This window comes from Rossellomorea sp. DUT-2 (genome assembly GCF_052665285.1).
Window position 1 is genome coordinate 803,593 of record NZ_JBQPEO010000002.1, and the last position, 115,343, is coordinate 918,935.

Annotated in this window: 105 protein-coding genes, 1 tRNA gene, 1 riboswitch and 4 other annotated features (2 of these 111 only partly in view); of the genes, 11 read left to right on the top strand and 95 right to left on the bottom strand. The window is 42.1% G+C overall.

The features are described from left to right. Positions 1–199: the 5' portion of a valine--tRNA ligase gene (locus ACOSV2_RS09865; protein ID WP_428974927.1), read on the bottom strand. It extends 2,453 nt beyond the left edge of the window; only the first 199 of its 2,652 coding nucleotides appear in the window; it begins with the start codon at positions 197–199; its stop codon lies beyond the left edge, outside the window. A gap of 71 nt (positions 200–270) precedes the next feature. Next, positions 271–498 (bottom strand) — a binding site (T-box leader). 164 nt (positions 499–662) lie between these two features. Here ACOSV2_RS09865 and ACOSV2_RS09870 point away from each other — a divergent pair. Continuing rightward, positions 663–851 (top strand): hypothetical protein, encoded by a 189-nt coding sequence (locus ACOSV2_RS09870; RefSeq protein ID WP_044339496.1) that lies wholly within the window; start codon positions 663–665, stop codon positions 849–851. 36 nt (positions 852–887) lie between these two features. Here ACOSV2_RS09870 and ysxE read toward each other — a convergent pair whose 3' ends face one another. From ysxE to hemA, 8 genes are all read right to left on the bottom strand, one after another. Next, positions 888–1,916, bottom strand: a complete 1,029-nt coding sequence (gene ysxE / locus ACOSV2_RS09875) for a spore coat protein YsxE (protein ID WP_397552050.1) — start codon at positions 1,914–1,916, stop codon at positions 888–890. A gap of 130 nt (positions 1,917–2,046) precedes the next feature. Further along, entirely contained in the window at positions 2,047–3,252 is a 1,206-nt protein-coding gene (spoVID, locus tag ACOSV2_RS09880; protein ID WP_428974928.1) for a stage VI sporulation protein D, read from the bottom strand. A 137-nt stretch (positions 3,253–3,389) separates the two neighbouring features. Next, positions 3,390–4,682, bottom strand: coding sequence for a glutamate-1-semialdehyde 2,1-aminomutase (gene hemL, locus ACOSV2_RS09885; RefSeq protein ID WP_428974929.1), 1,293 nt, complete (start codon positions 4,680–4,682; stop codon positions 3,390–3,392). A gap of 55 nt (positions 4,683–4,737) precedes the next feature. Then, positions 4,738–5,712, bottom strand: a complete 975-nt coding sequence (gene hemB / locus ACOSV2_RS09890) for a porphobilinogen synthase (RefSeq protein ID WP_428974930.1) — start codon at positions 5,710–5,712, stop codon at positions 4,738–4,740. Between the two features lie 27 nt (positions 5,713–5,739). Further along, on the bottom strand, positions 5,740–6,531 hold the full coding sequence (locus ACOSV2_RS09895) for a uroporphyrinogen-III synthase (protein WP_428974931.1): 792 nt from the start codon (positions 6,529–6,531) through the stop codon (positions 5,740–5,742). Continuing rightward, positions 6,531–7,463 carry a hydroxymethylbilane synthase gene (gene hemC / locus ACOSV2_RS09900; protein ID WP_113969520.1) on the bottom strand — a complete coding sequence of 311 codons (933 nt, stop codon included), beginning with the start codon at positions 7,461–7,463 and terminating at the stop codon, positions 6,531–6,533. The genes ACOSV2_RS09895 and hemC overlap by 1 nt, the downstream gene beginning before the upstream one ends. Positions 7,464–7,480: 17 nt before the next feature. Then, complete coding sequence (ccsA, locus tag ACOSV2_RS09905; protein WP_113969521.1) at positions 7,481–8,314, bottom strand: cytochrome c biogenesis protein; 834 nt, start codon at positions 8,312–8,314, stop codon at positions 7,481–7,483. Positions 8,315–8,329: 15 nt separating this feature from the next. Next, the gene (gene hemA / locus ACOSV2_RS09910) at positions 8,330–9,682 is read right to left on the bottom strand and encodes a glutamyl-tRNA reductase (protein WP_428974932.1); all 1,353 of its coding nucleotides are present in this window, start codon (positions 9,680–9,682) and stop codon (positions 8,330–8,332) included. A 390-nt stretch (positions 9,683–10,072) separates the two neighbouring features. On the opposite strand from hemA, the gene ACOSV2_RS09915 reads away from it, so the two are divergent. Next, the gene (locus tag ACOSV2_RS09915) at positions 10,073–10,561 is read left to right on the top strand and encodes a LiaI-LiaF-like domain-containing protein (protein ID WP_113969524.1); all 489 of its coding nucleotides are present in this window, start codon (positions 10,073–10,075) and stop codon (positions 10,559–10,561) included. Positions 10,562–10,618: 57 nt separating this feature from the next. Here ACOSV2_RS09915 and ACOSV2_RS09920 read toward each other — a convergent pair whose 3' ends face one another. From ACOSV2_RS09920 to ACOSV2_RS10020, 21 genes are all read right to left on the bottom strand, one after another. Continuing rightward, positions 10,619–11,341, bottom strand: coding sequence for an amino acid ABC transporter ATP-binding protein (locus ACOSV2_RS09920; protein WP_428975099.1), 723 nt, complete (start codon positions 11,339–11,341; stop codon positions 10,619–10,621). Positions 11,342–11,375: 34 nt separating this feature from the next. Beyond that, positions 11,376–12,023 carry an amino acid ABC transporter permease gene (locus tag ACOSV2_RS09925; RefSeq protein WP_113969525.1) on the bottom strand — a complete coding sequence of 216 codons (648 nt, stop codon included), beginning with the start codon at positions 12,021–12,023 and terminating at the stop codon, positions 11,376–11,378. 85 nt (positions 12,024–12,108) lie between these two features. Next, a complete protein-coding gene (locus ACOSV2_RS09930) occupies positions 12,109–12,891 on the bottom strand; it encodes a transporter substrate-binding domain-containing protein (protein ID WP_428974933.1) in 783 nt (260 codons plus the stop codon). Positions 12,892–13,728: 837 nt separating this feature from the next. Then, a complete protein-coding gene (gene yihA, locus ACOSV2_RS09935; RefSeq protein WP_428974934.1) occupies positions 13,729–14,313 on the bottom strand; it encodes a ribosome biogenesis GTP-binding protein YihA/YsxC in 585 nt (194 codons plus the stop codon). Then, positions 14,310–16,634: an endopeptidase La gene (lon, locus tag ACOSV2_RS09940; RefSeq protein WP_113969528.1), complete on the bottom strand. Its 2,325-nt coding sequence runs from the start codon at positions 16,632–16,634 to the stop codon at positions 14,310–14,312. Before lon ends, yihA begins: the two co-directional genes overlap by 4 nt. Positions 16,635–16,804: 170 nt before the next feature. Beyond that, complete coding sequence (lonB, locus tag ACOSV2_RS09945; RefSeq protein WP_428974935.1) at positions 16,805–18,463, bottom strand: ATP-dependent protease LonB; 1,659 nt, start codon at positions 18,461–18,463, stop codon at positions 16,805–16,807. A gap of 508 nt (positions 18,464–18,971) precedes the next feature. Beyond that, positions 18,972–20,243: an ATP-dependent protease ATP-binding subunit ClpX gene (clpX, locus tag ACOSV2_RS09950; protein WP_397552039.1), complete on the bottom strand. Its 1,272-nt coding sequence runs from the start codon at positions 20,241–20,243 to the stop codon at positions 18,972–18,974. A gap of 650 nt (positions 20,244–20,893) precedes the next feature. Then, on the bottom strand, positions 20,894–22,180 hold the full coding sequence (tig, locus tag ACOSV2_RS09955; RefSeq protein WP_428974936.1) for a trigger factor: 1,287 nt from the start codon (positions 22,178–22,180) through the stop codon (positions 20,894–20,896). A 159-nt stretch (positions 22,181–22,339) separates the two neighbouring features. Further along, complete coding sequence (locus ACOSV2_RS09960; protein WP_428974937.1) at positions 22,340–23,338, bottom strand: tetratricopeptide repeat protein; 999 nt, start codon at positions 23,336–23,338, stop codon at positions 22,340–22,342. 108 nt (positions 23,339–23,446) lie between these two features. Beyond that, a tRNA-Arg gene (locus tag ACOSV2_RS09965) sits at positions 23,447–23,523 on the bottom strand. 153 nt (positions 23,524–23,676) lie between these two features. Next, positions 23,677–24,186, bottom strand: a complete 510-nt coding sequence (locus tag ACOSV2_RS09970) for a metallophosphoesterase (protein ID WP_428974938.1) — start codon at positions 24,184–24,186, stop codon at positions 23,677–23,679. A 12-nt stretch (positions 24,187–24,198) separates the two neighbouring features. Beyond that, positions 24,199–24,795, bottom strand: coding sequence for an XTP/dITP diphosphatase (locus tag ACOSV2_RS09975; protein ID WP_428974939.1), 597 nt, complete (start codon positions 24,793–24,795; stop codon positions 24,199–24,201). Between the two features lie 16 nt (positions 24,796–24,811). Further along, entirely contained in the window at positions 24,812–25,549 is a 738-nt protein-coding gene (gene rph / locus ACOSV2_RS09980; RefSeq protein WP_113969535.1) for a ribonuclease PH, read from the bottom strand. Between the two features lie 120 nt (positions 25,550–25,669). Next, a complete protein-coding gene (locus tag ACOSV2_RS09985) occupies positions 25,670–26,746 on the bottom strand; it encodes a GerMN domain-containing protein (protein ID WP_428974940.1) in 1,077 nt (358 codons plus the stop codon). Between the two features lie 389 nt (positions 26,747–27,135). Next, positions 27,136–27,936 (bottom strand): glutamate racemase, encoded by an 801-nt coding sequence (gene racE, locus ACOSV2_RS09990; RefSeq protein ID WP_113969537.1) that lies wholly within the window; start codon positions 27,934–27,936, stop codon positions 27,136–27,138. A gap of 9 nt (positions 27,937–27,945) precedes the next feature. Next, positions 27,946–28,401: a MarR family winged helix-turn-helix transcriptional regulator gene (locus ACOSV2_RS09995; RefSeq protein ID WP_113969538.1), complete on the bottom strand. Its 456-nt coding sequence runs from the start codon at positions 28,399–28,401 to the stop codon at positions 27,946–27,948. A gap of 285 nt (positions 28,402–28,686) precedes the next feature. Continuing rightward, positions 28,687–28,911 (bottom strand): helix-turn-helix domain-containing protein, encoded by a 225-nt coding sequence (locus ACOSV2_RS10000; RefSeq protein WP_032087424.1) that lies wholly within the window; start codon positions 28,909–28,911, stop codon positions 28,687–28,689. Positions 28,912–29,065: 154 nt separating this feature from the next. Beyond that, on the bottom strand, positions 29,066–29,527 hold the full coding sequence (locus ACOSV2_RS10005) for an acyl-CoA thioesterase (protein WP_428974941.1): 462 nt from the start codon (positions 29,525–29,527) through the stop codon (positions 29,066–29,068). Positions 29,528–29,673: 146 nt separating this feature from the next. After that, the gene (gene sdhB / locus ACOSV2_RS10010; RefSeq protein ID WP_149156252.1) at positions 29,674–30,441 is read right to left on the bottom strand and encodes a succinate dehydrogenase iron-sulfur subunit; all 768 of its coding nucleotides are present in this window, start codon (positions 30,439–30,441) and stop codon (positions 29,674–29,676) included. Continuing rightward, a complete protein-coding gene (sdhA, locus tag ACOSV2_RS10015) occupies positions 30,441–32,204 on the bottom strand; it encodes a succinate dehydrogenase flavoprotein subunit (RefSeq protein ID WP_113969540.1) in 1,764 nt (587 codons plus the stop codon). Before sdhA ends, sdhB begins: the two co-directional genes overlap by 1 nt. Before the next feature lie 72 nt (positions 32,205–32,276). Then, entirely contained in the window at positions 32,277–32,885 is a 609-nt protein-coding gene (locus ACOSV2_RS10020) for a succinate dehydrogenase cytochrome b558 subunit (RefSeq protein ID WP_148969863.1), read from the bottom strand. A 350-nt stretch (positions 32,886–33,235) separates the two neighbouring features. Here ACOSV2_RS10020 and ACOSV2_RS10025 point away from each other — a divergent pair, with 350 nt between their 5' ends. Further along, the gene (locus ACOSV2_RS10025) at positions 33,236–33,673 is read left to right on the top strand and encodes a YslB family protein (RefSeq protein ID WP_428974942.1); all 438 of its coding nucleotides are present in this window, start codon (positions 33,236–33,238) and stop codon (positions 33,671–33,673) included. A gap of 95 nt (positions 33,674–33,768) precedes the next feature. Here the strand turns inward: ACOSV2_RS10025 and ACOSV2_RS10030 are convergent, their stop codons facing one another. The 21 genes from ACOSV2_RS10030 to zapA all read right to left on the bottom strand — a co-directional run bounded on the left by ACOSV2_RS10030 (position 33,769) and on the right by zapA (position 58,289). After that, positions 33,769–35,007: an aspartate kinase gene (locus ACOSV2_RS10030; protein ID WP_428974943.1), complete on the bottom strand. Its 1,239-nt coding sequence runs from the start codon at positions 35,005–35,007 to the stop codon at positions 33,769–33,771. 193 nt (positions 35,008–35,200) lie between these two features. Further along, positions 35,201–35,379, bottom strand: a riboswitch (Lysine riboswitch). 349 nt (positions 35,380–35,728) lie between these two features. Continuing rightward, the gene (gene uvrC / locus ACOSV2_RS10035; RefSeq protein ID WP_428974944.1) at positions 35,729–37,498 is read right to left on the bottom strand and encodes an excinuclease ABC subunit UvrC; all 1,770 of its coding nucleotides are present in this window, start codon (positions 37,496–37,498) and stop codon (positions 35,729–35,731) included. Further along, positions 37,495–38,973 carry a hypothetical protein gene (locus ACOSV2_RS10040; protein ID WP_428974945.1) on the bottom strand — a complete coding sequence of 493 codons (1,479 nt, stop codon included), beginning with the start codon at positions 38,971–38,973 and terminating at the stop codon, positions 37,495–37,497. Before ACOSV2_RS10040 ends, uvrC begins: the two co-directional genes overlap by 4 nt. A 112-nt stretch (positions 38,974–39,085) precedes the next feature. Next, positions 39,086–40,069 carry an FTR1 family iron permease gene (locus ACOSV2_RS10045; RefSeq protein ID WP_428974946.1) on the bottom strand — a complete coding sequence of 328 codons (984 nt, stop codon included), beginning with the start codon at positions 40,067–40,069 and terminating at the stop codon, positions 39,086–39,088. 26 nt (positions 40,070–40,095) lie between these two features. Continuing rightward, positions 40,096–40,845, bottom strand: a complete 750-nt coding sequence (locus ACOSV2_RS10050; protein WP_428974947.1) for a hypothetical protein — start codon at positions 40,843–40,845, stop codon at positions 40,096–40,098. Between the two features lie 59 nt (positions 40,846–40,904). Further along, positions 40,905–41,663 (bottom strand): glycosyltransferase family 2 protein, encoded by a 759-nt coding sequence (locus tag ACOSV2_RS10055; protein ID WP_428974948.1) that lies wholly within the window; start codon positions 41,661–41,663, stop codon positions 40,905–40,907. Next, complete coding sequence (locus tag ACOSV2_RS10060; RefSeq protein WP_428974949.1) at positions 41,656–43,119, bottom strand: alkaline phosphatase family protein; 1,464 nt, start codon at positions 43,117–43,119, stop codon at positions 41,656–41,658. The genes ACOSV2_RS10055 and ACOSV2_RS10060 overlap by 8 nt, the downstream gene beginning before the upstream one ends. Position 43,120: 1 nt before the next feature. Then, on the bottom strand, positions 43,121–44,050 hold the full coding sequence (locus ACOSV2_RS10065; protein WP_428974950.1) for a lysylphosphatidylglycerol synthase transmembrane domain-containing protein: 930 nt from the start codon (positions 44,048–44,050) through the stop codon (positions 43,121–43,123). Continuing rightward, positions 44,034–44,981 (bottom strand): NAD-dependent epimerase/dehydratase family protein, encoded by a 948-nt coding sequence (locus ACOSV2_RS10070; protein ID WP_428975100.1) that lies wholly within the window; start codon positions 44,979–44,981, stop codon positions 44,034–44,036. The genes ACOSV2_RS10065 and ACOSV2_RS10070 overlap by 17 nt, the downstream gene beginning before the upstream one ends. Positions 44,982–45,103: 122 nt before the next feature. Beyond that, the gene (locus tag ACOSV2_RS10075) at positions 45,104–46,288 is read right to left on the bottom strand and encodes a hypothetical protein (protein WP_428974951.1); all 1,185 of its coding nucleotides are present in this window, start codon (positions 46,286–46,288) and stop codon (positions 45,104–45,106) included. Positions 46,289–46,698: 410 nt separating this feature from the next. Then, positions 46,699–47,013: a thioredoxin gene (gene trxA / locus ACOSV2_RS10080; protein WP_113969551.1), complete on the bottom strand. Its 315-nt coding sequence runs from the start codon at positions 47,011–47,013 to the stop codon at positions 46,699–46,701. Between the two features lie 208 nt (positions 47,014–47,221). Continuing rightward, a complete protein-coding gene (locus ACOSV2_RS10085) occupies positions 47,222–48,202 on the bottom strand; it encodes an electron transfer flavoprotein subunit alpha/FixB family protein (protein ID WP_397552020.1) in 981 nt (326 codons plus the stop codon). Positions 48,203–48,244: 42 nt separating this feature from the next. After that, positions 48,245–49,018, bottom strand: coding sequence for an electron transfer flavoprotein subunit beta/FixA family protein (locus tag ACOSV2_RS10090; RefSeq protein ID WP_226673301.1), 774 nt, complete (start codon positions 49,016–49,018; stop codon positions 48,245–48,247). Positions 49,019–49,161: 143 nt separating this feature from the next. Then, on the bottom strand, positions 49,162–49,932 hold the full coding sequence (locus ACOSV2_RS10095; RefSeq protein WP_148969869.1) for an enoyl-CoA hydratase: 771 nt from the start codon (positions 49,930–49,932) through the stop codon (positions 49,162–49,164). A gap of 21 nt (positions 49,933–49,953) precedes the next feature. Then, entirely contained in the window at positions 49,954–50,541 is a 588-nt protein-coding gene (locus ACOSV2_RS10100) for a TetR/AcrR family transcriptional regulator (protein WP_113969555.1), read from the bottom strand. A 136-nt stretch (positions 50,542–50,677) separates the two neighbouring features. Next, the gene (locus ACOSV2_RS10105) at positions 50,678–52,372 is read right to left on the bottom strand and encodes a long-chain-fatty-acid--CoA ligase (protein ID WP_428974952.1); all 1,695 of its coding nucleotides are present in this window, start codon (positions 52,370–52,372) and stop codon (positions 50,678–50,680) included. Positions 52,373–52,729: 357 nt separating this feature from the next. Beyond that, on the bottom strand, positions 52,730–53,137 hold the full coding sequence (locus ACOSV2_RS10110) for a DUF350 domain-containing protein (RefSeq protein ID WP_148969871.1): 408 nt from the start codon (positions 53,135–53,137) through the stop codon (positions 52,730–52,732). 62 nt (positions 53,138–53,199) lie between these two features. Beyond that, the gene (locus ACOSV2_RS10115) at positions 53,200–55,557 is read right to left on the bottom strand and encodes an endonuclease MutS2 (protein ID WP_428974953.1); all 2,358 of its coding nucleotides are present in this window, start codon (positions 55,555–55,557) and stop codon (positions 53,200–53,202) included. A 20-nt stretch (positions 55,558–55,577) separates the two neighbouring features. Then, a complete protein-coding gene (gene polX / locus ACOSV2_RS10120; RefSeq protein ID WP_428974954.1) occupies positions 55,578–57,287 on the bottom strand; it encodes a DNA polymerase/3'-5' exonuclease PolX in 1,710 nt (569 codons plus the stop codon). Between the two features lie 194 nt (positions 57,288–57,481). Beyond that, positions 57,482–58,021 carry a CvpA family protein gene (locus ACOSV2_RS10125; RefSeq protein WP_113969560.1) on the bottom strand — a complete coding sequence of 180 codons (540 nt, stop codon included), beginning with the start codon at positions 58,019–58,021 and terminating at the stop codon, positions 57,482–57,484. Positions 58,022–58,028: 7 nt separating this feature from the next. After that, positions 58,029–58,289, bottom strand: coding sequence for a cell division protein ZapA (gene zapA, locus ACOSV2_RS10130; RefSeq protein WP_113969561.1), 261 nt, complete (start codon positions 58,287–58,289; stop codon positions 58,029–58,031). A 132-nt stretch (positions 58,290–58,421) separates the two neighbouring features. On the opposite strand from zapA, the gene rnhC reads away from it, so the two are divergent. Continuing rightward, positions 58,422–59,345, top strand: a complete 924-nt coding sequence (rnhC, locus tag ACOSV2_RS10135) for a ribonuclease HIII (protein ID WP_428974955.1) — start codon at positions 58,422–58,424, stop codon at positions 59,343–59,345. 259 nt (positions 59,346–59,604) lie between these two features. Here the strand turns inward: rnhC and pheT are convergent, their stop codons facing one another. The 3 genes from pheT to ACOSV2_RS10150 all read right to left on the bottom strand — a co-directional run bounded on the left by pheT (position 59,605) and on the right by ACOSV2_RS10150 (position 64,222). Continuing rightward, the gene (gene pheT, locus ACOSV2_RS10140) at positions 59,605–62,019 is read right to left on the bottom strand and encodes a phenylalanine--tRNA ligase subunit beta (RefSeq protein ID WP_428974956.1); all 2,415 of its coding nucleotides are present in this window, start codon (positions 62,017–62,019) and stop codon (positions 59,605–59,607) included. Between the two features lie 27 nt (positions 62,020–62,046). After that, positions 62,047–63,084: a phenylalanine--tRNA ligase subunit alpha gene (gene pheS / locus ACOSV2_RS10145; protein ID WP_428974957.1), complete on the bottom strand. Its 1,038-nt coding sequence runs from the start codon at positions 63,082–63,084 to the stop codon at positions 62,047–62,049. Between the two features lie 80 nt (positions 63,085–63,164). Continuing rightward, positions 63,165–63,402: a binding site (T-box leader), on the bottom strand. Between the two features lie 58 nt (positions 63,403–63,460). Then, positions 63,461–64,222 carry a TrmH family RNA methyltransferase gene (locus tag ACOSV2_RS10150; protein ID WP_428974958.1) on the bottom strand — a complete coding sequence of 254 codons (762 nt, stop codon included), beginning with the start codon at positions 64,220–64,222 and terminating at the stop codon, positions 63,461–63,463. Positions 64,223–64,346: 124 nt separating this feature from the next. Here ACOSV2_RS10150 and sspI point away from each other — a divergent pair, with 124 nt between their 5' ends. Further along, complete coding sequence (gene sspI, locus ACOSV2_RS10155; RefSeq protein ID WP_113969566.1) at positions 64,347–64,568, top strand: small acid-soluble spore protein SspI; 222 nt, start codon at positions 64,347–64,349, stop codon at positions 64,566–64,568. Positions 64,569–64,707: 139 nt separating this feature from the next. Beyond that, the gene (locus ACOSV2_RS10160) at positions 64,708–65,250 is read left to right on the top strand and encodes a cysteine hydrolase family protein (RefSeq protein ID WP_428974959.1); all 543 of its coding nucleotides are present in this window, start codon (positions 64,708–64,710) and stop codon (positions 65,248–65,250) included. Between the two features lie 476 nt (positions 65,251–65,726). Here ACOSV2_RS10160 and ACOSV2_RS10165 read toward each other — a convergent pair whose 3' ends face one another. Together ACOSV2_RS10165 and ACOSV2_RS10170 are read right to left on the bottom strand one after the other, a co-directional pair. After that, positions 65,727–66,812, bottom strand: coding sequence for a M42 family metallopeptidase (locus tag ACOSV2_RS10165; protein ID WP_397552010.1), 1,086 nt, complete (start codon positions 66,810–66,812; stop codon positions 65,727–65,729). Between the two features lie 101 nt (positions 66,813–66,913). Beyond that, entirely contained in the window at positions 66,914–67,402 is a 489-nt protein-coding gene (locus ACOSV2_RS10170) for a dUTP diphosphatase (RefSeq protein WP_428974960.1), read from the bottom strand. A 146-nt stretch (positions 67,403–67,548) separates the two neighbouring features. Between ACOSV2_RS10170 and ACOSV2_RS10175 the strand changes: the two genes are divergently transcribed. Beyond that, positions 67,549–67,935 carry a sigma-w pathway protein ysdB gene (locus ACOSV2_RS10175; protein ID WP_148969883.1) on the top strand — a complete coding sequence of 129 codons (387 nt, stop codon included), beginning with the start codon at positions 67,549–67,551 and terminating at the stop codon, positions 67,933–67,935. Between the two features lie 28 nt (positions 67,936–67,963). Here the strand turns inward: ACOSV2_RS10175 and ACOSV2_RS10180 are convergent, their stop codons facing one another. The 26 genes from ACOSV2_RS10180 to ACOSV2_RS10305 form a co-directional block, all read right to left on the bottom strand. Further along, a complete protein-coding gene (locus ACOSV2_RS10180; RefSeq protein ID WP_324744780.1) occupies positions 67,964–68,533 on the bottom strand; it encodes a TVP38/TMEM64 family protein in 570 nt (189 codons plus the stop codon). Between the two features lie 94 nt (positions 68,534–68,627). Continuing rightward, the gene (locus tag ACOSV2_RS10185; protein ID WP_428974961.1) at positions 68,628–68,906 is read right to left on the bottom strand and encodes a DUF1294 domain-containing protein; all 279 of its coding nucleotides are present in this window, start codon (positions 68,904–68,906) and stop codon (positions 68,628–68,630) included. A gap of 614 nt (positions 68,907–69,520) precedes the next feature. After that, complete coding sequence (rplT, locus tag ACOSV2_RS10190; RefSeq protein ID WP_113969573.1) at positions 69,521–69,880, bottom strand: 50S ribosomal protein L20; 360 nt, start codon at positions 69,878–69,880, stop codon at positions 69,521–69,523. Between the two features lie 28 nt (positions 69,881–69,908). Then, positions 69,909–70,109, bottom strand: coding sequence for a 50S ribosomal protein L35 (gene rpmI, locus ACOSV2_RS10195; protein ID WP_032087387.1), 201 nt, complete (start codon positions 70,107–70,109; stop codon positions 69,909–69,911). A gap of 22 nt (positions 70,110–70,131) precedes the next feature. After that, positions 70,132–70,728 carry a translation initiation factor IF-3 gene (infC, locus tag ACOSV2_RS10200; protein WP_428974962.1) on the bottom strand — a complete coding sequence of 199 codons (597 nt, stop codon included), beginning with the start codon at positions 70,726–70,728 and terminating at the stop codon, positions 70,132–70,134. Then, positions 70,726–70,863 (bottom strand) — a sequence feature (ribosomal protein L20 leader region). (Overlaps the previous gene by 3 nt.) Positions 70,864–71,037: 174 nt before the next feature. Continuing rightward, a complete protein-coding gene (thrS, locus tag ACOSV2_RS10205) occupies positions 71,038–72,969 on the bottom strand; it encodes a threonine--tRNA ligase (RefSeq protein WP_428974963.1) in 1,932 nt (643 codons plus the stop codon). Between the two features lie 58 nt (positions 72,970–73,027). Then, positions 73,028–73,282: a binding site (T-box leader), on the bottom strand. 73 nt (positions 73,283–73,355) lie between these two features. Further along, the gene (locus ACOSV2_RS10210; RefSeq protein WP_428974964.1) at positions 73,356–74,222 is read right to left on the bottom strand and encodes a putative sporulation protein YtxC; all 867 of its coding nucleotides are present in this window, start codon (positions 74,220–74,222) and stop codon (positions 73,356–73,358) included. A gap of 353 nt (positions 74,223–74,575) precedes the next feature. Next, positions 74,576–75,508, bottom strand: a complete 933-nt coding sequence (gene dnaI / locus ACOSV2_RS10215; RefSeq protein WP_428974965.1) for a primosomal protein DnaI — start codon at positions 75,506–75,508, stop codon at positions 74,576–74,578. Between the two features lie 12 nt (positions 75,509–75,520). Beyond that, positions 75,521–76,909: a replication initiation and membrane attachment family protein gene (locus tag ACOSV2_RS10220; protein ID WP_428974966.1), complete on the bottom strand. Its 1,389-nt coding sequence runs from the start codon at positions 76,907–76,909 to the stop codon at positions 75,521–75,523. A 68-nt stretch (positions 76,910–76,977) separates the two neighbouring features. Continuing rightward, positions 76,978–77,433, bottom strand: a complete 456-nt coding sequence (gene nrdR, locus ACOSV2_RS10225; RefSeq protein WP_113969579.1) for a transcriptional regulator NrdR — start codon at positions 77,431–77,433, stop codon at positions 76,978–76,980. 82 nt (positions 77,434–77,515) lie between these two features. Continuing rightward, positions 77,516–77,896, bottom strand: coding sequence for a cytosolic protein (locus ACOSV2_RS10230; RefSeq protein WP_397552003.1), 381 nt, complete (start codon positions 77,894–77,896; stop codon positions 77,516–77,518). A 131-nt stretch (positions 77,897–78,027) separates the two neighbouring features. Then, positions 78,028–78,414 carry an adenosylmethionine decarboxylase gene (gene speD, locus ACOSV2_RS10235; RefSeq protein WP_113969581.1) on the bottom strand — a complete coding sequence of 129 codons (387 nt, stop codon included), beginning with the start codon at positions 78,412–78,414 and terminating at the stop codon, positions 78,028–78,030. 612 nt (positions 78,415–79,026) lie between these two features. After that, positions 79,027–80,055: a glyceraldehyde-3-phosphate dehydrogenase gene (locus ACOSV2_RS10240; RefSeq protein WP_428974967.1), complete on the bottom strand. Its 1,029-nt coding sequence runs from the start codon at positions 80,053–80,055 to the stop codon at positions 79,027–79,029. 453 nt (positions 80,056–80,508) lie between these two features. Then, a complete protein-coding gene (gene coaE / locus ACOSV2_RS10245) occupies positions 80,509–81,114 on the bottom strand; it encodes a dephospho-CoA kinase (RefSeq protein WP_428974968.1) in 606 nt (201 codons plus the stop codon). 25 nt (positions 81,115–81,139) lie between these two features. Next, entirely contained in the window at positions 81,140–81,772 is a 633-nt protein-coding gene (gene ytaF, locus ACOSV2_RS10250; protein WP_428974969.1) for a sporulation membrane protein YtaF, read from the bottom strand. 68 nt (positions 81,773–81,840) lie between these two features. Then, positions 81,841–82,665 (bottom strand): DNA-formamidopyrimidine glycosylase, encoded by an 825-nt coding sequence (mutM, locus tag ACOSV2_RS10255; RefSeq protein ID WP_428974970.1) that lies wholly within the window; start codon positions 82,663–82,665, stop codon positions 81,841–81,843. A 22-nt stretch (positions 82,666–82,687) separates the two neighbouring features. After that, complete coding sequence (gene polA, locus ACOSV2_RS10260) at positions 82,688–85,318, bottom strand: DNA polymerase I (RefSeq protein WP_428974971.1); 2,631 nt, start codon at positions 85,316–85,318, stop codon at positions 82,688–82,690. Between the two features lie 454 nt (positions 85,319–85,772). Continuing rightward, positions 85,773–86,708, bottom strand: coding sequence for a protease modulator HflC (gene hflC, locus ACOSV2_RS10265; protein WP_428974972.1), 936 nt, complete (start codon positions 86,706–86,708; stop codon positions 85,773–85,775). Next, the gene (gene hflK, locus ACOSV2_RS10270) at positions 86,701–87,663 is read right to left on the bottom strand and encodes an FtsH protease activity modulator HflK (protein WP_428974973.1); all 963 of its coding nucleotides are present in this window, start codon (positions 87,661–87,663) and stop codon (positions 86,701–86,703) included. The genes hflC and hflK overlap by 8 nt, the downstream gene beginning before the upstream one ends. A 358-nt stretch (positions 87,664–88,021) precedes the next feature. Beyond that, positions 88,022–89,821 carry a two-component system histidine kinase PnpS gene (pnpS, locus tag ACOSV2_RS10275; protein ID WP_428974974.1) on the bottom strand — a complete coding sequence of 600 codons (1,800 nt, stop codon included), beginning with the start codon at positions 89,819–89,821 and terminating at the stop codon, positions 88,022–88,024. Next, the gene (locus tag ACOSV2_RS10280) at positions 89,818–90,537 is read right to left on the bottom strand and encodes a response regulator transcription factor (protein ID WP_428974975.1); all 720 of its coding nucleotides are present in this window, start codon (positions 90,535–90,537) and stop codon (positions 89,818–89,820) included. The genes pnpS and ACOSV2_RS10280 overlap by 4 nt, the downstream gene beginning before the upstream one ends. 395 nt (positions 90,538–90,932) lie before the next feature. After that, positions 90,933–91,409 (bottom strand): MaoC family dehydratase, encoded by a 477-nt coding sequence (locus tag ACOSV2_RS10285; protein ID WP_428974976.1) that lies wholly within the window; start codon positions 91,407–91,409, stop codon positions 90,933–90,935. 527 nt (positions 91,410–91,936) lie between these two features. Next, positions 91,937–92,875, bottom strand: coding sequence for a malate dehydrogenase (gene mdh, locus ACOSV2_RS10290; RefSeq protein WP_428974977.1), 939 nt, complete (start codon positions 92,873–92,875; stop codon positions 91,937–91,939). Between the two features lie 81 nt (positions 92,876–92,956). Continuing rightward, a complete protein-coding gene (gene icd / locus ACOSV2_RS10295) occupies positions 92,957–94,228 on the bottom strand; it encodes an NADP-dependent isocitrate dehydrogenase (protein ID WP_428974978.1) in 1,272 nt (423 codons plus the stop codon). A gap of 121 nt (positions 94,229–94,349) precedes the next feature. Next, positions 94,350–95,468, bottom strand: a complete 1,119-nt coding sequence (citZ, locus tag ACOSV2_RS10300; protein WP_428974979.1) for a citrate synthase — start codon at positions 95,466–95,468, stop codon at positions 94,350–94,352. Positions 95,469–95,898: 430 nt separating this feature from the next. Further along, entirely contained in the window at positions 95,899–96,357 is a 459-nt protein-coding gene (locus ACOSV2_RS10305) for a DUF441 domain-containing protein (protein ID WP_428974980.1), read from the bottom strand. 147 nt (positions 96,358–96,504) lie between these two features. Between ACOSV2_RS10305 and ytvI the strand changes: the two genes are divergently transcribed. Further along, complete coding sequence (gene ytvI, locus ACOSV2_RS10310; RefSeq protein WP_428974981.1) at positions 96,505–97,611, top strand: sporulation integral membrane protein YtvI; 1,107 nt, start codon at positions 96,505–96,507, stop codon at positions 97,609–97,611. A 37-nt stretch (positions 97,612–97,648) separates the two neighbouring features. On the opposite strand, the gene ACOSV2_RS10315 is transcribed toward ytvI, so the two are convergent. Beyond that, on the bottom strand, positions 97,649–98,035 hold the full coding sequence (locus ACOSV2_RS10315; protein WP_113969597.1) for an FxsA family protein: 387 nt from the start codon (positions 98,033–98,035) through the stop codon (positions 97,649–97,651). A gap of 120 nt (positions 98,036–98,155) precedes the next feature. Here ACOSV2_RS10315 and ACOSV2_RS10320 point away from each other — a divergent pair, with 120 nt between their 5' ends. Continuing rightward, entirely contained in the window at positions 98,156–98,356 is a 201-nt protein-coding gene (locus tag ACOSV2_RS10320) for a hypothetical protein (RefSeq protein WP_428974982.1), read from the top strand. Positions 98,357–98,444: 88 nt separating this feature from the next. On the opposite strand, the gene pyk is transcribed toward ACOSV2_RS10320, so the two are convergent. From pyk to dnaE, 7 genes are all read right to left on the bottom strand, one after another. Continuing rightward, the gene (gene pyk, locus ACOSV2_RS10325; protein ID WP_428974983.1) at positions 98,445–100,205 is read right to left on the bottom strand and encodes a pyruvate kinase; all 1,761 of its coding nucleotides are present in this window, start codon (positions 100,203–100,205) and stop codon (positions 98,445–98,447) included. Between the two features lie 30 nt (positions 100,206–100,235). Next, positions 100,236–101,195: a 6-phosphofructokinase gene (pfkA, locus tag ACOSV2_RS10330; protein WP_113969599.1), complete on the bottom strand. Its 960-nt coding sequence runs from the start codon at positions 101,193–101,195 to the stop codon at positions 100,236–100,238. A gap of 341 nt (positions 101,196–101,536) precedes the next feature. Further along, entirely contained in the window at positions 101,537–102,517 is a 981-nt protein-coding gene (accA, locus tag ACOSV2_RS10335) for an acetyl-CoA carboxylase carboxyl transferase subunit alpha (RefSeq protein WP_428974984.1), read from the bottom strand. Beyond that, entirely contained in the window at positions 102,511–103,380 is an 870-nt protein-coding gene (gene accD, locus ACOSV2_RS10340; protein ID WP_113969601.1) for an acetyl-CoA carboxylase, carboxyltransferase subunit beta, read from the bottom strand. Before accD ends, accA begins: the two co-directional genes overlap by 7 nt. A gap of 163 nt (positions 103,381–103,543) precedes the next feature. After that, complete coding sequence (locus ACOSV2_RS10345; RefSeq protein WP_428975101.1) at positions 103,544–104,131, bottom strand: FadR/GntR family transcriptional regulator; 588 nt, start codon at positions 104,129–104,131, stop codon at positions 103,544–103,546. 68 nt (positions 104,132–104,199) lie between these two features. Then, entirely contained in the window at positions 104,200–105,438 is a 1,239-nt protein-coding gene (locus ACOSV2_RS10350) for an NAD(P)-dependent malic enzyme (protein ID WP_428974985.1), read from the bottom strand. A 163-nt stretch (positions 105,439–105,601) separates the two neighbouring features. Then, positions 105,602–108,958: a DNA polymerase III subunit alpha gene (gene dnaE / locus ACOSV2_RS10355; RefSeq protein ID WP_428974986.1), complete on the bottom strand. Its 3,357-nt coding sequence runs from the start codon at positions 108,956–108,958 to the stop codon at positions 105,602–105,604. Positions 108,959–109,095: 137 nt separating this feature from the next. On the opposite strand from dnaE, the gene ACOSV2_RS10360 reads away from it, so the two are divergent. Beyond that, entirely contained in the window at positions 109,096–109,431 is a 336-nt protein-coding gene (locus tag ACOSV2_RS10360) for a YtrH family sporulation protein (protein WP_113969604.1), read from the top strand. Then, entirely contained in the window at positions 109,428–109,931 is a 504-nt protein-coding gene (gene ytrI, locus ACOSV2_RS10365) for a sporulation membrane protein YtrI (RefSeq protein ID WP_428974987.1), read from the top strand. The genes ACOSV2_RS10360 and ytrI overlap by 4 nt, the downstream gene beginning before the upstream one ends. A gap of 351 nt (positions 109,932–110,282) precedes the next feature. Here ytrI and ACOSV2_RS10370 read toward each other — a convergent pair whose 3' ends face one another. The 5 genes from ACOSV2_RS10370 to ACOSV2_RS10390 form a co-directional block, all read right to left on the bottom strand. After that, the gene (locus ACOSV2_RS10370; protein ID WP_428974988.1) at positions 110,283–111,137 is read right to left on the bottom strand and encodes a phosphotransferase family protein; all 855 of its coding nucleotides are present in this window, start codon (positions 111,135–111,137) and stop codon (positions 110,283–110,285) included. A gap of 17 nt (positions 111,138–111,154) precedes the next feature. Next, positions 111,155–112,024 (bottom strand): alpha/beta fold hydrolase, encoded by an 870-nt coding sequence (locus ACOSV2_RS10375; RefSeq protein WP_428974989.1) that lies wholly within the window; start codon positions 112,022–112,024, stop codon positions 111,155–111,157. Positions 112,025–112,088: 64 nt separating this feature from the next. After that, on the bottom strand, positions 112,089–113,303 hold the full coding sequence (locus tag ACOSV2_RS10380) for an MFS transporter (protein ID WP_428974990.1): 1,215 nt from the start codon (positions 113,301–113,303) through the stop codon (positions 112,089–112,091). A gap of 555 nt (positions 113,304–113,858) precedes the next feature. Further along, positions 113,859–115,145 (bottom strand): MFS transporter, encoded by a 1,287-nt coding sequence (locus ACOSV2_RS10385; RefSeq protein ID WP_428974991.1) that lies wholly within the window; start codon positions 115,143–115,145, stop codon positions 113,859–113,861. Between the two features lie 59 nt (positions 115,146–115,204). Next, on the bottom strand, positions 115,205–115,343 hold the final stretch of the coding sequence (locus tag ACOSV2_RS10390; protein ID WP_428974992.1) for a winged helix-turn-helix domain-containing protein. It continues 1,004 nt past the right edge of the window; 139 of the gene's 1,143 nt are visible here — the last part of the coding sequence; its start codon lies off the right edge, out of view — the gene reads right to left on this strand; its stop codon occupies positions 115,205–115,207.

Sequence of the window (115,343 nt, forward strand, 5' to 3'; positions counted from 1 at the left end):
GCGTCGTGTCCCAAGCATGACCAAGATGAAGTTTTCCTGTTACGTTCGGAGGAGGAATGACAATTGTGTATGGCTCCTTCTCCTTATCGTTTTTGGCTTCGAAATATTTACCTTCCAGCCACCATTTGTATCTGCCCTGCTCAATGGCATTGGGATCATATTTTGTCGGCATGGATAATTGCTGATCTTGAGTTTCCATTTGTTTTCCTCCTATATTAGTGCTGAATTACTACACTTTTCTAAAAAAAATAAAAAAATCCCCCGTCCTATGAAAAGGACGAAGGATTCCATTCGCGGTACCACCTTTTTTCTCAGGAGAAATAAGCCTCCTGAACTCTCGACGATTATAACGGCTTTTAACCGGCTTCTACTACTCTCATTTCATAGAAACAGCTCTTCAGGCGACCTTCCATTGTCTTAACGTAGAAAATCTCTCAGCTAACGATTTTCCTCTCTGAAAGTAAGGATCAATGTACTCTTCCTGTTCATTGCTTTTCAAGATTATTTATTTACTCATTATAGTATAGGAAAAGATAAACTTTCGTCAATCATTATCGGCAATTTCATCGAAAAATATTCATTTCGCCTATACATAGGCACCATTTTATTCTGTATTCATAAGATAAAGTAGTGAATACACCCAGGAAAGTGAGTGGACGAATATGAAAAAAATCAATCAATATACCATGCAGAAATGGATGGGAAACGCCCGGTTAATATGTAAGCAATTCATCATTCCTTTTACGATCTTTCAAGGGGTCCGGACCATTTTGCTTCCAACCACTTTTGACGTCCTTCTTTTAACTCTTTTTATCGGGATAGGCCTTGCCATTTATTTCGATTGGATATAATGGACTGACGAAATGTGGACTTCGCCAGTCCTTTTTTTATTCTGCCTCGGCCGCCTGCTCCTGTTTCTTTTTTTCCATTTCATCTAAACGCATGACCACGTATTCCGTGTTTTTCAGAAGCCAGTAATGCCGTTGCAGCTTCTTAAGGGATTTCCGTTCATTCCGCTTATCCTTCGGTGTATGAAAATATTTTTCCACCACAGCGATGACAGAGCTTGGGTAAGCTAAATAACTCATGAACAGGAGCCGCTCTTCATTACGCACGGTAAAATGCTGAAAATACGTGGTGAGCCACTCGATGCATTCCTCATAATACTTAGGATAGGTTTTCAAAGTTCTGGACAGAAACGGCAGCAGGTCATGGAAGGGTGAGGCCATCTTTGAGTTCTCAAAGTTATGAAAATACCCCAAGCCTCTTTCGTCGAATAAAAAATGCTCCGTCGATACCTTACCATGTGTAATGACGGTTCTGACCTTTTCAAGCTCCTTCGTTTCCTCATACCATTCATCCAGCATTTTCCGTGAAAATTTCAGTGCTTGGGAAGCGTCCTTATAGTACATGCAATAGTGGAATTGAAAAGGAGACATATACGTTGTCCTTTCACATGCTTCCACATACTCATCGAGAAACTGCTGTTCTTTATCCCACCTGGAAGTCAGCTGCTCGTAATGAGATTCTCTCTCTTCTTTATCAATCTTTACTTCCTGAGAGGAGAGAGTATGAAGTCTTGCCAATTCCCGGAACATTTTCTGATGCTTTTCAAATTGATCTTCCCTTTCCAGGTTCAAGAGCCAGGGCATGACATAGTATAATTGCCCATCATTCCACACCGCATAGCGCCCATCCAATGTCGGGTAGATCGGAACAATCCGGTTATAGCCCCTTTGAAACAACATTTGTACATTCCTGACGAAATCCACTCCAGTTTGGGCGGGTAGCTGCTTCACAGCAAGCGTCCCCTTATTGGAGAATACTTTGGAAATCTTCCCGTAATTCTCAACAAAATGGGGTTCGACACCATAAGGTTGTAAGACAGGCTTTAATCCCTCCAGCGTTTGTACCATACCTCTCACCTTCTAAGATTACTTTTCTAAAAAAAACGGACTAACTCCAATAAATTTGGTGTCAGCCCCGTAGTTCCTTCTATATTGCAATTGCGCTCTTTTCAGATGGGAGCGACTTTGCTCTATTCCTTTAACCCTTGAAGACATACTCGCTTTTCGGGATATATAGAACCTGCCCTACATAGACGTCTTGATTGGCTTCAAGTTGATTGACCCTCAATAGCTGAGGAATCGTTAGATCATACTTTTCTGCGATATAATCCAGCGTTTCTCCTTCTTGAACAATACATACCCTTAATGTTGCTCCCTTTTCCTCTTCTTTTCTCGCAAAGAAATCGGTAAGGGAAATGGTCTCATATTTCTTTTTGCCTTTAGTCTTTTTCTTATCATCCTGCTCTTCTCCGCTTTCTTCCATTTCTGCTTCTACTGCGGAGGATGAAGAGGACTCTTCTTCCTCCTCCTGCTGTTTGTATTTAGGAGGCGGCGTGTAGGCAGCCTTCGGTTGAGCCGGCTGTTCTTCTGATGACTCGCTCAGGTCATGCTGTGGCAATTCAAACACGTTTTCTTTTCGGAAATAATTTTCCTCATAGGTATGAGCAGGATGAGCATCGTATTGAATCTGTACGGGGATCTCATCGTCCTCTTCAGCTGGCGGTGTCCGACCTTCCAGATTAAAGGGCTGGTACTCGTCGTCTTCAGAGTCCTCTTCTTCATCCTCCTCATCAACGTTCGCCGTTAATTCTTCGACGTCGTAGTTTTCATACTCGTATACTTCTTCTCTTTCTTCTTGCTCTTCTTCTGTTTCTACTTCTTCCTCCGCTACTTCGGCAACTGCACTCGAACGGTAAAGCGGCTCGTAATCTTCCTCTCTGCTAAATTCAGCTTCAAGGGGAGTATGCGTCTGCTGTTCTCCATAAATCCCTGTAATCGTTAAATCGGCATTCAATTTTAAACAAGCATTCTCGGGAACCATGTAGTCGAATGACTCAACGAACACGTCAATATCGCCCAGATTGGCAATTCTGTTTTTCGGAATCGTTACATCGACCGGGAAACGGTGGACAAATTCATATTCACCCTTTTCCCTTTTTTCAACTATTTGAACAAACTTACCACCCGCTTCAAACTCATCCTCTTCTTCGTCTCTCGGTGAGGTAGGTAAATATTCACCGGAAAGATCAAGGCTACCCCTGATAAGTACGTACTGCTCTTGCTCTTGTATCGTTATATGAGGATCTAAGGAGATAGATAGCAATTCTTCAACTTCCTGTCCTTTTTTAAACCAAATTGATTCTTCCAAAGAAAATCGCAAACACGATTGTTGTTCTTGTGACAATAGAAATTCCTCCTTTCAGGTTCCAAACAAAGAAATAGTAAACAATGCCATTATCACTTTATGAACCGAAAAGGAGGATTATGATAGGAAAACGAATATAAATAGCCGATCCCAATAAAAAGGATCGGCTATCATCATTACTTTTTACTAATCTTTTCAAATGCTTTTTCAGCAGCTTCAAGGGTTTTTTCAATATCTTCATCTGTGTGAGCTGTCGATAGGAATAGTCCTTCGAATTGGGAAGGTGGTAAGAATACACCTTCATGGGCCATTTCACGGTAGTAATCGGCAAACATCTCCAGATCTGATGATTTCGCACCTTCATAGTTGGTTACTTCTTCATTCGTGAAGAAGATCCCGATCATGGAGCCGGCACGATTAATTCTGTGAGGGATGTTGTGCTTTTCTGCTGCTTTCTTTAAGCCTTCTTCCAACAGGTCTGCTTTCCGTGCGAACTCTGTGTATGTTTCTGGAGTCAGCTGGCTCAGGGTTTCATATCCCGCCGTCATGGCCAAAGGATTTCCGGATAGGGTCCCGGCTTGATAAATCGGACCGCTTGGAGCGATTCTTTCCATGATTTCAGCTTTACCGCCGTATGCACCTACCGGCAGGCCTCCACCAATGACTTTTCCTAAACACGTTAAGTCCGGGGTTACATTGTAATAGCCCTGTGCACATCCGTATCCGACACGGAATCCAGTCATCACTTCATCAAATATTAACAGAGAACCATGATTTTCCGTTATTTCACGAAGGCCTTCCAGGAAGCCTGGCTGAGGTGGAACGACACCCATATTGCCGGCAACAGGTTCTACGATAACACCAGCGATGTCGTCGCCAAATTGTTCAAAGGCATAACGGAGGCTTTCCAAGTCATTATAAGGCACCGTAATCGTATTCTTTGCTATGCCTTCAGGAACACCAGGACTGTCGGGCAACCCGAGAGTCGCAACACCGGATCCTGCCTTGATTAATAATGAATCTCCATGACCGTGGTAGCAGCCTTCGAACTTGATGATTTTATTGCGTCCAGTATATCCACGCGCAAGACGCAGGGCACTCATAGTCGCCTCTGTACCAGATGACACCATACGTACCACTTCAATACTTGGAACTCTTTCAATGACTAGTTCGGCAAGTTTGTTTTCAATCTCTGTCGGGGCACCGAAGCTAGTCCCGTTTTCTGCTACCTTTTTAATGGATTCGACCACACGGTCATTGCTGTGACCAAGAATGAGTGGTCCCCAGGAAAGAACATAGTCAATGTATTCATTTCCATCGATATCGTAAATTTTAGCCCCTTTTCCTCTTTCCATGAATAGGGGATCCATCTTTACGGATTTGAATGCCCGTACAGGACTGTTTACTCCGCCAGGCATCAGTTTTACTGCTTCTTTGAACGCTTGCTTCGATTTCTCATATGAACGCATTCCAGGTTCCTCCTTTAGTGATCTCTTCGTTATCCTTACAGGAACTTTCCACCAATTAGGATAACCAATTCGCTACATCTTTTGCAAAATACGTAATGATGAGGTCTGCACCCGCACGTTTCATGCTTGTCAGTTTTTCCATCACGATTTCCTGTTCGTTTACCCAGCCGTTTTGAGCCGCCGCTTTCACCATGCTGTACTCTCCACTAACGTTATAAGCGACAACTGGTGCATTGAAACGGTCTTTCACTTCCCGCATGATATCTAAATAGGAAAGGGCAGGTTTGACAATTAAGAAATCTGCGCCTTCTTCTATATCCGACTGTGCTTCTCTTAACGCCTCGAGACGATTCGCAGGATCCATCTGATACGTTCTGCGATCTCCAAATTGCGGTGTAGAGTGTGCTGCATCACGGAATGGACCATAGAAGCTTGATGAGTACTTAACGGCATATGACATGATCGGCACATCATGATAGCCGGCCGCGTCTAATCCGTGGCGGATCGCTGCAACGAATCCGTCCATCATATTCGAAGGAGCAATGATATCAGCTCCCGCTTCAGCCTGGCTGACCGCTGTTTTGGCTAATAGATCAAGCGTAGGGTCATTTAGTACTTTTCCATCTTTTACGATTCCACAATGTCCGTGGCTCGTATATTGACATAAACAAGTATCGGCAATGACGACAAGCTCAGGATAATGTTCCTTCACAAATCGGGTTGCTCTTTGGACGATTCCGTGGTCATGATACGCTTGTGTCCCTGCCTCATTTTTTTCAGCCGGCACACCGAAAAGAATAATGGATTTGATACCTAAGGAAACCACTTCATCCATTTCTGCTTTTAAGTTATCCAGGGAAATGTGAAAAACCCCTGGCATGGAAGGAACGACATTCTTAATATTTTCCCCTTCCACTACAAACAGTGGATAAATTAAATCCTCTTTTCTTAGATGAGTTTCTCTTACTAACGCACGCATATGATCTGATTGACGCAGGCGGCGATGACGATTAAAATGCAGATCTTTCATGTGAAATCCTCCTAAGTAAATAAAGCTTTATTGTGATGATCTATTCGTGATAAATCTTTTCATTTCGTTTACCATTTCATTTACAGTATAAATGCTGGGACAGATTTTTACATGTAATCCGTACTGTTCAGCCGTACTTTTTGTAATGGGACCAATGCAGGCAATCGGTATGTCCTGGATTTTATCATAAAGGCTGTGCTGATCGACTACCTTCATAAAATGATGAACCGTTGATGAGCTTGTAAACGTGATGATATCAGGTTTCTCTTCTTCAATACTGTCCTTCAACTGACCGATGCACCCTTCTGGAAGGACGGTTTCATAGACGATCCATTCCTGACAGGACACCCCGGCAGAGGCAAGCTCTGAAGCAATGACGTTTCTGGCCAGGTTCCCCTTTGGGATCAGAACGTCCCCTGAAGGCTTCACCTTCGAAATGAATTCGTCTGCAAAGTCATCCCCTGTAAAATGGTCAGGCACGAAGGAAACAGGGATTCCATTCTTCCTGCAATAGTGTTCCGTCTTACTTCCGACCGCAGCAAACTTCCCGGAAAAAGAAGATAAATCGAGCTGCAATCGTTTCAAAGCTTGAAGAAAGAATTTCACTCCATTTTTACTGGTGAAAATAATCCATTCGTACGTATGTATGGTTGTGTGAAGATTCGTTTCCCACACATCTTCATGAGGTTGAAAATGAAGGAGCGGCACCACAATCGGAACCCCTCCCACGTCTTCGATGAGGGAAGCCGTTTCACTGGATCCCTCACTTCCGCGAGTAATCAAAACCTTTATGTTTTCTAAAGGCCCTTTACCCTTCATTATTGATCTAGCTCCTCTTTCACCTGATCGATTAAAGCCTTAGCCCCCAGGTCTGTTAAGCTTTCAGCGACTTTCTCCCCTACTTGCTGAGGGTTTTGTCCCACCATATATTCTTTATAAATCGTCTTCCCATCAGGTGAAGCTACAAGCCCCGTTAATGCTACATCCCCGTTGTCTTTCAGCTCAGCAAATCCTGCAATCGGCACCTGACATCCGCCTTCCATTTTATGAAGGAACGCTCTTTCAGCCGTAACGGTCTCAGTCGTCTCTTCACAAGCAAACTTCTGAAGCAACTCAAGCAACTCAGAATCATCTTTCCTGCATTCAATGGATAATGCACCTTGTCCGACTGCAGGCAGACAAAGGTCTGGATCAAGGAATTCCGTTACAACATCTGATGTCCAGCCCATACGTGATAACCCTGCCGCTGCTAGGATGATCGCGTCGTAATCCTCATTTTTAAGCTTCGTTAAGCGCGTATCGATATTTCCACGGATCCATTTGATTTCAAGATCTGGACGAACGGATAAAATCTGTGCTCCTCTGCGCAGACTGCTCGTTCCTATGATTGCACCACCCGGTAAGTCTTTGAGGGCCACATGATTTTTACTGATGAACGCATCACGGTGATCCTCGCGAATCGGTATACATCCGATGGTCAGTCCTTCAGGTAAAACCGCTGGCATATCTTTCATACTGTGAACGGCCATATCGATTTCTTTATCCAGCATCGCTTGTTCAATTTCTTTAACAAACAAGCCTTTTCCACCGACCTTTGACAGGGTGACATCGAGGATCTGATCCCCTTTTGTAACGATTTCCTTCACTTCGAATTCGTAAGAGGGATCCAGTTCTTTCAACTGATCGATCACCCAATTTGTTTGTGTCAGTGCTAATTTACTTCGTCTCGATCCAACAATGATTTTTCTCATAATGACCTCCTGAAAACTTATGAATACCAGAAATGAAATGAAGACAACCTACTGCCCAAGAAAAAGTTAATTAAAATGATCAAAAAGGCTGCAACATTAAGAAAAGCTAATGACTTACCAAATAGATTTTTTTTAATGCGAAGATATAAATAACTACTATATAAAATTAATAGAATGAATGAACCTACTATTTTCGGATCATACCATAGAAATTCCGGCAGTTTGATGTATGCCCATTGCAGCCCCAATATCAAGCTCAATAGAAGCATGGCTACACCAATGGCGTTCGATATATATGAAATCTTCTCAAGTTTGGACAAATCGCTGATCCGCCATAACCTTTGTCCCCATTTTTTCTCCTTTAACAATTTAAATTGCAGGAGGTAAAGCAGGGAAAACACAAAGGATAGTGAAAAGGCTCCATATGAGAGGATGGCCATCGTAATATGAATCAACAATAATTCAGATACGAGCTGTTCTGCCATCGCCTGTGACTCTACCTGTACCGGCGCAAACGTATGGATCGCCATGATGATGAATCCCAGTACATTTGTGAAGAACACCGTAAAGTCCACTCTTAATAATCGATTGATGACAAGGGACAGGGTGATGAGGACCCAGGCATAAAAATAAAGTCCCTCGAAGATGGTGAGGACCGGAAATCTGCCTGTATTCATCATGTATAGAAATAAAAAGATTGTTTGAAGGATCCAAACAATCGCAAGTAACCAGAAGGCAAACAGATTCGCCTTCCGGTTTTTGTTTAAGAAATCTATAAAGTAAAAGAGAATACTAATAGCATACAGAACAATCATAAGTTCGTGCAGCCTAGTCATCGTTTGTTCAAACATAGACAATAACCTCACTTATGCTTGAAAAGAAGGTTGTGGTACAAGCTTAAGATCGCTCTCAGTCTTTTCATTGGCTGCTTTCACTTGTTTCTGCTCTTGCACTTGTTGTTCAATATTAAAGATATTGATGAATAAATCCAGTTTATCTTCAGCATCAGGAAGTCCGGCGAATTCCTTCGCTTGAAGGATCGGATCCTTCAACAACTGATTGATGATACTCTTCGTATGCTTATTTAACACTTTTCGCTCACGATCCGTTAAGTCAGGCATTTTCCGTTCGATGCTTTCCATTGTTTCAGCTTGGATAGAGAGTGCTTTTTGTCGCAGTGCTGAAATAACCGGAACAACACCAAGCATATTCAACCACTCTTTAAACGCTACAATTTCAGCTTCAATCATGATTTCGATTTCCTCAGCGGCTTTCTTACGCTCAGCCAGGTTCGCCTGAACGATGCCTTCTAAATCGTCGATATCATAAAGGAAAACACTTTCTAATTCTCCGATGGAAGGATCCAGGTCACGAGGTACCGCAATGTCCACCATGAAAAGAGGACGACCCTTTCTCATGCTTTCCACATGTGACATCATCTCTTTAGTGATGACAAAATCCTTTGCACCGGTGGAACTGATCATAATATCAGCCTCTACAAGGGCACATTGAAGCTCCTTCAGAGTTTTCGCATTACCACTGAAACGGTCTGCCAAGGTTTGAGCCTTTTCATACGTACGATTAATGACCGTCACTTTAGTGGCTCCGCTGCCATGAAGGTTTTGGATCGCAAGTTCTCCCATTTTACCGGCACCAAGAATAAGAACATGCTTACCCTCCAGGCTTCCGAATACTTTTTTAGCTAATTCAACGGCTGCATAGCTGACAGACACAGCATTGGAACCGATATCTGTTTCAGAGTGACCCTTTTTGGCTACCGTCACTGCCTGCTTGAACAGATGATTGAATACTGTACCAGTAGCTCCTGACTCTTGTGCATTCAGGAAGCTTGAACGAATTTGTCCGAGGATCTGGGTTTCCCCCAACACCATAGAATTCAATCCGCACGCAACTTTAAAGAGGTGTTCGACTGCTCCTTCTTGTTCATAAATGAAAAGATATGGCGTGAACTCCTCTTTATCTATATCGAACCATTGAGATAAGAAATCTTTAATATAATAACGACCTGTATGAAGCTGATCCACTACTGCATAGACTTCCGTTCTATTACAAGTAGAAACAATCACATTTTCCAGAATGCTCTTCTTTTCCTTTAAAGCCTTCATAGCGAGAGGAAGATCAGTTTCATTGAATGATAAACGCTCACGAATCTCAACAGGGGCCGTTTTGTAATTCAAACCAACGACTATTGTATACATGCTATGCACTACACCCCCAACTAAAATCATTACTCTTATTATAACATGTCCTAAAAAGCTCCTGACCCGTAAATGTGAACAGAAATTGAAACCTAAGTATGATACATTTATTAAGGTAAGAAGGCATGCTTCTTCCGGTACTTGCAAAACATTCATTTCATCATATACATTTAAGATTAATAAAGAATGAACATGAAAGCATTTTCAATTCTAAAAAAATCTTTTATATTTCGACATTCCCTACTAATGTAGGGTACCAAAACAAGCTTAAAGAATCAAGTAATGGAAAGGTTTTTCACCTATTTGGGCTTATCTTTAGTATTATGTATTATTTTCCCTGAAAAAAACAGTATTTAAAACATTTAGTATAAAAGATACGGGAGGAAGAGAATGAGACAACAACAAAGAATTTTCCCAGGAATGATTTTAATCGGCTTCGGAGCATACTTTTACTTACAGCAAGCGAACATTGTCCTGTTCCAGGAGTTTTTTACATGGCCGACATTATTGATGATTGTCGGACTTGCCTTTCTCGGACAGGGATATGGAGGGAGAGATTATGAAGCCATATTACCGGGTACGATCCTCGTTGGATTCGGTCTCCATTTTCACGTAGTCAATAAACTGGAAATCTGGCCGGATCACATGGGTACATTCATTCTGATCATTGCCTTGGGTTTTCTCCTCAGGTATCAGAAAACGAGAGCAGGGCTATTTCAAGGAGTGCTTTTTTTAACCCTGTCTATCATTCTATTATTCTATGATAAAGTGGTGGGATGGTTTGGCTTTATTGGAGGTAATGTGGAGACTGCCTGGGAATTTTGGCCGATTATCGTTATTGGTATCGGCGTCTACTTATTGTTTATAAAGAAAAAATAATTCTATATAATCCATAATAAAAGCCCGGAATTTACTCCGGGCTTTTTGTACGAACGATTATAGAACTGAATCCAGAAATTCTCTTGTCCGCTGCTCTTTTGGAGCGTTGAATAATTCCTGGGGAGGTCCCACTTCCACGATCCTGCCATCGTGCATATACACGACCCAATCGGCTACCTCGCGGGCAAACCCCATTTCATGGGTCACGACGACCATCGTCATCCCCTCTAAAGCAAGCTCCTTCATCGTAGCCAAAACCTCTCCCACCAATTCAGGGTCCAGTGCTGAAGTAGGTTCATCGAAGAGCATGATTTCAGGTTTCATTGCAAGTGCCCTTGCAATGGCCACACGCTGTTTCTGTCCTCCGGATAGCTTGGATGGATAAACATTTTCCTTATCCCCAAGTCCCACCTTCTTTAATAATTCTTTCGCATCCTTTTTTGCTTGGGCCTTCTGCACACCTTTTACGTAAACAGGTGCTTCCATCACATTTTCCAGGACCGTCTTGTGAGGAAATAGGTAGAAATGTTGAAACACCATTCCTACTTTTTGACGGATTTTATTTAAATCATGTGTATCCTGGTTGACTTCATCGCCCTCGATGACAACCCTTCCATTGTCTTTCAGTTCAAGGAAGTTTAAGCAGCGGAGCAATGTACTCTTCCCTGATCCACTGGCTCCAATGAGGCAAACCACATCACTTTCCTTTACGCTGATATCAATGTCCTTCAATACATGTAAATCACCAAAGGATTTATTTAATTTTTCAACTTTAATCATTTCCTGACTCACACTCATCCCTCCCGCATCTTTATTAATCACTAACGGACATCCGTTTTTCTATAATATTGACAATCGTTGAGAATACCAGTACCAGAACCAGATAATAGATCGCTACAACGAGCAGGTAGGTCATGTAATCGAAATTGTTGGAACCAAGCGTCGTTGCCACACTGAACAATTCGAACATCCCTATGAATGATGCAAGAGATGAATCCTTTAATGCAATGATGAACTGATTACCCAGTGGCGGCAGGGCCCGTCTGAATGCCTGGGGTAAAATGATCCTTCTCATGGACAATCCAAGAGACATCCCTAGGGAACGGCCCGCTTCCATTTGTCCTTTATCAATGGATTGAATGGCACCACGGAAAATCTCGGCGATATAAGCCCCATTATGGAAGGCAAGACCCATCACGACAGACCAGAAGCCTGAGATATTCAGTGAAGTCAATCCGAAATAGAAAATGAAGATCTGAACGATTAATGGTGTACCCCTTACAACGAAAATGTATAAATCCGCAATCAGTGACAAAGGCTTGATCCCTGAAATTTTAAGGAAAGCGAAAAACAACCCAATCACAATTGCAATCAGGACAGAAACAAAGGTTAATTGGAATGTTAACAACATCCCTTTAAGAAAAACATCATATGTACCGGCAAAGGTTTCTAAAAAGTGCATGAACTTCCCTCCGTTCAAGTTATATCCCCATTAAGACAAAAAGCGAATGCGCATAGAAGCACATTCGCTCTGTGTCATGCTGCTTTTACTCTTTCTCGGGATCTGATGTGATGTCTGTATTGAAATACTTTTCACTGATTTTCTTCAGCGTTCCGTCTTCTCTTAACGTTTCTAAAGCTTTATTGACTTCATCCAGTAACGCTTCGTTCTCTTTGCTAACAGCGATGGCTTGCTCACTGCGGCCGATCAGCTCACGCGCTTCGATATTCAAATCAGCAGCGATGGCTTCTTTTCCTGTAATGAAGTCGGTGATAACGGCATCATGCTTGCCCTTATTTAATGCTTCTAATGCGACTACGTCACTATCATATTGTTGAACATTGTCCGTTACTCCCTGGGCAGTCTCTGCATAAGTAGATCCCTTGGAAACGGCAATCTCCATTCCTTCCAGGTCATCAAGCGTTTCTACAGTACTGTCCGGACGAACGAAAATCTGCGGACCGGAATAATAATAAGGAGTTGAGAAGTCTACTTCCTTCAAGCGTTCATCCGTGATCGTATGGCTGGCAACTGCCGCATCAAAACGACCGGATTTCACTCCTTCTACAATTCCTGCAAACTTAAATTTCTTCTGTTCTGGTTCAAGACCCATTTCTTTCGCAACGGCTTCTGCCACTTCAATATCGAAACCTGACATGGTTCCATCATTATTAGTTACACTGAATGGCTTAAATTCACCTGAAGCTGCATAAATGAATTTGCCTTCCTCCACTAACTTCGCACCATTTTCCGTTGTGGCTTTGTCGCCGCAAGCTGATAGAAGAAGCACAGAAATGACTAACAAGACTAGGCTTTTCCAATTCTTCACTGGTTAGAGTCCCCCTTATGTAGCTTGTAATATTTTTAATCTTTCATAATTTTATCAACAAAAGAGAAAATTCTCAAAATTCAAATATAGCTTCCACAGCTTATAATTATCCATTTCAGTGGATGAAGAGGATTCAGCTCAGTTACAGGTACATATGCGTCCCTATCCTTTTATTTCCTTTCATATGCTTTAACGTTATAGGCCAATAAACCTTATACGGACTTCAGTAGACCCTCTTTTATACTACTTTTAAGCTATCATGGCGCTGTCATTATTTAGTAATAAAAAATCTGTATCGTAAAGGTTGTTATTTACAACATAAGATCTGCATAAGCTCTGTCAATCAGTGTGTGCTGGATGGTGAGGGGAACCGCTCCGCTTTCCGCGGATGTTCGGCCGAGCCTCCTCAGCTTCGCTTCCGGGGTCTCGGCACGACCATACTTCCGCAGGAGTCTACGCAGTTCCCCTCACCATCTATAAAAGTATTTTTCGTGACAGAGCTCAGTAGTGATAATAGCAATCGGTAAAACAGGATCTCTACAATAGGAGTTAATATCGACCGCTCAGCAATTTGAAAAAATGCATGTGTTGTTAAAACGAGTAGGTATTTATATTTGGCTTTTTCAAGAGACCCATGCATAGAGTTGATTGGAGCGGAAGGTGCTCGACTCCTGCGGGAAAAGCGGGAAAGTTGAGACCCCGCAGGGCAAAGCCCGAGGAGGCTCAACTCACGCCCCGCGGAAAGCCGAGCACCTGGAGCGGAAATCAACCACTACTTCCCCTTTAGAAAGCAAAAAGAACCGAATTCCACATATGCGGAATTCGGTTCTTTTAAGCTTATTTATAATAAGACTTGATGGCGTCCCAGGCTTTGTCTTTTCCAAGGCCTGTTTCGGAAGAGAACATGATGAGATCGTCTTCACTGTCCATGTTCAGGGTTTCTTTTGTAACTTTCAGGTGCTTCTGCCATTTGCCTTTCGGGATCTTATCCGCTTTGGTGGCGATGACGATGCATGGAAGCCCATGATGTTTGAGGAAATCATACATCATGACATCATCATTGGTCGGTGCATGACGCAAGTCCACGATCAGGATAACCGCTCTTAGCTGTTCACGGGAAGTGATGTAGGTTTCAATCATCTTCCCCCATGCTTCCCGTTCTGTTTTGGAAACTTTGGCAAAACCGTAACCAGGTACGTCCACATAATAGAGGGTTTCTTCTATTTTATAGAAGTTCAGCGTCTGGGTTTTACCCGGCTTGGATGAAATCCTTGCCATGCTCTTACGACCGATCATTTTATTGATGAATGAGGATTTCCCTACGTTCGAGCGTCCCGCTAAGGCAAACTCGGGAAGGATATCGCCAGGATATTGTTCAGGCCTGACTGCACTGATGACTAGCTCAACTTGATTTACTTTCACTTCTTTTCACCTACTAATGCTTTCTCTAAGACTTCATCGATATGGGCTACAAGGATGAACGTTAATTCTCCCCTTACACTCTCAGGAATATCGTCAATATCCTTTTCATTATCTTTCGGAAGGATAATCGTTTTAATTCCGGCACGATGCGCGCTTAATGTTTTTTCTTTCACTCCTCCGATTGGAAGTACTCTTCCTCTCAGAGTCATTTCACCTGTCATTCCTACTTCACGATTGACGTATTTACCTGTCAGTGCGGATACGAGTGCCGTCGTAATGGTAATCCCTGCTGAAGGACCGTCTTTCGGGACTGCTCCTTCAGGAACGTGGATGTGAATGTCATGTTTCTCATGGAATGACTCGTCGATCCCAAGGTCTTTCGCTTTCGAACGAACATAACTAAATGCCGTCTGAGCGGATTCCTTCATGACATCTCCCAATTTACCTGTCAGCACAAGCTTTCCTTTACCAGGGGCTAAAGATACCTCGATCTGCAAAGTATCTCCGCCAACGGTCGTGTAAGCAAGACCTGTTGAAACTCCGATTTGGTTTTCTATTTCTGCTTGACCATAACGGAACTTTTTCTTCCCCAGGAACTCCTCAATATTACTGGACGTAATCACGACTCGCTTCTTCTCACCAGAGACAATGATCTTCGCCGTTTTTCTACAAAGGGCTGCAAGGTGGCGTTCTAAACTTCTCACCCCTGCCTCTCTTGTGTAATAGCGAACAATATCGACAATCGCTTCATCCCTCACTTGAAGCTTCGATTTGTTTAAGCCATGATCTTTGATCTGCTTATCTAATAAATGATGCTTCGCGATATTTAATTTTTCAAGCTCTGTATAACCTGCAATCGTAATGATCTCCATTCTGTCTCGGAGTGGTCCTGGAATGGTCGATAAATCATTCGCCGTTGCGATGAACATGACCTTCGATAAATCATACGTTTCTTCAATATAGTGATCACTGAAGTTCGAGTTCTGCTCTGGATCAAGTACTTCAAGCATGGCAGAAGAAGGATCACCTCTGAAGTCACTTGACATCTTGTCAATTTCATCAAGGAGGAAGACTGGGTTGATGGTACCTGCTTTTTTCATGCCACGAATGATTCTTCCAGGCATCGCACCGACATACGTACGTCTGTGACCTCTGATCTCAGATTCATCCCGAACGCCTCCAAGGGAAATCCGGACAAAGTTTCGACCCAGTGATTCAGCCACGGAGCGGGCTAAGCTGGTTTTCCCGACACCGGGAGGTCCGGCAAGACACAGGATAGGTCCTTTAAGGGATCGTGTTAACTGTTGAACAGCCAAGTATTCAAGCACTCTCTCTTTTACCTTTTCAAGGCCATAATGATCCCGGTTTAAAATCTGTTCGGAACGCTTGATATCCAATTGATCTTCTGTTTCAGTCGACCAAGGCAGGGATACAAGCCATTCAATGTAATTGCGGATCACAGAGCTTTCAGCAGAGCTTGATGGCACTTTCTCATAGCGCGCTAACTCTTTCAATACAGTTCTTTCAACGTCCTCCGGCATATCAGCTTGTTCAATCTTAGACGTTAAATCTTCAATTTCACCGGTTTTTCCTTCTTTGTCGCCTAATTCTTTTTGAATGGCTTTCATTTGCTCCCGTAAATAGTACTCTTTTTGGGTTCTTTCCATGGAACGCTTCACACGCTGCCCGATTTTCTTCTCAAGGCTAAGCACTTCTTTTTCATTGTTGATGGTCTCGATCACCATTTGAAGACGTTTCTTAATATCCAGTGTTTCAAGAACGTTTTGCTTTTCTTTCATTTTCAGCGGAAGATGGGAGGCGACGATATCCGCCAGTCTACCCGGCTCTTCAATATCTGAAACAGTTGAATACGTTTCTGCTGAAACTTTTTTGGATAGCTTTATGTATTGTTCGAAATAATTCAATAACGTCCTCATTAAAGCGTCTGTTTCTGATTCTTTCACTTCGGAATCTTTGAATTCCTTGATTTCCACTTCATAAAAGTCTTTTTGCTCAGTAAATGTTTCAATAGACGCCCTGTTTAAACCTTCAACCAGAACTCTGATCGTTCCATTCGGTAATTTAAGCATCTGCTTTACCTTTGTAAGAGTCCCCATCTCGTAAAAATCTTCTTGTGCTGGCTCATCTATATTCATATCTCTTTGAGTGGTTAAGAAAATTAAATGATCATCCATCATTGCTTTTTCTAAAGCTTGTACGGAGCGCTCACGTCCAACATCTAAATGTAAGACCATTGTTGGATACACAAGTAAGCCTCTTAATGGAAGGAGGGGAACCGTTAAATTATTTTGATTTGCCACATATAACACCTCCGAATTTTGCTCTAAGTCTTTGTACAATTCTAACTTATTTACTAGGTAGTGTCTATTAAATAGGTATTTACAACTTTATTCAATCCGTTTACCGCTTATTCCATTTCTCTTCCATTCAAAAACAAACCGATTCGGATAGACCCGAATCGGTCAACAGTCTATACACTTTTCTTATTTTGTTCTGTTATGAGATCCGTTTGCTGTGGCGTTTCCTTCATAAGAGCAAGATCCAATACTTCTTTAAGCTGTTTCACAGGAATCACTTCAATCCCCTCAATTTCACTTAACATGGCTTGATGATTATCATAAGGGATGATCGCTATTGTGGCACCAGCCAATTTCGCGCCCTTCACTTTCGCGGTCACACCTCCGACTGGTTTTACAAGACCGTGGATACTGATCTCACCGGTAACAGCAATGGTATGTTTCACTGGGATACGGTAAATGGCAGAGTAGATGCCAAGTGCCATGGCGATTCCGGCAGAAGGTCCGTCTACAGGGACTCCACCAGGAAAGTTCACATGAATATCATATTGATCAGCAGGTACTCCCATAGAACGAAGCACCGTAATCACATTTTCGATGGAGCCTTTCGCCATGCTTTTTCTTCGGACTGATTTACTACGATCCCCAATGCTTTCTTCTTCCACTATTCCCGTCACATTGATCAGGCCTTTATCCGTTGCCGGGATCACCGTTACTTCAATCTCGAGTAGTGAACCCGTATTAGGGCCTGTGACGGCTAACCCATTTACCAGGCCGATTGTTGCTTGTTCATTGATTTTTTTCTGATAGCGGGGAGAAAGCTGACTGGATTGGATGATCCACTCCAGTTCATGATCAAAGATTTCTTTTCTGTTTTCTGTAATGGCCACTCCAGCTGCAATCTGGACCATATTAACCGCTTCGCGTCCATTACGGGCATAGGAGGCAAGCGTTTCAAGACCCTTGTCACTAATCGCCATCTCCACTTTTCCAACGGCTCTTGCAGCTACTTTTTTCACTTCATCATGTTCAAGCTCTCTAAAGAAAACTTCCATACATCTCGAGCGGATGGCCGGCGGGATTTCACTTGGGGTACGGGTGGTCGCACCGATTAAACGGAAATCTGCCGGAAGGCCATTTTTGAATATATCATGTATGTGGGTGGGGATTTGATGATTTTCTTCATTATAATAGGCACTTTCAAGAAACACTCTGCGATCTTCCAGTACTTTTAATAACTTATTCATTTGGATAGGATGCAATTCTCCTATTTCATCAATGAACAATACTCCTCCATGGGCATTCGTTACAGCCCCTTGCTTCGGCTGGGGAATCCCCGCTTGTCCCATGGCTCCCGCTCCTTGGTATATAGGATCATGAACAGACCCAATCAAAGGATCGGCAATTCCCCGTTCATCGAAACGTGCGGTTGTGGCATCCAGTTCAACAAAGACAGCGGCAGGTTTAAAAGGAGATTTTATATTCTTCTTGGCTTCTTCCAAGACCAGACGGGCAGCTGCGGTTTTCCCGACTCCAGGCGGACCATAGATGATCACATGCTGAGGGTTCGGACTGCATAAGGCTGCTTTCAGGGCTTTTATTCCATCTTCCTGGCCAACAATATCTTCAAAGCTTGATGGTCTTACTTTTTCTGCAAGAGGTTCAGTTAATGAAATGGATCTCATCTTTCGTAACTCTTCCATTTCTTTTTTTGATTCACGATCAATGGAAACTTTTTGCGTTCGCTGATTTTTCAATAGGTTCCAGAAGTACAATCCAATGATGATTCCGAAGAATAATTGGATAAACAAAGCGATGCTAGTAAAGCTCATTCGTCTCCCTCCAAGTAGATACAAGTTGTTATCGGTTAGTATCTCCTTGACCCTGTGGGAATAAACAAAAAAATTCTGGTTCAAAAATGAGTAAAATTAATAAATATGGAACGACTACTGATGGTAAATAAGAGATTGTATTAAAACAAAGTCCGTTCCTTTCCGCTCCAGGCACTTGCTTTCCGCGGGGAGGAAGTCGAGCCTCCTCGTGCTTTGCCCTGCGAGGTCTCGACCTTTCCTCTATTTCCCGCAGGAGTCAAGTGCCTTCCGCTACAATCCACTCTGTGCTTGTATTCCGACTGCCTAATGACAGAGATAAACAAAAAACTCTTATTTGTAGATAGGTTGAGGGGTTATTCCAATACCATCTACAAAGGAGCAGCAAACAATCTCAATATGATAGCTCCTATATTAAATTTCAATGCAATGACAGAGGGTCTCCTGTACATCTGTTCACGAATCAAAAAAGCCAAGAATGATAAATCATTCTTGGCTTTACTTTAAGCTGTTAGGCTGATGTTTTTTCTTCGTTCGGGTCGATCATGGTTCCATCTTCGAGCATTAGGTGTGGCGCCGCATCTTCAAGGATGGTTTCTTTTGTAATGATACATTTTTTAATATCATCACGGGAAGGAAGATCGAACATTACATCCAGCATCATGGTTTCGATGATAGAACGTAGTCCGCGGGCACCCGTTTTACGCTCGATTGCTTTTTTAGAGATTTCAAGCAGGGCATCTTCAGTGAACTCAAGCTCGACATCATCTAGTTCAAGCATTTTTTGATATTGTTTTACTAGCGCATTTTTTGGTTTTGTCAGGATTTCAACTAGTGCTTCTTCATCAAGAGGCTCGAGGCTTGAAATCACAGGTAAACGACCGATGAATTCTGGGATTAATCCAAACTTCAATAGATCTTCAGGTACAACTTTAGAAAGAAGGGATTTATCTTCTTTTACTTCTGCGCTTTTAGGATCAGAACCGAAACCAATCACCTTTTGACCTAGGCGGCGTTTAATGATTTGTTCGATTCCATCAAATGCTCCACCACAAATGAATAGTACATTGGACGTATCGATTTGGATGAATTCCTGATGAGGATGCTTACGACCACCCTGAGGAGGAACGCTTGCTACCGTACCTTCAAGAATTTTCAAAAGTGCCTGCTGAACACCTTCACCTGAAACGTCTCTAGTGATTGATGGATTTTCAGATTTACGTGCTACTTTATCGATTTCATCGATGTAGATGATTCCTTTTTCAGCTTTTTCTACATCGTAATCAGCTGCCTGGATCAATTTCAATAGAATATTCTCTACGTCTTCCCCTACGTAACCAGCTTCAGTCAGTGAAGTGGCGTCAGCAATGGCGAAAGGAACGTTAAGAATACGAGCAAGTGTTTGAGCCAGTAATGTTTTACCACTACCTGTCGGCCCGATCATCGCAATATTACTCTTGGACAGTTCAACGTCATCGACTTTACTGCTTGAGTTGATACGCTTGTAGTGGTTGTATACGGCTACAGCCAGAGATTTCTTTGCCTGGTCCTGACCAATTACGTATTCGTCCAGGATTTCCCGAATTTCACGAGGTTTCGGAACGTCTTTAAATTCTACTTCTTCTTCCGTACCAAGCTCTTCTTCTACGATCTCTGTGCAAAGTTCGATACATTCATCACAGATGTACACACCTGGTCCAGCGACTAGTTTACGAACTTGGTCTTGTGTTTTTCCGCAAAAAGAACATTTTAGTTGTCCTTTTTCATCATTAAATTTAAACAATGATTTTCACCCCTTAGTTAAAACTTCATAAAATCGTGCTCTGTTTTCAATAAACGAACGATTTCTTACATCCCATTACCTAAAGTTATGTACTGCATTTTATCATATTATATGTTCGTAAAGAAATTGATACGATTCTTAAGAATCATCTTATTATGTAACACGCATTTTAGCAAATATTTTACATTGCTAGTTAGTATCTTGTCCAATTGAAGTCAGGTAATGTAAGAAATCTAATTATGTATATTCCTGGTGAAAAATAATGCAACCCCGTTTAATAAGCTTTTTCCAAAAATAGTGGTTCTTATTCTTGTTTGTTGGATAAAGTTTCTTATTAGATAGAGTATAGTATTTTGGCTCATTTTGCCACAGAAACAAAAAACGCCTGGAGCAAACTCGTTTGCTCCTACACATAAGTTCGAAGTGAAGCTTAGTGTAGTGGAGATTTTGGCTCATTTATGCCACCATCCTCAAAAACGATAGAGCAAACCAGTCTGCTCTTTCGCTTTTGAGGATGGTGGCTACTTTTCAGCAAAGCTGAAAAGCGTGTGAAACATTCGTTTCACACGAATGAGTCAAAATCTAGCAGGATCTTCATTTCATTGTACAAAACAAGGCACGAATGATTCGCGCCTTGTTTGCTATTTTTATTATGCTACAGTTTTGCTGTTTTCAACAAGGAATTCTACTGCTTTACGTACTTTAAGGTCAGCTTTAAGTGTGTCAAGGCCGCCTAGTGCTTGTTTGATGTTGTCAGCAGACATGTTGTATTGTTCAGCCATTTTATTTACTTCTTCTTCTGCTTCTTCGTCGGTTACTTCAAGGTTTTCAGCTGCAGCGATTGCTTCCAGTGTAAGGTTTGTGCGAACGCGTTTACCAGCATCTTCTTTCATTTGACCTTTAAGATCTTCTTCTGATTGACCAGAGAATTGGAAGTAAAGGTCAAGGTTCATACCTTGCATTTGTAGACGCTGTTCGAATTCTTGCATCATGCGGTCCACTTCAGCTGTAACCATTACTTCTGGAATTTCAACTTCAGCATTGTCAGAAGCTTTATTTACAAGAGTTTCACGAACGGCTGTTTCAGCTTCGTTCTTTTTAGACTCTTGAAGACGTTTTTCGATTTTTTCTTTTAGTTCAGCAAGCGTTTCAACTTCTTCGTCAGCGTCTTTAGCGAACTCGTCATCTAATGCCGGAAGTTCTTTCGCTTTGATTTCGTGAACTTTCACTTTGAATGTTGCAGGCTTACCAGCAAGTTCAGCAGCATGGTATTCTTCAGGGAAGTTAACCTCTACTTCTTTCTCTTCTCCAGATGCAACCCCGATTAACTGCTCTTCGAAACCTGGGATGAATTGACCTGAACCTAATTCAAGAGAATAGTTCTCAGCTTGGCCGCCTTCGAATGCTTCACCGTCAACGAATCCTTCGAAATCCATTGTTACAGTGTCGCCTTCTTCAGCTTTTCCTTCTTCTTTTACAGCTAGTTCAGCTTGTTTTTCTTGAAGTGAAGTAAGTTCAGCTTCTACATCTTCAGCTGTTACTTCTGTTTCCATTTTTTCTACTTCAAGACCTTTGTATTCACCAAGTTTCACTTCTGGTTTCACTTGTACTTTAGCAGTGAAGATCAGATCTTTGCCTTTTTCCATTTGCTCAACATCGATTTCCGGACGGTCGATTGGATCGATTCCCGTTTCTTCGATTGCTTTCGCATATGCTTCAGGTAAGATGAAATCTAATGCATCTTGGTAAAGTGATTCAACACCAAAACGTTTTTCAAACATTCCGCGAGGCATTTTCCCTTTACGGAATCCTGGTACGTTAACTTGTTTTACAACCTTTTTGAATGCTGCGTCCAAACCTTCGTTTACTTTTGCAGCTTCAACTTCAATTGTAAGTACTCCTTGGTTTCCTTCTTGCTTTTCCCATTTTGCAGACATACTGTTCCCTCCAACAATCTATAATTGATCTTGTATTTTTACGCATAGTAGTAGATAGTCCCGTATGAATCTAGCACTATCATCGTAAATATATGAAAAACTTTTACATTACAACCATTACATTATAACATACAGCCACTGGCTTTCAACAGAGAGCATTTAAATATTAGGAGAGGAAATTTCCTCTAGTTCCGTAATTCTTGTAAGAATCCACTGAGATTGTGTGTTTTCAACCTGGTCTTTTAACTCTTCTTCAAGGATTGCATCGGCAAACATCCCTGCCGTATAGTAAGCATACACCGAAGCGATTGCTTTCGGTTCCTCCTCAAGTGTAAAAGGATAGAGAAGGAAGGTATGCCTTTTCAGTAATTCTTGAGCGTGCTGAAATAGCGTAGGATTCGTTTGGGCCAGAAGATCGTCCAATGAGTCTGTGACCATCTTATAGAAATCAGACTCGAACACATCTTCCAATGCGGCAGGAGACACCCGCTCCTCCAAGCCGAACTTTGCTACATCTACTTCTTTATCCATTCCATGCTCTCTTAAAACATTTAAGATCATCGTTTGCAGAAATGGATGGGCGGACGGGTCCTTTAAAACCGCTTGTAACTCCCCGATGAACGGTTGAATGTTACGATGAACCAGCTGTGCCACGATCAACGTCTGTTCCTCCAGGCTCTTCCCGGATAAGATAGACGATTGATCCTCTTCTGATGCTCCTTCTTCAGGAATTGACGCTTTTCCGTTCACTACTTTTTCACTGAATTGGAGAAGCTTCCTGAAATGTTCTTCCTTTTCAAAGGGCACTTCTTTTTCATCAAACAGGACGTTGATTGTGTCGACCACTTCCCTGTGCTGATGAAGCTGGATGAGAATCATCAAATACATATCAACGACTTCGAAATAGTCCCCGATCCCTTCAAGGAGCATCTCTTTACATATGGACCTGGCTTTGTCGTACTGCTTGCTTTCATAAAGAGATAGCACGAGTGCAGTATTAATATCGGGATTATCAGGTTCTAATTCATAGGCTTGCGTGAGCAACTGAGAGGATTCATGAACCTCTCCTTTCTCAAGTGCCTGCACACCCTTTTCCAGCAAACGATCCTTCAATCCTGGAAAAGGGATGATTTTTCCTTTATGGTTTCCCTTAGTCATAAAACGTACCTGCCTATATTTTTTAGTTGCCTTTAGTTTAGCACGATATCTTTTGGATAACAAAAAAAGCCTACCCTTTATAGGTAAGCTTTGTGTATGTAGGATTTATGGCGTCCCAGGAGAGATTCGAACTCCCGACCGTACGCTTAGAAGGCGTATGCTCTATCCGGCTGAGCTACTGGGACGTGATTTGTTTTTCAAGGACAATATTTATTATATTCACATAGCATCAATAAGTCAACAGATTTTCAAAAAAAGTTTAAATTAATTTTCCGGGACCGCTTCATCTATCTTGAATAATGGAAGAGAACCCGCTGTGGCAGGTTCTCACAATGATTTTACAATTGAAAGGATTGAGTCAATTCGTCCAGAACTACGTGATCATGAGTTAAGAATGTTACCTTTATTTCCTGATCACTTGCTTCAACTAATGCGTAGGTTCGTTCTATCCTGCCTCTTGGCAAAAGGATGCTTCCCGGATTCAAGAACAATGTGCCATTATTCATTTCTGCACCGAGTGTGTGTGAATGACCAAAGAAAACAAATTGCGCTCCAACTTCTTCAGCTTGATAACGCAGCTTCATCAGTGACATTTTAATTCCATACAGATGACCGTGTGTCACCATAATTGAATGGCCCTCTACCTTTTCAACAAGATTGTCGGGTAACCTGGCATCCATATCACAGTTTCCCCTCACCACAAGGTAGGGGGACAATGCCTGGTCATCTGCACTTAATTCAGAATCCCCGCAGTGAATCATGGCATCTACGGTAGACTGATACTTCTCTGATAGCTCGAATAGCTCTTCATTTGAACCGTGACTATCACTTACAACCAATAGTTTCATTCCGCTCACCCTTTAAATAAAGTCTGAGATTATGTTCTTTAGCTTTTTCAAGGCATTTCCACGATGGCTGATCTGACTCTTCTCGTCCTGAGATAGCTCAGCCATGGACTTTTGAAGAGTAGGAACGTAGAAAATCGGATCGTACCCAAACCCATTCGTTCCCCTCTTTTCTTGCAAAATCATGCCTTCGCATGTTCCTGTAACGGTCCTGGTTTCCCCATTGGGCCCGGCAATCGCTAAAACACAGTGAAAACGTGCGGTACGGTCGGATTCTTCAACAGATTCAAGCTCACTTAATACCTTGTCCATGTTCGCCTCGTCACTCTTCTCTTCACCTGCGTAGCGTGCAGAATACACTCCCGGGCGACCTTCCAGGGCATCGATGGCCAAACCTGAATCATCCGCTATCACCAGTACTCCCAATTCCTGCGCAACCGTTTCAGCCTTTAATATGGCATTTTCTTCAAACGTTTCACCAGTTTCTTCAACATCCTCAATGTGAGGAAGGTCTAGTAATGTTTGTACCTCATACCCGTATGGAGCAAACATATGTTGAAACTCTTTTGCTTTTCCCCTGTTTTTCGTGGCTATGATCACTCGTTTTGTCATCTACAGTCTCATCCCTTTATTGAAATCTTTTTACTATATCGCCTAATGATTGCTGCTGAATTTGGAATATCTCGTGGATTCCTTCTTGTCCAAGTTTTAACAGTTGCTTCAATTGATCCATCGTAAAGGTTGCTTCTTCCCCTGTTCCCTGCAGCTCTACAAATTCGCCTTCACCCGTCATGATGATGTTCATATCCACCAATGCGCTGCTATCTTCAATATAATTCAAATCAAGAACCGCCCCGTGCTCTTCAACAATCCCCACACTTGTGGCTGCCAAGAAACTTTTCAGTGGAAAAGAAGATATTTTTTTGCTGTCTTGAAGCTTTGCCACTGCCATTGCCGTAGCAACGAAAGCCCCAGTGATCGAAGCCGTTCTTGTCCCGCCGTCTGCTTGAATGACATCACAATCAATCCAGATTGTACGTTCTCCTAACGCATCCAAATCGACTACAGCTCGGAGCGCCCTTCCAATAAGACGTTGAATTTCCATTGTTCTTCCTGAAACCTTCCCTTTAGAAGATTCGCGAATGTTTCTCGTTTCCGTTGCCCTTGGCAACATGGAATATTCTGCCGTGATCCACCCTTTTCCACTGTTTCTCATAAAAGGAGGCACTCGTTCTTCGATGCTGGCATTACAAATGACCTTTGTTTCTCCAACCGTTATGAGGACGGAGCCTTCCGGATGCTTCACATAATCTGTCTCGATCTCAATATTCCGCAATTGATTCTTTTCTCTACCATCTGTTCTCATATCATTACCTCCTGTATTTTCGTACGTTATGTAAAAACGGTCTAATCAAAAATAGAAGAGGTGGCATTATTCCAACCTCTTTTCAGATGTTTCTATAATAGTATATCAAAAAATCGTTATTTAAAAACTAATTGCATTCACATTTTCTGGTCTTGTCACTGGTTCGGTGATGGTTTCGCCGTCTTTAGACACTACCGTTGCTTCACCATTGACTAAAACAGAGACTCCTTTAATCCCTTTTTGCTCTGTCAAAGAAAGAACGAGAGAATTTAACATATGTTCAGAAACCATTTTTTCTTCAAGGCTTCCATAAACTGCTTCGTTAAAGTTCAATGTAACGGTTCCGTCTTCAAGCTTCGGATCGTCTAATAGTTTGGCCCCTGTAAAATCACTTGCGAGTGCAGAAGAGTATCCTGGTCCATCAATCAACTCTTTCACAACCGCCGTGACTTCATCCACTGAATTTGAGCTTACGCGTTTAGTAACAGGCACGTAATACGTTTTATCATCCGTTTGCGATACATAATACACCGTTAGTGGTTTTGTGCTCGTAGGATCCACCACACCGGAAGTATCCACGTTAATACCGACTTTTCTCGTTAATCCTTTTTCATCAATCGGTGTTCCGTTAACAGGCATTTCAGTCAGTGGATATCCATTCACTCTAAGCTCTACTTTTTCAACTGAATCAAATTGAGTAAGCGTCCACGTGACGGATTGAAGAATTTTCTGCTCATCTTCAGGCTGGTAGTTATTGAATTCCGGAGAGAAATCGGCAATGGCCGTTCCGTCTTTAATATCGACCGTCACTTGCGTATCCGCCGGAAGCACGGCTCTAAAACCATTCGGCAGCACATTTTGAACCGGTCCATTTACGACCAGATACTCAAGAGCTTGTTTTGCCACACTTTCTTCACCTGGGAGCGGAAGCGATTGTGAGACAACATACCCCTTTTTATCGATTAGATAAAGCTCTGTCATGACCGTTTCAGCAGTTGCTTCTTCCTTGCTCACTTCTTTTTCTGCGTCTTCTCCTTTAGCCGTATCCACTTTCTCCCCTTCTTTTAAGTAGGATAGGTCTTGAGGAGGATCGATTTTCTCTTTATCATCACCGAAACTAAGTAATCCACAACCTGAAAGATATACAGAAGAAGCTAAAACCGTTACAGCAATTGACACCTTTGCTTTTTTTGCCATTGGGAAACCTCCTAAAAGACAGTTTGTACTAACATGTATACGAGCCCGCTCTATAAAATAGACCGAAACTTTAATAAAAATAGTACAACCAAATGCGGAGGCGGCTTGGACATGAACTTAAACTGAGGTGTGTCGAATTTTGTAGAACGGTTGATATACTGAAAATAAGGTTGATAAAATGAAAAAACGGTTGATATATTGAAATGACGGTCGATAAATCAGAATTGCGGTTGAAAAATTAAAATAACGGTCGATATCCCTGCCACCGCACTCCCTTCATTCCCCCAAAGCAGTTAAATCCCTCCACCAGAGCAGGATTTTACCAACTTCCCCCCCGTTCATACCCCGATTGCCCATAAAAAATAAAAGAACCACCCGATCACAAGATACTAATCCTGTAATCGAATGGTTTCTGCTTTCACTTCTCCGACTGTCAGCCAATCGGAGGCAATACGTGAAAAGATGGCCGAAGACCCTGTGTTGAAAAAGCGGTGTTCAGGCTTTTGTACTCCCCTGTATAGGAGATTGTAATAATCGAGAATCGTACTTACTTCCCGTGCCGTTTCATCTCCAGAGCTTATCACACTGATCTCCGGACCCATGTAGGCTTTGATCTTAGGCTGTAATAGCGGGTAGTGGGTGCACCCCAGAATCAGCGTATCGATATCCGTATCTTTAATGGGGCGGAGAGTCTCTTCTACTATTTCTTCCGCCATGGAGCTATTGTATTCTCCACTTTCTACTAAAGGGACAAATTTCGGGCAGGCCAGTGACGTGACATCCAAGCTGCCGTGCAGGGAGTGGAGCGCTTCTACATAGGCACCGCTATTAATCGTCCCCACTGTTCCAAGGACACCTATTCTCTTATTATGAGTATGCTTGATTGCCGCTCTGGCCCCAGGGTGAATGACGCCTATAACCGGGATGTCCAAATGGGTCTGAATTTCATCCAGCACAACCGCAGTGGCGGTATTACATGCGATGATCAGCATCTTCATATCATATTGCATGAGATATTGGGTCATTTCCCATGTGAATGTTTTCACTTCTTGAGCTGTTCTGGGTCCGTAGGGACAACGGGCTGTATCACCAAGATAGTAGATGGTCTCTTTCGGTAGCTGACGCATCACTTCTCTGGCAACGGTAAGCCCCCCAACCCCAGAATCAATGATGCCAATTGGTTGAATCACGTTATTCCCTCATTCTGGTTTCATTTCTTGATGAAGCTTTGCTAAATTATCTTTTAATAGTAACACTTCTTGTTCGGAGAAATCCGTCAGGACACTCTGTAAATAATCTTGCCTTTTATTGATGACTTCTTCAATAATTCTTTCGCCCTCTTTTAGCATATGAATCCGGACGACCCTGCGATCATTTTCATCCTTCACGCGTTCCACCAACTGATTTTTCTCCATTCTATCCACGAGATCGGTTGTGGTACTGCAGGCAAGGTACATTCTATTTGAAAGATCACCAATGGTCATATCACCATATTCAAATAACCACTGCAGTGCAATGAACTGCGGCGGGGTGATGGTGTACTGACTCAATATTTCCCTTCCTTTTTGCTTAATGATCGATGATATGTAGCGCAGGTCTTTTTCTATATCTGCAACAACTTGTAATTCTCCAATGATTTCTTTAGAATTCGTCATGATTACTCTCCTTTTAAAATCAGAAACCGGATATGTACTCCTTATTGAAAACGGGAATCGATCGCATAAGACCTTCCTGTTTTAGCTTCTATTATATGATGGGACCTAAGTGACCTTTCTTTCATCCTAGACTTCCCCTACTAGCATTTTCGCTCTTTTTTTGTAAAAATTCAAGACAAGTTCACAAATGGTCCAGAACTAAAAGAGACTGACTCTCATTCAAACATCAATAGGCATCCGCGGAAGACCCGTTAATTGTTTGTCATTAGAATCAGTCCCTTACAATTAAAGCTTGAGTTCCCCCATGCGAAGAAGCTCTACAACAGCTTGAGATCGCCCCTTCACTCCAAGCTTTTGCATGGCGTTGGAAATATGATTCCGAACTGTTTTCTCGCTAATAAATAGATCACTAGCTATTTCTTTAGTTGTTTTGTCTTGAACTAACAGTTCGAATACTTCTTTTTCTCTTTTGGTGAGCAACGGTTTGTGTGTAAAATCATTGTCCTTCAATTATGGTAACCCTCCTTGCCTTCGCCAGCTTTAAACCGCGGGGATGGGTATTGTGGTCGTCAGAATATCATATGTGAAGGGAGGGTTTGGAGTGACATAGAGAAGGAAGTTAAATGAAAAATAGGCAACGGTTTTTACAACACACTACAATGGGCTAAGATACCGCCATTTTGCAGTCAAGCTTCGCCTTCATTTCTTCCGTCCAAGGGACACCTTTTCCGGTCTGTTTTGATATTTGGACCATGGTTCCTCTACCTGTAAAGCAAACCTCTTCTTTTTCATTCAGACCCATATAGTGTAAATCCACTGAAGATTTCCCCACACTATTCGCCTTTACACAAACCTTCAGCTGTTCGTCGAAGAATACTTGTTTGACAAAATCACATTGTAGATCTGCAACGACAGGAATCGTATCGTGTTCAGGTTTTACCCAGTTTTGCATAAATCCTTTGTGTTTAAAAAATTCGATTCTAGCTTCTTCGAAATAAGTGAATGGAATTGTATTGTTCATATGTCCAAACATATCAGTCTCGGAAAACCGAACCTTTATATGGATTGAAAATGAAAATTCTTTTTGCCATGTTGCTATATCATCAATGTATGTAAAATGTTTCAAATTGGCTCCTCCTTTTGGGAAATGAATATAGAATAAGAAAATGAATGATCATTCATTATTTATTATAATCTTTTTCTGATAAATAAGAAACCTATAAAGGACAAAAAAAGCACTCCCCGAAGGAAAGTGCTTTTTGACTGTTACGATTAATCAACCATATGGTCGCTTCCGAAGAAGTTTTTAAACATTTGGAAAGTGGTCTCTCTATTCAGTGCTGCAATCGATGTCGTAAGAGGAATCCCCTTTGGACATGATTGAACACAGTTTTGAGAGTTCCCGCAGTTTGCAAGGCCACCGTCTCCCATGATCGATTCAAGTCTCTCATCCTGGTTCATGGCACCCGTTGGATGGGCATTGAACAGACGGACCTGTGATAATGGAGCAGGACCGATGAAGTCCGATTTGCTGTTTACGTTAGGGCATGCTTCCAAACAAACACCACATGTCATACATTTAGATAATTCATACGCCCATTGACGTTTTTTCTCCGGCATACGCGGTCCGGGACCAAGATCGTATGTTCCATCAATCGGAATCCATGCTTTTACTTTCTTTAAGCTGTCGAACATGCGGCTGCGGTCTACCTGCAGGTCACGAACAACAGGGAAGGTACGCATAGGCTCCAAGCGGATCGGTTGTTCCAATTGATCAACTAAAGCGGTACAAGATTGTCTTGGCTTCCCGTTGATCACCATTGAACAAGCTCCACATACTTCTTCTAAACAGTTCATATCCCAGTTAATCGGAGTAGTTTGTTCCCCTTTTGCATTGACCGGATTACGACGGATTTCCATCAGTGCAGAAATAACGTTCATATTCGGACGGTAATCAAGCTCGAACTCTTCTTGGAAAGGGGCTGTTTCCGGGCCATCTTGACGAGTAATGATAAAACGGACTCTTTTGTTTTCACTCATCATTTATTTCCCCCTTTTTTCTTAGAATAGTCACGCTTCCGTGGTGCAATCAGTGAAGTATCTACTTCCTCGTAATGGAATTCAGGTGAATTCGTTGCAGCATTGTATTTAGCCATCGTTGTCTTCAGGAATTCTTCATCATTACGTTCAGGGAAGTCAGGTTTATAGTGAGCTCCACGGCTCTCGTTACGATTTAAAGCACCGATTGTAATAACACGGGCCAGTTGCAGCATGTTCCACAATTGACGGGTGAATGTTGCCCCTTGGTTGCTCCATTTAGCCGTGTCATTGATATTGATGTTTTGGTAACGCTCCATTAATTCCTGGATCTTTTCATCTGTCTGTTTCAGCTTATCGTTATGACGTACAACGGTTACGTTATCCGTCATCCACTCACCAAGTTCTTTATGAATGACATAAGCATTCTCAGTACCATTCATGGACATGATGTTGTTCCATTTTTCTTCTTCCTGTTTCACATAACGATCGAATAGAGAAGAAGGGACGGATTCAACTGTTTTCTCAAGCCCTGAGATATATTTAATAGCATTAGGACCTGCAACCATACCACCATATATTGCGGATAGTAATGAGTTCGCTCCTAAGCGGTTTCCTCCGTGCTGAGAATAATCACACTCACCAGCAGCGAATAAACCAGGGATATTGGTCATTTGATCATAATCCACCCATAGTCCACCCATTGAATAGTGAACCGCAGGGAAGATTTTCATTGGTACTTTACGCGGGTCATCACCCATGAACTTCTCATAGATTTCGATGATTCCGCCAAGCTTAATATCAAGCTCTTTTGAATCTTTATGAGATAGATCCAGGTAAACCATGTTTTCACCGTTAATACCAAGCTTTTGGTTTACGCACACATCAAAGATTTCACGTGTTGCGATATCACGGGGTACAAGGTTTCCGTATGCAGGATACTTCTCTTCAAGGAAGTACCACGGCTTTCCATCTTTATATGTCCATACTCGTCCGCCTTCACCACGGGCCGATTCACTCATGAGGCGAAGCTTATCGTCTCCTGGAATGGCTGTCGGGTGAATTTGAATGAACTCACCATTTGAATAGTAAGCACCTTGTTGATAGACGATCGATGCGGCTGAACCTGTATTGATAACAGAGTTGGTGGATTTACCGAAGATAATCCCGGGTCCTCCAGTTGCCATGATCACTGCATCAGCTGCGAACGATTTAATTTCCATCGTTTGAAGATTTTGAGCAACGATTCCTCTTGCCACTCCTTCGTCATCGACCACGACGCCAAGGAATTCCCAACCTTCGAACTTATTCACAAGCCCTGCTACTTCATGACGTCGAACCTGCTCGTCCAACGCATACAATAATTGTTGACCAGTCGTAGCACCAGCGAAAGCTGTTCTATGATGCTGCGTTCCACCGAAACGACGGAAATCCAGTAATCCTTCCGGTGTACGATTGAACATGACTCCCATACGATCCAGTAAATGAATAATCCCCGGTGCCGCTTCAGTCATTGCTTTAACGGGTGGTTGGTTCGCTAAGAAATCCCCACCATATACTGTATCATCAAAATGTTCCCAAGGAGAGTCTCCTTCTCCCTTGGTATTAACGGCGCCGTTAATACCACCTTGTGCACATACAGAGTGAGAACGCTTAACGGGTACCAGTGAGAATAAATCTACTTGCGTTCCTTTTTCTGCTGCTTTAATTGTGGCCATCAGGCCGGCTAAACCGCCACCGACAACGATGATTTTGCCTTTACTCATCGTGACTCACTCCTTTTCCTACCATACTTCGAGAGCACTTATTTAATCTATTAGACTCGTATCTATTTCTTCTTATACGAAGGCAAAAATTGCACGCATACCGACAACCGATAACGCTACAAAGATTCCGATCGTAACATATGTAGCAATTAATTGAGAACGAGGTGAAACTGTAATTCCCCAGCTCACGCAGAATGACCATAAACCATTCGCAAAGTGGAAGATTGTTGAAAGAACACCCAGCACATAAAACCCTAGCATAAATGGATTAGATAAGATGTTTTCCATCATTTGAAAGTTCACTTCAGCCCCAAATGCCGCTGCTACTCTTGTTTCCCATACATGCCAAGTAACAAAAATAAATGTGATTACTCCAGACACACGTTGAAGTAAAAACATCCAGTTACGGAAATAGCCAAACTTACTTGCATTGTTCTTAGAAGTGAATGCAATGTAAATTCCGTAGATTGCATGGAAATACAATGGAAGGAAGATGATAAAAATTTCAAGGATATAACGGAAAGGTAAACTTTCCATGAAGTGTGCCGCCTGGTTAAATGATTCTTCCCCGCCAGTGGCAAAATGGTTCACGACTAAATGTTGTGTTAAAAATAATCCAACTGGAATAACACCTAGCAATGAATGAAGCCTGCGATAATTAAATTCTCGATTTCCAGCCATGATTTACCCCCCTTAATGATAAAATATGAATTCGTTTTCTAATGCATTTTTAGAATGACTAGACGACGATACATATTTTATATTGTAACAATAATGTGACATGTTCATTTTACTCCCAAGGAGTGGAAGCGTCAAGAAAACGTATACATAATTTCGACAATACCGCAAAAATATTTTCAATTTATTGATAACAGAAAAGATGAGGTATCGTCCCGTTAAATGTTCGAAAATTCAAATAAATTTTAAATAAAAGTTATATCACCAAAATATCCCAAGGTCATTTTTCAAGGTATGGGATGATAAATCCCCTTTTCATGTATATAATAGTTTTATAGAAAGAGGGGATTTACTTGGAACAGAAAAAAGAAGAAGTACAACAACCGTCCGTTCCAATCTTCGGATATGAAATGTTACGTGACATATTGATTCCAGAAATTTTAGGAAAGCATACTCCCGATATATTATACTGGGGTGGAAAACAGCTCTCTCGGAAATTCCCCCTTCAGTCATCAGAGGAACTGATATCGTTCTTCGCTGAAGCCGGCTGGGGAACTCTTACACTGCTGGAACAAAAAAAGAATGAGATGACCTATGAAATAAGCGGACCGGTGTTAGAACGACGCCTTGCCTTAAAGTCGGATGTAACATTCAAACTGGAAACGGGCTTTCTAGCCGAACAAGTACAGTTACAAAAGAAGTGTGTGGCAGAAGCTGCCGACGAACTACATAAACGAAGTCAGTCAGTGAAAGTGATTGTAAGATGGGACGAGAAAGATAAAGTAGAATAGTCCCTGCACAACCTATAACTAATACTTTAATAAAGGGTTGCCCCAATCGATGGGGCAACCCTTTTTCACTTGTCCCTTTCATTGCTACTTTAGTATTATAACGTGATTTCTTCCATCTTCACCGCGTCCAGGTTAAAGGCAGTATGTAGGACGCCTGCTGCTTTTTGCATATTTTTCTCGTCTACGACTGCCGATACTTTGATTTCAGACGTGCTGACCATTTTCACCACGATGTCGTTTTGAGCCAGCACTTCGAACATTTCCGCCGCCACCCCTGGATTGGAGATCATACCGGAGCCGACGATTGATACTTTTGCAAGCTCACTTTCATGCTCAACATGGGTAAAGCCCAATGGCTCTTTGTTCCGTTCCAGAACAGCAAGGGTTTCCTCCAAGTCTTGTTCTTTAATAGAGAATGATAAATTGGTCGTATTCTGATCGGTCTGGCTTTGAATGATAATATCTACATTCAGGTGATTTTTGGCTAAGGTCGTAAACACTGAAGATAGTCCCGTTAATGCGTTTCCTAGTCCAAATACAGTTACACGGGTGATTTCCCCTTCAAAGGCTACGCCTCTCACGATCAGGTTTTGTTCCATGCTTGCTTCCTCCTCAATATACGTTCCTTCAACTTTTTCAATACTGGATCTGACCTCTAACGGAATTTGATAATTCTTGGCAAATTCCACTGCCCGTGGATGCAGGACTCCGGCCCCTAAATTAGCCAGTTCCAACATTTCATCATAGGAAATGGACGGTAACTTTCGTGCTCCATTAATATAACGCGGGTCCGTTGTGTATACCCCGTCTACATCTGTATAAATATCACAGCGTTCTGCTTTCAAGGCAGCCGCGATCGCAACGGCGGTTGTATCCGATCCGCCACGACCGAGAGTTGTAATTTCCCCCGCTTCAGTCATCCCTTGGAATCCTGCTACGATCACCACTCTTCCCGATTGAAGGTGACTCATCATCTTTTCAGTATGAATATTGGTGATCCTTGCATTACTGTGAACGGATTCCGTCTCGATCCCTGCCTGCCAGCCTGTGAAAGAGATGGCATCATGTCCGGATTGAATCAGGGCCATCGTGAGAAGCGAAATGGTGACCTGCTCTCCTGTAGAAAGAAGCATATCCATTTCTCTCTTACTTGGCTGCGATGTAATTTCCCTTGCCAATCCAACGAGTGTATCCGTCGTTTTCCCCATGGCGGATACGACGACCACAACATCATTTCCTCTTTCTTTTTCTTCTGCGATTCTTGACGCAACATTTTGAATTCTTTCCACAGAACCTACTGAAGTCCCACCGAATTTTTGAACAATAATACTCACAGCTTCTCCCTCTTTCTCAATCGAGTGCTTCGTTAAGACTCATTTTTTGATGGTGAAGAGTACAATCACAATCATCCTAAAACGTTCATGGAACAGGTTCATCACCTGCGCTGGATAATAAAAAAAGCAATGAGAATAATATCTCATTGCTTAATGAACATACAGCAGAACATACTAAATAGGTTCATGGGCATTGTGAGATAGCTCTCCAAGATTGAATCATCTTGACAATCCTACATTTCTTAAACGTAGAACCAGCGGAATCAGCATGAGACCAAAACCACTTCGGCGAATCTCCCCTTTCCAGGCATCTCAACAGAGCTCATACTCCTCTTTACCTGTACTTTTGAAGTTCGCACCTCTATCACCACTTTAAAAAGTGATAATGTTATAAATTTTCGTTAATTATAGCACAGGGGAAATATTGATTCAATGTCTAATTGAAACAATATTTCATTTTATTATTCATTCGTGAGCTGTTTTGAATGAGCATGCGGTGGTTGATTTCCGCTGCAGGTGCTCGCTTTCCGCGTGGCGTGGGTTGAGCCTCCTCGGGCTAAAGCCCTGTGGGGTCTCAACTTCCACGCGTTTCCCGCAGGAGTCGAGCACCTTCCGCTCCAATCAACTCTGCTAATTCAAGGATTACTTCTACACCAAACAATAAACATCACGTACCTAATAATAACTTATTCAATAGCATTCCATTGATTTCTAACATTCCCTATTTTAATTTCTGCACCAATTCCTTTGCAACAGCTTCAGGAATTCCTATTTCGACAAATTCCTCCACACTGGCTTCTTTCATTTTCTTCATGGAGCCAAAGTGTTTAAGAAGCTGTTTCTTTCGTTTTGGTCCGATGCCGTCAATATCGTCAAGGGTGGACTGGAAGGCGCTTTTTCCTCTGAGCTGTCTGTGGAAGGTGATGGCAAATCGGTGGACTTCATCCTGGATCCGCTGCAGCAAGTAGAATTCCTGGCTTCTCTTTCCCAGAGGGATGATTTGCAATGGATTCCCATACAGCAGTTCCGACGTCTGATGCTTATCGTCTTTCGCAAGGCCGCCAAGCGGGATATCCAACCCTAACTCATTCTCAATGACATCCCTCGCCGCTTCAATCTGCCCTTTTCCTCCATCGATAATGATGAGATCCGGTAAAGGAAGACCATCTTTTAGAACTCTCGTATACCGTCTGCGAACGACCTCCCTCATGGATTCATAATCATCAGGGCCTTTCACGGTTTTAATCTTATACTTTCGATACTCATTCTTCGCAGGCTTTCCGTCAAGGAATACGATCATCGCAGACACAGGATCCGAACCTTGGATATTCGAGTTATCAAATGCTTCGATACGGAAGGGAGTATAAATGCCCATATGCTCCCCTAGACGTTCGATCGCCTTAATCGTCCGCTCTTCATCTCTTTCAATCAGGGCGAACTTTTCTTCAAGTGCCTGTTTCGCATTCTTTTCCGCAAGCTTGACCAATTCTTTCTTCTTTCCCCGTCTAGGCTTGGTGATTTTCACCTCTATCAGCTTAGCCGCCAATTCTTCATCAATCTCCTCAGGTAAAAAAAGTTCCTTTGGCTTAAAATGATTGGATTTCGAATAAAACTGACCTAAGAAAGTCAGAAATTCGTCCTCGGGTTCATTGTAGAGTGGGAAGAGTGACACATCCCGTTCAATGAGCTTACCTTGACGTACAAAGAATACCTGTACACACATCCAGCCTTTATCAACGGAATATCCGAACACATCCCGATCAGTGAAATCGGTCATGGTCATCTTTTGCTTTTCCATTGTCGCTTCAATGTGAAGGATTTGATCACGAAATTCCTTCGCTCTCTCAAATTCCAGATTCTCTGCTGCTTCATTCATTTTCACCGTTAATTGATTCTTGATCTCTTTGTATCCGCCATTCAGGAACCTGGAAATTTCGTCAGTCATTTGTCTATATGTATCTTTGCTTACTTCTTTGATACAAGGAGCCAGACATTGACCCATATGGTAGTAAAGACAGGCCCGATCAGGAAGGGTGGTGCATTTTCGTAACGGATACAGTCGATCCAGGAGCTTTTTCGTTTCATTTGCAGCTCCTACGTTAGGATACGGACCAAAGTACCGGCCTTTCCCCCTTTGGACTTTGCGGGTCGTAATAAGCCTCGGGTGTCTCTCGTTCGTTAACTTGATAAACGGATAGCTTTTATCATCCTTTAACATGACATTGTATTTAGGGTCATATTTTTTGATCAGGTTCATTTCAAGGACAAGGGCTTCCAGATCGGATGAGGTCATGATGTATTCGAAGTCCTCAATTTCACCTACCAGCCGTTGAGTCTTGGCATCATGAGAGCCGGTGAAATAAGAGCGTACACGATTCTTCAGAACTTTTGCTTTCCCCACATAAATAATCGTACCCTGTCTGTCTTTCATCAAATAACATCCCGGCTGATCCGGTAATAGAGCTAATTTATTCGTAATGGTAGGGTTCATCGTCTCTCTCCCTTCTTGTCTGCCCATTTATAGACGGTGATGGTTGAATAAACAGGATCGAATAGCTCCTGTGAATGGAATACTTGGACTTTTTCTATTTTTTCATCAAGGTTTTCAATACCCTGTTGTTTGAATCCTTTAACCACTGCTCCGGTCAGGTAGATCTCTTTATTCGTATGCTGAATGTCCTGAAGGAATTGAGAATAGGTTAACACACGCTTATGTGAGTAAGATGCATCCAGATAGGAGTATACTCTAGTTTCTTCCCATGTGTATACCACAATCGGACTTTTCTCATTTTGCTCTGTGAAGTATGACCCTGTTTTGTAGACGGCGGGTGCAGAAGAGTGATAATCGTTCAATACGCCCACACTCGTTCCTATATGCAAAATAAACCAAAGACTCAGAGTGATGATTTTCATTGCATTGAGTTTTTCCATCCATCCTATTAACAAGAAAAATCCTGCTATTATGGCCAGAGGCAGAATATGTCTCGGTTTTTCAATATTTTGTGCAATTAACCCCCAGATAAAATAGGAGCCAAATGCAATCAGGAGCAATATAGTGCCTGTACCAGGTTTAGTCCACTTTCCAGACATTTTTACACTTAATATAAATAGAAGCGCCGTGATGACCATAATAGAAAGTGATTGTGTAAATAATCCGTTCCAGCCTATATTCATAAATATATAATTCCATAACCTTTCAAATAATCCTGTATCGGACTCTACCGTTCCTCCCCATTCCGTAAAGTGTCCGTCGGTAAAACCAAAGGCAATCTGTAGCAGGGTCTGAAGGCTCCCCGCATTGGCAGCCAGTGCCGATAGCCACACCCCTTGTGAAAGTATGAGAAGAGTCAGATGAAAAGCGATGGCTTTCACTTTTTCTGAACCATTGCCACTCTCCTTCCAAAACACAAACCAATAGTAGAGGATCCCCGCACCAAAACCGATATAGGATAATCGTATACCCATCAAGATGGCAAATAGGAGAATGGGAAGGACAGCCGCATCCTTCGTCTTCCGTATGACAGCCCGGTGCAGACTCCATAAGTACCACCATAATACCGGGATGGCAGCACCTTCACTCATAGCTTGAACGGTCATCACACTCGGATAAGAAAGGGAAAAAAGGAAAAGCGTCGCAATGATGGCTTTCTTTCTCTTAAGGTACTGGCCAAATAGCCAATAAACAGGAAGAATCGAGCTAACCAGCAAAATCGTATTGAAAATCTGAAGGGATAGAACCGGGTCATCAATAAAGATGCGAACCATCATTCCCCCGAAAATAAAAAAAGGGTACCCTGGAAAATGAGGCTGCATCTTCAATAAATCAAATTCAATCACGCCCAGAGCATAATCGACTTCGTCCCAGCTTGATGCATAGGGCGGAAGCAATATAAGTCTGTATATAAAGTACAGGCTGAAAACAACCAATATACTTATCATCCATTTGTTTAAATGTTTATCAATCATTGTTTTTCTCCTGTTTCTCTCCAAATAAAAACCAACTCAGTTTGAAAACCTTCTTAGCCTATTGTAAGGCTTTATAAGAAAGGTTTCCAATCATGAGTTGGTTCAGGGGGATTTAAGCATTTATTGATTTTACATCATCCGATTTTTTGATTGTCTTTTTCTGTTGTTCCATCCCCGCAGGCACGGACTTTCGATTAAAAGGGTTAATAAGTTTATCCGTTCGGATTAAGTATATCCATAAGAATACGAATCCGAAGTAGAACCAATAGGCAAGCACCTGTTCAATCGTTGGATTGTGGCTATAGCCGAACATTGCCGCCATGAACAGACCAACTTGACCGCTGATCAGAACCTCATTTCCTGTGTCTCTCTCATAGTGAAGTTCATCTTGAAAGTGCTCAGGCATAATTTCCACAAGATTATATACTTCCGCGGGTTTCCCTTCTGCTGTTGTATATAAAGAGCCCATGATCCCAAGATCCTGAAGAATCCCTACTCCTTGAACAAGTAACCCGGCTGCGATGAACATGATCAGCAAACCTGTCACATTAAAGAACGTTTTCAACTTGAATTTCATGGCACCTGAGAAGAACGCATATCCAAGAACCATGGCAAGTAATAATCCACTGAGGGCTCCGTAGCTTGTGAATACTTTCGTTACGTCTCCTCCACTGATGGCAGCGAAGAAAAATACGGTTTCGACACCTTCACGAAGGACGATCAAGTATGAGTGAATGATCATCGCTGATACGCTGCCTGCCGTTAAGGCCGCATTGATCTTCTTCTCCATTTCCGTATTGATCCCTTTGGACTGTTTTCTCATCCAGCCAACCATATGAGTCAGCAGGAAAACGGATGCAAACATGATGCCCACCTTCAAGTAAACTTCAGCTCCAAAACTCGAGAACCCTGTCAGGACGACTTGGAACAGTAAAGCGACTAAAAAGCTGGATACAAGTGCAAGCAAGACTCCTACATAAACCCATTTCTTATATTTGTCTGCTTTTAATCTTGTAAGATAAGAAAGAATCAACCCAACAATCAGAATGGCTTCTAAAGACTCTCTCAGTGTAATCAAAAATGCTTGGAAATCCACTTTGTTTCCCCCTTTGTTGCCTTGGATTACTGTTTATTTTTACGTTTATTGATCGTAATAAGTACAATAAGAATCAAAATCAGTGCTAGTGAGAAATAGAGCCAGAAGCTTGAGCTTCCCCCTTCTCCCATTCCATCTAAAAACCCAAGATTCTCTTCGTTTAAATGACTTTCATCGGCTTTTTCAGAAGGAATCGGAAATAACGGTCGAAGTTCTTTGATGATCGACTCTACTTCTTTATCGAAAGCATCAGGATCATTATCTTTGCTTCCAATCCCGAACAACCCGGGATTTCCCAAAGAATTTAGGGCAGTATCGAATGAAGCATAAATCTTATCTGCCTCTTCCTGGCTTTTTTCTTCAACAACAAATGGTTCCAATACATTAAAAGTCCCTCTTGCTTTGGCAAGAAGAAGTTTCGCCTGACCATAATCGTCGAATTGATCTTGAGCAAAATGCAGTCTTCTTTCGATATTCAGCATCAATGCGGCTCTCCAGCTTTCTAATAAAAGATCCTTGTCTTTTTCCTCGAAAGCTTTCTTAATGTCGGGCTGCACCTTTGAAAAATATAGTTCAAAATCCTTTTCATACGAATCATATATTTTCTTTGCATTATCCCAGTCATCATTCTCTAAGCTGCTTTCGAGCTCTTTATACGCTTCAGCGATTTTCTCTTCTCCTGGATCCCCATAAGAATAAGCAGACGCCTGTGACGGGATAAATATGTAATTGAGAATAAATATCAATGTTAGACTAAAAAAAAGGCTTTTTTTCATATGGAAATCCTCCTGTATTTTCAATGATAATGATTATCATTATACTTGTCAATACGATTTTAAAGGCTTTCAAACGATGTTTCAGAAATTTTGTGAACATTATATTCTATATCCACTTTTTCAACAGGCCGTTTCATTTCTTTCGCGATCGCCGGAAGTACATTAAACATATAAGCTTTGAACTTGATGAAGGATTGTCCCTTCGTCCGAACTCTATATTCAATCGGAACTTCCGTCATTCTGAAACCTTTACGCATGATATTTAGCGTCACCACTTGAGCATAATTATAGTCATGAATGATTTCGGCATGTTCCATTACTTGTTTAGAGAATGCTCTCATCCCTGATTGACCGTCATAAATCCAGGTTCTCAGCAACACACATTGTAGTAAGGTGAAACAATAATTGCCGAGGCGACGATGGATCCTCATCCCGTCGATGGTACCCTTAAAGCGTGATCCCATTGTATAGTCTGACTGATTTGTGAAGATTGGCTCTAATATCTCTGGAATTTGAGATGCAGGATATTCTCCATCCGCATCAATCATGACACCAATATCCGCCCCTTTTAGCAGCGATTCCTTTAACCCTCTTCTTACTGCCGCCCCTAAGCCTGAATTACGTTCCATATGTACGATATAGTCTGCTCCTGCTTCTTCAGCAACCTTAACGGTGTCATCGGTCGACCCATCATTCACGACCAGTACTTCCACTTGAACATCAGGATGAAACTCTCTGGGAATGTCACGGATGACATCCCCGATGGTTTCTTCTTCATTATAAGCAGGCAAAAAAACAACAACCTTCTGTTTATTCACGGTGTTCTTCCTTTCTTCTAAATGCTTCTTCTAATACAGGTCCACGTGCATGGCTCGGGAATGGTGCTCCCAGAATATGAGCGATGGTGCTGGCCATGGAAACAAGACTATGCTTTGATTCTACTTTGCGTCCCTTTTGGATATTAGGTCCATGCATGATAAATGGCACGAATCGCTCTCCTTCATCAAGATGCCCGTGTCCCCCGATTCCATCAGCCTGTCCATGATCGGCACAGATAAATAATGTTGTGTTTTCCATCTTGCCTTCTTCCGTCATCCATTGGACAAAGTCTTCAATCAATCGGTCTGCTTCTTTTATCTTTTGCAAATACTCGTCATATAAAACCCCGCGACTGTGCCCAGTTTGATCGGTCCCGATCATTTGTACGATGAATAAATCCGGATCTTGTTCTTTCATGATATGCTTCGCTTTTTTCATGATTGTCGGATCCGCTTTATCGTTATGCATGACGGCTGTGAACGTATCCACGTCAGACCCCATGGAATCGACCAGATGGGCAACCCCTAAAAGCCTTCCCTTCTTCCCTACTTTTCGTAAAGAGTCAAAGATGCTTTCGACTTTAATCCCCAGCTTCCAAACCATATTCGAAGTGATCCCGTGTTCATACGGATACGTCCCGGTGAACATGGATGAAAAACAGACAACCGTGCGGGCAGGATATACCGTCTCCATGTTGGAGAATTCTGTTCCTTCTGCCTTGAGGGAATCCAAAAACGGGGTTTCCGCTTCTTGAAAACGTTCCTTCCTCATCCCGTCCACCACAATGACCACTACACGATCTGCCCGATCCTCTTTCCAATCTTCCGCCTCTTTTGCATATTCTTCATACATCTTTGGCTTCCAATCGAATAAATAACGGTGAAGAATGAAGGTGAAAACCAAAAGACCTCCAAAGAAGCCTAAGAACTGAACGATGGGCAGCTGCTGGCTTGTATCGAGGAGTGAGTAGGTGTACTGCCAGTAAGCCAGCAATAATAGAAATTTAGGAAGCTGCTCCTGGGCATTTCCACTTGTAGAGTCACTGTTTTTCAGTACAAGCTTCCAGAACCTTGTGAAGTTAAGCCACGACGTTCCGATGCGTAAGTGATAATATAATGTTCCCCAGAATAGAATCGTGAAGAAAAAGTAAAGACCGATTCCTAACAGGGATAACCCGAGATTCCATTCCCATCCAATGATTAAGTAAGCCACAATCGGCAGCCACAGGTAGTTCCTTAAAAACAATGGGAAATCATAAACAAAAAATAATATAAAAAGTGGTAGGGTGATCGCTAAACTAATTGTGAAATTCAGCCAAAATGGTAACGAGGCAAAATCACCAAGATGAAAGAGAAGCATCGTACCTACAGTAAAAATGGGTGTGAAGGGTTTTCCTTCATTTAATAAATTCCAGCAGCGTGCTGCTACCTTTTCAAACTTAGAGGCGCTTTTCACTTCATGCCCCTCCTTTTCTTTTACTTAACTTTTTAATGAGTGTCAGTGAAATAGGATACTTCACCAGCGCATACAGTCCAACTGAATAGGAGAATATGAATTTGATCCCATGTGTCAGAACTGCGATGGTAATACCTGTTTCCATTGGTATTGAGAATTGATTGAGGCCAAAAGCCATGATCGTTTCATAATTCGCAAGCCCACCGGGTGTAATTTGAAAGACCTGACCGAGAATGGTTAGGCTATTCACCCAGATCCCCTGAAAGGTCGAGATTCCTGTATTCGTTGCGATGCATACAGACAGCAACAGGGCCGCTTCCAATATCCAACTGATGAAAACAAGGAAAAATGCATAGGAAAATCCCCTCCCCTTTATGAGAGAGAGCGTGACATTCCATTGCTGATAGAGGAATTGACGCTTGTAATAAGAGATCCATCCTATCACCAATAAGATGATTCCTCCGACCACTAAAATGAAATCTGTTGATAATGGGTTTTCCAATGCTACAAACGATATCCCCATTGATACGAGTAGACAGAGTGAAAGGATATCCATCAGCCTTACTATAATAACAGATTGAGCCGAAGCTGATTTAGATAATCCTTCTCTTTCATATAAAATATACGAACGGAGAACGTCCCCGCCCTTGATGGGCAGCAGATGATTGAGTGCCAAGCTGTACCAAAGACCATACATGGCACTGGAAAGCTTGATTTGATCACCTAGAAGTTTTTTCGTGGCTATCCCTTTTAAATAGAAAGAGGATCCGTAAATGACCATACCCGAAATCACCATGACGGGATGAAGACTCAGCTGGTATAAAAACCGTTTAAACTGCTCATGGTCCCATCCTGTTGCAATGAACCATATAAAATAGCAAACGATTACGAGTCCGATAATGAACTTAAGAGATTTATAAATGCTTTTCATTTTGTTTTGCCCACAGAATGGTATTCCCTATTCCCTCTTCAATGGTGGTGGTTGGAGAATATCCCAGGTGAGATTGAGCCTTTGAAATATCTGAATGAGTAGAAAAAACATCCCCGAGGCGATATGCATCATAGTTCACGTTCATTTCTGGAAAATGGTGACGAAGAATCTCTAACAATCTAGTCATTTTCACTACCCGACCACTTCCCAGATTGTAGGTTTCTCCTCTTTTCCCCTTTTGTAAGGTTAATTCAATCCCGTGAATGATATCATCGATATACGTATAGTCCCGTCCACTATCACTGCCAAAAATGGAGATGGACTCGTTTTTCAGAAGTTTCGAAATGAATTTAGGAATCGCCATATCCGGTCTTCCCCATGGGCCATACACCGTAAAGAAACGAAGGATGTTCACATGCATATCGTACATATGTGCATACATATGGCAGAAGCTTTCTGCACTCCACTTCGAAGCTGCGTATGGAGAAATGGTCATACCGTCTGCATCCTCTTCCTTTAACGGTATACCCGGCTTATCCCCATAAACAGAGGATGAAGACGCAAACAAGAAATGTTTGACTCCGGCTTCTCCACAAGCCTCTACCATATTGATGGTGGCTTTAATATCATAATCCACATATTTCAGCGGCTCCTCCAATGAATAGGCCACCCCTGGCAAAGCGGCTAAATGGATGACCGCGTCGGGCTTCAATTCATTGATAATCGCTCTAGTCTTATCACGATCTATGAGATCAACTTCGTATAAATCCCCAGTAGGGAATTTAATCTCACTCAAATGCTGTTTTTTACGATGAGCTGAATAATAGGTATGGAAACAATCAATGATTGAAACCTGATGACCCACTTTGAGAAGCCTTTTTGTCAGGTGCATCCCGATAAATCCCGCACCACCTGTAATCACTATTTTCACTTTCATCACACTCTCTTGACTTTTAGACAATAGGTTTAGTTTAGCACAATCGTGCATGGAGAATAAGAATTACTTACAAATAGAGACTGACCTCAACATAAGGCCAGCCTCCATACACTATATTATAATTGATTCAGGATGTTAAGAATAGCTTCACTATGCTGTTTCGCTTCATCTGCTTTTTCAGATGAGATCGCTTCAAACCACTTTTGAGAAAGATCAAATAGCTCTTGTGATTTCTCTTCTCCAAGTTGATTCTTCACGTCCACCTCTAGCATTTTAACAAACATATTGCCTTCCATAGCCTCTACTTTTGCTTTCGCAACATCACCAGACTCTACAGCTTCTGCAGCTTCTTCATGATATCCTGTTGCTTTACCTTTGATTGCTTTCGTATAAAGTGAATTTACTTTATCAGCATCAATCGTGGATGGATCATTTTCCAGCGAGAAGATGGAATCCAATTCATTCGCAGCAGCCTCGTCTCCACCAGCTAAAGATCCTTTAATAGCCTGTAGGAAACCATATCCTTCTGCTTGCATAATCGCTAACTCTTCCGTATTTCCTTCTTCAACCGCTTTGCTGATTTTTTCAGCATACGAATTTGAAGCAAGGTAATAGCTTTGATAGATCGATTTATCTGTCACTTGCTTATAAACAGCAAAGTCTTCCGCATTTGAATCAGCCAATGCTTCTTCCTGTAGAGATAGACCGTTGTTAATGTTTTCTACCATGCTGGATTCACCTGACAATTCATATAAGCTATCACGCTTTTCAGCTGTAGGAATGAATACATTTTCTGCTAAGTACTTAACTTCAGCAAACTTTGCTTTGGCATCATCCACTTTATCCGCCTCAATGTCCTCAGCTGCTTGCCCCTGTAATCCTTTTTGAACTTGATAGAAATACGATTGTGTCAGTTTATCAATGATTTGACGTGCAACGTTTTTCTCAAGCTCGCCTGATTGACCGCCTGAAATAGCGGCTTCAATCCCTTGAGAAAATTCACCATTCACTTCATTTACCGATGCTTGTAACTCAGAAGTATAAATGTCATTGACAGTCTCCCAATTTACTTCCTTGTCTTCTTTCATCTTCTCTAATTCAGCTTTCATATCTGTGTACGCTTTAACTTGTGATTCTGCATTTAGTGCCATTTCTTCTTTTTCTTCTTTTGGTTCTTCTTGCTTCTCTTCAGATGATTGATCTGTTTCTTTCGGTTCTTCAGATGTGCTTCCGCAACCTGCTAAAACGGAACCTGTTAAAAGAAATGCTGCGAAAATTTTGGTTAAGTCTCTCTTTTTCATATGTATGTACCTCCAGAATGTATTGAACTATAAATGATAATGATTTTCATTTCCGTTTAAAATTATATCGAGAATGATTCTCATAGTCAACGTTTTTTGAAAATTTTGTTGAAATAAAAAAAGCTCTTTTTTACTTGAAGCTCTGTCCCGAAATTTTCTCTTATAGATCTTCAGGGAAACTACGTAGACTCTAGCGGAAGTACAGGTGTGCCTAGAACCGGGAAGCGAAGCCGAAGAGACGCGGCCCGACGCGACCTGCAAGTAAAACAGTCCCCCTCACCATCTAGCACACACTGGTGGACAGAACCAAGCAGATCCAATGGCACTAAACACAACAATCTTTGAGAAAAGAGCCAAAAATAAAAAACACCGGGGCTGTCATGACAGCCCCGGTGTTTTAATAGTGCTTATTATGCATGTTTGTTTAATAGTTCAGCAAGTGCTTCCTTAGGTTGGAAACCGATTACTTTATCTACAACTTCGCCGTCTTTAAGGACAACTAAAGTCGGGATACTCATAACCCCGTATTTACCTGCTGTTTCCTGGTTTTCATCAACGTCAACTTTGACGATTTTTACTTTGTCGCCCATTTCTCCATCTAACTCTTCCAGAACTGGAGCGATCATTTTACAAGGTCCACACCAAGGTGCCCAGAAATCTGCTAATACCAGTCCAGAATTTGTTTCAGTCGAAAATGATTGATCAGTAGCATGTGTAATTGCCATTTATATGCGCCTCCTAAAAACTTTGAATGTAACGTAAGTATAGCACCGTTCTTTTTGTGATGCTATTAATCTGCTCGTAGGTAATATTCCCTTCAGATAACGGAATATACAGGGAAGAAAAATAAGGATCAGCCATCCGGCCGCATCCTTATTTTCACTACATACTATGCTCTTACCCTTTAGACGCTACTTCAAAACGTCAATGGAATTAAGAAGAGGATACTTTAAGCTTTTTAAACTCTTCAGTCAGCATCGGTACCACTTCGAACAGGTCACCCACGATTCCATAATCCGCTACGTTGAAGATGTTCGCTTCAGGATCTTTGTTGATCGCAACGATGACTTTTGAATTCGACATACCCGCTAAATGCTGGATGGCTCCAGAAATTCCACAGGCAATATAAAGGTCAGGCGTTACAACTTTACCTGTTTGACCAATCTGCAGGGAATAGTCACAGTAGTCGGCATCACATGCTCCACGTGATGCTCCTACAGCTCCACCAAGAACATCCGCCAGTTCTTGAAGAGGATTGAATCCATCTTCACTTTTCACTCCGCGTCCGCCGGCAATGATGACTTTCGCTTCAGAAAGGTCTACACCTTCGCTTGCTTTACGTACGACTTCTTTAATGATTGTGCGTAAGTCTTTAATATCGACGGAAAGGGAAGAAACTTCTCCTGTACGTGATTCATCTTTCGCTAATGGTTCGATGTTATTCGGACGAATCGTCGCAAAAATCACACCGCCAGTCACGATTTTCTTTTCAAATGCTTTCCCGGAATAAATCGGTCTAGTGAAAACAAGGTTCCCTCCAGCTTCTTCAAGATCCGTTGCATCAGAAATCAATCCTGTGCTTAGCTTACTGGCCACTTTAGGAGACAGATCTTTTCCAAGTGCAGTATGTCCGAAGATGATACCTTCAGGCTTCTCTTGGTCGATAACCGATAGTACGGCTTGAGAGTAGCCATCCGGCGTATACTGCTCCAGTTTATCATCTTCCACAACCACTACTTTGTCCGCACCATATTGAATCATTTCATTCCCTAAAGCGCTTACACTTTTGCCAATTAAAACGGCTACTACTTCTCCACCTTCAGATACTGTTTTACCTGCCGCAATCGCTTCAAAGGAAACATTACGTAATGATCCGTCCCGAACTTCTCCAAGTACTAATACTTTTCTCGCCATGTTAAATACCCCCTGAATGTTAGTTATTACTATGAGTCAGCCTTATATAACTTTCGCTTCATTGCGAAGAAGTGAAACAAGCTCTGATACTTGAGCATCCAATTCGCCTTCTAACACTTTACCTGCTTCCTTCTTCGGTGGAAGGTAGATTTCAATCGTTTTTGTCTTCGCTTCTACTTCATCTTCGTCTAAATCGATATCATCCAATTCCACTTCATCTAAAGGCTTTTTCTTCGCTTTCATGATTCCTGGAAGTGATGGATATCGTGGTTCGTTCAATCCTTGCTGTGCCGTTACCAGTAAAGGTAGGGATGTTTCAATTACTTCTGAATCCCCTTCTACGTCACGAGTGACTGTTACCGTTTCACCATCAATTTCTAATTTCGTTATCGTTGTTACATAAGGGATGTCAAGCTGTTCAGCCACACGTGGTCCAACTTGTCCAGATCCACCATCGATCGCAACATTACCTGCCAGGATTAAATCTACTTCCTGTTCTTTTAAATAGTGGGCAAGAATTTTGGCTGTAGTGAATTGATCACCATGATCAAGGTCATCCTCTGTGTTGATCAGGACTGCTTTATCTGCACCCATTGCCAGTGCTGTTCTCAGTTGCTTTTCACTTTCTTCTCCGCCAACTGTCACAACCGTCACTTCTCCACCATGTGCATCGCGAACTTGAATAGCTTCTTCCACTGCATATTCATCGTAAGGATTTATGATAAATTCAGCTCCATCTTCAGCAATTTGACCGTTTTGGATCGAAATTTTCTCCTCAGTATCAAACGTTCTTTTCAAAAGTACATAGATGTTCATGCGTAAGTCCCTCCTAATAATGTAAACATTCTTTCCCTTAAAAAGATTTTGACAATTTAACCCCTTTGAATGGGCAGCTTGAACGGAAACGTCCATTCAATACTGCCCCTCAATAAGAGTTTACTATATTACAAGAATGTATTCTAGCCTTTAAAGTGCGGTTCTCTCTTTTCAACAAACGCTGAAATACCCTCTTTGGCATCCGCCGATACAAAAATTTCACCGAAAAGATCCGATTCTCTCATTACACCTTCATAGAAACGATCATCTTTTGTATAACTTAACAGCTCAATGGCTGCTTTCATCGCCCCTGGGCTCTTCTTCGCTATCTTATCGGCCATTTCCTTTGCTTTATCGAAAAGCTGGTCCTCAGGATATGCTTTATTGGCAAGTCCCCACTGTACCGCTTCTGTTCCGCTGATAGGCTCACTCGTTAATAGCATTTCTGCCGCTTTTGCCCTGCCTACCAATTTCGGCAAGCGCTGGGAGCCGGCAAATCCAGGTACAAGGCCTAACTGAAGCTCCGGCAGACCGAGCTTTGCATTCTCGCTGACCAAACGGATGTGACATCCCATTGCAAGCTCCAAACCACCGCCTAGGGCTGCGCCATGGATGGCTGCAATGATCGGCTTTGAAAAGTTCTCCATCCGCTCAAAGACGTCCTGGCCTTTTTTCGCCAACTTAGAAAATTCTTCACCCGTTTCAATCGTTGTGAATTCTTTAATGTCAGCACCTGCAGAGAAGAAACGCCCCTCACCCTTCAGTAAGATCACCCGTACTTCAGCGTTTTCTTCAAGCTCATCCAGAACTGAATCGATTTCTTTAATAAGTCCACTGGCTAAAGCATTAGCAGGAGGTCTTTGGATTAGAACCGTTGCTACCTTTCCCTCTAATGACCATGATAAACTTTCCATCTCTCATCCCCCTAAACTAATTTAGTTCCTGCCGCCACACCCATGAAGTAATAGTTTGTGAATAGCAGGGACTTGAGCTACTAAGTCATATTTCTGTTCGTTCATCACCCACGTTGTCACCATTTCATCCAGAGTACCGAAGATCATTTGACGAGCCAGTCGGACATCCAGATCACTTGAAAATTCTCCGGATTCTATTCCGCTAATCAGAATTTTGTCGACTAATTGCAGATATCCTTTTAATACATCGTTGATCTTCAAGCGGATATCCTTATTGGATTGCCTGAGCTCCAGTTGGGTCACAATCGCAAGATGATGATCATCCGACAGAATTTTACAATGATTTTCAATCATCACTAATAATTTCTCTGAAACTGTCTGTTTTCCTGCTATAACTTCCTCAATTTTTTCAACAAAGAGTACCATTTTTTCTTTGAACAACGAAATCAGGATATCTTCTTTATTTTTAAAATAGAGATAAATCGTTCCATCAGCGACCCCGGCCTGCTTCGCAATCTTGGATACTTGTGCCTGATGGTAACCATTTTCTGCTATAACGATAACAGCAGCATCGATAATTTGCTTGTATTTAGGTTTATTTCGTTTCATGAGTTATTGACCTGCCTTAAGAAAATATGAATGACCGTTCATTCATATTTTTATAATAAAAGGTTTCTCTTTACTTGTCAAGAAAAGATGCCTTGTCCAATTTCACAGCAAAAAGAAAAAGCCCAATGGTATTCATTTAACTTGTTTTCTGTTCTTCTTCTGTCTTTTGGCGCTCTTCTTCTACAAGTGCTCTGCGTAATATTTTTCCTACTGCCGTTTTAGGAAGCTCTTTTCTAAACTCATAAATCCGGGGCACCTTATAGGCAGCCAGGTATTTACGGGCAAATTCGTTGAGTTCTTCCTCTGTCAGGACTTCTCCTTCTTTCAGGACCACATACGCCTTTACGGTTTCTCCTCTATATTCATCCGGAACGCCTGCAGCTACAACCTCTTGAATCGCAGGGTGTTCATAGAGGACCTCTTCGATTTCACGAGGGTAAATATTAAAGCCTCCCGCAATGATCATATCCTTTTTGCGATCCACAACATAGAAGTAACCTCTCTCATCCATATACCCCAAATCTCCGGTCAATAGCCAGCCATCCCTTAATGTTTGTTCGGTTTCCTCAGGGCGATTCCAGTATCCCTTCATCACTTGAGGACCTTTCACGACGATTTCACCCATTTCATTCGGCGGAAGCGGTTCTCCTGTTTCCAGTGAGAAGATGGCTGCATCCGTACTTGGCCAAGGAACTCCTACGCTTCCCTTGATCCTCTCTTTATCCCAAAGGAAATTGGAATGTGTGACAGGTGAAGATTCTGTCAATCCATAGCCTTCAACCAGTTTCCCGCCGGTGACGTCTTCAAATTGCTGCTGCACTTCAACAGGCAATGGGGCGCTTCCACTAAGGCATGAATCGATGGAGGATAAGTCATAATTCTTCAGTTCCGGATGATTCAGCAGGCCTATATAGATGGTAGGTGCACCAGGAAATAGGGTCGGTTTCTGCTTTTGAATGGTTTTCAAGGTTGTTTCAGGATCAAATTTAGGGAGTAAGATCATTTTATATCCCTGCATGACGGATAATATCATAACGGCTGTCATACCGTACACATGAAAGAATGGAAGGATTCCAAGGACACGCTCTTCTCCTTTTTTACATTTATAAAGCCACGCGTCACACATGGAAGCATTGGCGACAAGGTTCTTATGAGTAAGCATAACCCCTTTCGGGAAACCTGTCGTCCCGCCTGTGTATTGAAGAAGGGCCACATCGTTTTCAAAATCAAATGCATGATCGGTACTTTCTGGTTTGGCTGTTTTCATGATCTCCGTAAATAAATGATTCTGTCCTGAATGGTCCACTTTCACAACAATGCCGTATTGTTTCTTCTGGATGAATGGGTAGATGAGATTCTTGGGAAATGGAAGGTAGTCTTTGATAGCGGTTACAATAATATGCTCAAGTTCAGTATTCTTCATCACTTTCGTCACTCTTGGATATAAAATATCCAATGTCAGGATCACCTTGGCACCCGAGTCCTTCATTTGGTATTCAATTTCCCTCTCCATATAGAGTGGATTGGTTTGTACGACAATTCCACCTGCATAGAGAATGCCATAGTATGCGATGACGGATTGAGGAGTATTCGGCAGCATGATCGCCACCCGATCGTCTTTCTTAATTCCAAGCGTCTTCAGGTAATGAGCGAACTTGAGTGCGGATTCATGTAATTCTGTGTAGGTCAACTCCTTGCCCATAAATTGAATGGCTACTTTACTGCTATAAAGGGTAGCTGCCTCAGTTAAATAGGACTGTAGGGGCTTTTCAGTCAGATCGAGCTCCGTGGGAATCTCTGCTGGATATTCAGCAAACCATGGTTTGTTCATTGTAATCCCTCCCTTTGAATATTTAGAAAATTCCTTCTATTCACTATTATAATATAAGGGGACTTCAGTTACAATTTCAATTCAATCCACTCGATACTTTTTTCCTATTTCTTAGGCTTGACCTTCCTTACAGATGATTTTATCAAAGAAAAAAGACTGCCTATTCAACCATATGACAGTCTGCTCGTACATTATTATTATTTTAGCATTGTTTCAATATCCAAGCTCTTTATAATATTAATCTCGATATAAGTTCAACCATTTACGTAAAGAACAACATATAAATGATCCCTACGAGTAAAAAGCCCCCACATAGCGTGAGCAAAACCTTTGCCAACGTTTCCATATTCCCTCTCCTTACGATATTCCGGCTCCTATGACATAGGATAAACCAACTGAAATGACCAATGAAATGAAGCCGACTGCCCGATTGTCATTAGCGATTTCTTCATCAATTTTAAATTTGGGTGTGAGAAATTCATAAATGAAATAGCCGATCAGCAATAAAAAAAAGCCAAACACACCCCAGCCGATGGTTGTCAGGATGGTATCGTTATGGCTGATGGAATGGCGGAAAATATTCGCTATCCCGAATATTTTCCCTCCGGTTGCCATCGCCACGGCCAAGTTGCCTTTTTTTATTTCTTCCCAATTCTTATACTTGGTGACCAGTTCGAAGATAGCCAAGAACAGAACCAAACATAGTATGACCACGCTATAATTCCCAGCCGTTTGCACAAATTCATTTTCCCAAAAGTTCTTCATTATAAAGCTCCCTTTACCGGTTTATTTAAACCACTCTATTTATTGGAGCAGTCTAAAGGCTCTTATTTAAATTGAACGACTGTGACACCGGTTCCACCTTCACCTGCATCCCCGAAACGAATGTTTTTGACCGATCGGTGATTTTTCAAGTATTCCTGCACTCCTTGCCTTAAAGCTCCCGTTCCTTTCCCATGAATGATGGAAACGCGGGGATAACCGGCAAGCAGAGCATCATCGATGTATTTCTCCACTCTGGATAACGCATTTTCGAAACGCTCACCACGCAGATCCAGCTCAAGGCTGACGTGAAAATCCTTCCCTTTCACTGTGGCGAGTGGTTTCGTCTCTACCTTCTGTTGTGATTGAATGAATTCAAGATCTGATTCCTTCACCTTCATTTTCATGATGCCCATCTGTACTTGCCATTCTTTCGCAGACAATCGTTCGACCAAGTGGCCTTTTTGATCAAAGCTTATGACTTTGACTTCGTCCCCGGCTTTTAACTCATGCTTCGCCTGATTGACTTTTTTCTTTTGACCGGACGTTTTCAATTTCGGTGTAGCATCTTCCAATTGTTTCTTCGCATGGATCAGTTCATGTTCTTTGATTTGAGCTGATTTTTCATGCTGCATTTTCCGTAAATCTTTAATCACCTGTTCAGCTTCTGCCTTCGCCTTTTCTACGACTTCAGTGGCTTTTTGTTGAGCTTTTTCGTAAAGTGTATCCTTTTTCTCATAATACTCCATCATTTGCTTCTGCATATCTTTATGCATTTTCTCAGCTTGCCTTAAAAGTTCATGAGCTTCCTCAAGCTCCCGTTCCCCCTGACGTCTGCTGTCTTCGAGGGAGGCAATCATATTCTCCACTTCTTTACTATCCGTTCCGATATGGGACTTTGCTCTCTGAATGACTGAATCAGAAAGCCCTAAACGCTTCGAAATCTCAAATGCATTACTTCTTCCCGGGACCCCGAGCAAAAGCTTATAGGTAGGACTTAATGTTTCTACATTAAATTCCACACTTGCATTCACGACTCCTTCACGATTGTACCCATATGCTTTCAATTCAGGATAGTGAGTGGTCGCCACGACTCTTGCACCAGTTCCATGTACTTCATCCAAAATGGAAATGGCAAGGGCCGCACCTTCTTGAGGATCTGTACCGGCACCCAGTTCATCAAACAGCACTAAACTCTCATGATCTGCCTTTTTAAGGATGTCCACGATATTGACCATATGAGAAGAGAAGGTACTTAAGCTTTGTTCAATCGATTGCTCGTCGCCGATATCAGCATACACAGTGCGGAAGACGCCGACTTCTGATCCATCGAGAGCCGGGATCGGGAGACCGGCCTGTGCCATTAAACTCGTTAATCCCAATGTTTTCAGGGTAACGGTTTTCCCCCCGGTATTCGGACCGGTGATGACAATGGAAGAAAAGTCAGTCCCCAATTCGATATCATTCGCCACCGCTTCATCCATCGGCAAAAGAGGATGTCGGGCTTTGTTGAGCCTCACCCGACGTTCATTATTGATCGTCGGTTTAGACCCTTTTATGGATCGTCCGAATTTCGCTTTTGTGAACATGAAGTCAATATCCGACAGGACGCTGACAATCAAGAGCAGTTCTTCTCCTGATTCTTGTACACTTTCAGACAGCTCCTGGAGAATCTTTTCAATTTCAGCTTGCTCTTTTAATCGAAGCTCACGAAGTTGATTATTCAGTTGAACGATGGCTTCCGGTTCAATAAATAACGTTTGCCCCGATGACGACTGGTCATGAATGATCCCGCCATATTGACCCCTGTACTCCTGTTTAACCGGAATCACATATCGATCGTTCCGAATGGTAATGATCGCATCTGATAACATTTTTTGAGCATTGGAAGAGCGGATCATTCGTTCAAGTTTCTCCCGGATCCGTCCTTCATTGGCCCGGAGCTGAGTACGGATCGAGCGGAGTGCTTCACTGGCTGTATCAAGGATTTCTCCGTTATCGTCGACGACCTTCCTAATATCCTGCTCTAAATGAGGAAGGGGAATGACCGTGCCCATTTTCTCCTGCAACAGGGGTACGTCCACTTCTTCCTCCAATAATTCCTCTACAAAAAGCGTCAGCTTCCTGCTTGCCCGGATTGTACTCGCCACCTGAACGAATTCAGAAGGGGAAAGCATCCCGCCTATTTGAGCACGCTTGACGTGAGGACGTATATCGAAAATACCGCCTAATGGGGCATGCCCCTTCAACCTGAGGATGGTCATGGCTTCATCTGTTTCTTCGTGAAGAGCTGTAATTTCTTCATACTCAACGGATGGCATGAGAGAAGATACCTTTGCATGACCAAGAGCCGATGCAGCATATTGCTTTAATAATTCTTTGATTTTATCAAACTCTAACGTTTTTAATACTTTAGAATTCACGGAATGTATTCCACCTTTTATCAGTTTCGCTTAATAAATTCGATTAACTCTTTTTTATTCCATGTATTGATTACAGTATCTTTCTTGATCCAGCCTTTTCGGGCAGTTCCGATTCCGACTTTCATGAATTCCAGGTGATCGATACTGTGTGCATCTGTGTTGATGACGAGCTTTACATTCTGTTCCTGGGCTTTACGGATATTTTCTGCAGACAAGTCGAGCCGATTCGGATTTGCATTAAGCTCCAACGCCGTATCGGTTTCTTTCGCAAGCTGGATAAGAAGATCCATATCTACGTCATAGCCTTCTCTTCGACCAATGATCCTCCCTGTTGGATGAGCAATGATATCCACGTGGGCGCTCTTAAGGGCCGTTGTCAGCCTTTCCATGATCTTTTCTTGTGATTGTGAAAAACTCGAATGAATCGAGGCAATCACAAGGTCGACTTTTTCAAGAATGTCATCCTCATAGTCCAATGTACCGTCAGGGAGTATATCCATCTCGATTCCTGACAGGACTTCTATATCATCATACTTCTTATTGATTTCTTTAATTTCATCGATTTGCTTGAGTAATCGTTCTGTAGTCAGCCCGTTTGCCACACGTAAGTACTGGGAGTGATCTGTGATGGCCATATATTGATATCCTTTGGCACGGCAGGCCTCTACCATTTCTTCAATCGAAAATGCACCATCCGACCAGGTGGTGTGCATATGAAGATCCCCTTTTATATCTTCTAATGTGATGAGGGAATAATCCTTATGGAACCCTTCCACTTCTTTCCCATCTTCCCTCAGCTCTGGCGGGATCAGAGGCAGATCAAAATGGTGATAAAATTCTTCTTCGGATTTAAATGTCTGTATCTCACCGGTTTCACTATTCTCGACCCCATATTCACTGATCTTTTCCCCACGTTCTTTGGCCAGCTGGCGCATGCGGACATTATGATCCTTTGATCCGGTAAAATGATGAAGGGCCGTAGCAAACTCTTCAGGCTTCACGATTCGAAAATCAATGCTGACATCCCAATTATACGAAAGAGTCAGTGAAACTTTTGTATCTCCTGCAGCGATGGTTTCCACGATATTAGGCAGTTTCAACAGACCTTCCTTCACTTCTTGAGGATTCTCTGTTGCGAGGATGAAATCGATATCCTTGATGGTTTCTCTCATTCTCCTTAAGCTTCCCGCCCTTGAAAAGGTTTGGATGCTGTCCATGCCGAGAAGATAACCTTCCATTTCCTCAGCGATCCCATTCATAAATGCGATCGGCAGACGGTCGGGTCTCTTGCCAACCTGTTCGATGGATGCGAGGATCTTTTCTTCCGTCTTCTTACCGAAGCCTGCTAAACCTTGTACTTTATTTGCCTTACACGCTTCCTCCAGGTCTTCAATACCTTCTACCCCAAGTTCACTATAAAGCTTCGCAATTTTCTTTCCACCTAAACCAGGTAACTGAAGGAGGGGGATCAATCCCTTTGGAACTTCTTCCTTTAACTCTTCAAGGACAGAAGAAGTACCTTCGTTTATGTATTCCACGATAACTCCCGCCGTCCCTTTGCCGATGCCGCTCAGCTTCGTGAAGTCACTGATTTCCTGTAAGCTTCGGTCATCATTCTCAAGTGCTGCCGCCGCTTTTCGATAGGCGGATATTTTAAAAGAGTTTTCGCCTTTCAATTCCATATATATCGCAATGTTTTCTAATAATTTTATAATATCTTTTTTATTCAAGAGATTCACCCACTATCTTAGAATTAACGATCAGGATCCTTTAAGATTCCAAGTCCCTTGCAAAAGCAAAACGACTCCATCTATATAGTAGCAAAATTGATATAAAAAGAAAAAAGACTGACTTATAAGATGAACAAATTCGCTAAGGCATCCCTAACGAATTTGAATTGCATACTTATAGTCAGCCCCTTCTTTTAGGCTACATATTCAATCCACCAAGATTTCACCATATCAGAGAAAACAGGAGTATGTTTAACCATCGCTTGCGCAATAAATGAGTTATTAATGAATGTTTGAACCGACTCGATCGGCAATAATACGGCGATAAATAATAGAATGAAGATCATTAAGTATGCTTCGATAAAACCTAATATCCCTCCGCCAAGAACATTCAACTGCTTTAATAGTGGAAGATGTGCGACAAAATCGAGCATCGATCCAATGATTTGCAGGATGATCCGGACTGCGAAGAAAATCATGGCAAATGCGATTACACGATAATAAGCCTGATCTAAATTGGTCGATTCAAAAATCATATTCAATGTGGACTGCTCGTCCAATACAGGATAAGGAATCCATAATGTTAACTTCGGTGCAAGCTGATCATAATATATGTATGCTACAATAAAAGAAACGATAAATCCAAATATGTGGACCAATTGCAATATGAATCCACGTTTTAAACCTATTAAAAATCCTATCACCAGGATGATCAACAAAGCTAAATCCAGCATCTTTTTTTCAATCCTTTAAACGTTTGATTTCTCGTTCCAGCTCTTCAAACTTTTCTTGTAGTTTGAGATAATCATTTACGGCATTCACCGCTGTCAGAACGGCGAGCCTGCTTGTGTCGAGAGATGGATTCATGGAGTTTATTTCTCTCATTTTGTCATCCACTTTAGAACAAACAAATCGGATTTGACTAGTTGATTCAGTCCCAACAATCGTATATGGTTGACCATATATGTCTACAGTGGTGCGATTTTTTTGTTGTTCAGACAACCTGAAAGCCCCCCATTCATAAGAATCCTAAACATTATCATACCACGAAATCTTTTGATTTTGGAAGGAATTTGTCATATTAGCTCACATTTTTTATTATAAACATGAATTTTGTCATAAGGAGAGAGAAACTTGGCTAATACCGTCATTCAAGCAAACAAAGAAACCATTGAGAAAATGAAAGGTCACTACCAAAACGTACTAACGGAGAAACTGCCACCGGGAGCCGTTTTTGTAGCAAAGCCATCCGGCTGTACGATCACTGCCTATAAATCCGGGAAAGTATTGTTTCAGGGATCTAACGGAGAAGGAGAATCAAGTCAGTGGGGCAGCAGTGAACCTCCAAAGGTAAAATCACCTTCCAAAGGAACGACGACACTGCCTGAAAACTTCGCCGACTGGTCTGTCATCGGATCAGATGAAGTGGGCACAGGCGACTTTTTCGGACCGATCACGGTGGTAAGTGCGTTCGTGAAAAGAGAGCATCTTCCACTTATGAAGGAACTCGGAGTAAAAGATTCTAAAAATTTATCCGATCCCCAAATCATCAAAATTGCCCGGGATTTAATTACCGCCATTCCGTATTCATTACTCATCCTGCATAATCCTAAATACAATGCGATGCAGGCAAAAGGAATGACCCAGGGGAAGATGAAGGCTCTCCTGCACAATCAGGCGATCCTGAATCTGTTGGAAAAAATGGACCCTGAACTACCTGAAGGAATATTGATCGATCAGTTTGTTGAAAAGAATACATACTACAAGCATATTTCTTCACAAAAGAAAATCCAACGGGATCGCGTGTATTTCAGCACAAAAGGTGAAAGCATCCATCTTGCTGTAGCCGCTGCCTCGATCATCGCACGTTTCGCCTTCTTAAAGGAAATGGACAAATTGAGTGAGAAAGCTGGTGTCGAAATACCCAAAGGTGCCGGAAAACATGTAGACGTTGCCGCAGCAAAAATCATTAAACGAAAAGGAATTGAAGAATTAAAATCTATGACAAAATGGCACTTTGCGAATAGTGAGAAGGCGATGAAGTTAGCCGGGAAATAAGTAAAATCCCCATCGGTTATTCCGGTGGGGATTTCTGTTTGGATGGTCGTGTTATCTTGGATTCAGCCGTTGAATTATGAACGATAATTAACTGCTGAATTTACTGCAGTATTCACCTGTTAAAATTTACTCAATATTCTCCTGCTGAATTCACTGCAGTATTCACCTGTTAAAATCCGCTCATTTTTCAACAGGCAAAACCCTCTTCAAACAGCAAAAAGGTGCCAGACCATTGTCTGACACCTTCCAATTGAGTGTATTACCCTCTCAACTCTGCTCCAGCTTTTTCCTTCACTGTTTGCAGTACGTTATCATGTACTTTGACCACTTCTTCATCAGTCAATGTCTTAGCAGGATCGAAGTATTTTAACGAGAACGCAAGGGATTTCTTGCCTGCTTCCATATGTTCCCCTTCATAAAGATCGAAGACTGATACTTCTTTCAGGAGCTTGCCTCCTGCGTCTTTAATGATGGATTCCAATTCTCCCGCTTTCACCTCTGTATCTACTACCAGGGCGATATCCCTTGTGATCGATGGATGGCGCGGGATTGGCGTGTAGCTTAATGCCGGCTTTTCGTAATGGAAGATAGGTGAAGCCTTCAGTTCGAACACATAGGTTTCGTTTAGGTCCAACTCTTTTTCCGCTTCCGGATGAATCGCTCCTACAAAACCGATGACTTCATTGTCCAATAGGATTTCAGCCGTTCGTCCCGGGTGCATGCCCTCTACCGCTGATTGGCGGTAAGAAATGGCTTCAGATACGCCGATTTCTTCGAACAGCCCTTCAAGGATACCCTTCGCTACGTAGAAGTCAGCAGGCTTCTTTTCTCCCTGCCAAGGATGCAGATGCCAAAGGCCCGTCATCGCCCCTGCAATATGCTCCTCTTCTTTAGGCAGCTCTTCTCCTGGTTCCTGTAAGAAAACGGATCCCACTTCATAAAAGGCAAGTGAATCATTTTGGCGTGCTTTATTGTACGTAAGCACTTCAAGAAGCTGTGGAATGATGCTTAAGCGGAGATTGCTTCGCTCTTCACTCATAGGCATCAGTAAGCGGACAGGCTCTCTTACGTCCAGTGCATATTGTGTTGCTTTCTTATCATTCGTTAGAGAATACGTAATCCCTTGCAGGAGTCCTGCTCCCTCTAAATAACGGCGGACCGTACGGCGTTTCAACTGATGATTTGAAAGTCCGCCAGGTGTTGATTCTCCCTTAGGCAGTGTCAGCGGAAGGTTGTCATAACCGAAAAGACGTGCCACTTCTTCAAGTAAATCTTCAGGGATTGTAATATCCCCTCTTCTTGTTGGAGCTGTTACAATAAACGTTTCTCCATTGACTTCTACGTCAAATTGAAGTCGGCGGAAGATATCTGCAACTGTATCAGCTGAGATGGACGTTCCCAGTGAAGAATTGATTTTTTCTAACGTAATCTCTACCTTCACAGGTTCCGCTTCAAGTTCGTTAAATAAAACCGTGCCTTCCAGCACTTTCCCCTGTGCATATTCAGCCATCAGTTGGGCAGCTCTCTCCCCTGCTTTCAGGACACGATCAGGATCGACACCCTTTTCATATCGTGTGCTCGCTTCACTGCGCAGTCCGTGATCTTTTGAAGCTCCTCTGACAATCGCACCAGTGAAATAAGCTGCCTCAAGAAGGACCGTCGTTGTATCATTTTGAACCTCGGAATTCGCTCCACCCATCACTCCTGCAAGAGCGACCGGCTCGGTACCATTCGTAATGACAAGCTGGCTGCTTGATAGGGTTCTTTCTGCATCATCAAGTGTGACGAATGTCTCCCCATCAGTCGCACGACGGACAAGGATCTCCTTCGAGCCAAGACGGTCGTAATCAAACGCGTGAAGAGGCTGACCATATTCCAATAACACATAGTTTGTAATATCGACTACGTTATTATGTGGTCGGATCCCGGCTGAGATCAACGCATTTTGCATCCATAATGGAGATGGACCGATTTTCACATCTTTGATGATTTTGGCACCGTATAGAGGATTATCTTCTTTCGCCTCCACTTTTACCATTACATAATCCGACGCCTTTTCGCTGCCTGCAGATAAATCTGTTTGAGGAAGCTTCACTTCACGATCCAAGATGGCGGCTACTTCATACGCCACTCCCAGCATGCTTAAGCAATCAGAACGATTGGGCGTTAAGCCCAATTCCAGAATCGCATCATCAAGATTCAATAATTCAACTGCATCTCTGCCTACTTCAGCATCATCCGAGAACACATAAATTCCCTCTGCATGTTCTTTTGGTACTAGCTTTCCTTCTACTCCAAGCTCTTGAAGGGAACAGATCATCCCGTGAGATGCTTCACCACGAAGCTTGGCTTTCTTGATTTTGAAGTTACCCGGCAGGACCGCTCCAACCTTTGCGACAGCCACTTTTTGACCCTTGGCAACATTGGGTGCTCCGCAAATGATTTGAACAGGTTCTTCTTCTCCTACATCCACTAAGCATTTATTTAGTTTATCCGCATCGGGATGTGGCTCACATTGTAATACATGACCGACGACCACATTTTTGATTTCTTCCCCGATTCGTTCAACACCTTCAACTTCAATCCCGCTTCTTGTAATCTTCTCTGCTAACTCTTCAGGTGTGACACCAGACAAGTCTACATAATTTTCTAACCATTTATATGAAACAAACATGTGTTAGTACCTCCTACCAATTTTCTTTTACTCTTGAGTTCCGAACTGAGTGACAAAGCGCGTGTCGTTTGTGTAGAAATGACGGATATCATCGATTCCGTATTTCAGCATAGCAATACGTTCAGGTCCCATTCCGAATGCGAAGCCTGTGTATTTCTTGGAATCGAATCCTGCCATTTCGAGTACGTTCGGGTGAACCATCCCAGCTCCAAGAATTTCGATCCAGCCCGTTCCTTTACACACACGACAGCCTTTTCCACCACAGATTTTACATGAGATATCCATTTCGACTGATGGCTCTGTGAATGGGAAGAAGCTTGGACGCAAGCGGATTTCACGATCTTCACCGAACATTTTCTTGGCAAACACATTAAGCGTTCCTTTCAGGTCACTCATGCGGATGTCTTCATCAATAACGAGTCCCTCGATTTGAGTGAATTGATGAGAGTGTGTTGCGTCATCTGTATCACGACGATACACTTTCCCTGGACAAATAATTTTAATTGGTCCTTTGCCTTTGGCCAGTTCCATCGTTCTTGCCTGCACCGGAGAAGTATGAGTACGCAGAAGGGTTTCTTCCGTAATATAGAAGGAATCCTGCATATCACGTGCCGGGTGTCCCTTGGGAAGGTTCAGTGCTTCAAAATTATAATAATCCTTTTCCACTTCCGGTCCTTCAGCAACGGTATAGCCCATTCCGATAAATAAATCTTCAATTTCTTCCACAATCATCGTAAGCGGATGGTGATTCCCTTTTTTCACAGGGCGCCCCGGTAACGTAACATCGATGGTTTCAGATTGAAGCTTCTTTTCGACTGCTGCTTTTTCAAGTATGGCCTGCTTCGCTTCAAGTGTTTCTGTAATGGCTCCACGAACTTCATTCGCAAGGGCCCCCATTTTAGGACGCTCTTCCGCTGAAAGTTTCCCCATTCCTTTTAAAGCTTCGGTTACGGGTCCTTTTTTACCCAGATAAGCTACACGGATATTATTCAGTTCTTTTAAATCCTGTGCTTCGTTCACTTTTTCGATTGCTTCTTGTTGAAGGGATCGTAATTTGTCCTCCATTTATACTTCCTCCTTTAATGTATATCGTCCGAATGATCGTACTGGATTGGTTTAAAAACAAACAAAAAAACCCCATCCCAAAAAGGGACGAGGTTTATATCGCGGTACCACCCTTATAAGCATATCCACGAGGGACATACTCACTTCATTCGGATAACGGCTTTGCCGGAGCATCTTTACATTCATCAACTGAATGGTCCCGATGCCAACTCGAGAGGTGAAATCTTCACATCATGCTATCTTGAGAATGCTTTCAGTCCAGGGCATTCTCTCCCTTAAAGAAGGTCATGTGCTACTTTCCTCTTTCAACGTTTTTAAGTTATATGTGCATTATTATAGTGAATTTCCAGGCGAATTTCAAACCTTTTCAAGAAATTCACTGCCCATTTTTAAAATAGTATAATAAAACCCCCGCAGCGATCGCTACATTTAACGATTCGCTTTTCCCATAGATCGGAATATATAGATTCTGATCGGTTTCAGTCAGGAGGTCTTTCGACATACCATTTCCTTCGTTACCTACTATAAGAGCATAGGAAGATTGGGGATTGATCGTTGTATATTCAACACCGTTTTCAAGTGCTGTTCCGTATACAGGGATGTCCCGTTCTTTCAATTTTGAAATGGTTTCATGAAGATCCCTTCTGATAATCGGAATATGAAAGTGACCTCCTTGTGCAGAACGTAATACCTTTGGGTTATAAGGGTCAACCGTTCCTTTGCCTAACACAACCATATCAATACCCGCTGCCTCAGCCGTGCGAATGATCGTCCCGATATTCCCGGGATCCTGAAGGCCATCCAAGAGCATGAATGTTGCCGCTTTATCAATGTCATGTTCATCTTCTTTTTGCTTACAAACGGCGAAAACTCCTTGCGACGTCTCGGTATCGGACAAGGCTTTACCGACTTCTTCTGATACCATCGTCATGGAAACGGAGTCTACGGTCCATTTTTGCGGGAGATCGGTCCCTTCCACCACTATAAGCTCAAGGATCGTATCTTCTTTCTTTAATGCTTCTTCCACCAGGTGAAAACCTTCAACTATGTATGTACGGGTAAGATCCCGTTCTTTTTTGGTTAATAATTTTTTCCACTGCTTCACAACAGGATTTTTTGAGGATTGAATATACTTCAATCGTATCCGCTCCTTTAGATTACTATTCAGGGTCTCATTATACCTTAACTTTCCTACATAATAAATTCAATTTGAGACAAGATAACAATGAATTCCTCAACTATCGAAAAAGGAGAAATGTGTAATGAATCTTAACTTACGAAAAGCGATCATACACAACGTATCTGGCAACAACCAGGACGAACTAAGAGACACCATCGTTGACGCAATCCAGGGAGGAGAAGAAAAAACCCTTCCAGGTCTCGGTGTACTCCTTGAAGTCTTCTGGCAAAACGCAGATCCACAGGAACAAAAAATGGTCCTTGAAACATTAGAGGAATCATTGCAACAGCAACAAACACAGTAAGAACATGGGTAACCCAATATGGGTTGCCCTTGTTTATTTGTCTATACCTTCCATATTAAAATTCCCCCTGTTTTGGTTTTACTGCATCTCCTTCAGTGGTAAGAAAAATACATAAGGTAACGGAAGGGGGAACGAATGTATGAGTAAGAAGAAAAGCGCATTAGTGATCATCGACATGATTAACACTTTTGATTTCCAAGGTGGAGAGGATTTATACGAAAACACTTTGAAGATTGTAGATAATATCGGCGAAATGAAGAGAAAAGCGAAGGAATCCGGCATTCCGGTCATTTATGTGAATGATAACTACGGTCTCTGGCAGGACAATATGAATGACATCATCGAGCATTGCAAAAAGAAAAAAGGTGAAACTGTAATCGAAAGACTCCACCCTGATACAGATGACTATTTTATCATCAAACCGAAGCACTCGTGCTTTTTCGGGACTCAACTTGATATCCTGCTTCACCAGCTGGATGTAAAACACCTGATACTAACAGGAATCGCAGGGGATATCTGTGTACTCTACACCGCCAATGATGCCTACATGAGAGAGTACGATATCTCGATACCGAAGGATTGCATGGCTTCAGAGACAGACGAGGACAATGAAAGTGCCATTCGCATTATTAAAAAAACGATCGGTGCCGACATGGCCCTATCTGATCAAATGACTTTATAATGATTTCTTCCCAAAGCTGTTTCTAAATTCTTTTGCTATATTTGACTCCGATTCAGAGCATGAATGAGAAAGATTTGGTTTGTGTTTTTTATGGCATGATGCTTTTTTACTCTATTTTTTGATAATCCTGTTTTCAAATTGAAATCTGATCCATTTATTCGATTTTCAAGTTAGAATAATCGTTTGACGGGCTAAATGAGATGATTTGATGGCCCACTTTTTAAAAAATCCATACTCTCTACCAATTTATGAACCGGTTTTCGTCACTTATGAACCGGTTTCTGGATATATGAACATGAAATTTAAGATATGAACCTGAATTCTGAGTTATGAACCACTTTTTCCAATTTATGATCCTTTTGTCGAATAACATTGGAATAATGAGGAACGAATCTCATCTCAATCATAAACTAGTATGAAAAAACGCCTTTGACTCAAAAAGAATCAAAGGCGTTTTTTTCAGTGCTCTCTAAAAATCAATCAAATGTAATCTTCGCCACTGTATCTTTATCTAACTTCTTGATCACTTCTGTAATCAGTTTAACCGCATTCTCATAATCATCTCGATGCAACATCGCAGCATGGGAATGGATATAGCGGGTCGCAATGGTGATCGATAAAGCAGGAACTCCGTTTGCCGTTAAATGAATCGCACCGGAATCCGTTCCACCACCGGCAATGGCATCAAATTGATACGGAATGTTATGCTCATCCGCTGTATCAGTTACAAAGTCACGAAGCCCTTTGTGAGAAATCATGGATGCATCATACAGGATGATTTGCGGGCCTTCACCCATTTTACTTGAGGCTTCCTTGTCAGAAACGCCAGGTGTATCTCCTGCAATTCCAACATCTACACCAAAGGCAATGTCAGGCTGGATCTTGGCTGCTGACGTTCTCGCTCCACGCAGGCCAACTTCTTCCTGCACTGTTCCTACACCATACACCACGTTTGGATGTTCTTGACCTTTCAAGTTTTTCAGTACATCAATGGCAATCGCACAGCCGATGCGGTTATCCCATGCTTTCGCAAGAAGCATTTTCTCATTGTTCATCACCGTGAATTCGAAATGAGGGACAACCATATCCCCTGGCTTCACTCCCCACTCCTGTACTTCTTCGCGGCTTGAAGCTCCGATATCAATAAACATATCTTTAATATCAACCGGCTTTTTACGTGCTTCCGGAGGCAGGATATGCGGTGGTTTGGAACCGATTACTCCCGTTACTTCTCCTTTATTCGTCACGATCGTCACTCGTTGGGCAAGCATGACCTGTGACCACCAGCCTCCTACTGTTTGAAAACGAAGGAATCCTTTGCTGTCGATTTGAGTGATCATGAAGCCGACTTCATCAAGATGCCCGGCCACCATGATCTTGGGTCCGTTCTCATCGCCGACTTTTTTAGCAATTAAGCTTCCCAGATTATCTGTTGTGATTTCATCTGCAAATGGTTCTATGTATCGCTTCATTACGTTTCGTACTTCTCTTTCATTACCCGGTACACCTTTTGCATCGGTTAAATCCTTGAGCATAGTCAATGTTTCGTCTAATTTTGTCACTGTTTCGACCCCCTAAATGTTTATACACACTCATTATACTAAAATCTGTCCGATTCATCAAAATTTCCTGAATCTTCTTAAACTACCGCTGGTGCACCGGATTAATATCCTTCTTTTTGACGATTATAATTCACTTCATTCTTCTTTACATAAGCGTCAAACACCTCTTCATGAGAGAACCCTAACAGCTCACCCAAATAGACATAATGCCTGAACAATTGTTGAAAATGCTCAACCGAACGCTCCTCAGCAAAGTGATTGGCCGACTTGAATACTTCCAGGAATTGTTTCGTTACATCTTCATTTGCGTAATTGGTTTCCCCTAAATCAAATTGCTGAATACCGATTTCAAGTCCCAGTGAGAGAATAAAATGAATTCCATCCACAAATTCTTCAAGGATCACTTCCTTCGATGAAGAGGATTTCTTACTCCAGAACTTAAAGCTTCTCGTTTCGTTTGCCAGTTCCCCTACCTCAACAAGGAGGGCAAGGATCTTCTTTTCAATTAAATCTGCGTTTTGCAAACCATGTTCTTCTTCAATATGCTGATCCAGCTTCTCCTGCATGTCCAATAACTTTTCAATATTCATGACGTTTTCTCCCCTCGTGATGCCCATTTTTCTGATGTTCTCTCTTAGTATGACAAATTTTCAAAGAAATTTTAAATAAAATGAAACCTTTTTCTGTTTTTATCGTAAATAATAGGAGAAGACTTATGCCTAGGGAGGTAATGGTAATGCTTTGGCTTATTCGGTTAGTGATTTTTTTCCTTATTCTTTATCTTTTATACCGCAGTGTGAAATACATTATAGACCCAAAGCGAAAACTGGAACTTGCCCAGGAGCAGAAACGTTTTTACTTTCTCGATGATCAGGAAAATGTACGTAAGAATTTTCACGTAACGTATAAAGGAGTGCTTTTCGAAGGAGAAAAATATTTAGGAGCAACTGAAAAATCCTTTGAGGTGGTCTCCATCTTTGTTTGGTCAAAAAACATCTCTTCTTTAAAGGGACTGACTCAAGAAGATTTTCAATATCTGCAGAATGAAATTAAAGAAAGATACCCTAATGCAAAGCTGGATTGGAAAAGCCCGATCCACGAATTCCTTCAAAAAAAGCAATAAAAAAATGGCTAGTACTTCTAGCCATTTTTTATTTACCCGGAAAAAACTCTCTCCATTCAATCACTTTTACCTTTTCTCTTAGAAGGTAAAATAGGACGATCAGTGCCAGAAAAATCATGACGAGAATAGGAGGGGAAAATTGTTTGATGTATTGACCGAAAACCGTGTAAAAAAACGCCAGGGGAATATTAGAAATAACAGAGGCCCGGATGAAAGGTTTAAGCTTTTTCTTCCGTTCAAGTAAACACAGGTTCAACAGCTGATAATGAACAAAAGGAATTAACCGCAGAATGGCAATTTGACCGGTTGTGAGGGTAGCATTTCTTCCAAACCATTTTTCCTTCAATCTCAGGAGCTTTTCATAGAAAGATGTAAAGCTCTTTATCACAAAATAAAAAGTAATAGATAAGAGCGTTAATCCGATTAATGAATACAGAGTGCCGAATATACTTCCGAACAGCACTCCTCCCGCCATACATACAAGGGCTACCGGGATGAACAAAAATTGCCTAAGGATATGAAACAAGATAAACAGAACAGGAGCCAAATACCCACTAGCTTCCATGAGGGCGAATGCAGCAACTAACCGTTCGTCCATGGCTAAGGTGACCTCCTCTGCTTTTCTAAGCTGTTATAGCCACTCTCTATATAGTATGTAAAGGAGACGGGTTAAAGAATGAAAACTTCACTTTCTACAACTTAGTATTCAGCCAGATAAAAAGCAGACTATGAAGCATGACAAGAAGCGGAAAACCGAAAGCAAATACTTTATGTTTCGTTTTATGCCTGTATACCTTCATCCCCATATAGGCGCCGATGCTGCCCCCGAGGATCGCCACCTGCCACAAAGTACTCTCCCTGATGCGATATTCATTTCGCTTGGCCTTGCTTTTATCCTTGCCCATGATGATAAAGCCGATGATATTGATGACAATGGCATAGAGATATAAGATACCTGTTAACGTACCCATGATTTCTACCTGCTTTCTGAATTGATTGATATAAGAAGGTTCTTCTCGTAAAGTTTGTAACTTTCTTAAAGAAGAAAGTAGTAGTTGATTTCCGCTACAGGATGCTCGCTTTCCGCGGGGCTGGCGGTGAGCCTCCTCGGCAAGCCTCCGGGGTCTCACCTGTCCAGCTATTCCCGCAGGAGTCGAGCACCTTCCGCTCCAATCAACTTTCTAAGCATGTATCTTTAATAGAAATAAATAAAATCAAAAGCTTTTAGTAAACAATTTGTTTTGAATAGAAGTAATGTCCTATTGAAGAAAGAATTCTGTCTTCGAATAAGTTTGTCATTTAACACCTTGTAGCTCTGTCACGAAAAAACTTTTAAATATGGTGAGGGGAACTGCGTAGACTCCTGCGGAAGTACGGGCGTGCCGAGACCCCGGAAGCGAAGCTGAGGAGGCTCGGCCGAACGTCCGCGGAAAGCGGAGCGGTTCCCCTCACCATCTAGCACACACTAATTGACAGAGCCTATGCAGACCCTGTGAAATATAATAACAAGCTTTGCAAATAAAGCCTATAAGAAAGGACCGGCCAGAGGCCAGTCCTTTTTGACTGCTAATTTAGTCAGCAGTAATTATTTGTTAAGTTGAGCTTTAGCAGCATCTGCTAATTGGTTGAATGCTTTTTCGTCAGCAATCGCAAGCTCAGCAAGCATTTTACGGTTAACTTCGATACCAGCAAGCTTTAATCCGTGCATTAAACGGCTGTAAGAAAGACCGTTCATACGAGCAGCCGCATTGATACGTGTGATCCATAATTTACGGAAATCACGTTTCTTTTGGCGACGATCACGATAAGCATACATGTATGATTTCATGACTTGTTGATTTGCTACTTTGTATAAAGTATGTTTTGAACCGAAATAACCTTTGGCTAATTTAAGAACTTTTTTACGACGTCTGCGTGTTACTGTTCCGCCTTTTACGCGTGGCATAATAATTCCCTCCTGTTTCTATTACTTCTTATTTTAGGTTGTCAAGCATATGACGAATGCGTTTGAAATCTCCTTTAGAGACAACAGCCGCTTTACGTAGCTTACGCTTTGCTTTAGTAGATTTGTTTGCGAATAAGTGGCTTGTGTAAGCGTGTGAACGTTTAAGTTTACCAGAACCTGTTTTCTTGAAACGCTTAGCTGAGCCGCGGTGAGTTTTCATTTTTGGCATGTGCTTTTCCTCCTCGGGTCCTTTATTTTTCGTTAACTGGTGCAAGCACCAAGAACATACTGCGACCATCCATTTTCGGTTTTGATTCAACGGTTGCTACATCTTTACACTCATCACTGAAGCGATCCAGAACGCGTTGACCAATTTCTTTGTGCGTAATCGCACGACCTTTAAATCGGATTGACGCTTTAACTTTGTCTCCTTTTTCAAGGAACTTACGAGCGTTACGAAGCTTAGTGTTGAAATCATGCTCATCAATCGTCGGGCTTAAACGCACCTCTTTAAGATTGATGATCTTCTGATTCTTACGCGCTTCTTTGTCTTTCTTCTGTTGTTCAAACTTAAACTTACCGTAGTCCATGATACGAGCAACGGGTGGTTTTGCATTTGGAGCAACCAGAACAAGATCAAGATTTACACGTTCAGCGATTTCAAGAGCTTCATTCTTGGTTTTAATCCCAAGTTGCTCACCGTTTTGATCGATAAGACGTACTTCACGGGCACGAATCGTTTCGTTTAAAATCATGTCTTTGCTAATAATTAGCCACCTCCAAGGTTTATTAAAAGAATACACGGCTTTGGCCGACGCACTCGGACCTCTTCTGCATGCTTGAAGCATACAAAAAAGATGCGAGTGTCGAAACACCCGCACCTGATTATTAAGCATATATAATGGCTTTAATAGTCAATCACATACCTGTAAACAGCTGAACGCGTTATTCAGGTGAGAAGCGGGTAGCTTCTTCTTGTACCAAACTGTATTCAATTCACCTTAGATAATATATCACATGACAATACCGCTGTCAAATAATCATTTAATATCACAACGTATTTCATAATATCAGACATCTAAGGAGAGTGCAATAGTTTTTTGAAATTTATATGGGAGGGACGGACCTTGATGCAAGGTCCGTCCCTCTTTCTCTTCTTATCGCTTGGCTTCTTTTGTGATGTGGCCGATGAACTCGTCAAGGGAAATCGTTTCTGATTTTTGCTCTCCGTATTTACGGACGTTTACAGCCGTTTCCTTGATTTCATTATCCCCCACCACAAGCATGTAAGGTACTTTACTCATCTGCGCTTCACGGATCTTGTAACCGATCTTTTCATTACGGTCATCGATATCAACACGCAGCCCTTCAGACTGAAGCTTTTCTTTCACTTCTTTCGCATAGTCGAAGTGAACATCCGGAGAAACCGGGATCACCTGAACCTGCGTTGGAGCAAGCCAAGTTGGGAATGCTCCTTTGTATTCTTCGATCAGGAATGCCACGAAGCGTTCCATTGTAGATACGACACCACGGTGGATAACAACCGGGCGATGCTGCTTTCCGTCTTCCCCTACATATGTTAAGTCAAAGCGCTCTGGAAGTAAGAAGTCCAGCTGAACAGTGGATAACGTTTCTTCTTTCCCAAGGGCCGTTTTCACTTGAACGTCCAGTTTAGGGCCGTAGAATGCCGCTTCCCCTTCTGCTTCAAAGTACTCAACGTCCAGTTCATCCATGGCTTCCTTGATCATTCCTTGTGCACGGTTCCACATCTCATCATCATCAAAGTACTTCTCAGTATCTTCAGGGTCACGATAAGACAGACGGAAGGAATAGTCATTCAGATCAAAGTCTTTGTACACTTCCTGAACCAGGCGTACCACACGCTTGAATTCTTCCTTGATCTGATCAGGACGGACGAAGATATGGGCATCATTCAGAGTCATCCCACGAACACGTTGAAGTCCTGATAGTGCTCCTGACAATTCATAACGGTGCATCAGACCAAGCTCGGCGATCCGGATCGGAAGCTCACGATAGCTGTGAATGTCGTTTTTGTAAATCATCATATGATGAGGGCAGTTCATCGGGCGAAGGACAAGATCTTCATTATCCATCTCCATGACAGGGAACATATTCTCTTGGTAATGATCCCAGTGACCGCTTGTTTTGTATAGCTCAACGCTTCCCATGACAGGTGTGTACACGTGGTCATAGCCTAAACGCTCTTCTTTATCAACGATATAACGCTCGATGATGCGACGGATCGTGGCACCTTTAGGCAGCCACATCGGCAGGCCTTGTCCCACTTTTTGCGAGTTCATGAATAGATTCAATTCTTTACCGATTTTACGGTGATCACGCTCTTTCGCTTCTTCTAAAAGACGCAGATGCTCTTCCAGGTCTTCTTTCTTGAAGAAGGCTGTACCGTAAATGCGTTGAAGCATTTTATTATCACTATTTCCGCGCCAGTAAGCCCCAGCGATGCTTAACAGCTTGAACTCTTTAATTTTATTAGTGGATGGAATGTGGATTCCACGACATAAATCGAGGAATTCTCCTTGCTCGTAAATGGAGACTTGTTCTCCTTCAGGAATCGCCTCAAGTAATTCAAGCTTATACTCGTCACCAATTTCTTCATACATTTTCTGTGCTTCGTCGCGGCTTACTTCTTTACGGACCACTTCCAGGTTTTCTCCAGTGATCTTCTTCATTTCTTTCTCGATCAACGGAAGATCTTCAGGAGTGAACGTGTGCTCGGAATCAATATCATAATAGAATCCGCCTTCGATGACAGGTCCGATTCCAAGTTTGGTTTCAGGATATAGGCGTTTAATCGCCTGTGCCATTAAATGGGCTGTACTGTGACGAAGAATTTCCAGGGCATCTTCTCCTGGAGGTGTAACGATTTCAATCGCCCCATCCTCTTGAATCCCTGTACGTAAATCAATTAATACATTATTTATTTTACCAGCGAACGCCTTCTTCTTCAGTCCGGGACTGATGGACGCAGCAATCTCTTCTGTTGTTGTCCCTTTAGGAAACTCCTTGACATTTCCATCAGGGAACTGCATTTTCACTACTTCTGACATGTGATTTCACTCCTTAAGTAATCTCTATAAAGCATAAAAAACCCCGCCCCTTCACGCTTGAAGGGACGAGGTTAATAAGTAAACTCGTGGTTCCACCCAACTTCTCATTGTGTGCAAAATACAGACAATGACTTCATTGAAAACGAATAACGACATTTAGCCGTCAATCATTACTGTGAATCCGTCAAGATTCAGTTCATAATTGAAGTTCCGAGGTGGTAAATATCACTACCGAATTAGGAAGCTTGCAGCCAGGAGACTTCCCTCTCTGTGAATGGAATAGGAATATTGTTGTCCTCATCATAACCTTTATTTATTGACTTATTATGTAGGTATTATAATCGGTTATGTTTTGAAAAGCAAGAGCATTCCATAAAATAAGAAGCCTATTCATTCGCGATATCCCAGGAAGGATAGAGAAGTGTATCAGGGAAGTAACTCAACGGCAAAAGATCGATCCGTTCTTCAAATATATTCTGAAGCGTCCTGATTAATTGATGGTCCCCATTCCCGTACACGAGTATCTTCTCCGGTGCAAGGGATAATAACGGAGCTATGGTGAATGAATCAACGTATAACGGGTGATTCGTCAGAAGGCGTTTATCAATCGCCTTCGTCAATTCCTGCCGTGTCACCTCTTTCATGTCTTCATCAAAGAAACGATAGCCGTAACCCGTCGAGTACAGATGGATCGTCCGCATTTTCTGCTCCCTCGATGCCAGATACTCACGCAGCATATGGACAAACATTTGATATTCCTGCTCCATCTTATATTCATCAATAGCAAGATCCAGCATGAGGAGCAGTCTCTCCTGAAGCTTCTTCAGCCTGAACTTGCTGAAGGAGTCGAACGATATGGGGGCCTTCCCTTCCAACAAAAGCTCCAGACTGTCATGGACGTATTCGGCCTCGTTCCATTCACCGATCAGCTCCATCAATTCAGGTCGTTCACCCATCCTCATCTCTGATACGATTTCTAATATTTGATTGATTTCATCAACATCTTCATAGAAGTAATTTTCTTTCAGGGCTGATTCGGACCAGTCCATGCATTTATCATTTAAAACAAAGTGGGAGACCCCATTGAATAGTTTTTCTCTTTCCTTGAAGAAAGGGGAAACCTCTATCGTCAGATTATAGTGAGTTGTATGTTGAAAGAGAGTTTCATGGAACCATGATTGGATGAACTCTTTATTGAGGTGTGCTTGAAGCTTTAACGCATCATTTTTTTGCTTGAAAATAAATTCAATCAAACTTTCTCGCCTCCTTAAACCCAAATCCCTGATTTATATATATGGGAGGCTTGTATCATTTAGAAGTTGATGAGGGAATTAATTGTTTCTTTTTGAATCTATGTCGTTATGGACTCCATGAACCTGCATTAGTTTCCATGCACGATGAGTAATCCGGCCGACTTTGCCGTTAATCCGGCCGTTTTTTCCGAAAATCCAGCCGAAAGCCTCCATAATCCAGCCATTTCTTGCAATAATCCGGCCGTTTCCCCTAATAATCCAGCTGATTTACAAAAATTTCAAAAAGCACACATCAAAGTGTCGAATGCACAAAAAAAAGAGAAGAAATCGCATGCAATTTCCTCTCTTTCATTCTATTCTCTTCTATTTCGCCCATCAATCAACACAGGCTGGGACAAGTATTTAATCCGCTCCATGATTCGTGCAGCCTTCAGCTTCTCTTCTTCTCCCCGTTGACTGTACGTCAAGTGATGCGTCAGTTCGTTGAAGTTGAAGTTGGAGGTGAAGAATGTCGGGAGGTTTTCAAGCATTCTGTACTGGAGGATCGTTCCCAGGATTTCATCTCTTCCCCAGCTTGACATGGTTTCTGCGCCGATGTCATCGAGCATGAGGATCGGTGCCACTTTAACCATTTCCAGCTTTTCATTTACCGTGTTGTCTCCCAGCGATTGCTTGATTTCTCTAAAGAACTCAGGAACGTACACAATCAGGGACGCGATTTTTTTCTCAGCGAGTTCATTGGCCATCGCCCCTAACAAATAGGACTTCCCCACTCCGAACTTGCCGTAAAAATAGAGTCCTTTCATTTTTGTACCTTCCGTGTAGTTCTCCACGAAATTCTTCGCTAATCGAACTGCCTCCAATCGGCTTTTCGAATCAAGATCCAGGGTTGAGAAGGATGCTTGTAAAATATCCTTCGGCACATACAGGCTTTTGATTAGACGCTGTGCGCTCGTTCTTTCATCGTGAATGACTTTTCGAGGGCAGCGATGGTAATCGATGTCGATGGTGTTGCCTCTGATTACCAAGTGAGGGTCATACCCTTCCATCATATTCTTACACTCCTGTAAAGAAGGACAGTATCGACATTCTTTACTTTGAGAGATATATTCATATAACTTCATCAGACTCTCATTTACCATTTCCCCTGTTACACGGCCTTCATTCCTGCGAATAAAATCCTTCACATCATTGTTTTCAAGAATCTCTTTTTTCATTTGCTCATATCTTTGTTGAAACGAACCAGAAGCCGCCAACTTTTTCAGGGTGTTATTTATTCTCTCCACCGCTACGTTCACCTACTTCCGAAAATTTTTAAGCTCTTCTTCGAGTTTCTTCTTTTCTGCTTCGAAATCATATCCATCAAGGGAAGAATCAATTTCTTTCTCGGTTTCACCTTCCTGGAACCATTCCGGGAGTTTTTCCGTACGAGTCGGCTTTCTTCGTCTATTCGTTTTATTTTCCTTTTTCCCTTCAGCCCACTCAAGATACTGCTTGTGTTCTTTTTTGGCTAATTCCATCGCTTCACTTGCAGTCGTCACCTTTTTCCTCGACCAATGGGACGCGATTTTTTCCATATATCCTTTTGTAAGCTTCATGTCCGTTTTCAGCAAAACATATTGTACCAGGACATTCATGACACCAATCGGCAACTTCTGTGACATGAGCACCTCTTCAACAGCCTGAAGGTCTGCCTTAGAAGGAGCTCCTCCATTTGATATGTCAGATAGAACATCCTTGGGCGACGTTGTTTCCAAATAATCAATAAGCTCTTCTTCTTTCGTGCGGGGTTTATCCGATTTCACAGGCGCTTTAGTCTCTATTCTCGCAGTCAAATCGGGCAGTTGATCACCTGTCTGAACCCCATACCAATCACGTGCGGTTTTGCGCAGCAACTCTATATCGATGGTATCATCTGCATCCAGGGAGCTTAAGACGATATTTTTCATCTGAAGAGGATCAATACCGTACAGATAGCTCAGTTTCAGAACCGTTTCCTTTACATTAGTCGTAAAGGCTTTACGTGGAACCATGGATTCAGATAACCCTGCCAGTAATAACTGAAAATCAAAATCGATATCATCCAGTGGAAGACCACCATTCTTCCCATATTTCATATATTGTTCACCAGACTTAGTCTCGGAATCCATATTTGCATCGTGTTGGAGAAAATTAATCTGTTCCGATGTGAAAACATCTTGAAAGGACCGGGTGATGTTTACGTGCTGCTGTTTATCTACCGATTCGTCAGTGAAGAATTTCTTTAAACGCAAATAATGAGTCCTGCCTATTTTCCGGTAAAGATACACATTTAACATGCCATCATGAAAGAATTCCTGAGGGGTAAGAGGTGGCTGCAGTTCATAAAGAAAGCTCCGATCCTCGTTGTCCCTTTTTTCGAACGCCTTTAACAACCCTATCCCTTCAAGCTTCATTCTCGCTTCATATACTTCTTGAAGGTTAACAGACAGAACGTTCATCAGATGATAATGAGTAGAATGTGTGGACCACAGTCTGTTTTCTTCTACTTCTCCCCACAAACTCATATAAAGACTGTAACAAACCGAACCAATTAAAGGCTGGTACAGAAACGTAATGATTTTCCGATCGTATTCCTGAAGAATCCCATTTGTCCCTACCGTGTAGTGATCGATTGGTTGTATTTCATTCCAATGCTTCTTCATCATAGTTGGATTCTACCTTTCAAAAAAATAAAGAGAAAAGAGCTAAAGAATTACATCTTCAGCTCATTCTTCTACTCTTTTTTTATTAATTCTTTCAGTTCGTCTATAAATACATTAATATCCTTGAATTGTCTATACACAGATGCAAAGCGTACGTATGCAACTTCATCTACCTTAGCAAGTTGATCCATGACCATCTCACCGATCTTAACCGATTCTACTTCAGAAGCACCCTGATTACGGAGGTCCTTTTCAATATCCGTTGAGATCTTTTCTAATCTCTCAAGAGGTACCGGGCGTTTCTCACAAGCCTTGATCAACCCTCTCAAAATCTTCTCTCGACTAAACTCTTCTCTTACCCCTTCTTTTTTCACCACAATTAAAGGAAGCTCCTCAACCTTCTCGAAGGTCGTGAAGCGGAAAGTACATACTTCACATTCTCTTCTTCTCCTGATTGAACGTCCTTCATCAGCAGGTCGGGAGTCCACTACTCGTGTACCATTATGCTGGCAAGACGGGCACTTCATAATATCAGCTCCGTTATTACATACTATTACTTTCATCATATAAAAAAGCTGCGACTTACACAAGCTAATAAAGGATTTACCGTTATTTCACTTTTGTCAATTCGCTGTCAAGCTTTTGATAATAATGGTTAATCTGTGCTTTTAAGACCGTATATGTACCAAAGACTTTCCCTCTATCCGCGCTGACCTTGAAATCGACTGCCGTTTCAAAAGGTCTTACCGTGATGACCGTTGCGACGATAAACAGTTGGGGAGTACCATTTTTACGGACCGTAATTTCCCCTCTGTCCTTGGACTGGGAAATCACCTCATACTCAGAGGATGAGAATAATTCTAAAACTGCATTAAATGCACCTTGATGCATGGATTTATAATAGCGTGATTTCAGGTCTTTATCTTCGTGCTGATCAGATGTCTCACATTCTGATTGAAATCGTTTAAAAAAAGTACGTATTCCGCTCATATAAAGTTCCTCCCTTTATTTACCCTTATTTTACACGAAAACCACACGAATGAAAATTCAAAATCAATTCCTGTACGAAAGCATAAAAAAAGAGATGCATCTAATACGCATCTCTTCTGAGTTATCTTCGATTAAAGGGCTTGAGCTTGAGCCTGTGACTTCTTCACTTGTACAGGACCCATACCACGTGGCAATTCAATTGTTTCACGTGTGTCAGCACCAAGAGCATCTGCAATATATTCAGCAGCGATGTTAGGATCTAAATCACCGCAAGTATATACATCAATACTGGCATAACCATGTTCAGGAAAACTGTGAATAGTCAGATGTGATTCTGAAATGATCACAACTCCACTAACACCTTGAGGAGCAAATTTATGGAAAGCTACCTCACGTACCTCTGCACCTGATTTCAGCGCAGCATCTACGAATGTTTTTTCAATTCCTACTACATCGTTTAATTTTTCAAAATCGCAACCCCATAATTCTGAGATTACATGACGACCCATTGTTTCCATTTCGTGTTTCCCCCTTTGACATAATTTTTTTCGTCAAAATGAACGTGTCCTTTGGCAAAATCTTAACTACCACGGGGGAAAGTTAGTCCGAAGAGGTCCTAACCCTTTAAGTAGCTAAATCAGTATTCATTTGCTAATAAGAAGTTCACGAAAAATAGTATACTTTGTTTAAAACTCTTTTGCAATAAATTTTTATAAACTTTTTTATATGGGTGGACGATCGATTGACTGCAACTAGATTATGCGGGTTATCGCCCAATATAGTAAAGTGCGTATTGGATTATGTTCTAAACGTTGACCGTTCCTTTTCGCTCCAGGCACTCGCTTTCCGCGGGGCGGGCGGTGAGCCTCCTCGGCTGCGCCTGCGGGGTCTCACCTGTCCCGCTGTTCCCGCAGGAGTCGAGTCTCTATGCTACTACACTAGTTACATGTTTTGACAGATAGGTGCAAATAAAAACGTCCCTAAATAAACTTTCTGCCAAAGGAACTGGATATATCAACCATATAAAAAAGTTGTAAGATTAAACTACTTATAAAAAGTGTAATAAAAGAAAAAAACGCACCGGAAAAGGTACGTTTTAAGGGTGAAGCTTATTGTTTATTTGGGTTCTTTCAAACGTTGACTTCTTGTTTGGCGTTCATTTTTGATGCAACGAATTTAGCCAGGTCAACGACGCGGCATGAGTAGCCCCACTCGTTATCGTACCAGGCCAGTACCTTGACTTTTCGATCTCCCATTACCATCGTGGATAATCCGTCGATGATCGCTGAATGAGGATTTGTATTAAAGTCGATTGAAACTAATGGTTCCGTTGTGTATTGCAGTACTCCGTGTAAGGAACCAACAGATGCTGTAATGAAAGCTTCATTGATTTCTTCTACTGTTACGTCTCTTTTCACATCCACAACCAGGTCCACTAGGGAAACATTTGGTGTAGGTACACGTAATGCCATTCCGTGAAGCTTGCCATTTAATTGAGGCAGAACCAATGATAATGCTTTGGCTGCACCAGTCGTGGTCGGGATGATCGATTGACCGCACGCTCTGGCTCTTCTCAAATCTTTATGTGGATTATCAATATTCTTCTGGTCATTTGTGTAAGCATGGACAGTCGTCATAAGTCCATTTTCAATACCAAATTGCTCATCCAGTACCTTCGCAACCGGCGCTAAGCAGTTCGTCGTACAAGATGCATTTGAAATGATGCTGTGTTCTTCAATATTTAATGCGCTTTCATTTACACCCATCACAATTGTAATATCTTCATTTTTACCCGGAGCTGTCAGGATGACCTTTTTCGCTCCCGCTTCTAAATGAAGGCTCGCTTGATCTTTCGAATTGAATTTTCCTGTAGCTTCAATCACAATGTCGATATTTAATTCGCCCCAAGGCAAAGCTTTAGGATCACGATTACTTAATAGTAGGACACGTTTCCCATTGACGATGAGTGCATCATCTTCCGTCACCACATCTGCCTGAAATGTTCCATGATTTGTGTCATACTTAATTAAATGTGCTAATGTTTCAGCCGGGTAGCTTGCGTTAATGGCTACAACCTCTAAGTTTTCCTCTAATATTGCTTTCCTGAAAACCATTCTCCCAATACGTCCAAAACCATTGATTGCAATTTTCGCCTTCATAAATCCGGCTCCCCTCTATATTAATGTTATACTTATATGATTATTTGCTAAAAATAGTATAACATATTTAGAGAATATGTTAATAAGTATTTTGCGGATTTTTAATGTTTTATTATTCTGACAATAGGCTTATTGAATGTATATTTTTGTGGTTTGAATTCATACATCCTTTTCGAGGCTCCGGACTTTTATATTGTCTTTTTTTACGGGTAAGTGCTGGTTGAGTTCCGCTCCAGGTTGCTCGCTTTCCGCGGGGTGGGCGGTGAGCCTCCTCGGCTTCGCCTGCGGGGTCTCACCTGTCCCACTTTTCCCGCAGGAGTCGAGCAACCTTCCGCTACACTCAACTTTGATATCTAGCTCTCAAAAGATAATGAGTGTAAAACATTTATTCAAATAGCATAAGATCAAAATAAAAAGCCGACAAGAGGTTTCCTTGTCAGCTCATTTGTCTTTCTATGGTTTTAGATCCCACTCGACTAGTAGTGCATCAAGTTGTTCTTTGGTCTCGTGTAGAGATCCATTGTTGTTGATGACTGCGTCGGCAAGGCTTGCTTTTTCCTTTAAGGGGAATTGAGAAGCGATGCGGGATGATGCGTCTTCCTGATTGAAATGGTTCCGCTCCATTAGTCGGGATAGTTGGGTTTCTTGGTTCACGTATACTACGACTGTGCGATCTACCATCCACGTCAAATCACTTTCGAATAATAGGGGGATATCCATGATAATCGTATTTTTACCAGCTGCAATGGCTTCCTCTTTGTGGGCGAGCATCATGCTTCTGACGGCAGGATGAACGATTCCATTCAGCTTTTTTCGTTTTTCTTCAGAGTTAAAGATGATCTGGCCGAGCTTTTCCCGATTGATGGTTGAATCGTGATCGTGCAGTATGTGTTCACCGAATTCTTCCACAATCGCAAGGTAAGCCGGCTGATCAACCTCCACCACCATACGGGCAGCAAGATCAGCATCAATGATCGTATAGCCTTTTTCATTTAACATTTTCGACACTGTACTTTTACCACTTGCAATGCCACCTGTTAATCCTATAATGCTAGCCATTATCCTATTCCTTTCTAGTCAGCCATTAAAACCTCAGGATCCCTATAAGGATCAACAGAACTCCCGGGAGAAATGACACTCGATGGATCCAGCGCAAATGAGAGAAGAATTCCCCCATTTTTAATCCTGAGAATAAAAATGTAAAGCTCATCACCAAGATGGCTAAAGTAAGTATGAACGGCGAGAAATTTAATAACGCTGCGCCAATTCCGGCACCGAATGCATCCAATGACAGTGCGATTCCAAGCATAAATGCTTCAATACCAGTAATCGTACCTGATCTATCAAAGTCTGCCGTTAACGGCCTTCTTAAAATTTGAACCACTAATCCTATCGATTTAATCTCAAAGTTAATTAACGTTTTTTCTTGGGGTAATACCGTTTCTTTTTCCGGTCTAAAGAACTGGTACAGTACCGCCGCCCCGATCACAACCAGAATCAGCCCGCCGATCCTTCCAGCCCAAAGCGGAGAGATAATGGATCCGATGGTCTGACCAAGCAACATGGCCAACAGTAAGGAGCTCGCCGAACAAATGGATATGATGCTGATTGATTTTGTAGGGATTTTCACTTTTCGTAATCCGTAAGTTAAACCTGTGCTAAAACTATCAAGACTTACAGCAAACGCCAGCAGTAATAAGGAGATTGTTTCACTCATCTAATAGCCCTCCCAAAAATCATTACAATACTATATGGTAAGGGCTTATCAGATGTTAATTGTTCTTTCTAACGTTGGCAATCGGGACAATAGTGCGTCCCTCTTCCTGCTGATACCTTCTTCTCAATGGGAGTACCACACTTTCGACAAGGCTCTTCTTTCCGGCTATAAACGAAGAGGTTCTGTTGGAACATACCCATTTGTCCCTGAGAATTCACATAGGAGCGAATCGTACTTCCTCCCATTTCAACGGCTTCGGTCAGGGTATGAATGATTTCTTTGTGCAAATGTTCAATTTCTTCCTGTGAAAGAGATTTCGATTTTCGGTCAGGATGTATCCCTGCACGGAACAACGCTTCATCCACATAGATATTCCCCAACCCTACAAGGACCGTCTGATCTAATAATGTGGCTTTCACGATTCTTTCTGTCTTGCCCAGTTTTTCAGCCAAGTAACCTGCTGTAAATTCGGATTGGAATGGCTCCGGTCCCAACTGCAGGAGGGGTAAATGAAACAATTCCTCCCCTTTCCTGAATAGGTGCATCGTCCCGAACTTGCGGACATCACGGTACCTGAGTTCTGTGTCATCCGTAAAATGAAATATGACGTGGGTATGCTTTTCAATGGGATCCTGGCTGTCGGACAAGTTGTACTTTCCTTCCATTCTCAAGTGAGAAACCATGGCCACATCGTTTAAATAAAAGATCAGGAATTTCCCCCGTCTTCTCATTTCAAGTATTTCCTGCCCCTTCAAGCTATGAACAAACTCATGGGGTTCGTCGGGGCTTTTTATCATCTTAGGCCAAAAAACCGAGACGTCTTTGATTTTCTTCCCAATAACAAGAAGCTCTAACGTCCTTCTGACCGTTTCTACTTCAGGCAGCTCCGGCACTCTGCCACCTCCTTATCAAACTCTACTTCGCGTCGTACCATGTTTGCCCGTATGAGTAATCGACCTTTAATGGAACTTCTAACTCCATCGCATTCTCCATTACTTCAGGAACAATCTTCTTTAACACTTCGATTTCTTCTTCAGGCGCTTCAAAGATCAATTCATCATGCACCTGCAGCAATAATCGTGATTGAAGATTTTCTTCTTTTAATTTTGCTGCCATATCAATCATGGCCTTCTTGATGATGTCGGCTGCACTTCCTTGAATCGGCGTGTTCATCGCTGTACGTTCAGCGAAACTTCTTAAGTTGAAATTACGGCTCGTGATTTCCGGCAGGTAACGTCGGCGATTAAGCAGAGTCGTCACATAGCCCTTCTGTTTGGCATCCTGTACGATATCATCCATATATTCTTTAACACCAGGGAAGCTTTCCAGGTACTTCTTAATGAATTCCCCTGCTTCTTTTCGTGTAATATCAAGGCTTTGAGAAAGACCGTAGTCACTGATCCCGTATACAATTCCGAAGTTAACGGCTTTCGCATGCCTTCTCATATTGGATGTGACCTCTTCCTTTGCCACCCCAAAGACGTCCATCGCTGTTTTCGTATGAATGTCCATATCATTTCTGAAAGCTTCCACTAATTTCTCATCTTTGGCAATATGGGCAAGTACACGGAGCTCAATTTGAGAGTAGTCCGCAGCGAACATGACCCAGCCTTTTTCAGATGGAATGAACGCCTGACGGATCTTCCTTCCTTCTTCAAGTCGAATCGGAATATTTTGCAAGTTAGGGTCCGTTGAGCTTAATCGCCCCGTTTGAGTCAGGGCCTGGTTGAATCGTGTATGAATCTTACTCGAATCTTTATGGACGACCTTCAATAACCCTTCTAGATAGGTGGACTGTAACTTCCCTAGCTGACGGTAATGCAGGATATGATCAATGATTTCATGCTTGGACTGAAGTTTTTCCAGTACGTCAGCAGATGTGGAATAACCGGTTTTGGTTTTCTTCACGACCGGTAAACCCAGCTTTTCAAAAAGAATCACGCCGAGCTGCTTCGGAGAATTAATATTAAAGCTCTCTCCGGCTTGTTCATGTATGTTCTTCTCCAGCTCTTCCAGGCGGTGTGAAAGTTCTTCTTTCATAGTGAGCAAACGCTCTTGATCCACTTTCACGCCGGTGAATTCCATTTCGGCTAAAATAAGGGCCAGGGGTAATTCTAACTCTGCAAATAATTCATAGAGATTGTTTTCTTCTAATTCTTCCATACATGTGTTCTTCAATTCATGAAGAATGAATGCTTTTCGTGCAAGATGCTCTGATAGAATGTCAGTGGAAGGAACCTTCTGCTTGGCACCTTTTCCATAAACCGCTTCATCGGATTCGATAGAAGGTTGACCGTGTCCTTTTGAGATCGTAGCGAAGTCTTCACTCGATTCAGAAGGATTGATAATGTAAGATGCTAACAGCAGATCAAACTCGATCCCTTTTATGTCAACTCCCTGTCTCTTTAGCGCGACGACGGTTTCCTTCGAGTTGTACACGTATTTTGTTGCGCTTTCGTTTTCAGCCCATTCCTTAAATGCTTCTGATTTCAATGCGGTCTCAAGCGTAAAGAAAATCGTACCTTTCTCATTGTGCAGACTCATCCCGATTACTTCGCCGAGGTGATAATTCTCTTCCAGCATTTCAATGTACAATGAGCTTTCGTTTGCAAGGTGTTCTTCTTTGATGGTTTCAACTATCTCAAAGGAGATATCATCCAGTTCCTGAGGCTCTTCTTGAGTGGTTTCGCCCATTTTCTCCAGTAGTGAGTTGAATCCGAGATCCCGGTAAACTTCTTTCAGTTTCCCTTCATCCATACCATCATAATTCAGCTCTTCCACTCCAATCTCGATTGGAGCTTCCCTTAGGATGGTCGCGAGTTCCTTACTCATGATCGCTTGTTCTTTATTTTCTTCAAGCTTTTCTTTTAATTTCTTCCCGCTGACCTGGTCAATGGAGTCTAGCAGTTTTTCAAGGGAATCAAATTCTTTTAGCAGCTTGATCGCCGTTTTCTCCCCTACACCCGGCACGCCTGGAATATTATCAGAGCTATCCCCCATCAGACCTTTCATATCGATGATGCGGTCAGGTGTGATTTCCCATTTTTCTTTTATATGATCCGGGGTATACACCTCAATATCCGTTATGCCTTTTCTCGTAATACAAACCGTCGTAGTCTTCGAGCTTAACTGGGTTAAATCCTTATCGCCGGAATACACTTTTACCTCGTACCCGTCAGATTCCGCTTGCAGGGAGAGCGTTCCGATAATATCATCCGCTTCATAGTTTTCTTTTTCATAGCGCTTAATTCCGTATGCATCCAAAAGCTCGCGGATATAAGGAAATTGCTCGGACAATTCCGGTGGAGTCTTTTGTCTGCCGCCCTTGTATTCCTTGAATGTCTTATGTCTGAAAGTCGTTTTCCCTGCATCAAAGGCGACTAAAATATGTGATGGTTTTTCATCTTCGAGTATTTTTTGCAGCATAGTTGTAAAACCATATACTGCGTTTGTATGTACACCTTTGTCGTTATTTAATAAAGGCAGTGCAAAGAATGCACGGTAAGCAATACTATTGCCGTCGATCAATACTAATTTTTTGGACATGTAAGTACCTCCTGTAAAGGCTTCTGATTCTATATGTTTATTCTATCATGTTGGGGAATGAAAGGAAAAAAGGTGGACCTTATTAAGTCCTCTAATGGCTTTGATTTCATTTTTGAATCCAAGTCATCTCTATGGAAAAGATTTTTCGACAAACAGAGCATAAGATAGAAAAGTGGTTCAAATATCAGGACTTTGGATCATAAATTGCCGAGAGTGGTTCATATATCAAAATTCCGGATCATATATCTGAAAAGCGGATTATAAGTAACCAAAACCGGATCATAAAGGGAACGAGAGAATAATTTTCCAAATAATTAACCGCCTGAAAAGGATATTTGGAGCGTATTTTCATTAAAAACTAGTCAAATATACTTTAATCTAGCGAATGATTAGCCTAAATGAACAAAAAAACTGCTGAAGAATGAGATTACTCAATCTTCAACAGCTTCTCTTTTTATTCTGTATACCCCATCAACAGTCTTGCATATGGGGAGTCAGATGGTAAGATGATAACCGTTTTATCATCCACTGTTTTCTTATATGTTTCCAGCGTTTTGTAGAGGTCATAGAAGTCGGGATCTTTGGAGAACGATTTGTTGTAGATTTGTGCCGCTTCCGATTCTCCTTCTGCCCTGATGACATTGGCGTCTGCCCCTGCTTTTGCCAGCAGCTCCTTCACTTCACGATCTGTTTCAGCGGTGATTCGTTGTTTCTCGGCATCCCCCATCGACAGGTATTCCTGAGCCTTTGATTCACGTTCTGAAATCATACGCGTATAGACGGAGTTTTCATTGGCTTCGGGTAAATCCGTACGCTTCATACGGACATCCTGAACAACGATTCCGTATCCATCCCGTTCAAGAAGCTCGTTCACTTTGTCCGTCACACGATCGTTCAAACTTCCCCGTGAAGACTTTTCATCATTGATGATTTCATCATACTCCAATTGTCCGAGCTCCGACCTGACGACTGAGTAGATGAACTCTTCCATTTTTGTCTCTGCGTTAATGACCGTTCTTGCATTCTTGATCATTTTAAGGGGATCTTCGATACGCCACACGGCATAGTTGTCGATGAGCATCCGCTTTTTATCTTTTGTATTGATCTCAGCTTCCGTTACATCATACGTCATTTGATGCTTAGGCAGGGTAGTAACAGACTGAATGAACGGGAGCTTATATTTTAAACCTGGCTCTTTGTCTATTCTTACGACTTCCCCAAATTGACGGACGACTTTATACTCTCCTTCTTTGACCATAAAGAGACTGGTAAACAGCAGAAGAAGGACGGCAGCGAGAATGACAAGGAAGATTCCTAATTTTGTATAACGCTTCCACTCGATAGGCTCTTTCTTCTTTTGATTGATGTCAAAGACGTTTTGATCACTCATTCTCTTCACTCCCTTCCTGCTTCACCGGGCCGTTTTGATTTTCAAGCTGTCGAATCGGGAAGTATTTCAACGTTTCTCCACTATCCTTCATAATATAGATTTCCGCATTTGGAAGAACATTTTCCAAGGTTTCTAATACTAGTCGTTTTCTCGTAATCTCAGGATTCGATTTGTATTCGTTGTACAGCTTATCAAATACGGCTACATCTCCACGGGCCTGCTCCACACGCGCAATTTTATCCCCTTTTGCCCTGGACATGATCGCATCTTTTTCACCTTTTGCTTCATTTGATCGCTGGTTCCGATATTTTTTTGCTTCATTGATTTTCGTGTTCATCGTTTCCCTTGCATCCGTTACGGCTGTAAAAGCTGATCGGACCTCTGCATTCGGCAGCTCTACATCCTGGAGTTTCACTGCAAGAATGGAAATACCGATATCATAATCGTCAATCAGGGTCGTTAGTAATTCTCTTACTTCCGCCTCGATTTCAGCTTTTCCAGACGTTAACGCATCATCTATTAAAGAGCTCCCTATAATGCTTCTTAAAGAAGAGGAAGTAGCATCGTAAAGAATTTCTTTCGGGTTGTCTGAGTTAAATAAGTACGTTTCAGGATCTGTGATTTTCCATTGAACCACTAGATCAGCGAGAACGATGTACTCATCTCCCGTGATCATTTTCGTTTCTTTCGGAAAGTCCTTGATCTTTCCGTCTTTTTCTTCATATCCAAATTGAAGACTGAAGGTTTCTTTAGACAGGACTTCCACTGATTGCATCGGCCATGGCATCTTGAAATGCAGCCCTGGCTCAATGACCGGCTCTCCCGCTTCTCCAAACGTCAATACCAGCGCTTGTTCTGATTCATCAACGGTATACCAGGAAGTCAATAATACAACAATTAAAATAATGGCTGCCACAACCATCCCTGTCACCATGTAAATTTGTTTTAAGTTCATATGCGCCCTCCCTTTTCTATCTCTATATCTTATTAATCGCCTACTAAGATATACGGACTTACTACAAAAAGGTTTCAAGAATATTAAGAGAAGATGACAAAAAGAGGGAGTAGCAGGCTCGAGGTGAGTGGTTTCCTAACTGAATGCATCCGTCATGCGGAAAAGTAGTTTTGATCTAAAACTGCATTCATCACGGAGATAACGCTTTCAAAATAAAAAAGCGAAAAGACGAGAACGGGGTTAGTTCTCGCCTTTTCTTAACACCTTGGATGAAGGGGTTTCACTTAGTATCGTAACACCCTATTATTAACAGGATTTAAACCTAATGTAAATGCAATGTAAAATAATTGTAAACTTACTAAGATTTGCTCGTCCTTTCACCCAACGAATAGCTTGAAGACTGTTTGTATAAGGAGACTGTGAACGTCGTGCCTTCATTCACTTTACTGTCTACTTCAATTTTTCCTTCATGAGCTTCAATGATATGCTTCACAATCGCTAAACCTAAGCCCGTTCCGCCAGAATTACGGCTTCTTGCTTTGTCCACCCGATAAAACCGTTCAAAAATGCGGGGAAGTTCTTCTTTACTGATTCCCATCCCGTTATCCTTGACGCTCACATGAACCATTTCTTTATCTTCCGTCACTGAAATCAAGACATCCCCGCCCTTTGGAGTGTACACGATCGCATTACTGACCAGATTAATGAAAACTTGTTTTAATCGGTAGGAGTCTACATCCGCAAGACCTCTTGACTCAAAGGACGTTTGAAGGGAGATATCTTTTGACTTGGCTTTTTCTTTCAATATCGGAATCACATCTTCAATTAAACCGGCAATCTCTACTTCCTGCAGGGAAAGCTCGAACCCCTGTTTTTCAATCTTGGACAATTCCAATAAATCTTGAATTAAGGATTGCAGGCGGTCGCTTTCCATCAGAATGATATCCAGGAAAGACTTTAACGTATCGGGATCATTCATCGCCCCATCCAATAGTGTCTCTGAGAAGCCTTTAATGGATGTAATGGGTGTCTTCAACTCATGAGAGACATTCGCTACGAAGTCTTTTCTCATTTGCTCGAGCTTTTTGAGCTCCGTGATGTCATGGAATACCACGACAATCCCTTTCCACTCATCGTTATGACCGATTATTGGAGCCCCGTATACTTCATAATGCTTTCTTTCTATTTTATGAGGCAGAAGAATCTGCTTTCTTAACCGTTCTTCTGTCATGAAGATTTCTTCCACAAGTTTATTCACTTCCTGATAGTGAATGACTTCATGGTATCTGACTTTTTTCAGCTGACTTTCTTTCAGATTAAAGAAGTCCCTGAACGTCCGGTTCGTCAAAACAACAAATCCCCGGTGATCAATTAAGAGAAGGGCACTTCCCATGTTTTCAATCAGCGTCGTTAAGCGATCCTGCTGCATTTCCTGGGAATTCACCATTTCCTGCAGATTACGGGCGAGAATGTTAATGGAGGTACTTAACATAGTCGTTTCATCCAGGCGGTCTTCATATGTCCGTGCCCGATAATTCCCCTTGGCGAGCTCCATTGCCACATTCGTTGCCGATTCAATGGGCTTTGTATACCTCACCGTGATTCTCGATCCCAGAATGATAATGAGAATTAATGCAAGACCTAAGGAAATGGATAGCACAAACCAAATTTGCTGTATTCCTTTCTCGAAGGCTTCTACCTCGGTACTCATGATAAGCAATCCATTTAACTGGTTATTTCCACCCTTTAGCGGGTACCAATAATACCTGTACTCCACACCTGATGTCACCAGTTTTCTATGCTTTTGCTTTACATCCCAGTTCTCCTGGATTTCATTAATGATTCTCTTTTGCTGAGGACCAACCAGTGACTCCGAGGTTTCCGTATCATGGACTACACTTCCTGAGTTATCAAGAATCGTAATCCTGACATCCAATATGTCACTCAATTCTTTGATCATCTCCGGATCGATTTCTTTCGGTGTCCCGTTTTCTTCAATGGAATTTGCTAGTAACCTTGCTTCTTTTTGAATCCGGGAATTAAATGTATCCAAATAGAAATTCTTGAAAATTTGACCCAGAAGCAACCCAAGGCCTATCAATACAGCGATGATCAGGGTAATTAGAGCAAAAAGAAGTTTTGTTCTAAACTTGGTCATCGATTTTTAGGCTCCTCCAATTTATATCCAAGCCCTCGGATGGTTTTTATATAAGTTGGTTTTTTCGTGTTGGATTCTATTTTTTCCCGTAAATGACTGATATGAACATCCACTATTCTGGTGTCCCCGGCAAAATCATAATTCCATACCGCACTTAATAGCTGGTCTCTCGTTAAGACCCTGCCTTTATTTTCTGTTAGATATAAAAGAAGTTCGAATTCCTTAGGTGTCAACTCCATTAGATCACCTTGGAAATAGGCTTCATACTGTTCCGGATAAACCTTTAATTCTCCCACTTCCTTGTAATCTGTCGGTTCAATGGAAGATAGTTCCGCCGCTTCCTGTATGGCTTGACTGCGTCTTAGAATAGCCTTGACCCTCGCTACCACTTCACGAGGACTGAACGGCTTTGTCATATAGTCGTCTGCCCCAAGCTCCAGTCCAAGGACCTTATCAAATTCGTCATCCTTAGCCGTTAACATAAGAATGGGGATATTAATCTTCCTTTGTCGCAGTTCTTTACACACTTCGATTCCATCCATGGAAGGAAGCATCAGGTCAAGAATAATCAGGTCCGGGGATTGCTCAATCGCTTTATCCCTTCCTTCTTCACCGTCATGTGCCGTCGTAACGGAATAACCGGATTGCTCAAGATTGTACTTTAAGAGTGTTGCAATAGACTGTTCATCATCGACTACCAAGATTTTTTTGCTCATTTATTGTGCCTCCATACAAAAGAAAATTAACCCCAACATCCAACGTAATTATGTAATTGTACTTTCATTATAATATAAATCTTGAGGGTTACCATCATTTAGAGAGTTTTAATACTTTTTAGTTTTCTTGCCGTACGATACTAACCGGCCCAAACTTTGTTCTCTTCTTTTATATGATGCACTTCTCCCGCTTTCATTATCATTTTTATGGTTAATAAAAAGAGCTATGGCAAAACAAAAAAAACACGATTTAAAGACGAACAATAGAAGTGAAGGCTCTTAATACAATGGATCGAGAATAAATAAAAAACCCGAACCAAACTGCCTAATAGGAAGCAGATTAATTCGGGTTTTACTTAGGCTAAAACACTTTTGTCTCAGCCTCCTTAAATTGTTTAGAAGTTTTCTAATGCATGGCTGTTCATTTTCTCTAATCGGTGAGGCGGGCACACTTTGATGGTACCATTGATGACCTTCTCATCTTCTTCATTGGTGGCTGTTACATCGATGGTTACCAAATGGGTGTGGGGATCCACTTCCTTCACTTCAAACAGAAATTGTACGGTTGCGTAATGATAGACCGGTTTAGGGAATTCAATGTTTTGCTCTACTATATGAGAGCCCGGGCCCGGTAGATATTTGGAAACGGCAGATGTAATGATGCCTGTTAACATGATTGAAGGAACAATCGGTTTTTTGAATGGCGTTTGGGAAGCATAATCATGCTGGATGTATAATGGATTGGCATCATTTGTGAGTCCCAGGTATAGAAGCAGTGCGTTATCTTCTATTTTTTCTGTAAGGGTCAGCTTTTCACCAATCGTCATTTCTTCAATTTTTCTTCCCAGTTTTCTCTTTTTCCCTAATAACATAAGAAGCACCTCCGCGTATGTAAACGATTACAATTTTAAATAATAAAAATTGTTTTTATTATCTGTCTATTAATATTTTATCATTTATAGGGTTTCCATACAAAGAGTTTTTACGCGTTGGGGTTATTATTTTAATAGAACATCATTTCGTAAAGTCCAGTTGATGAAACATTCTCGATAAGCGAGTGATTGTTGCTTTCCGCTCCAGGTGCTCGCTTATCGCGGGGCGTGAGTTGAGCCTCCTCGGGCTTTGCCCTGTGGGGTCTCAACTGTCTAGCATTTCCGCTACAATCAACTTCAGATAATATGTCTTCTTTAAAAAATATTAACAAAAACTTTTAGCAATATTATTTCACAATTGCCTCCGCCATATTAATAAGACTGGTTTATATGATTTTAGGAAAACAAGTCTGTTTTTACTTTCTCTATTTTAATTAACTTCCTCCAAGGAATATTCTTTGGACGCAAGCAATACTTACAAAAAAACTGACCCCCAATAAGGAAGCCAGTTTTGGATTGAGTGTGTATTAAGCCAAGGAAGACATGACGTTTTTCACAGCGTCTGCAGAGTTCGCGAGTGCTGATTTTTCTTCTTCGGTTAGTTCGAGTTCGATGATTTTTTCCAGTCCGTTACCGCCTAGGATGGTTGGAACACCGAGGTAGATCCCTTCGAATCCGTATTCGCCTTCCAGGTATGCAATGGCTGGGATGACGCGGCGTTGATCCTTAAGGATGGCTTCTACCATTTGTACAAGTGAAGCAGCAGGAGCATAATAAGCACTTCCGTTACCCAGAAGGCCTACAATTTCCCCTCCGCCTTTACGGGTACGCTCGACGATCGCGTCTAAACGGTCTTTAGGGATTAATGTTTCCAGAGGGATTCCTCCAGCGTAGGAGTAACGAATAAGAGGAACCATGTCATCCCCATGACCGCCAAGAACGAATCCTGTAATATCTTTCACAGAAAGGTTCAATTCTTGAGCGACAAATGTGCGGAAACGGGCTGTATCCAGAACGCCGGATTGTCCGATAACGCGCTCTTTAGGGAATCCGGACTCTTTGAAGACTGTATAGGTCATAGCATCCACCGGGTTTGTCAGAACGATGATGTAGCAATCCGGCGAATACTTAACGATTTGCTGCGTGACCGATTTCATGACCTTTTGATTGGTTTGAACCAGATCATCACGGCTCATTCCTGGTTTACGGGCAATCCCAGCAGTGATGACAACGATATCCGAATCCTTTGTATCTTCGTAATTGGAAGTACCGATAATGTTTGAATCAAACCCTTGTACCGGGCTCGCTTCAAGCATATCCAGCGCTTTCCCTTTCGTTGGGTCTTCATTTTGAGGAATATCAACCAGTACAACATCTCCAAGCTCTTTCTGAGCAAGCATCAGTGCTGTAGTCGCCCCTGTAAAACCTCCACCGATAACAGATACTTTTCTACGTTTAATAGCCATCATAATTCCTCCTATTCGTGTCATTATGTAAAGGAAGGAGTGCTCCGTTTCGAAGCACCCCATCCCTATTTCAAATTAAATTTACCCCATGTTTTCAATTAAAGCAGAACCGAACTCAGAACATTTCACTTCTGTTGCTCCATCCATTAGACGGGCGAAGTCATATGTTACGACTTTAGAAGCGATTGTTTTCTCCATGGATTTTGTGATTAAGTTAGCAGCTTCTGTCCAACCAAGGTGCTCAAGCATAAGTACACCAGAAAGGATGACAGAGGAAGGATTCACTTTATCCATACCTGCATATTTAGGAGCCGTTCCGTGAGTCGCCTCAAAGATCGCATGTCCTGATTCGTAGTTGATGTTTGCTCCAGGAGCGATTCCGATTCCACCAACTTGAGCGGCTAATGCATCAGAGATATAATCTCCGTTTAGATTCATTGTTGCCACTACATCAAACTCAGCCGGACGAGTAAGGATTTGTTGTAGGAAGATATCAGCGATTGAATCCTTCACGATGATCTTACCAGCTGCTTCAGCTTCGGATTGTGCTTTGTTAGCCGCGTCCAATCCGTCAGCATCTTTGATCTTGTCATATTGAGCCCAAGTGAATACTTTATCGCCGAATTCTTTCTCAGCAAGCTCGTAACCCCAGTTTTTGAAAGCTCCTTCAGTGAACTTCATGATGTTCCCTTTGTGAACCAACGTTACTGATTTACGGCCTTCTGTGATCGCGTAATTGATCGCTGCACGAACAAGACGGTTTGTCCCTTCTTCAGATACAGGCTTGATCCCGATACCGGACGTTTCTGGGAAACGGATTTTGTTAGCACCCATTTCATCTTGAAGGAAAGTGATTAATTTTTTAACTTCATCAGAACCTTTTGCGTATTCAATACCTGCATAGATGTCTTCAGTGTTTTCACGGAAGATAACCATGTCAGTATCTTCAGGACGCTTAACCGGTGATGGAACACCTTCGAAGTAGCGTACAGGACGCAGGCAAGTGAACAGGTCTAATTCCTGACGAAGAGCAACGTTCAATGAACGGATTCCGCCGCCGACAGGAGTTGTAAGTGGACCTTTGATCGCGATGAAATATTCACGGATTGCTTCAAGTGTATCGTTTGGAAGCCATTCGCCTGTTTTGTTGAATGCCTTTTCCCCAGCGTATACTTCTTTCCACGAGATCTTGCGTTCACCTTTGTATGCTTTCTCAACAGAAGCATCTAAAACGCGTTGAGCCGCTGCCCAAATATCTGGACCCGTTCCGTCACCTTCAATGAATGGGACGATTGGATTGTTTGGCACATTAAGTTGGCCGTTCTGGTTTGTAATTTTTTCACCTTGTGTCATTATGTAACCTCCATTTATTCATTATCAAAGGGGATGACCCATAATTGCCTTATGCATTTAGAGTCAGTCCCCTTCTCATATTCATTACACCAATATTTTCACCATTTGTAAATATGGATGTTTAACCTCTTTGTTCTACAGGCACATATTCCTGCTTGCCAGGTCCTACGTAATCAGCACGTGGACGGATCAGGCGGTTGTTTGAATACTGCTCCAGAATATGAGCTAACCAACCGGATACTCGGCTTACAGCGAAGATCGGAGTGAATAGGTCATGATCAATGCCTAAGCTGTGGTAAACGGATGCTGAATAGAAATCAACATTAGGCGGTAAGCCTTTATTAGACGTAAATACATCTTCTACCTTAACGGACATTTCGTAATATTTACTTTGTCCAGTTAATTCAGTTAATTTTTTAGACATTTCTTTAAGGTGCTTGGCACGCGGATCTCCTTGACGGTATACACGGTGACCGAAGCCCATGATTTTTTCTTTCTTCTCCAGTTTGTCGAGGATATACTCTTCCGCTTTATCGACAGAACCGATTTCAGTAAGCATCTTCATTACCTGCTCATTTGCTCCACCATGAAGTGGTCCTTTTAAAGCACCGATCGCGGCAGTGACACCTGAATACACATCAGAAAGAGTAGCGACACATACACGTGCAGTGAAGGTAGAAGCGTTTAACTCGTGATCCGCATGAAGTACAAGCGCTTTATTGAACGCCTCGATTTCAACCGGCTCAGGATCTTTCCCGGTTAACATATATAAGAAATTAGCAGCGAATCCTAAATCTTTGCGAGGAGCAATTGGCTCTTGTCCATTACGAATTCGTGAAAAGCTCGTAACGATTGTAGGAATCTTCGCTTGAAGTCGAACGGCTTTTAAATAGTTTTCCTTTTCGTCCATTACATCTGCTTTATCATCATATAGTCCAAGTAAAGACACGGCAGAACGTAAAGCTGCCATAGGATGGACTTCCTTGATGTTGTACATCTTGAAGTGCTCGATGACCTCTTTAGGCAATTCAGCGTTATCTGCCAATAGCTCTGTAAATTCCTGAAGCTCTGATGAAGTAGGTAATTTCAGATGCCATAGTAAGTAGATAACCTCTTCAAAACTGGCATTGTTTGCTAAATCATCAATGTTGTAGCCAACATATGTAAGAGTATCATCAATGATCGAACTAATGGATGATGTTGTTGCTACAACCCCTTCTAACCCGCGAGTTGCTGTCATAATAACCTCTCCTTTTGTTAAGTATTTCTCTTTACCCATTTTCATATGAGCATAAAACCCTACAAGACTATCAAATAAGTCAGTAGGCTTGTTTAAAAAGAACATAAATAAAGGTTGAGCGATTGCTCAATTCCTATACAAAAAATGATTCCCGGCTCTTCCTATGATGTCACGAGAGCTTGGGATGCGCTTACATTTCCTATTATAAACAATTATCTGACTTTTGTGAATGAAAACGCATCAATTTCTATAAAAATTATTTTTCTAGAAAAATAAACCGTAGCATTTAAGCGTGCAAACGGGGTGGTTACAGGGGTTTCTCTTCCCGTTGTAAAAGCACTAAATATGTCGAAGATGTATAATCAAAGTTAACCTCCCATCAAAGATATGGAGGATAGATCCTTCCACCGGCACGGAATCCAGTTGCCTTCTATAAGAACAACTCATATAATTTCATCGCGAGGTAAGCAATACCGGCTCCAATCAACGGCCCCACAGCCACTGCTTTAAAGAATGCCACCGCCAGGACTGTACCGAGGACAAGAGCTGTCGTAATATGAGGGTCCTCTTCCAACAGCGTTAACCCGCTCTTTGCAATTAAGGCCACCGCCATCCCGGAAGCGAGGGCAATCCACGCATAAGGTGACTTTAATGAGTCATACAGGTCTTTAAAACCGATCTCACCTGTAGCGATTGGTGCCAATACGGCAATCGTTATGATGGTAACACCCCAATTAATCCCTTTGGACTGAATACTCGCAAACACTTTTTCATCGATGCCTGCCAGCTTAAGAATGATTAGAAATGTTACGGCTATAATAATGGACTGGTTTTTTGCAGCGAAGCCAATTCCCAATAGGAGCAACAAAAACATGAATGCCTGTGACATTAGTAACCTCTTCCTTTCGTAATCATTATTCTGACATATCAACTTTTATCATTTGTTGTAAAAATGAGCAACCTCGTTAAATTAAACTTCCTTTCATTTCCTGTCTCCTTTAAAATAGAAGTAGAAGATCGGGTAGGAGGGAAGCCCTTGAATGTAGAATATGTTTATCGAACGATGAGGTTCATAATCGTTTTAGCCATCGTCATGCTCTCATTGATTTCACTCTATTACATATGGAAGCTTGCTTATCCGTTTATCATTGCCATTGCCATCGCGTTACTCATCAATCCTATTGTGAATTGGCTTGAAAAATGGCTGCCCAGGATATGGGCGGTTGCTTTATCTCTCATATTGATTGTTGCGGTCTTTGCGGGGCTTATCACCTTACTGATTGCTGAAATTGTTTCCGGTGCGAATTATTTGGCAGAAGAGCTTCCTAAGCATGTGCAGACCTTGGTCAAATATGCTGAAGATTTCATCGTAGGGCATGTGATTCCACTATACAATCAGTTAGCAGGATTATTTAAGAACCTTGAAGCTGGACAGCAGGATACCATATTAGAAAATGTTCAAACTGCAGGTACGAAAATCGCCACATCGGCAGGGGATTTCCTGCAAAACTTTTTCACCAAATTACCACAGTTGATTTCATGGATTCCAAACGCCGCATCCGTCCTGATATTTGCCGCTTTAGCCACATTTTTCATCAGTAAGGACTGGTATACATTATCTGCCAAAGCAGAGAAAATCATTCCTGGAAAGGCGATGAGCAGCGGGAGAAAGGTATTCATCGATTTGAAAAGGGCCCTATTCGGATTTGTAAGGGCACAGTTCACCCTCATCTCCATCACGGCTATCATCGTGTTAATCGGATTGATCATATTGAGAGTGGATTACGCCATCACCATTGCGCTCGTAACGGGTCTCGTTGATATTTTACCGTATCTTGGTACAGGAGCGGTTTTCGTACCTTGGATCATTTATGAGTTTATTACAGGGAACATCGGATTAGGTATCGGTTTATCCGTTCTCTATCTAGTTGTCGTGGTACAGCGTCAAATCATGGAGCCGAAAGTCCTGTCATCAAGCATCGGACTCGATCCACTCGCCACCCTGATCGCCCTCTTTGTCGGCTTTAAGCTCATCGGGTTTCTTGGCTTGATCGTCGGTCCCGTTGTGCTGGTCATCCTATCCACCCTTAAAAGAGCCGGCGTTTTTGAAGATACGTGGAAGTTTATTATGGGTGTAAAATAGGAAAAAGCACTGCTCCCCGTGAGCAGTGCTTTTTGTATTATCTGTATATAATTACATTCCCATTATTGACCCAGCGTTTGAACAGCTTATAAATGAATGGTTTGAACATTTTACGTGTAGGCGGCAGTAATAGCAGGAACCCGATTGCATCGGTAATAAAACCAGGCGTCAACAGAACGACACCTCCGACCAGAATGCACAATCCATCAATGATGGCATCTCCCGGCAGCTGACCGTACTGCATATCCTGCTGCGCTTTTCTGAGTGTCTCCATTCCCTGTTTTTTCGCCAAGTAAGCTCCCAGAATTCCTGTTGTAATAATCAGTAAAACGGTCGGGATCAAACCAAACGCTTGTCCGGAAAGAACAAGCAAACCAATTTCCAATGCGGGCACGATAATTAGCAATAACAATATATATCTCATTATGGATTCCTCCATTTTAGTTTAATACTTGCTCCCCTTCATTATAACATATTAGTGATCTGGAGTATTATGTGGGGGTTCGCTTAATATGAATGTGCTTATGGCTAGTAATGATTGTTTTTGCAGGTGTTATTAATTGTTTGTTGTAGTATTTTTGGTGTTTGTGTGGTGCTTTCGGTGTTTGTTGCGGTACTTTCGGCGTTTGTTGAGGCACTTTTGCCGTTTGTTGCCGCACTTTTGCCGTTTGTTGCGGCACTTTCGGCGTTTGTTGCGGCACTTTCAATGTCTATGTCTGTCAATCAAAATCATGCCAATTTGTGAACACCGGTCACAATTAATACATGGACACCCTTAATTACGCACAAAAAAGCCAGAGTCCATTCCAGACTCTGGCTTTTCACATTTCAAATTATAATACGCTTGCGTGTCCGTTATAGATGACACCGCGAGTAGCGTCTACTGTGATTTCCTGACCATTTGTGAATAGAGAAGTGGCATTGTCCACGCCAACGACTACAGGAATTCCTAAGTTGATACCTACAACTGCTGCATGACTTGTCAGACCGCCTTCTTCAACGATCAAGGCAGAACACTTCTCAAGAGCAGGCATCATGTCTTTATCAGTCCCAATTGTCACAAGAACTGATCCTGGCGTAGTATTCTTCACTGCTTCATCTGCAGACATCGCCACGACTGCTCTTCCATAAGCAGATTTACGGCCGATTCCTTGACCTTTTGCAACGACATCGCCTACCACATGGATTTTCATCAGATTGGTTGTTCCAGATTCACCGATTGGAACACCTGCTGTGATGATAATGCGATCTCCATGCTTCGTCATACCTGAATTGACGCTTTCTTCTACTGCCATATCAAGCATTTCGTCCGTAGTCGTCACTTTGCGTCCAACTGTAGGGTAAACGCCCCAGACAAGTGCCAAGCGGCGTGATACGGAATCTGTTCCCGTTACTGCTACGATTGGAGCTTTTGGACGGTACTTAGAAATCATGCGTGCTGTGTGCCCGCTTTCGGTAGGAGCCACAATCGCATTGACGTTAAGGTTAAGAGCCGTGTGCGCTACTGATTGACCGATGGCATCCGTCATATTATGCTCACTGTCTTTGCTGCGTGCCGCCAGGATATCATTGAAATCAAGGGCTGTTTCCGCTCTTGAAGCAATGTTGTGCATCGTTTGCACCGCTTCTACAGGATATGTACCTGCAGCTGTTTCACCAGATAGCATGATCGCATCTGTACCATCGAAGATCGCATTGGCTACGTCACTTGCTTCTGCTCTTGTCGGTCTAGGGTTGCGTTGCATGGAATCAAGCATTTGAGTGGCCGTGATGACAGGCTTACCCAGTGAGTTACATTTCCTGATCAACATCTTCTGAACCAATGGTACTTCTTCAGCCGGGATTTCCACACCAAGATCTCCACGAGCCACCATCAATCCGTCTGATACTTCAAGGATTTCATTGATATTGTCTACACCCTCTTGATTCTCGATCTTAGGGATGATTTGAATATGAGAAGCGTCATGCTCTTCCAATAATTGACGAATTTCAAGTACATCAGATGCACGGCGAACGAATGATGCCGCAATAAAGTCGACACCCTGTCCAATACCGAATACGATATCCTGAGCATCCTTATCCGTAATCCCTGGAAGGTTTACGGAAACTCCCGGTACGTTTACACCTTTTTTATTCTTTAAAGTGCCGCTATTGGCAACATACGTATGAATCTCGCCATTCGCTTTATCGATTTCCGTTACTTCCAATCCGATCAGACCATCGTCAAGAAGGATTTTAGAACCAATATGAACATCTTCGATTAATCCTTCGTATGTAACGGAGAATTTCTCAGTTGTCCCGAGTACTTCTTTCATGGAAACGATGACGCTTGAACCTTGCGTTAATTCGATTGCACCATCTTCCATATTATTTGTACGGATTTCCGGGCCTTTTGTATCGAGAAGGATTCCGACTGTTTTTCCGGCTTTTTCGGCTGCTTCACGGATATTGATGATTCTCTGTCCATGTTCTTCATGGTCACCATGTGAAAAGTTTAAGCGGGAAACATTCATTCCGGCTTCGATCAGTTGTGATAACTTCTCTACACTCTCACTTGCAGGACCGATCGTACATACTATTTTCGTTTTTCTCATTTTCTTTACCTCCTGAAATCTTACAACAATTTAGATTGAAAGCTCTTTGGAAAGTCTGTACATGCCCAAGTCAATTTGATGTGGCTTGGCAAGTGCTTCAATAATATCGTAATCAACTAGTTGATTTTTCTCAATTCCTACTGCTCTTCCGCCTTTTCCTTCAATCAATAACTCTACTGCACGTGCACCTAAACGGCTTGCTAACACGCGATCAGATGCGGTTGGTGTTCCACCGCGCTGAATATGGCCCAGGACAGAAACACGTGTATCCATTCCCGTAGCTTCAGTGAATCGATTAGCAAATTCATTTGCCGACATGACACCTTCCGCCACAATGATGACACTATGTTTCTTCCCGCGCTCCTGACCCTTTTTCAGACGGGTCACGACATCATCAAGATCGAATTTCTCCTCAGGAATCAGAATGGTTTCAGCACCGCCTGCAAGACCGGACCACAGGGCAAGATCTCCTGCATTACGTCCCATTACTTCGATGATGAATGTTCTTTCATGTGAGGTTGCCGTATCGCGAATCTTATCAATCGCGTCGATGACCGTGTTCAAAGCCGTATCGAAACCGATTGTGTATTCAGTTCCCGGAATATCGTTATCGATCGTTCCCGGTACACCCACACATGGATATCCCCATTCAGTTAAAGCTTTTGCTCCTTGGTACGAACCATCTCCACCAATGACAACAAGCCCTTCAATTCCATGCTTCTCTAATTGCTCGATGCCTTTTTTCTGTCCTTCTTTGGTCTTGAATTCTTCACAGCGGGCTGTATACAGCATCGTTCCGCCACGATGAATGATATCTCCAACTGAACCCAGTTCAAGCTTCTTGATGTTTCCGTTGATCAGTCCGTTATACCCCTGATAAATACCGTACACTTCAATATCAAGGAAAATGGCTTTACGCACAACCGCACGAACGGCTGCATTCATACCTGGTGAATCTCCACCACTTGTTAATACACCAATCTTTCTCACTACGATCACCTCATTAAGAAATATGCCTTTATATGTAAATGAATGGTACAACTTGTTAATGGTTTCACATATATCTAAGAAAAGGAAAAAGGAACAAACTATCCTGTTGCATTCATTACATTATTATGGACCAATAGACTATGGATTATTTCTAAAATAACACGAAGATTCAAGGTTCTCAACAAGTTACTCGAAGGAAATGCTAAAGACGAAATAATCTATTAAATGGAAGCGTTTTAATTGTTAAAACCTTCAAAATACCGTCACAAATCTTTAATTGAATGGAAAATTAATGAAAAAGACTGACAAAAGGTATTTCCTATTTGTCAGTCCATAGTTCATTATGATTTTACCCCAATTAAATCATTTAAAACAGAATATTCACCCATCGCTTTAAATTTTTCATAGCGATGCTGGATCAATTCATCTTTTTTCATGGGGATTAATTCTTTCAAGGATGCCTTTAATACATCATTGATATATTGAGCTTGCTCTTCGACACCTTTATGAGCACCGCCTTTAACTTCCGTGACGATTTCATCAATGATTCCGAGCTCCTTCAGATCCGGTGCTGTAATCTTCATGGATTCAGCTGCCCGTTTCGCTTGTGTGGAATCCTTCCACAGAATGGCCGCCGCCCCTTCAGGTGAAATCACAGAGTAGGTGGAGTTTTCAAGCATATGAATATGGTTTCCGACTCCCAGTGCCAGGGCACCTCCACTACCACCTTCACCGATGACCATGCAGATAACGGGAACCGTCAAGCCTGCCATTTCTACAAGATTTCTTGCAATGGCTTCACTTTGCCCTCTTTCCTCTGCCGCTTTACCGGGATATGCACCCTTTGTATCAATAAAGCAGATGATAGGACGGTTGAACTTGTCCGCTTGCTTCATCAATCGTAAGGCTTTTCGGTACCCTTCCGGATGAGGCATTCCAAAGTTCCGGCGAATATTTTCTTTCGTATCTTTCCCTCTTTGGTGCCCGATGATGGTCACAGGGACATCATGAAATTTACCTACCCCTGAAACAATGGCTTCGTCGTCCCCATACAGTCGGTCTCCATGCATTTCGATGAAGTCCGTAAAGAGATAGCCGATATAATCAAGCGTCGTCGGGCGATTCGGGTGTCGTGCTACCTGAACCCTTTCCCACGGCTTCATGTTTTCATAGATATCATTTTCAAGCTTCGTGAGCCTGTTCTCCAGCTTCTCGATTTCATTTGATAAATCGACGTCGGAATTTTGAGTGAACTCCTTCAGCTCGGCTATTTTTTTCTTGAGCTCAAATACAGGCTTTTCAAATTCCATCTCATTTACCATGGCAGATCACCGTCCCACTGATGTATATCAAGTACTGTCCCGATTTTCTCTTTTAACTCGAGCCTCGAGATGACTCCGTCAAGTTGACCATGCTTCAATAAAAATTCGGATGTTTGGAAGTCTTCCGGTAAGTCTTCCCTGATCGTCTGCTCAATGATCCTTCTGCCTGCGAAGCCGATAAGCGCTCCGGGCTCAGCAAAATTATAGTCCCCTACGGAAGCGAAACTTGCGGATACCCCGCCTGTTGTCGGGTGCGTCATGATTGAGATGAAGAGTCCTCCATTTTCGCTCAATCGATTAAGGGCCACGCTGGTCTTGGCCATTTGCATCAAGGAAAGGACACCTTCCTGCATTCTCGCGCCTCCAGATGCCGTGAAAATAATGAATGGGACTTTTCGTTTGTCGGCTTCTTCGATGGCTCTCGTGATTTTCTCACCGACCACAGAGCCCATGCTTCCCATTCTGAAACGTGAATCCATGATGGCCGTGACCACTTCGATTCCGTTTACCTTACCTGAACCAGTTAAGACCGCTTCATTCATACCTGTCTTTTTACGGTCCTTTTCCACTTTCCCCTCATAATCAGGAAAATTCAAAGGATTACCGGAAGTAAGGTCATGATCAAGCTCCTTGAAGGTACCTTCATCTATAAAACTATCGACTCTCTCCGGTGAGCTCATCCCATGATGATATCCGCAATGAATGCACACCTTTAAGTTTTTTTGAAGTTCTTTCGTGTACATGATCTTTTTGCAATCAGGACATTTGGTCATGATGCCTTCTGGAACGTCATGTTTAGCCGCTTCAGAAGGAATGGTTGCATATTTTTTCTTTTTGGATTTATTAAAAAGTTCCTTAAGCAAGGTGAAACCTCCTTAACTAATTACAGTCGCTTATACGTCTTCTGAAGAAAAAAATGAAGGTGATAAATAATTTATATCAATTTCCCAGGGACAGCTTCCGCTTTCGTTTCTAGTAGTAAATGCACGATATAAAACTGCTTGACTATCAGTTTAATGGAAAGGTTTAAAAAAAGATGTTGGAAATTGTCGCATCCTTATCGACAATTTCCCTGACCCTTTTATACGTCTCTTGCACAGTCTCTTTATCCTGTTTTTCTATTCCTTGAAGCATTAGGATCATCTCTTCCCTCATAGGATTCGTCATCTTGATTTCTCCACAAATCAATGTTTCAAAATCATTTAAGATATTCCAAATCCGTTGAGCCAAATGATTGGCGTTCATCATCACGATATCCCTGAACATGTCATCCAGGTTTTCCGCTTCTGTCACTTTATCGAATAGAGCATCCATCTTCTTTTTTTCAGAAAATAGATCTTTCAGCGCTTCCTTTTCAATCATCATCTTCGTATAAAGAATATCTTCCTGGGCTTTGTGGTCCTCGAGGATGAACATTCCTAACAAGTCGATGAGATGATGATCGCGAAAATCTCTTAAAAAGGTACCCTCGCCTCTTTTGGTTTCAATCAGGCCCAGCAATTCCAAGGCCCTTAATGCCTCCCTGACAGAAGAACGTCCAACGTTTAATCGTTCGGAAAGTTCTCTTTCAGAAGGGATTTTATCGCCTGGCTTGAGGCCGTCTTTAGATATCATTTCTCGCAGTTGGTGAACAATTCCAATATATACTTTAGCGTGGGAATGGAGAGAGTTCACTTCTGACATCATTCACCCTTCCCGATTACCGCTAAATCTTCTGTCTTTTTGCGAATGTCTTCCGGATCCACCTTCAAACGGGCTACTCCCGTCTCCATGGCGGACTTTGCGACTGCTGCTGCAACAGCAGGTGCTACACGCTTATCAAATGGTGCAGGGATGACGTAATCCTCGTTCAACTCATCTTCTCCGATTAAAGCCGCAATCGCTTCAACAGCAGCTTGCTTCATCTTCTCATTGATGTGTGTCGCGCGAACATCCAGTGCCCCACGGAAAATACCAGGAAATGCAAGGACATTATTTACCTGGTTAGGAAAATCGGATCGACCCGTTCCAACCACTTTGGCTCCAGCCGCTTTTGCCAACTGAGGCATAATTTCAGGAACAGGATTGGCCATGGCGAAGATAATCGGATCCTGTTTCATAGAGGCAACCATTTCTTCTGTTAACGCTCCTGCAACAGACACACCGATAAATACATCTGCGTCTTTTAGTACTTCAGTCAGTCCACCTTTGATCTGATCACGATTGGTAAACTTGGCTACTTCGTCTTTGATTCCATTCATTCCTTCGGGACGACCTTCGTAAATCGCTCCCTTGGAATCACACATAATGATGTCTCTCACACCATAACGATAAAGAAGCTTAATGATCGCCATGCCCGCAGCACCGGCTCCATTTGCCACTACTTTAATTTCTGACATCTTCTTCCCAACAATCTTGAGGGCATTCACAAGACCTGCCACGGTTACAATCGCTGTACCATGTTGATCATCGTGAAACACAGGGATATTGGTCTCTTTCTTCAAGCGCTCTTCAATTTCAAAGCAATTCGGAGCTGCTATGTCTTCTAAATTCACTCCGCCAAAGGTAGGCTCAAGAAGTTTAACCGTTTCAACAATCTTGTCCACATCCGTTGTGTTCAAACAGATTGGAAACGCATCTACACCAGCAAAGCTCTTGAATAGAACCGCTTTCCCTTCCATAACAGGCAAGGAAGCTTCAGGTCCGATATTTCCAAGACCTAAAACCGCCGTACCATCTGAAACAACCGCTACCATATTCCCTTTCATTGTGTAATCGTAAACCGTTTCAGGCTTGTCATAAATGACTTTACACGGTTCTGCTACCCCTGGGGAATAAGCCAGGCTCAGATCTTCAGCATTCCGGACCTCCACCTTGGATGTTGTTTCTAATTTCCCTTTGTTTACCCGATGCATATGCAGAGCTTCTTCACGCAATGACAATCAACTCACTCCTTCTGTTTCTTTACATGCTATATGTCGATTCATGATTCACATAAATCTTCTAAATGTACATGATTGATATTGAAAAAAATAAAGTTCAGAGGTGGTCTGACCACCTTTTTCTATTAAACAATAATATAAATATTGGTTTTAGTAAAGTATGTTATTGTAATATGACATTTGCCTCACCCAAAATCCGATGCATTTCCCTAAGAGCCTCTTGAGACGGGGACACACGTAAATGATCCGGAAGCTGGACACTCTTTTTTTCACGTTCATAATAAACGATGACAGGATTCTTCCCTTTGAACCGGTGAATCGTTTGCTGAATGCGCTCAGTACAAGCCTCTTCATCCTGATCCATGGCAATTTTCAAATAGAGCTTCTGGTCCATTGCTTTCACTCTCGCCTGGACTTCTTCCATCGCTTCCACCTGATTCACAATGAACTGAAGCTTATCGTTACGTTCTTCAACATTCCCACCAAACAGGAGGATATTCCCTTCTTTAAGCTGAGTCATATGATTTCGATAGACATTCGGAAACACCACTGCTTCGATCTCTCCACTTTCATCACCGATTTCGAGGAAGGCCATCACTTCCCCTTTTTTCGTCCGGATGGATTTCACTCCGGTAATGTAACCGCCGAATGTGATTTTCGACCCCTTTTGAAGATCGGCTATTTGCTGTAAGCCAAGATCATCATATAGGTGACGGTAGGAAGAAACGGGATGGTCAGATAAGTAAAGACCCAGCACCTGTTTCTCGAATTGAAGCTTCGTATCGATGGTCATATCCTCTACTTCGACATGTTTAGGCTTTAACAGGAATGCCTCTTCCTCATGAAACAAATCCTGATCACCTTCAGGATTGACAAGTTCCGCATGCTGGGCCGCCACATCAAGGCTTGCAAGCAGTGTGGCACGGTCCATTTCAAATTCATCGAACGCTCCGGACAATACTAAATTTTCGAGAATTTTCCGGTTAATCGTTTTGGAAGATACCCTCATGCAAAAATCAAACAGGTCCTGAAATGGTTTTTCTTTTCTGGCACGGATGATTTCCTTTAAAGCTGCTGCCCCTATTCCTTTGATGGCCCCTAAGCTGTAACGGATCTTATTCTTTCTTTCTACCGTAAAGACAAACTGACTCGTATTAATCGACGGGGGCAGGATCTCAATATCATAAAGCTTTGCTTCCCGGATATACTGAGCCACTTTCGTCTCATTTCCCACTACCGATGTCAGGAGAGATGATAAGAAAAAAGCTGGGTAATGTGCCTTTAAATAGGCCAATTGATAGGCGATCATACTATACGCAACAGCATGAGATCGATTGAATCCATAATCTGCGAATCTGACAATCAAATCATAAATGGTGTGCGCGACTTCTTCGGTATATCCTTTCCGTATTGAACCGGAAACAAAATGCTGCCGTTCCTGATCGAGGACATCCTTTTTCTTCTTCGAAACCGCTCTTCTGAGCAAATCTGCTTCCCCAAGGGAGAAACCAGCCATTTTCGAAGCAATTTGCATGATTTGCTCCTGATATACAATGACGCCATAAGTCATTTCAAGAATCGGCTTTAAGTCAGGCAACGGATATCCCACCGTTTCCACGCCGTGCTTCCGTTTGATATACGTCGGGATGTTTTCCATCGGACCCGGACGATACAATGCGTTAACGGCCACGATATCTTCGAAAGAATTAGGCTTCAGTCTTTTTAACACATTCCGCATTCCTTCTGATTCAAGCTGGAATATCCCATTGGTCAGTCCTTTACTTAATAATTCAAAGGTTTTAGGATCATTCATGGGTATAGACTCGATGGAGAATCCTTTATTGGTTCCCATTTGAACGTTCTTCACAATTCTCTCTAAAATGCTTAGATTACGCAGTCCAAGGAAATCCATTTTCAACAATCCGATTTCTTCCAGTATATCCATAGAGAATTGAGTCAGATGGATTCCGGATGAACTTCCCTGGATGGGTACCCACTGCACTAATGGAGCTTCACTCATCACGACTCCTGCCGCATGGGTCGACGTATGTCTTGGAAGCCCTTCAAGTTTAAGAGCCGTCTGAAATAATTTCTTATAATGATCAGAGCTCGTCACAAATTCACGGAATCCCTTAGACTTTTCATAGGCTTCCTGTAACGTGATCCCCAGTTGATTCGGAACAAGCTTGGATACTTGCTCCTGCTCCTTCATATTCAAGCCGAATACACGACCTGTATCGCGCAGAGCCGCCTTCGCTGCAAACGTCCCGAACGTAATGATCTGGGCAACGTGAAGGCTCCCATACTTCCCTTCCACATACTCGATCACTTCGTCCCGCCGGTGATCGGGAAAATCGATATCGATATCCGGCATGGACACCCGTTCAGGATTTAAAAATCGTTCAAACAGCAAATGATGCTCGATCGGATCCACATCTGTAATCCTCAATGCGTAAGATACCAAGGAACCCGCTGCCGATCCCCTTCCCGGTCCCGTCAGGATCTTTCTTTCCTTCGCATATTTCATAAAATCCCAGACAATCAGGAAGTAATCGCTGAATCCCATCCTGCCGATGACTTCAAGCTCATAATCCAATCGTTCTATGTACTCATCGGAAACCGACTCTACCCTATCACTCAGGCCTTTTTCACAAAGATGGGTCAATTCCTGAAGGGCAGACACTCCCTCAGGCAGAGGATATTTCGGGAGGAGCTGCTGATGGAAGGGGATGGTCAGGTGACACTGATCGGCAATCTTCATCGTATTTTCAAGCTCCGTGACATGATCAGAAAACAAATCCACCATCTGCTCTTTAGACTTGAAGTAATACTCCTGTGAACCCAATACGTCCCGGTCATCTTCAGATAGCTTTACTCCGTCACGTATCGCACCCATACATTCATGGGCGAAATGATCTTCCTGGTCTAAATACTGAACATCATTGGTAGCCACCATATCCGTTCCTGTCTCCTTGGCGACTTGTTGAAGTAAAGGAATAAGAGTATCCTCAGACGGAATCCCATGATTTTGAATGCTTAAATAAAAGGAATCCCTGCCAAACATCTGTTGATAGGCGTGGATGCACTTCTTTGCTTTTTCACTTTCATCATTCAATAAAAGGGTCTCAATCTCACCTTTGATTCCAGGTGAGATCGCGATTAATCCCTTGCTATAAGATTGAAGCCACTTCAACGGAAGCCCATTTTTAGTCTTGGCCCCGATTGCACTCGAGATCTTCAATAGATTTTGATAGCCCGTCTGGTTTTTCACCAACAGAACAAGCGGATAAGACCCTTCCTCGTTTTCCGTAGCAATATCTGCAGTTAACCCGATAATCGGTTTTATGTTTTCTTTTAAACACGCCTTATAAAAAGGGATGGCGGCATACATCATATTTCTATCGGTTAAAGCCAGTGCTTTATACCCTGAATTCTTCGCTTTATGTACAAGTCCATTTATCGATATCGTGCTAGACAGGAGACTATAGGCACTCGCTATTTGTAAATGAACAAATGACATGTTATGCACAACCTTTTTCTCAATATACTTTTATTATAGGAAAGAAACCGCAAAAAAGAAAATATGTTCTCCCTCATATCTTGTCTACTAACCCCATATAGTTATCGTAAAGACACGTAATAGATGGAGATGATGAAATGGCAGAAGCTTTCTTCCCGGAATTGGTTAAAAGTTTTTTCATAGCCTTTGGTGTTTTACTAGGTGGATCCCTGCTCGGCGGTTTAGCTTCTTTTGCCATGGGACAGCCTTTATTCATTGAAATGTGGCGTTTATCTAATTTCCTTAGGATATGGGCGATCATTGCGGCCATCGGAGGTACATTCGATACAGTATACAGCTTTGAAAAAGGCTTCTTAAACGGTGAAACAAAGGAGTTATTCAAACAGTTTCTACTAATACTATCAGCTTTAGGCGGTGCAAACACGGGTGGGATGATCATTAATTGGCTTACACAGGAGCATATTTCATCATGAGAATCCCACCCTTTTACCGGCTTCCTTCCTGGCAGCGGTTCTTCGCCGGAATGGTCGTGGGAGGCATCATCAGCTGGATGATTTTTCTCTTTATGTTCGGCGCCATGCATGAAAAACAAACGCATCTAATAGAAGAGCAGAAAAACGACATCAGTAAACTGAAAAACACCCTGTCTTATTTACAGGAAGAATACAAACAACTAAACAGCGAAAATGAAGACGAACTCACCATCCAGGAAGTCAAAGTGAAGATCATCAACAATACGAAAACAAAAGTTGAATTACTCAGTATACACGAAACAGAGGACCAGTTGAGCGAGGATTTGAGGAGCCTACTTACTATGAACCTGGAAACAGCCTATGGAAATAAAGAACTTGTTAAAAAAATCATTGAAAACAAAACAGTCGAACTAAATGATAAGTCCTTCAACTTAAAGGTGCGGGAGATGTACTTTTATACGACTACGCAGATTACGTTGGAGTTGAAGTATGAGGAATGATGTTGATTGGGACGAACCTGTCGGAGAGGCGAAGGTGCCTTTTGATGAGAGGTTCGTCTTTTGTTCGTTAATGGCTTTTTCTTTGTTGAAAATGATTCATTTATTTTGAAAACTGTTGGGATCTTCTTTCCTACCTTTGATGCCTCTTCTTAAAAGGCATTTCGAGTGCACTTTTCCAACCGGTTCGATTATGATTGCGTCGTTTCCCAACACAATTGCGTCTAAAGTGATGTTCATTGCGTCATTTTATTAATAATTGCGTCTGAAACCATCATAATTGCGTCGTTTTTCTGAGTTATTGCGTCAATTTCCATATTATTACACAACCGTGAAGGCTGAAGAATGAATATACTATCGATCCCCCCTCATCCCACTCTCAAATGCTTCCCGATCATTATTCTCAATTCCATGAAGCGCTTCTTGCAACGCGAATGTGCTCTTATAAAAAATCATTCTTTCAAAGATTTGATCCCCATCCGGATACATTCTCAGGCACCTTTTGACAAAATGCTGGCCGTAACTCGCTAGTAAACCTGCAAAGTCATACGCAGGGTCACCTATTTCCGTTTCTCCAAAGTCTATGATTCCCGTAACCTCTTCCCGCTTTGAATCCCACAAAATATTAGAGGCTCCAAAATCTCCATGGGTAAGAACCGTGTTGAATAATAGAAGTTCCTTATTTGATAAAAACCTTTCAAAGTTATAATTGATTTCAGACTTGGATGATTCATTCATATACGGGAACAGCTTATCTTTAAATTCCCCATATAAATCTGCGATCGTATTCCGTACATCTTCTGCGGTCTTCTTCTCAATTTCGAATCTGTCGACTGGTTGAGAGTGCAATTCCGTCAAAAATTGAACCAATTGGGAAGCTATACGTTCCTCGTTATGAATGTTCTTCATCATATCGGGCCATAAGGGAGTACCTTCAATTCGTTTATAGCCAGTAAATACTTTTCCCACTTCATTGAGTTCCATCGATCTGTACTGAGGATATGGGATGGATAAACTGAGCTTCCCCTTAATCTGCTCCAGGACTTCGGTTTCTTTTATTAATTTTTTGATCCCTTCCACATACTTCGGGAACCTGAAAACGAGGGTATCATTAACCATGAGAACATCATTATTCTGACCAAGATCAATCACTTCACTATGATCTATGTTTAACTCTGGATACATTTCTCTTATTCTTTCTTCATGCATCGACTACATCAACCTCCTCACTGTCTTCTTTCAAAAGCATCATGATTTTCCTTTAAAAACAGATCATACTCAACCGCAAATCGCTCTTCCTCTTCCAGGAATGGATAATGGTTACTTCTTTCAAAGACTACTATTTTTGAATGTGGTATACCTTCAGCCATCTCAATGGAATACATTAAAGGACATTGGACATCATATCTGCCACACATGACTAAAGTGGGGGCTGAAATAAACTCTAGTTTTCTACTGACATCATAAACTTGTAATTCACGGATAAAAAAGTTCATTCTCGAAGCAGACATCCCTTTGTGAATATCGAGGGAAAAAAATTCACTACATTTTTCAGGGAAATATAAAGACAATTTCGTCCTTTCCATCGACAATTCTTTTCTTTTCCCCATTGGTAAATCCGGTCGTTTCAAGGTTTCGATCAGTTCCTGCATCCTGTGGAAATCCGGGTGTGCACTATTATAAATGCAATCCTTCGAAAATGTCATATACTCTCTCGCAGCCGCTCCGACAATCACATTAAATGTCAGACTTTCCGAGAAGTGGATCCCGTAAAGTACCCCTAACATCCCACCCGTCGAATGCCCTGCGAATCCCCATTGAAGAAACCCCAATGCTTCACGAATCGCTTCCAAGTCGAATATGGATTCCAACATACTCAGCTGATAGGGTTCGTTTGCTTTCTCAGATTGACCTGCTTCCCGTAAGTTGATCAAGAAGACTTGGTTGGTTCTTGTGAATGACTCCGCAAAATAGTCACCGGTTTGGTTGAATTCAGAATAATGGTGGGTAACACAAAGCGGGTCTCCCTGCCCTTTGATAAATAGTTCAAACACTCCGCGTGTGGTATGTAGTAATTTTCTTTCCCATTTCCCCATAATCACGTCCCTCTCTGATATAAAGCTTTAAAAAAGGTCCCCCTTAAATGGGAAACCTGATTGATCACGATTCTTCAAAACTGACACTTAAAGGCTTGTTTAGTTTTTTCAAAAGAGGATTGGCCAAGAAGTATACGGCAAAGATCAGGTAACCAATACCTGATATCACCAATAGGTATCTCCCCGAAGTGAACTCTCCTAATATGCCACCGAGAATGTACCCTAAAGGACTCAATGACCCCAACAACGAAGAAATAAAAGCAAATCCAATTCCTATATATCCTTTTGGAAGGTTTACTTGAATTAAGGTCTGTACAAAAATACTCAAAATTCCAATCCCCATCCAGGATAAAGCAAACAATATATATGGAATCACCGACACCTCAATCAATACAAAAGCCAGCAACCAGAACAATCCAGACCATAATGACAAGGCTGGCAGAATACGATTAAGAGCAAATTTCTCTACCTTACTGGATAGAATGGTCCCTGTTAAAGTGCCCAAAGAGATGGCCGTCAACCAGAATCCGTATTCCACAGATGTGTCCGAAATAACCGGAAGCATGGCAATCCCAATGGTCGCCATCACATTCATCCCAACGATACCGATTACCATGCTTAAAAGCGTATGACGTTTCTTGACGACCAGAAATCCTTCTTTAAAATCCTCCTTATACTGCTTGATAAAGCTAAGGGTTTGAACCTCTGTTTCCTTTTTCGATCGAGGAACCTTTAAATAGAATAAAAACAGCATCCCAGTACCGATTAATAAAACGCTATTTGTCACATAAACCATTCCTAATCCAATAAAGGCAATCAGGATTCCCGATACAGCATCACATATGATATCCAACGTTTGATAAGAAAAAGCAAAAATCGAGTTAACCTTTGTCAGCTTATCATGTGGGGTTAGGCTCTCAATCAGGGCACTTTCGGTCGGGTAAGTAGATTCCGATAAGGAAAGGGCCAGGAACATCAACGAAAATAATAAAGGTAACCATAAAAGATTCGTAAAGTATAAGATTGAGATGACAGTGACCAGGACACCCTGCCCCAGCATCGCTACATAAAGAATCTTCCGTTTTGAAAAGCGATCGATAATGGGACCATAAAGAAATTGAATGGTTACGGGCAAGATCGCCACTGCACTTGTCAGTCCGATTAAAAAGGGAGAAGCCGTGGCAGACTTCACGTACCAAATCGTTGCAATCATGTAAAAGCTGTCTGCAAAATTTGTGATTATCCTGCCAGTCAATAAAATCAGTAATTGTCTATTCATTATTATATTCCTTCTTAAAAATCAACAAATAACCCGAGTTATGTTGTTAATCTTAAGGCGGTTTCCACACGATAAATGAGGTCTAATGATCAAATGGATTTAGAAAAATTATTGGGATCATAGTCTATCTCCTTTCATTTATTGGTAATGGTAATTATTTCATAAATATTTTGAATTTTCAACTTATGTTCAAGTGAGGAGAAATTTTTAGATGTTCTCTTAAAATAAGGCTAAAAAACTAAATAGAAATATTAACACCACATACCTATAAGCATTATTTGGTGATTTTTTATTGGTTTTCTTTTTTATATCTATGGTCAAAAATGCAAGTAAAGTAATGATCAATACATATGTAATAGCTTCCTTTATTGACAACAGTCCAGTCATAAGTGTTAAAAGTAAAACTAAACTTATGATGAATAAGAACGTAATAGGAATATACTCAGGTTTGAATTTGACGTTTTGCACGTGGATTACCACCCAATGTTTTCAATTTTTTCTTATTTCATTAGCTTGCTCTCCCATAAGAATGAATTGGAATAAAAAATCGTATGCTTAACCTAAATCACTTTCTCTTCTCAGACGCCTTTCACCTCCAGCTCTAACATCTCCGGCTGTACACACATTCTTTTTCCAAATGACTTTCCTCATGATAATACCAACGGTTCCTATTAATATCAGGACCACGCCGATCCCCCTGAACACAATTAATACTCCAAAATGATGGATAAGTACACCGCCAAGAAGTGGTCCGGCGATAAATAATATACTTAAAGTCGAGTCCACTATACCCGACACTCTGCCTATCGCTTCTGTTGGAGGTTCCTTCTGGATCATGTAATTCACTGCCGTAAATGTTATCCCAGTGCCAATACCTCCGATAAAAGCAAAACAGATTGCTGAGATGAATGTACTTTGATAATCCAAAAACCCTAAACCGCCTGTCATAACACCAATCAGGAGACTGCCAGTCCCGAAGAACCATCCATAGCTCTTGATGGTATCCAACTTAGTAAGAATAAGAATAACTAGAAGAGAGCCGACACCGATCGCCGATATCGTCCAGCCTGTCATCTCTGTCTTGTTGGGAAACACCTCGCTGAATAATGTTACAAGCTGTGCGTCGATCATTTGAATCGTCAAGGTGATGACCATCCCGTACAGTATACTTGCCAGCAAGATCCTGTTCTTAAAAACTATTTCCCATCCTTCCTTCCACGAGCGAAAGAAATGAGCGTGAACATCCGGGGTTGTTCCTTCGTTGTTCTCATTATTTCGTAAAGCTATCCTTGATAATATGATTCCTGAGAGGATGAAGGCAACCGAATTGATACCTATTGAAATGTCCGGGCTGAAGACTCCCGAAACAGACCCACCCAATAGCGGACCCACCACTTTCACCAATTGAAGCAGGCTACCGTTAATGGTAACAGCCTTCATTATATTCTCTTCATCGACAATGTTCCTCACTAAACCTTGCTGGGCCGGGGTGCCGACCACTCCAACGGTATTCCTTAACAGAAGTACTATCAGAGCCACCATAGGGGAGGACACAAACACAAGCAATAGCGTTAGACATCCCCTGATCCAGTCTGAATAAATCAGGATTCTCAGCTTGTCTTTCCGGTCCACAAACACCCCTGCCAACTGGCCAAATAACGTACTCGGAATGGCATACATAACAGGGATCATGGCAATCAACATAGGGTCAGCATTCCATGTATACCTGAATAGAATGAGAACGGCGATAAAGTCAAACCAATTCCCAAGATTCGATAGTGCATTAGCTGAAAAAAACTTAATGAAATTATGATCTCTCCAGATCGATCGATTTTTCTCCATACTTGATTCCCCCACATTCACTCTTTATCAAAGAATAATCGGTGAATGTCAGAGGAATATCAGAGAAAAGCATCAAGCTGATTTCGAATGATAAATTCTACATCAGCTAATTGAAACTCTTCCTCATATCTCTTCAACTGAATGGCGTAAAATTGTGAAAGGTCAAGGTCCCTACCGAATTCAGTCAAATAAAACAAA

What these genes read in the sequence shown, in the direction of transcription:
- ACOSV2_RS09870 (WP_044339496.1), top strand. Translation starts at nt 663, where the DNA reads ATGAAAAAAATCAATCAATATACCATGCAGAAATGGATGGGAAACGCC.
- ysxE (WP_397552050.1), bottom strand. Translation starts at nt 1,916, where the DNA reads ATGGTACAAACGCTGGAGGGATTAAAGCCTGTCTTACAACCTTATGGT.
- hemL (WP_428974929.1), bottom strand. Translation starts at nt 4,682, where the DNA reads ATGCGTTCATATGAGAAATCGAAGCAAGCGTTCAAAGAAGCAGTAAAA.
- hemB (WP_428974930.1), bottom strand. Translation starts at nt 5,712, where the DNA reads ATGAAAGATCTGCATTTTAATCGTCATCGCCGCCTGCGTCAATCAGAT.
- ACOSV2_RS09895 (WP_428974931.1), bottom strand. Translation starts at nt 6,531, where the DNA reads ATGAAGGGTAAAGGGCCTTTAGAAAACATAAAGGTTTTGATTACTCGC.
- hemC (WP_113969520.1), bottom strand. Translation starts at nt 7,463, where the DNA reads ATGAGAAAAATCATTGTTGGATCGAGACGAAGTAAATTAGCACTGACA.
- ccsA (WP_113969521.1), bottom strand. Translation starts at nt 8,314, where the DNA reads ATGTTTGAACAAACGATGACTAGGCTGCACGAACTTATGATTGTTCTG.
- hemA (WP_428974932.1), bottom strand. Translation starts at nt 9,682, where the DNA reads ATGTATACAATAGTCGTTGGTTTGAATTACAAAACGGCCCCTGTTGAG.
- ACOSV2_RS09915 (WP_113969524.1), top strand. Translation starts at nt 10,073, where the DNA reads ATGAGACAACAACAAAGAATTTTCCCAGGAATGATTTTAATCGGCTTC.
- ACOSV2_RS09920 (WP_428975099.1), bottom strand. Translation starts at nt 11,341, where the DNA reads ATGATTAAAGTTGAAAAATTAAATAAATCCTTTGGTGATTTACATGTA.
- ACOSV2_RS09925 (WP_113969525.1), bottom strand. Translation starts at nt 12,023, where the DNA reads ATGCACTTTTTAGAAACCTTTGCCGGTACATATGATGTTTTTCTTAAA.
- lonB (WP_428974935.1), bottom strand. Translation starts at nt 18,463, where the DNA reads ATGAGCTTTACTAGCATCGCTTTGTTTATCCAATTATTCTTCGGAATC.
- tig (WP_428974936.1), bottom strand. Translation starts at nt 22,180, where the DNA reads ATGTCTGCAAAATGGGAAAAGCAAGAAGGAAACCAAGGAGTACTTACA.
- ACOSV2_RS09960 (WP_428974937.1), bottom strand. Translation starts at nt 23,338, where the DNA reads ATGACTAAGGGAAACCATAAAGGAAAAATCATCCCTTTTCCAGGATTG.
- ACOSV2_RS09970 (WP_428974938.1), bottom strand. Translation starts at nt 24,186, where the DNA reads ATGAAACTATTGGTTGTAAGTGATAGTCACGGTTCAAATGAAGAGCTA.
- ACOSV2_RS09975 (WP_428974939.1), bottom strand. Translation starts at nt 24,795, where the DNA reads ATGACAAAACGAGTGATCATAGCCACGAAAAACAGGGGAAAAGCAAAA.
- rph (WP_113969535.1), bottom strand. Translation starts at nt 25,549, where the DNA reads ATGAGAACAGATGGTAGAGAAAAGAATCAATTGCGGAATATTGAGATC.
- ACOSV2_RS09985 (WP_428974940.1), bottom strand. Translation starts at nt 26,746, where the DNA reads ATGGCAAAAAAAGCAAAGGTGTCAATTGCTGTAACGGTTTTAGCTTCT.
- ACOSV2_RS09995 (WP_113969538.1), bottom strand. Translation starts at nt 28,401, where the DNA reads ATGACGAATTCTAAAGAAATCATTGGAGAATTACAAGTTGTTGCAGAT.
- sdhB (WP_149156252.1), bottom strand. Translation starts at nt 30,441, where the DNA reads ATGAGTGAAAACAAAAGAGTCCGTTTTATCATTACTCGTCAAGATGGC.
- sdhA (WP_113969540.1), bottom strand. Translation starts at nt 32,204, where the DNA reads ATGAGTAAAGGCAAAATCATCGTTGTCGGTGGCGGTTTAGCCGGCCTG.
- ACOSV2_RS10020 (WP_148969863.1), bottom strand. Translation starts at nt 32,885, where the DNA reads ATGGCTGGAAATCGAGAATTTAATTATCGCAGGCTTCATTCATTGCTA.
- uvrC (WP_428974944.1), bottom strand. Translation starts at nt 37,498, where the DNA reads ATGAACCCTACCATTACGAATAAATTAGCTCTATTACCGGATCAGCCG.
- ACOSV2_RS10040 (WP_428974945.1), bottom strand. Translation starts at nt 38,973, where the DNA reads ATGATTGATAAACATTTAAACAAATGGATGATAAGTATATTGGTTGTT.
- ACOSV2_RS10050 (WP_428974947.1), bottom strand. Translation starts at nt 40,845, where the DNA reads ATGAAAAAAAGCCTTTTTTTTAGTCTAACATTGATATTTATTCTCAAT.
- ACOSV2_RS10065 (WP_428974950.1), bottom strand. Translation starts at nt 44,050, where the DNA reads ATGAAAAGCATTTATAAATCTCTTAAGTTCATTATCGGACTCGTAATC.
- ACOSV2_RS10075 (WP_428974951.1), bottom strand. Translation starts at nt 46,288, where the DNA reads ATGAAAAAGAGAGACTTAACCAAAATTTTCGCAGCATTTCTTTTAACA.
- trxA (WP_113969551.1), bottom strand. Translation starts at nt 47,013, where the DNA reads ATGGCAATTACACATGCTACTGATCAATCATTTTCGACTGAAACAAAT.
- ACOSV2_RS10085 (WP_397552020.1), bottom strand. Translation starts at nt 48,202, where the DNA reads ATGGCGAGAAAAGTATTAGTACTTGGAGAAGTTCGGGACGGATCATTA.
- ACOSV2_RS10090 (WP_226673301.1), bottom strand. Translation starts at nt 49,018, where the DNA reads ATGAACATCTATGTACTTTTGAAAAGAACGTTTGATACTGAGGAGAAA.
- ACOSV2_RS10095 (WP_148969869.1), bottom strand. Translation starts at nt 49,932, where the DNA reads ATGGAAAGTTTATCATGGTCATTAGAGGGAAAGGTAGCAACGGTTCTA.
- ACOSV2_RS10100 (WP_113969555.1), bottom strand. Translation starts at nt 50,541, where the DNA reads ATGAAACGAAATAAACCTAAATACAAGCAAATTATCGATGCTGCTGTT.
- ACOSV2_RS10105 (WP_428974952.1), bottom strand. Translation starts at nt 52,372, where the DNA reads ATGAACAAACCATGGTTTGCTGAATATCCAGCAGAGATTCCCACGGAG.
- ACOSV2_RS10110 (WP_148969871.1), bottom strand. Translation starts at nt 53,137, where the DNA reads ATGAAGAACTTTTGGGAAAATGAATTTGTGCAAACGGCTGGGAATTAT.
- ACOSV2_RS10125 (WP_113969560.1), bottom strand. Translation starts at nt 58,021, where the DNA reads ATGCTGGATTTAGCTTTGTTGATCATCCTGGTGATAGGATTTTTAATA.
- pheT (WP_428974956.1), bottom strand. Translation starts at nt 62,019, where the DNA reads ATGTTTGTTTCATATAAATGGTTAGAAAATTATGTAGACTTGTCTGGT.
- pheS (WP_428974957.1), bottom strand. Translation starts at nt 63,084, where the DNA reads ATGGAGGACAAATTACGATCCCTTCAACAAGAAGCAATCGAAAAAGTG.
- sspI (WP_113969566.1), top strand. Translation starts at nt 64,347, where the DNA reads ATGAATCTTAACTTACGAAAAGCGATCATACACAACGTATCTGGCAAC.
- ACOSV2_RS10160 (WP_428974959.1), top strand. Translation starts at nt 64,708, where the DNA reads ATGAGTAAGAAGAAAAGCGCATTAGTGATCATCGACATGATTAACACT.
- ACOSV2_RS10170 (WP_428974960.1), bottom strand. Translation starts at nt 67,402, where the DNA reads ATGAATATTGAAAAGTTATTGGACATGCAGGAGAAGCTGGATCAGCAT.
- ACOSV2_RS10175 (WP_148969883.1), top strand. Translation starts at nt 67,549, where the DNA reads ATGCTTTGGCTTATTCGGTTAGTGATTTTTTTCCTTATTCTTTATCTT.
- ACOSV2_RS10180 (WP_324744780.1), bottom strand. Translation starts at nt 68,533, where the DNA reads ATGGACGAACGGTTAGTTGCTGCATTCGCCCTCATGGAAGCTAGTGGG.
- ACOSV2_RS10185 (WP_428974961.1), bottom strand. Translation starts at nt 68,906, where the DNA reads ATGGGTACGTTAACAGGTATCTTATATCTCTATGCCATTGTCATCAAT.
- rplT (WP_113969573.1), bottom strand. Translation starts at nt 69,880, where the DNA reads ATGCCACGCGTAAAAGGCGGAACAGTAACACGCAGACGTCGTAAAAAA.
- rpmI (WP_032087387.1), bottom strand. Translation starts at nt 70,109, where the DNA reads ATGCCAAAAATGAAAACTCACCGCGGCTCAGCTAAGCGTTTCAAGAAA.
- infC (WP_428974962.1), bottom strand. Translation starts at nt 70,728, where the DNA reads ATGCTTCAAGCATGCAGAAGAGGTCCGAGTGCGTCGGCCAAAGCCGTG.
- thrS (WP_428974963.1), bottom strand. Translation starts at nt 72,969, where the DNA reads ATGTCAGAAGTAGTGAAAATGCAGTTCCCTGATGGAAATGTCAAGGAG.
- ACOSV2_RS10220 (WP_428974966.1), bottom strand. Translation starts at nt 76,909, where the DNA reads ATGATGAAGAAGCATTGGAATGAAATACAACCAATCGATCACTACACG.
- nrdR (WP_113969579.1), bottom strand. Translation starts at nt 77,433, where the DNA reads ATGAAGTGCCCGTCTTGCCAGCATAATGGTACACGAGTAGTGGACTCC.
- ACOSV2_RS10230 (WP_397552003.1), bottom strand. Translation starts at nt 77,896, where the DNA reads ATGAGCGGAATACGTACTTTTTTTAAACGATTTCAATCAGAATGTGAG.
- speD (WP_113969581.1), bottom strand. Translation starts at nt 78,414, where the DNA reads ATGGAAACAATGGGTCGTCATGTAATCTCAGAATTATGGGGTTGCGAT.
- ACOSV2_RS10240 (WP_428974967.1), bottom strand. Translation starts at nt 80,055, where the DNA reads ATGAAGGCGAAAATTGCAATCAATGGTTTTGGACGTATTGGGAGAATG.
- coaE (WP_428974968.1), bottom strand. Translation starts at nt 81,114, where the DNA reads ATGGCTAGCATTATAGGATTAACAGGTGGCATTGCAAGTGGTAAAAGT.
- ytaF (WP_428974969.1), bottom strand. Translation starts at nt 81,772, where the DNA reads ATGAGTGAAACAATCTCCTTATTACTGCTGGCGTTTGCTGTAAGTCTT.
- polA (WP_428974971.1), bottom strand. Translation starts at nt 85,318, where the DNA reads ATGTCCAAAAAATTAGTATTGATCGACGGCAATAGTATTGCTTACCGT.
- hflC (WP_428974972.1), bottom strand. Translation starts at nt 86,708, where the DNA reads ATGAGTGATCAAAACGTCTTTGACATCAATCAAAAGAAGAAAGAGCCT.
- hflK (WP_428974973.1), bottom strand. Translation starts at nt 87,663, where the DNA reads ATGAACTTAAAACAAATTTACATGGTGACAGGGATGGTTGTGGCAGCC.
- pnpS (WP_428974974.1), bottom strand. Translation starts at nt 89,821, where the DNA reads ATGACCAAGTTTAGAACAAAACTTCTTTTTGCTCTAATTACCCTGATC.
- ACOSV2_RS10280 (WP_428974975.1), bottom strand. Translation starts at nt 90,537, where the DNA reads ATGAGCAAAAAAATCTTGGTAGTCGATGATGAACAGTCTATTGCAACA.
- ACOSV2_RS10285 (WP_428974976.1), bottom strand. Translation starts at nt 91,409, where the DNA reads ATGTTATTAGGGAAAAAGAGAAAACTGGGAAGAAAAATTGAAGAAATG.
- mdh (WP_428974977.1), bottom strand. Translation starts at nt 92,875, where the DNA reads ATGGCTATTAAACGTAGAAAAGTATCTGTTATCGGTGGAGGTTTTACA.
- icd (WP_428974978.1), bottom strand. Translation starts at nt 94,228, where the DNA reads ATGACACAAGGTGAAAAAATTACAAACCAGAACGGCCAACTTAATGTG.
- citZ (WP_428974979.1), bottom strand. Translation starts at nt 95,468, where the DNA reads ATGACAGCAACTCGCGGGTTAGAAGGGGTTGTAGCAACAACATCATCC.
- ACOSV2_RS10305 (WP_428974980.1), bottom strand. Translation starts at nt 96,357, where the DNA reads ATGTCACAGGCATTCATGTTTTTGTTGCTCCTATTGGGAATTGGCTTC.
- ACOSV2_RS10315 (WP_113969597.1), bottom strand. Translation starts at nt 98,035, where the DNA reads ATGAGATATATATTGTTATTGCTAATTATCGTGCCCGCATTGGAAATT.
- pyk (WP_428974983.1), bottom strand. Translation starts at nt 100,205, where the DNA reads ATGAGAAAAACGAAAATAGTATGTACGATCGGTCCTGCAAGTGAGAGT.
- accA (WP_428974984.1), bottom strand. Translation starts at nt 102,517, where the DNA reads ATGGTAAATGAGATGGAATTTGAAAAGCCTGTATTTGAGCTCAAGAAA.
- ACOSV2_RS10345 (WP_428975101.1), bottom strand. Translation starts at nt 104,131, where the DNA reads ATGATATCTAAAGACGGCCTCAAGCCAGGCGATAAAATCCCTTCTGAA.
- dnaE (WP_428974986.1), bottom strand. Translation starts at nt 108,958, where the DNA reads ATGTCATTTGTTCATTTACAAATAGCGAGTGCCTATAGTCTCCTGTCT.
- ACOSV2_RS10360 (WP_113969604.1), top strand. Translation starts at nt 109,096, where the DNA reads ATGGCAGAAGCTTTCTTCCCGGAATTGGTTAAAAGTTTTTTCATAGCC.
- ytrI (WP_428974987.1), top strand. Translation starts at nt 109,428, where the DNA reads ATGAGAATCCCACCCTTTTACCGGCTTCCTTCCTGGCAGCGGTTCTTC.
- ACOSV2_RS10370 (WP_428974988.1), bottom strand. Translation starts at nt 111,137, where the DNA reads ATGCATGAAGAAAGAATAAGAGAAATGTATCCAGAGTTAAACATAGAT.
- ACOSV2_RS10375 (WP_428974989.1), bottom strand. Translation starts at nt 112,024, where the DNA reads ATGGGGAAATGGGAAAGAAAATTACTACATACCACACGCGGAGTGTTT.
- ACOSV2_RS10380 (WP_428974990.1), bottom strand. Translation starts at nt 113,303, where the DNA reads ATGAATAGACAATTACTGATTTTATTGACTGGCAGGATAATCACAAAT.
- ACOSV2_RS10385 (WP_428974991.1), bottom strand. Translation starts at nt 115,145, where the DNA reads ATGGAGAAAAATCGATCGATCTGGAGAGATCATAATTTCATTAAGTTT.